The 115343-nt window shown below is 42.5% G+C and carries 110 protein-coding genes, 1 pseudogene and 1 other annotated feature (1 of these 112 running past the window's edge); of the genes and pseudogenes, 30 read left to right on the top strand and 81 right to left on the bottom strand.

Annotated features, from left to right (window positions below):
* The 3 genes from J7E37_RS14885 to J7E37_RS14875 all read right to left on the bottom strand — a co-directional run.
* A protein-coding gene (locus tag J7E37_RS14885; protein ID WP_214776708.1) for a TRAP transporter permease crosses the window boundary here: on the bottom strand, positions 1-1339 show its 5' portion. 602 nt of this gene lie to the left of the window's left edge; only the first 1339 of its 1941 coding nucleotides appear in the window; it begins with the start codon at positions 1337-1339; its stop codon lies beyond the left edge, outside the window.
* 4 nt (positions 1340-1343) lie between these two features.
* A complete protein-coding gene (locus tag J7E37_RS14880) occupies positions 1344-1877 on the bottom strand; it encodes a DUF1850 domain-containing protein (RefSeq protein WP_214776710.1) in 534 nt (177 codons plus the stop codon).
* Positions 1878-2071: 194 nt separating this feature from the next.
* The gene (locus tag J7E37_RS14875; RefSeq protein ID WP_214776543.1) at positions 2072-3070 is read right to left on the bottom strand and encodes a TAXI family TRAP transporter solute-binding subunit; all 999 of its coding nucleotides are present in this window, start codon (positions 3068-3070) and stop codon (positions 2072-2074) included.
* Between the two features lie 203 nt (positions 3071-3273).
* Here J7E37_RS14875 and J7E37_RS14870 point away from each other — a divergent pair, with 203 nt between their 5' ends.
* The 3 genes from J7E37_RS14870 (at position 3274) to J7E37_RS14860 (ending at position 5057) form a co-directional block, all read left to right on the top strand.
* Complete coding sequence (locus J7E37_RS14870; protein ID WP_215024712.1) at positions 3274-3999, top strand: alpha/beta hydrolase; 726 nt, start codon at positions 3274-3276, stop codon at positions 3997-3999.
* Between the two features lie 116 nt (positions 4000-4115).
* Entirely contained in the window at positions 4116-4625 is a 510-nt protein-coding gene (locus J7E37_RS14865) for a YjcG family protein (protein ID WP_214776545.1), read from the top strand.
* A 6-nt stretch (positions 4626-4631) separates the two neighbouring features.
* Positions 4632-5057, top strand: a complete 426-nt coding sequence (locus tag J7E37_RS14860; protein ID WP_214776546.1) for a GNAT family N-acetyltransferase — start codon at positions 4632-4634, stop codon at positions 5055-5057.
* Positions 5058-5201: 144 nt separating this feature from the next.
* On the opposite strand, the gene J7E37_RS14855 is transcribed toward J7E37_RS14860, so the two are convergent.
* Positions 5202-5534: a hypothetical protein gene (locus J7E37_RS14855; protein ID WP_214776547.1), complete on the bottom strand. Its 333-nt coding sequence runs from the start codon at positions 5532-5534 to the stop codon at positions 5202-5204.
* A 222-nt stretch (positions 5535-5756) separates the two neighbouring features.
* Between J7E37_RS14855 and J7E37_RS14850 the strand changes: the two genes are divergently transcribed.
* Positions 5757-8075: an ATP-dependent helicase gene (locus J7E37_RS14850; protein ID WP_215024708.1), complete on the top strand. Its 2319-nt coding sequence runs from the start codon at positions 5757-5759 to the stop codon at positions 8073-8075.
* A 28-nt stretch (positions 8076-8103) separates the two neighbouring features.
* On the opposite strand, the gene spoVIF is transcribed toward J7E37_RS14850, so the two are convergent.
* The 9 genes from spoVIF to J7E37_RS14810 all read right to left on the bottom strand — a co-directional run bounded on the left by spoVIF (position 8104) and on the right by J7E37_RS14810 (position 12704).
* Positions 8104-8358 (bottom strand): sporulation-specific transcription regulator SpoVIF, encoded by a 255-nt coding sequence (spoVIF, locus tag J7E37_RS14845; RefSeq protein WP_023615234.1) that lies wholly within the window; start codon positions 8356-8358, stop codon positions 8104-8106.
* Positions 8359-8494: 136 nt separating this feature from the next.
* Positions 8495-8632, bottom strand: coding sequence for a YjcZ family sporulation protein (locus tag J7E37_RS14840; RefSeq protein ID WP_214776549.1), 138 nt, complete (start codon positions 8630-8632; stop codon positions 8495-8497).
* 94 nt (positions 8633-8726) lie between these two features.
* Positions 8727-9443 (bottom strand): DUF421 domain-containing protein, encoded by a 717-nt coding sequence (locus J7E37_RS14835; RefSeq protein ID WP_214776550.1) that lies wholly within the window; start codon positions 9441-9443, stop codon positions 8727-8729.
* 23 nt (positions 9444-9466) lie between these two features.
* Positions 9467-9823 (bottom strand): stage V sporulation protein AE, encoded by a 357-nt coding sequence (gene spoVAE / locus J7E37_RS14830; RefSeq protein WP_214776551.1) that lies wholly within the window; start codon positions 9821-9823, stop codon positions 9467-9469.
* A 15-nt stretch (positions 9824-9838) separates the two neighbouring features.
* Entirely contained in the window at positions 9839-10852 is a 1014-nt protein-coding gene (spoVAD, locus tag J7E37_RS14825) for a stage V sporulation protein AD (protein ID WP_214776552.1), read from the bottom strand.
* A complete protein-coding gene (gene spoVAC / locus J7E37_RS14820) occupies positions 10853-11332 on the bottom strand; it encodes a stage V sporulation protein AC (protein ID WP_214776553.1) in 480 nt (159 codons plus the stop codon). It abuts the gene before it with no gap.
* Positions 11333-11347: 15 nt separating this feature from the next.
* The gene (locus J7E37_RS14815; protein ID WP_251009683.1) at positions 11348-11836 is read right to left on the bottom strand and encodes a YhcN/YlaJ family sporulation lipoprotein; all 489 of its coding nucleotides are present in this window, start codon (positions 11834-11836) and stop codon (positions 11348-11350) included.
* 294 nt (positions 11837-12130) lie between these two features.
* The gene (locus J7E37_RS22300; protein ID WP_285290340.1) at positions 12131-12253 is read right to left on the bottom strand and encodes a hypothetical protein; all 123 of its coding nucleotides are present in this window, start codon (positions 12251-12253) and stop codon (positions 12131-12133) included.
* 106 nt (positions 12254-12359) lie between these two features.
* Positions 12360-12704 carry a DUF1360 domain-containing protein gene (locus J7E37_RS14810; protein WP_214776554.1) on the bottom strand — a complete coding sequence of 115 codons (345 nt, stop codon included), beginning with the start codon at positions 12702-12704 and terminating at the stop codon, positions 12360-12362.
* Between the two features lie 201 nt (positions 12705-12905).
* On the opposite strand from J7E37_RS14810, the gene J7E37_RS14805 reads away from it, so the two are divergent.
* Positions 12906-13427 carry a CotY/CotZ family spore coat protein gene (locus J7E37_RS14805; protein WP_214776555.1) on the top strand — a complete coding sequence of 174 codons (522 nt, stop codon included), beginning with the start codon at positions 12906-12908 and terminating at the stop codon, positions 13425-13427.
* 48 nt (positions 13428-13475) lie between these two features.
* On the opposite strand, the gene J7E37_RS14800 is transcribed toward J7E37_RS14805, so the two are convergent.
* From J7E37_RS14800 to mgtE, 4 genes are all read right to left on the bottom strand, one after another.
* Positions 13476-13934 carry a CotO family spore coat protein gene (locus J7E37_RS14800; RefSeq protein WP_215024705.1) on the bottom strand — a complete coding sequence of 153 codons (459 nt, stop codon included), beginning with the start codon at positions 13932-13934 and terminating at the stop codon, positions 13476-13478.
* Between the two features lie 111 nt (positions 13935-14045).
* Positions 14046-14813 (bottom strand): enoyl-ACP reductase FabI, encoded by a 768-nt coding sequence (gene fabI, locus J7E37_RS14795; RefSeq protein ID WP_214776557.1) that lies wholly within the window; start codon positions 14811-14813, stop codon positions 14046-14048.
* 110 nt (positions 14814-14923) lie between these two features.
* Positions 14924-16786: a monovalent cation:proton antiporter family protein gene (locus tag J7E37_RS14790; RefSeq protein ID WP_215024701.1), complete on the bottom strand. Its 1863-nt coding sequence runs from the start codon at positions 16784-16786 to the stop codon at positions 14924-14926.
* 75 nt (positions 16787-16861) lie between these two features.
* A complete protein-coding gene (gene mgtE, locus J7E37_RS14785) occupies positions 16862-18184 on the bottom strand; it encodes a magnesium transporter (RefSeq protein WP_251009696.1) in 1323 nt (440 codons plus the stop codon).
* Positions 18185-18452: 268 nt separating this feature from the next.
* On the opposite strand from mgtE, the gene prpE reads away from it, so the two are divergent.
* Positions 18453-19193, top strand: a complete 741-nt coding sequence (prpE, locus tag J7E37_RS14780; RefSeq protein WP_214776560.1) for a bis(5'-nucleosyl)-tetraphosphatase PrpE — start codon at positions 18453-18455, stop codon at positions 19191-19193.
* A 53-nt stretch (positions 19194-19246) separates the two neighbouring features.
* Here prpE and J7E37_RS22120 read toward each other — a convergent pair.
* The 6 genes and pseudogenes from J7E37_RS22120 to J7E37_RS14755 all read right to left on the bottom strand — a co-directional run.
* A pseudogene (locus J7E37_RS22120) lies at positions 19247-19804 on the bottom strand (CAP domain-containing protein); the annotation flags it as partial.
* 710 nt (positions 19805-20514) lie between these two features.
* Entirely contained in the window at positions 20515-20751 is a 237-nt protein-coding gene (locus J7E37_RS22620) for a hypothetical protein (protein WP_483297216.1), read from the bottom strand.
* A gap of 51 nt (positions 20752-20802) precedes the next feature.
* Positions 20803-21420: an RluA family pseudouridine synthase gene (locus J7E37_RS14770; protein WP_483297215.1), complete on the bottom strand. Its 618-nt coding sequence runs from the start codon at positions 21418-21420 to the stop codon at positions 20803-20805.
* 451 nt (positions 21421-21871) lie between these two features.
* On the bottom strand, positions 21872-22672 hold the full coding sequence (locus J7E37_RS14765; RefSeq protein WP_167833807.1) for an NAD kinase: 801 nt from the start codon (positions 22670-22672) through the stop codon (positions 21872-21874).
* Positions 22673-22702: 30 nt separating this feature from the next.
* Positions 22703-23341 carry a GTP diphosphokinase gene (gene yjbM / locus J7E37_RS14760; protein WP_214776562.1) on the bottom strand — a complete coding sequence of 213 codons (639 nt, stop codon included), beginning with the start codon at positions 23339-23341 and terminating at the stop codon, positions 22703-22705.
* Between the two features lie 34 nt (positions 23342-23375).
* The gene (locus J7E37_RS14755; protein ID WP_251009682.1) at positions 23376-23756 is read right to left on the bottom strand and encodes a UPF0738 family protein; all 381 of its coding nucleotides are present in this window, start codon (positions 23754-23756) and stop codon (positions 23376-23378) included.
* Between the two features lie 118 nt (positions 23757-23874).
* Here J7E37_RS14755 and J7E37_RS14750 point away from each other — a divergent pair, with 118 nt between their 5' ends.
* The 4 genes from J7E37_RS14750 to J7E37_RS14735 all read left to right on the top strand — a co-directional run bounded on the left by J7E37_RS14750 (position 23875) and on the right by J7E37_RS14735 (position 26671).
* On the top strand, positions 23875-24459 hold the full coding sequence (locus J7E37_RS14750; RefSeq protein WP_214776563.1) for a CYTH domain-containing protein: 585 nt from the start codon (positions 23875-23877) through the stop codon (positions 24457-24459).
* A gap of 22 nt (positions 24460-24481) precedes the next feature.
* On the top strand, positions 24482-25126 hold the full coding sequence (locus J7E37_RS14745; protein WP_214776564.1) for a lytic transglycosylase domain-containing protein: 645 nt from the start codon (positions 24482-24484) through the stop codon (positions 25124-25126).
* Positions 25127-25391: 265 nt separating this feature from the next.
* Positions 25392-25793: a globin domain-containing protein gene (locus J7E37_RS14740; RefSeq protein WP_214776565.1), complete on the top strand. Its 402-nt coding sequence runs from the start codon at positions 25392-25394 to the stop codon at positions 25791-25793.
* Complete coding sequence (locus J7E37_RS14735) at positions 25790-26671, top strand: ClpXP adapter SpxH family protein (protein WP_214776566.1); 882 nt, start codon at positions 25790-25792, stop codon at positions 26669-26671. Before J7E37_RS14740 ends, J7E37_RS14735 begins: the two co-directional genes overlap by 4 nt.
* A gap of 663 nt (positions 26672-27334) precedes the next feature.
* Here the strand turns inward: J7E37_RS14735 and pepF are convergent.
* The 6 genes from pepF to J7E37_RS14705 all read right to left on the bottom strand — a co-directional run bounded on the left by pepF (position 27335) and on the right by J7E37_RS14705 (position 35093).
* Positions 27335-29152 carry an oligoendopeptidase F gene (pepF, locus tag J7E37_RS14730; protein WP_215024698.1) on the bottom strand — a complete coding sequence of 606 codons (1818 nt, stop codon included), beginning with the start codon at positions 29150-29152 and terminating at the stop codon, positions 27335-27337.
* Positions 29153-29317: 165 nt separating this feature from the next.
* On the bottom strand, positions 29318-30520 hold the full coding sequence (locus J7E37_RS14725) for a competence protein CoiA (protein WP_214776568.1): 1203 nt from the start codon (positions 30518-30520) through the stop codon (positions 29318-29320).
* Positions 30521-30731: 211 nt separating this feature from the next.
* Positions 30732-32243, bottom strand: coding sequence for a cardiolipin synthase (gene cls, locus J7E37_RS14720; RefSeq protein WP_215024695.1), 1512 nt, complete (start codon positions 32241-32243; stop codon positions 30732-30734).
* Between the two features lie 148 nt (positions 32244-32391).
* Entirely contained in the window at positions 32392-33063 is a 672-nt protein-coding gene (gene mecA / locus J7E37_RS14715) for an adaptor protein MecA (protein ID WP_214776570.1), read from the bottom strand.
* 630 nt (positions 33064-33693) lie between these two features.
* Positions 33694-34089, bottom strand: coding sequence for a transcriptional regulator SpxA (gene spxA / locus J7E37_RS14710; protein ID WP_167833817.1), 396 nt, complete (start codon positions 34087-34089; stop codon positions 33694-33696).
* Positions 34090-34523: 434 nt separating this feature from the next.
* Positions 34524-35093 carry a GNAT family N-acetyltransferase gene (locus J7E37_RS14705; protein ID WP_214776571.1) on the bottom strand — a complete coding sequence of 190 codons (570 nt, stop codon included), beginning with the start codon at positions 35091-35093 and terminating at the stop codon, positions 34524-34526.
* 210 nt (positions 35094-35303) lie between these two features.
* On the opposite strand from J7E37_RS14705, the gene J7E37_RS14700 reads away from it, so the two are divergent.
* A complete protein-coding gene (locus J7E37_RS14700) occupies positions 35304-35489 on the top strand; it encodes a hypothetical protein (RefSeq protein ID WP_041968165.1) in 186 nt (61 codons plus the stop codon).
* Positions 35490-35620: 131 nt separating this feature from the next.
* Here the strand turns inward: J7E37_RS14700 and J7E37_RS14695 are convergent, their stop codons facing one another.
* The 6 genes from J7E37_RS14695 to J7E37_RS14670 form a co-directional block, all read right to left on the bottom strand.
* Positions 35621-36820, bottom strand: a complete 1200-nt coding sequence (locus tag J7E37_RS14695) for a putative glycoside hydrolase (RefSeq protein WP_353050026.1) — start codon at positions 36818-36820, stop codon at positions 35621-35623.
* A 184-nt stretch (positions 36821-37004) separates the two neighbouring features.
* Positions 37005-37946 (bottom strand): ABC transporter ATP-binding protein, encoded by a 942-nt coding sequence (locus J7E37_RS14690; protein ID WP_214776572.1) that lies wholly within the window; start codon positions 37944-37946, stop codon positions 37005-37007.
* A 21-nt stretch (positions 37947-37967) separates the two neighbouring features.
* Complete coding sequence (locus tag J7E37_RS14685) at positions 37968-39002, bottom strand: ABC transporter ATP-binding protein (RefSeq protein WP_214776573.1); 1035 nt, start codon at positions 39000-39002, stop codon at positions 37968-37970.
* Positions 39003-39020: 18 nt separating this feature from the next.
* Entirely contained in the window at positions 39021-40049 is a 1029-nt protein-coding gene (opp3C, locus tag J7E37_RS14680) for an oligopeptide ABC transporter permease (RefSeq protein ID WP_214776574.1), read from the bottom strand.
* A complete protein-coding gene (opp3b, locus tag J7E37_RS14675; RefSeq protein WP_214776575.1) occupies positions 40049-40978 on the bottom strand; it encodes an oligopeptide ABC transporter permease in 930 nt (309 codons plus the stop codon). Before opp3b ends, opp3C begins: the two co-directional genes overlap by 1 nt.
* 140 nt (positions 40979-41118) lie before the next feature.
* On the bottom strand, positions 41119-42822 hold the full coding sequence (locus J7E37_RS14670; RefSeq protein WP_214776576.1) for a peptide ABC transporter substrate-binding protein: 1704 nt from the start codon (positions 42820-42822) through the stop codon (positions 41119-41121).
* A gap of 272 nt (positions 42823-43094) precedes the next feature.
* Here J7E37_RS14670 and J7E37_RS14665 point away from each other — a divergent pair, with 272 nt between their 5' ends.
* A complete protein-coding gene (locus J7E37_RS14665; protein WP_214776577.1) occupies positions 43095-43460 on the top strand; it encodes a DUF3899 domain-containing protein in 366 nt (121 codons plus the stop codon).
* Between the two features lie 61 nt (positions 43461-43521).
* Positions 43522-43748, top strand: a binding site (T-box leader).
* A gap of 104 nt (positions 43749-43852) precedes the next feature.
* Complete coding sequence (gene trpS / locus J7E37_RS14660; RefSeq protein WP_215024799.1) at positions 43853-44845, top strand: tryptophan--tRNA ligase; 993 nt, start codon at positions 43853-43855, stop codon at positions 44843-44845.
* A gap of 52 nt (positions 44846-44897) precedes the next feature.
* Here trpS and J7E37_RS14655 read toward each other — a convergent pair whose 3' ends face one another.
* Both J7E37_RS14655 and J7E37_RS14650 read right to left on the bottom strand, forming a co-directional pair.
* Complete coding sequence (locus J7E37_RS14655; RefSeq protein ID WP_192472274.1) at positions 44898-45644, bottom strand: YjbA family protein; 747 nt, start codon at positions 45642-45644, stop codon at positions 44898-44900.
* A gap of 81 nt (positions 45645-45725) precedes the next feature.
* The gene (locus tag J7E37_RS14650; RefSeq protein WP_214776578.1) at positions 45726-45941 is read right to left on the bottom strand and encodes a YuzI family membrane protein; all 216 of its coding nucleotides are present in this window, start codon (positions 45939-45941) and stop codon (positions 45726-45728) included.
* A gap of 333 nt (positions 45942-46274) precedes the next feature.
* Here J7E37_RS14650 and J7E37_RS14645 point away from each other — a divergent pair, with 333 nt between their 5' ends.
* On the top strand, positions 46275-47255 hold the full coding sequence (locus tag J7E37_RS14645) for a nuclease-related domain-containing protein (protein ID WP_214776579.1): 981 nt from the start codon (positions 46275-46277) through the stop codon (positions 47253-47255).
* Positions 47256-47291: 36 nt separating this feature from the next.
* On the opposite strand, the gene opp4C (J7E37_RS14640) is transcribed toward J7E37_RS14645, so the two are convergent.
* The 13 genes from opp4C (J7E37_RS14640) to J7E37_RS14580 all read right to left on the bottom strand — a co-directional run bounded on the left by opp4C (J7E37_RS14640) (position 47292) and on the right by J7E37_RS14580 (position 63112).
* Positions 47292-48200 (bottom strand): oligopeptide ABC transporter permease, encoded by a 909-nt coding sequence (gene opp4C / locus J7E37_RS14640; RefSeq protein WP_214776580.1) that lies wholly within the window; start codon positions 48198-48200, stop codon positions 47292-47294.
* An 11-nt stretch (positions 48201-48211) separates the two neighbouring features.
* Positions 48212-49177 (bottom strand): oligopeptide ABC transporter permease, encoded by a 966-nt coding sequence (gene opp4B, locus J7E37_RS14635; protein WP_214776581.1) that lies wholly within the window; start codon positions 49175-49177, stop codon positions 48212-48214.
* 37 nt (positions 49178-49214) lie between these two features.
* Positions 49215-50936 carry an oligopeptide ABC transporter substrate-binding protein gene (gene opp4A, locus J7E37_RS14630; protein WP_214776582.1) on the bottom strand — a complete coding sequence of 574 codons (1722 nt, stop codon included), beginning with the start codon at positions 50934-50936 and terminating at the stop codon, positions 49215-49217.
* 47 nt (positions 50937-50983) lie between these two features.
* The gene (locus J7E37_RS14625) at positions 50984-51970 is read right to left on the bottom strand and encodes an ABC transporter ATP-binding protein (protein ID WP_214776583.1); all 987 of its coding nucleotides are present in this window, start codon (positions 51968-51970) and stop codon (positions 50984-50986) included.
* Positions 51970-52992: an ABC transporter ATP-binding protein gene (locus J7E37_RS14620; RefSeq protein ID WP_192472267.1), complete on the bottom strand. Its 1023-nt coding sequence runs from the start codon at positions 52990-52992 to the stop codon at positions 51970-51972. The genes J7E37_RS14625 and J7E37_RS14620 overlap by 1 nt, the downstream gene beginning before the upstream one ends.
* Positions 52993-53170: 178 nt before the next feature.
* A complete protein-coding gene (locus tag J7E37_RS14615; RefSeq protein WP_353050025.1) occupies positions 53171-53953 on the bottom strand; it encodes a DUF2268 domain-containing putative Zn-dependent protease in 783 nt (260 codons plus the stop codon).
* A gap of 225 nt (positions 53954-54178) precedes the next feature.
* Positions 54179-55018: an oligopeptide ABC transporter permease gene (opp4C, locus tag J7E37_RS14610; RefSeq protein ID WP_251009690.1), complete on the bottom strand. Its 840-nt coding sequence runs from the start codon at positions 55016-55018 to the stop codon at positions 54179-54181.
* Between the two features lie 87 nt (positions 55019-55105).
* On the bottom strand, positions 55106-56056 hold the full coding sequence (locus J7E37_RS14605) for an ABC transporter permease (RefSeq protein ID WP_214776585.1): 951 nt from the start codon (positions 56054-56056) through the stop codon (positions 55106-55108).
* A 76-nt stretch (positions 56057-56132) separates the two neighbouring features.
* The gene (locus J7E37_RS14600) at positions 56133-57785 is read right to left on the bottom strand and encodes a peptide-binding protein (protein ID WP_214776586.1); all 1653 of its coding nucleotides are present in this window, start codon (positions 57783-57785) and stop codon (positions 56133-56135) included.
* An 84-nt stretch (positions 57786-57869) separates the two neighbouring features.
* Positions 57870-58892: an ABC transporter ATP-binding protein gene (locus J7E37_RS14595; protein WP_214776587.1), complete on the bottom strand. Its 1023-nt coding sequence runs from the start codon at positions 58890-58892 to the stop codon at positions 57870-57872.
* Positions 58889-59872 (bottom strand): ABC transporter ATP-binding protein, encoded by a 984-nt coding sequence (locus J7E37_RS14590; RefSeq protein ID WP_214776588.1) that lies wholly within the window; start codon positions 59870-59872, stop codon positions 58889-58891. Before J7E37_RS14590 ends, J7E37_RS14595 begins: the two co-directional genes overlap by 4 nt.
* 496 nt (positions 59873-60368) lie before the next feature.
* Positions 60369-61610, bottom strand: coding sequence for a beta-ketoacyl-ACP synthase II (gene fabF, locus J7E37_RS14585; RefSeq protein ID WP_215024796.1), 1242 nt, complete (start codon positions 61608-61610; stop codon positions 60369-60371).
* Positions 61611-62179: 569 nt separating this feature from the next.
* Positions 62180-63112, bottom strand: coding sequence for a beta-ketoacyl-ACP synthase III (locus J7E37_RS14580; protein ID WP_214776589.1), 933 nt, complete (start codon positions 63110-63112; stop codon positions 62180-62182).
* Positions 63113-63264: 152 nt separating this feature from the next.
* On the opposite strand from J7E37_RS14580, the gene J7E37_RS14575 reads away from it, so the two are divergent.
* Positions 63265-63702 (top strand): hypothetical protein, encoded by a 438-nt coding sequence (locus J7E37_RS14575; RefSeq protein WP_215024692.1) that lies wholly within the window; start codon positions 63265-63267, stop codon positions 63700-63702.
* Between the two features lie 27 nt (positions 63703-63729).
* Here the strand turns inward: J7E37_RS14575 and J7E37_RS14570 are convergent, their stop codons facing one another.
* From J7E37_RS14570 to J7E37_RS14555, 4 genes are all read right to left on the bottom strand, one after another.
* Complete coding sequence (locus J7E37_RS14570) at positions 63730-63918, bottom strand: ComZ family protein (protein ID WP_041967344.1); 189 nt, start codon at positions 63916-63918, stop codon at positions 63730-63732.
* Positions 63919-64090: 172 nt separating this feature from the next.
* Entirely contained in the window at positions 64091-65041 is a 951-nt protein-coding gene (locus J7E37_RS14565; protein ID WP_214776591.1) for a BMP family ABC transporter substrate-binding protein, read from the bottom strand.
* Positions 65042-65184: 143 nt separating this feature from the next.
* Positions 65185-66012 carry an NAD-dependent epimerase/dehydratase family protein gene (locus J7E37_RS14560; protein ID WP_215024689.1) on the bottom strand — a complete coding sequence of 276 codons (828 nt, stop codon included), beginning with the start codon at positions 66010-66012 and terminating at the stop codon, positions 65185-65187.
* A 68-nt stretch (positions 66013-66080) separates the two neighbouring features.
* A complete protein-coding gene (locus J7E37_RS14555) occupies positions 66081-66818 on the bottom strand; it encodes a hydrolase (RefSeq protein ID WP_214776593.1) in 738 nt (245 codons plus the stop codon).
* Between the two features lie 248 nt (positions 66819-67066).
* Here J7E37_RS14555 and J7E37_RS14550 point away from each other — a divergent pair, with 248 nt between their 5' ends.
* Positions 67067-67255, top strand: a complete 189-nt coding sequence (locus tag J7E37_RS14550; RefSeq protein WP_214776594.1) for a DUF2929 family protein — start codon at positions 67067-67069, stop codon at positions 67253-67255.
* 478 nt (positions 67256-67733) lie between these two features.
* On the opposite strand, the gene clpB is transcribed toward J7E37_RS14550, so the two are convergent.
* Positions 67734-70334 carry an ATP-dependent chaperone ClpB gene (gene clpB, locus J7E37_RS14545; RefSeq protein ID WP_215024686.1) on the bottom strand — a complete coding sequence of 867 codons (2601 nt, stop codon included), beginning with the start codon at positions 70332-70334 and terminating at the stop codon, positions 67734-67736.
* 141 nt (positions 70335-70475) lie between these two features.
* Positions 70476-70658, bottom strand: coding sequence for a YjzC family protein (locus J7E37_RS14540; protein ID WP_079508079.1), 183 nt, complete (start codon positions 70656-70658; stop codon positions 70476-70478).
* Positions 70659-70920: 262 nt separating this feature from the next.
* On the opposite strand from J7E37_RS14540, the gene J7E37_RS14535 reads away from it, so the two are divergent.
* Complete coding sequence (locus tag J7E37_RS14535) at positions 70921-71733, top strand: undecaprenyl-diphosphate phosphatase (protein WP_214776596.1); 813 nt, start codon at positions 70921-70923, stop codon at positions 71731-71733.
* Between the two features lie 247 nt (positions 71734-71980).
* On the opposite strand, the gene argF is transcribed toward J7E37_RS14535, so the two are convergent.
* The 7 genes from argF to argC form a co-directional block, all read right to left on the bottom strand.
* Positions 71981-72937, bottom strand: a complete 957-nt coding sequence (argF, locus tag J7E37_RS14530) for an ornithine carbamoyltransferase (RefSeq protein WP_214776597.1) — start codon at positions 72935-72937, stop codon at positions 71981-71983.
* Positions 72934-76035, bottom strand: a complete 3102-nt coding sequence (locus tag J7E37_RS14525) for a carbamoyl-phosphate synthase (glutamine-hydrolyzing) large subunit (RefSeq protein ID WP_214776598.1) — start codon at positions 76033-76035, stop codon at positions 72934-72936. The genes argF and J7E37_RS14525 overlap by 4 nt, the downstream gene beginning before the upstream one ends.
* Positions 76028-77107 (bottom strand): carbamoyl phosphate synthase small subunit, encoded by a 1080-nt coding sequence (locus tag J7E37_RS14520; RefSeq protein ID WP_215024683.1) that lies wholly within the window; start codon positions 77105-77107, stop codon positions 76028-76030. Before J7E37_RS14520 ends, J7E37_RS14525 begins: the two co-directional genes overlap by 8 nt.
* Before the next feature lie 77 nt (positions 77108-77184).
* Positions 77185-78339 carry an acetylornithine transaminase gene (locus J7E37_RS14515; protein WP_214776600.1) on the bottom strand — a complete coding sequence of 385 codons (1155 nt, stop codon included), beginning with the start codon at positions 78337-78339 and terminating at the stop codon, positions 77185-77187.
* The gene (gene argB, locus J7E37_RS14510) at positions 78339-79100 is read right to left on the bottom strand and encodes an acetylglutamate kinase (protein ID WP_483297217.1); all 762 of its coding nucleotides are present in this window, start codon (positions 79098-79100) and stop codon (positions 78339-78341) included. The genes J7E37_RS14515 and argB overlap by 1 nt, the downstream gene beginning before the upstream one ends.
* Positions 79101-79122: 22 nt before the next feature.
* Positions 79123-80358: a bifunctional ornithine acetyltransferase/N-acetylglutamate synthase gene (gene argJ, locus J7E37_RS14505; protein ID WP_251009680.1), complete on the bottom strand. Its 1236-nt coding sequence runs from the start codon at positions 80356-80358 to the stop codon at positions 79123-79125.
* A gap of 11 nt (positions 80359-80369) precedes the next feature.
* Positions 80370-81404: an N-acetyl-gamma-glutamyl-phosphate reductase gene (argC, locus tag J7E37_RS14500; protein ID WP_214776602.1), complete on the bottom strand. Its 1035-nt coding sequence runs from the start codon at positions 81402-81404 to the stop codon at positions 80370-80372.
* Between the two features lie 223 nt (positions 81405-81627).
* Between argC and J7E37_RS14495 the strand changes: the two genes are divergently transcribed.
* Entirely contained in the window at positions 81628-82320 is a 693-nt protein-coding gene (locus tag J7E37_RS14495) for a Crp/Fnr family transcriptional regulator (RefSeq protein ID WP_215024678.1), read from the top strand.
* A 60-nt stretch (positions 82321-82380) separates the two neighbouring features.
* On the opposite strand, the gene J7E37_RS14490 is transcribed toward J7E37_RS14495, so the two are convergent.
* The 4 genes from J7E37_RS14490 to J7E37_RS14475 all read right to left on the bottom strand — a co-directional run bounded on the left by J7E37_RS14490 (position 82381) and on the right by J7E37_RS14475 (position 85772).
* Positions 82381-83097 (bottom strand): YwiC-like family protein, encoded by a 717-nt coding sequence (locus tag J7E37_RS14490; protein WP_214776604.1) that lies wholly within the window; start codon positions 83095-83097, stop codon positions 82381-82383.
* 332 nt (positions 83098-83429) lie between these two features.
* The gene (locus J7E37_RS14485) at positions 83430-83858 is read right to left on the bottom strand and encodes a respiratory nitrate reductase subunit gamma (RefSeq protein ID WP_215024675.1); all 429 of its coding nucleotides are present in this window, start codon (positions 83856-83858) and stop codon (positions 83430-83432) included.
* Between the two features lie 145 nt (positions 83859-84003).
* Positions 84004-84519: a molybdopterin-guanine dinucleotide biosynthesis protein B gene (mobB, locus tag J7E37_RS14480; protein ID WP_251009679.1), complete on the bottom strand. Its 516-nt coding sequence runs from the start codon at positions 84517-84519 to the stop codon at positions 84004-84006.
* Positions 84507-85772: a molybdopterin molybdotransferase MoeA gene (locus tag J7E37_RS14475; RefSeq protein WP_214776606.1), complete on the bottom strand. Its 1266-nt coding sequence runs from the start codon at positions 85770-85772 to the stop codon at positions 84507-84509. Before J7E37_RS14475 ends, mobB begins: the two co-directional genes overlap by 13 nt.
* 221 nt (positions 85773-85993) lie before the next feature.
* Here J7E37_RS14475 and ric point away from each other — a divergent pair, with 221 nt between their 5' ends.
* Entirely contained in the window at positions 85994-86692 is a 699-nt protein-coding gene (ric, locus tag J7E37_RS14470; protein WP_214776607.1) for an iron-sulfur cluster repair di-iron protein, read from the top strand.
* 55 nt (positions 86693-86747) lie between these two features.
* Here the strand turns inward: ric and cls (J7E37_RS14465) are convergent, their stop codons facing one another.
* From cls (J7E37_RS14465) to J7E37_RS14455, 3 genes are all read right to left on the bottom strand, one after another.
* Positions 86748-88259, bottom strand: a complete 1512-nt coding sequence (gene cls, locus J7E37_RS14465; RefSeq protein WP_214776608.1) for a cardiolipin synthase — start codon at positions 88257-88259, stop codon at positions 86748-86750.
* 314 nt (positions 88260-88573) lie between these two features.
* Positions 88574-89590: a GTP 3',8-cyclase MoaA gene (gene moaA / locus J7E37_RS14460; protein ID WP_251009678.1), complete on the bottom strand. Its 1017-nt coding sequence runs from the start codon at positions 89588-89590 to the stop codon at positions 88574-88576.
* A gap of 287 nt (positions 89591-89877) precedes the next feature.
* Positions 89878-91377 carry a nitrate/nitrite transporter gene (locus tag J7E37_RS14455; RefSeq protein WP_214776609.1) on the bottom strand — a complete coding sequence of 500 codons (1500 nt, stop codon included), beginning with the start codon at positions 91375-91377 and terminating at the stop codon, positions 89878-89880.
* Between the two features lie 392 nt (positions 91378-91769).
* On the opposite strand from J7E37_RS14455, the gene J7E37_RS14450 reads away from it, so the two are divergent.
* Positions 91770-92468: a Crp/Fnr family transcriptional regulator gene (locus J7E37_RS14450; RefSeq protein ID WP_214776610.1), complete on the top strand. Its 699-nt coding sequence runs from the start codon at positions 91770-91772 to the stop codon at positions 92466-92468.
* A gap of 72 nt (positions 92469-92540) precedes the next feature.
* On the opposite strand, the gene J7E37_RS14445 is transcribed toward J7E37_RS14450, so the two are convergent.
* From J7E37_RS14445 to yjfP, 3 genes are all read right to left on the bottom strand, one after another.
* Positions 92541-93665 carry a TIGR04053 family radical SAM/SPASM domain-containing protein gene (locus tag J7E37_RS14445; protein WP_215024793.1) on the bottom strand — a complete coding sequence of 375 codons (1125 nt, stop codon included), beginning with the start codon at positions 93663-93665 and terminating at the stop codon, positions 92541-92543.
* A 219-nt stretch (positions 93666-93884) separates the two neighbouring features.
* Positions 93885-94196 (bottom strand): metal-sulfur cluster assembly factor, encoded by a 312-nt coding sequence (locus J7E37_RS14440; protein WP_167832161.1) that lies wholly within the window; start codon positions 94194-94196, stop codon positions 93885-93887.
* A gap of 78 nt (positions 94197-94274) precedes the next feature.
* A complete protein-coding gene (gene yjfP / locus J7E37_RS14435; RefSeq protein ID WP_215024673.1) occupies positions 94275-95042 on the bottom strand; it encodes an esterase in 768 nt (255 codons plus the stop codon).
* A gap of 512 nt (positions 95043-95554) precedes the next feature.
* Here yjfP and J7E37_RS14430 point away from each other — a divergent pair.
* The 3 genes from J7E37_RS14430 (at position 95555) to J7E37_RS14420 (ending at position 97223) form a co-directional block, all read left to right on the top strand.
* The gene (locus tag J7E37_RS14430; RefSeq protein ID WP_214776613.1) at positions 95555-96373 is read left to right on the top strand and encodes a Cof-type HAD-IIB family hydrolase; all 819 of its coding nucleotides are present in this window, start codon (positions 95555-95557) and stop codon (positions 96371-96373) included.
* 505 nt (positions 96374-96878) lie between these two features.
* Positions 96879-97031 (top strand): hypothetical protein, encoded by a 153-nt coding sequence (locus J7E37_RS14425; RefSeq protein ID WP_167832158.1) that lies wholly within the window; start codon positions 96879-96881, stop codon positions 97029-97031.
* Positions 97032-97223 (top strand): DUF3813 domain-containing protein, encoded by a 192-nt coding sequence (locus tag J7E37_RS14420; protein ID WP_215024671.1) that lies wholly within the window; start codon positions 97032-97034, stop codon positions 97221-97223.
* Between the two features lie 37 nt (positions 97224-97260).
* Here the strand turns inward: J7E37_RS14420 and J7E37_RS14415 are convergent, their stop codons facing one another.
* Together J7E37_RS14415 and J7E37_RS14410 are read right to left on the bottom strand one after the other, a co-directional pair.
* Positions 97261-98049 carry a BsuPI-related putative proteinase inhibitor gene (locus J7E37_RS14415; RefSeq protein WP_215024669.1) on the bottom strand — a complete coding sequence of 263 codons (789 nt, stop codon included), beginning with the start codon at positions 98047-98049 and terminating at the stop codon, positions 97261-97263.
* A 23-nt stretch (positions 98050-98072) separates the two neighbouring features.
* Entirely contained in the window at positions 98073-98915 is an 843-nt protein-coding gene (locus tag J7E37_RS14410; protein ID WP_214776617.1) for a YitT family protein, read from the bottom strand.
* Between the two features lie 129 nt (positions 98916-99044).
* Here J7E37_RS14410 and J7E37_RS14405 point away from each other — a divergent pair, with 129 nt between their 5' ends.
* Entirely contained in the window at positions 99045-99905 is an 861-nt protein-coding gene (locus J7E37_RS14405; protein WP_215024667.1) for a DegV family protein, read from the top strand.
* Positions 99906-99969: 64 nt separating this feature from the next.
* Positions 99970-100101: a DUF3941 domain-containing protein gene (locus J7E37_RS14400; RefSeq protein WP_071976845.1), complete on the top strand. Its 132-nt coding sequence runs from the start codon at positions 99970-99972 to the stop codon at positions 100099-100101.
* 61 nt (positions 100102-100162) lie between these two features.
* On the opposite strand, the gene J7E37_RS14395 is transcribed toward J7E37_RS14400, so the two are convergent.
* Positions 100163-101026, bottom strand: a complete 864-nt coding sequence (locus tag J7E37_RS14395; protein ID WP_215024665.1) for a CvfB family protein — start codon at positions 101024-101026, stop codon at positions 100163-100165.
* Positions 101027-101193: 167 nt separating this feature from the next.
* On the opposite strand from J7E37_RS14395, the gene J7E37_RS14390 reads away from it, so the two are divergent.
* The 3 genes from J7E37_RS14390 (at position 101194) to J7E37_RS14380 (ending at position 104809) form a co-directional block, all read left to right on the top strand.
* Positions 101194-101685, top strand: coding sequence for a YajQ family cyclic di-GMP-binding protein (locus J7E37_RS14390; protein WP_214776620.1), 492 nt, complete (start codon positions 101194-101196; stop codon positions 101683-101685).
* A 293-nt stretch (positions 101686-101978) separates the two neighbouring features.
* Complete coding sequence (locus tag J7E37_RS14385) at positions 101979-103631, top strand: CoA-disulfide reductase (RefSeq protein ID WP_215024663.1); 1653 nt, start codon at positions 101979-101981, stop codon at positions 103629-103631.
* Positions 103632-103942: 311 nt separating this feature from the next.
* Positions 103943-104809: an SDR family oxidoreductase gene (locus J7E37_RS14380; protein ID WP_215024661.1), complete on the top strand. Its 867-nt coding sequence runs from the start codon at positions 103943-103945 to the stop codon at positions 104807-104809.
* A 55-nt stretch (positions 104810-104864) separates the two neighbouring features.
* Here J7E37_RS14380 and J7E37_RS14375 read toward each other — a convergent pair whose 3' ends face one another.
* The 5 genes from J7E37_RS14375 to J7E37_RS14355 all read right to left on the bottom strand — a co-directional run bounded on the left by J7E37_RS14375 (position 104865) and on the right by J7E37_RS14355 (position 111504).
* Positions 104865-105908 carry a LacI family DNA-binding transcriptional regulator gene (locus J7E37_RS14375; RefSeq protein ID WP_214776623.1) on the bottom strand — a complete coding sequence of 348 codons (1044 nt, stop codon included), beginning with the start codon at positions 105906-105908 and terminating at the stop codon, positions 104865-104867.
* Positions 105909-106025: 117 nt separating this feature from the next.
* The gene (locus J7E37_RS14370) at positions 106026-107567 is read right to left on the bottom strand and encodes an alpha-amylase family glycosyl hydrolase (protein ID WP_215024658.1); all 1542 of its coding nucleotides are present in this window, start codon (positions 107565-107567) and stop codon (positions 106026-106028) included.
* 71 nt (positions 107568-107638) lie between these two features.
* Positions 107639-108481 carry a sugar ABC transporter permease gene (locus J7E37_RS14365; protein WP_214776625.1) on the bottom strand — a complete coding sequence of 281 codons (843 nt, stop codon included), beginning with the start codon at positions 108479-108481 and terminating at the stop codon, positions 107639-107641.
* Between the two features lies 1 nt (position 108482).
* Positions 108483-109766, bottom strand: coding sequence for a carbohydrate ABC transporter permease (locus J7E37_RS14360; protein ID WP_215024656.1), 1284 nt, complete (start codon positions 109764-109766; stop codon positions 108483-108485).
* A 460-nt stretch (positions 109767-110226) separates the two neighbouring features.
* Entirely contained in the window at positions 110227-111504 is a 1278-nt protein-coding gene (locus J7E37_RS14355) for a sugar ABC transporter substrate-binding protein (protein WP_215024654.1), read from the bottom strand.
* A gap of 384 nt (positions 111505-111888) precedes the next feature.
* Between J7E37_RS14355 and J7E37_RS14350 the strand changes: the two genes are divergently transcribed.
* Together J7E37_RS14350 and J7E37_RS14345 are read left to right on the top strand one after the other, a co-directional pair.
* Positions 111889-113649 (top strand): alpha-glycosidase, encoded by a 1761-nt coding sequence (locus J7E37_RS14350; RefSeq protein WP_215024652.1) that lies wholly within the window; start codon positions 111889-111891, stop codon positions 113647-113649.
* A gap of 206 nt (positions 113650-113855) precedes the next feature.
* A complete protein-coding gene (locus J7E37_RS14345) occupies positions 113856-115217 on the top strand; it encodes an MATE family efflux transporter (RefSeq protein WP_215024650.1) in 1362 nt (453 codons plus the stop codon).
* The last annotated feature ends 126 nt before the right edge of the window (positions 115218-115343 follow it).

Below are 115343 nucleotides of genomic sequence, written 5' to 3'. Positions count from 1 at the left end.
GCAAGCCATTTGCAAGCTTCAACCCTAGGCCGGTTTTCGTAACTACCCCAACAATGATACCAGCCGCTGCTGTAGCTGCCGCTACTCCCAGAGCTGTCCTCGCCCCATCGACAAGTGCATCGATCGCATCTCTAAATCCGATTCTCGTCTCTTTGCTAAAAGAACTTACGACAATCGTAGATAGGATCGACCACAAAGCAGCACGCATGATACTCATGCCGCTCACCATCAGGATAATAACAATCAGGATAGGCAAAAGCAGATAAATCTTTTTAAGAACTTCTTTTCTGTCGGGCATTTCTTCATCAGATAAACCGCGCAGCCCAATTCTCTTCGCTTCGAAGTGGGTCATGATCCAGATACCAGTAAAATATAATAACGCCGGGATCGTCGCAGCCTTGGCGATATCCCAATAGGTGATTCCGCCACCGATGAATTCAACCATCAGGAAGGCTGCTGCTCCCATGATTGGAGGCATCAGCTGACCCCCGGTTGATGCCGCTGCTTCAACAGCACCGGCAAATTCTTTACGGTAGCCGAGCTTTTTCATCATCGGAATCGTAAAAGAACCGGATGTAACAACATTAGCCACTGAGCTTCCGCTGATTGTTCCCTGCAGGGCGCTGGAGAAAATCGCAACCTTAGCTGGGCCTCCAGTACTCTTGCCCGCAACAGCAACAGCGAGATCATTGAAATATTGACCTACACCCGTTTTTACCAGGAATGCCCCGAACAATAGGAACAGGAAAATAAATGTTGATGAAACACCTAATGGAGTTCCTAAAATACCCTCGGTCGTAAAGAACATTGTCTGGACGAGAGATTCCAAATCAAGACCTCTGTGCGCCAAAAACCCTGGCATATAAGGTCCAAAAAGGGCATAAGCCATGAATAAGGCTGCAATAATCATGATCGGCAAGCCAACCGTCCTTCGTGTCGCTTCAAGGACCAGCAGGATAGCGGCAATACCAATGTAGAAATCTGTTGGTGTCAAACGGCCGACACGGTTTACGAGTTCCTCAATCATCACTGGCCAATAGGCTCCGACAGCAACAGCAATCACCGCCAATAGCAGATCATACCATGCCACCTTTTTCACCTTCAGATTCTTCTTCCTTGCCGGAAATAACAAGAAAATCAGTGCCAGAGCGAATCCCAGGTGGATCGAACGCTGCAGCTGGGCAGTCAGGACACCAAATATGGAGGTGTATAGCTGGAACACTGAGAAAGCCAGAAGCCCGAAGAAAACAACCCATCCCATCTTGCCTGCTAATTTTCTAGTTGCGGCTTCCGGATCATATTTCTCCAGAAGCTCTTGCTGTTTTTCTTGAGATACCATTTCTTCATTTGTCGTCAAGGATATTCACTCCTTCCAATTGCTTCAATAAACTAATTTTCTCAATCTTTATCCGTACCCTTGTTCCTGGTTCAATCGCCTTTGACAAGGGGTACGTTATGTCTTCATAAATCAGGGTGTGGTTAGCCCGGACCTGGCCCAGCCGCATATCAAAATGCGAAAATTCCCTGGTCATATTTGTAATATAGTACTTGCCATCCTTCATCTCAAAGTTCTCTCCATCCGCAACTTCAGATGGCATACCGATCGCAAAATCTTCGTACTCCAGTTCGAACTGTCTGATTCTTTGGCTTTCGGTAACGTTGTAGCTTTCAATCACATCTGACAGATGGATCGAGTGCTTATACTTTATTTTAAAGGCTTCCCCTGTATTTATCGGTACATAGCAGAGTATATCATTATTTTCAGGTGTAAGAAAAACCAGAGCTTGCTTGTAAGGGATATTGATTGAGATAATTGCTAAAAAAATGATGAGGGTTAACAGAACGAAGATTTTTGATTTAAACCAGTTTATTTTCATATCATTAGCCTCGCCTGTCCATTGTCTCCGATGGAGTGCTTTCTTCAATACAGTAAAAAATAGACCGTTTGGAAGTTCGGTCTATCCTGCCTTGGTTTTAATCCATATGGCCTTTCTTTGCGAAAAGCCTTCTTGTTAAGGTGAATTGACCGGATAATACCCTCTATGGGCACGATCCGGTCATGTTAAAACAATTACTCAGCGGCCTTGATACCTTCTTCATCATAGTACTTCTGTGCACCTGCATGGACTTCAATTCCCACACCGTTCAGTGCATTTTCCGGCTTGATTTGCTTAGCTTTTGCGTGTGTTACCTGGTCAAGATTTTCAAAGATTGACTTTGTAATGTCATAGACAAGGTCCTCTGACAGGTCTGCTTTTACAACAAGCATCGCAAGAACTGCCACTGTAGGCACTTCTGAATCCAGTTTGTATGTTCCAGAAGGGACTGCTTCTTTTGCATAGTACGGATACTTTTCAATCAGCTCATCAGCTTTGTCAGCTTCAATTGGTACAATCACAACATCTTCAGTTGCGGAAAGCTCTTCAACAGCCGCTGTAGGTGTTCCAGCTGTGACGAAAGCCGCATCAATATTGCCATCTTTAATACCATTAACTGATTCATCAAAGCTCAAGTCCTGCTTTTGGATATCATCCAGTGATAGACCGTGGACTTCCAGGATTTGTTCAGCATTCGCTGCAGTACCAGAACCTGGCGCACCGATTGAGACCTTTTTGCCTTTTAGATCTTCTACTGATTTGATTCCTGATTTTGCTGTAGTTACGATTTGAATTGTTTCAGGATACAATGTTCCGATTGCTTTAATATTGTCAATTTTGTTTCCATCAAACATCAGCTTTCCTTCTGTTGCGTAGGAAGCAATGTCAGTCTGCGTGAAGGCGATTTCACCTTTACCATCCTTAATGCTCTGCATGTTTTCTGCAGAAGCTCCTGTTGTTTCAGCATTTGTGCTAACCCCAGTTGCGTCAGAGACGATTTTGGCAAATGATCCGCCCAACGGGAAGTATGTACCACCCGTACCACCAGTAAGGATGCTCATGTATTTTGGTTTTTCTTCTGATTTACCTTCTCCGCTGCCCTCTTCTTCAGAGCCGCCGCCGCCACATGCAGCCAGTACCATTGAAAGAACCAGCATCAATGCAGTGAACAAAAGAAACTTTCTTTTTTTCATCAGAATTCCCCCTTATAGAAATAGAATTGTTCAACCTAATCTTAACATAAGACTTCACACAATTGTCAAACATGTTACTTACATACTATCTTTCTTATCCGATACAAATAGATTGCCATAAAAGATTTTTGAAAATACATATGCTAAAATCGTGTTGACGGTTAAAATATAATATTGCAATTGAAAGATTTGGAGGTAAATGAATGGACTTTCCAATGGGTAAAATAGAAGAAATCGTGCTTCAAAGCAAGGAACTTGGAGAAGAAGTGCCCATGCTGGTATACTTGCCTGCCAACTATTCTCCCTTATATAAATATTCATTATTGATCGCTCAGGATGGCCGGGATTATTTCCAGCTGGGCCGAATCGGCAGAATTGCAGACGAGCTCCTTGGCAAAAAGGAAATTGAAAACGTCATCATCGTGGGAATACCATATGAATCAGTCGAAGACAGAAGGCGCAAGTATCATCCAAAAGGTGAACAGCATCAAGCCTATATCCGTTTTCTGGCTCATGAGCTTGTACCATACCTCGATGAACAATACCCTACCTATCAAATGGGGATGGGCCGCGCACTGATTGGCGATTCACTCGCAGCCACAGTTTCACTGCTTGCAGCACTCCAGTATCCACACACATTTGGAAAGGTACTGCTGCAATCACCGTATGTAAATGAGGAAGTAGCTTCGGCTGTCAAGGGCTTTGACAAACCAGAATTGCTGCAGATTTACCATACTGTTGGTGACCAAGAAACAGAAGTAAAAACGAGCTCTTCCAAAAACAAAGACTTCCTGACACCGAACAGGGAGCTTTCAAAGAAATTCAAGGATAGAGGCTTTGGCTATTTCTACGATGAATTCAGCGGGGACCATACATGGACCCATTGGCAGCCTGACCTTAAGAGGGCAATCAGGCATATGTTTTCATAATATATGCTTCTTTATATTATATATTTTGAAAATTTGTTATAATGAATGGTAAATCATATTATATGTTTATCAGTTAATCGTTCTGCACTACACTTTATGAAACGGGGGTACCGGAGATGAAATTCGGAATTGTCATTTTTCCATCGAAGAAAATCCAGGATTATGCAAATTCAATGAGAAGGCGCTATGATCCTCACTATGCGTTAATCCCGCCTCATCTAACTTTAAAATCCTCCTTTGAAGCAACGGAGGAAGAGATCAAGGAAATTGCCAGTAAAATCTATACCATTGCCAGGAACTTCAATCCAGTCAACATCAAAATCTCTAAAATCAGTTCCTTTAAACCCGTAAATAACGTAATTTACTTGAAGGTTGAATCACCGGAAGAATTAGAAAAACTTCATATAGAACTTAAGTCTGCCTTTGACGGCGATCAGGAGTATAACTTTGTACCACATATCACCATCGGACAAAAAATGTCAGATGACGAACATTCTGATGTATATGGCTCATTAAAAATGACGGATGTAAGCTTTGAAGATACTGCAGACAGGATTCATTTGCTTTACCAGCTTGATAATGGCTCGTGGACAGTATATGAAACATTTCGTCTTGGAAAGGAATAAACAAACGTGGAAGTGAAAATTGTTAACAACGAACAAGAATTAGCAGACGCATTCGAGGTACGCAAGGCAGTCTTCATCCATGAGCAAAATGTTCCGGAAGAAGAAGAAATCGATCAATTCGAATCCGACTCTGTCCATTTTGTGTTATATGATGATAAAGGAAAAGCAGCTGGCGCAGGGAGATTCCGGGTATTGGACGGTATCGGCAAGGTCGAACGGATTTGCGTTTTAAAAGAGAATCGCAAAACCGGCGCTGGTGTCGCCGTCATGAATAAAATTGAGGAGTATGCCAAGTCACAGGGCATATCGACCTTGAAATTGAACGCACAGACACATGCTATCCCATTTTACTCCAGACTAGGATATGAAACGGTATCAGAAGAATTCATGGATGCCGGAATTCCGCACAAAACGATGAAGAAATCTATTTAAATTAAGTGAAACTCCATTCTAATATGAGTGGAGTTTTCGTTTTCCCTATTTCCAACTAAGAGCAAAAAGCCCATTGGCTGATTAAATTTAATTATCCACAACAAATTCATCTCCGTAACAACAAAAAAAGCACAACAGCTGAGTTTAAATCGACTCGCTGTAGTGCCTTCCTTTTCCCGTTAATTCAGCATATGCTTTGCTGACAACTAAGGGATTTACCTTTTTCTTATAAACACGATCCGTATTAGAGAAACTAGTATCCGAGGCCGCCAGCTGCATTCGTGCAACAGGCTGCTGGTCCTTCCGCTTTTGCATTGGCGCAATGGCTTGCTCTTGTTGTTCCTGACCCTTTTCCACAGGATCTTCTTTACGGACCCTGCTCACTTTTTGAATCATAAATGGATCATAATCAGTCCCTATTTCACGTTCGGCATATTGTATATATTGATAATTTGTCACTGGAAGAATGTATCCCATTTTGATATCCCCCAAGTTATATTATTTATATTCTCACTATATTCTTCTTTTCCTTTTACCTCTTTATGACCGTAATAAACCACTGATGAGAAAAATTTTCCTATCATCCGTCATGATAAAGAATTCCTAAAGTCATTTACCGAGCAGAAAACACCTTTTGTTAGAAATTATATTCTGCTATGATAAAGATTGTGCTATTTTTGGTCGGAGATGAGGGAAAACATGAAAACAGCCAAGTATAATCATCAGATAATAAGCCTTGATCAATATCACCGCGAGGACTATCAAAAGCTATATGATGATGGAAAAAAAGGAATGCTTACCTGTTCTGTATGCGGAGGACCTGTCCGTTTTTACCTCGGCATCAAGGACAAGCCACATTTCTACCATCATCTTTCCACAAAGGAAGATTGCAATAGACAAAGTGAATCCTCCCTTTCAGTCCAGCCGTCCGAGAAAGCAGAATATATCGAACGAAATGGCTTCCGTATCCCAAAGTCCCGTTCCATTACGGCTGAAGCAGAAATAGAGGAAAAGTTCGTTTCTTCTCGCGAAGTAAAGATTCCTTCACCATTTACTCCGCACCCACCGGCTAAGCCAGGGGTAAAGCTAAACTATTTAAAACAGCTTAGAGAAGCAGAAATCCATTTTGATGGCAACCAGGAAAAGGCTGTTGTTTCTACAGAGGGACCATTATTGATTTTGGCAGGTGCCGGGAGTGGCAAGACGAGAGTACTGACCGCGAGAACGGCCTTCATGATTGAAGAGAATAACATTGATCCAGGTTCTATCATGCTTGTTACCTTTACTGCGAAGGCTGCAGCTGAGATGAAGAAACGGATTGCCAATTACCCGGGAATGTCCCCTGCTAAGGTCAACCGGCTGATCGCTGGCACCTTCCATAGCATCTTTTACCGAATCCTTTGTTTTCACGACCGTGAAAATTGGTCATCTGACAAGCTGATGAAAAAAGAATGGCAGCGGGAACAAATATTAAAGGAAGCTGGCCGAAAGCTCCAGCTTGACGAGAAAGAGTTTGCTTATGACCTGGCTCTCCAGCAAATCGGTTTATGGAAAAATACGATGATCATGCCAAATGAAGTGAAGCCGGAATCTCCATGGGAAGAAAAGGTCGCTTTGCTGTATAAAGACTATGAAGCTGCTAAAGACAAGCAAAAATTATACGATTTTGATGACATGCTTCTCGGCTGTTATAAGCTTTTTAAGGAAAAGCCAGCAATCCTGGAGAACTATCAAAATCGTTTTCACTATTTTTTAATCGACGAGTTTCAGGATATCAATAAAGTTCAATATGAACTCATGAAAATGCTATCTGACAAGAATGGGAATGTATGCGCTGTTGGCGATGATGATCAGTCAATCTATTCATTCCGAGGCAGCGATCCTGCCTACCTGTCCAAGTTTAAGACAGACTTCAAACATACTAAACTAATCATATTAAACCAAAATTACCGCTCGCCGCATGAGATTGTAGAGACAGCCAACACTTTGATTTCCGCGAATCTCATACGTCACGAAAAAGAAATGCGGGCGCAATTTTCCGGTGAGTGCCCGCCGGTAATCTTCCACCCTTATGATGAAGAAGAAGAGGCAACGATGATACTGACGGATATAAAAGAGCGAATTGAACAGGGTGAACGCCCAGGTGATTTTGCCATCCTGTTCAGGACGAATGCAGCCAGCCGCGCAATCTTCGAGAGGCTCGCGAATTCCAGCCTGCCCTTCCGTCTTGATCAGGACATAGAATCCTTTTACGAGCGTTTCATGGTTAAAGGAATGCTGTCATTTTTGCGTCTAAGTATGAATCCTGACGATCCTGATTCAATCAAAAACATTTTGCCATCTCTCTTTTTAAAGCAGTCGATTTTCCGTGATTTACAGGCGAATAGTATCCTTAACGATTGTTCAATGCTTGAAGCACTTGCCTATGTAAAAACTGGCTTCGCTTTCCAGGAACAAAAGCTGAAGAGGCTCATTCCGATAGTACGCTCGCTGTCACCTCTATCACCAATTGCGGCAATCGATATAGTCGAGAAGGACCTTGGCTATCAGGACTTTATCAAAAAGCGCGGAAATGAAGGCAATCAGCTTGAAAAGGGCTCTGATGACATCCGGGATTTAAAAGTAGCTGCGCGCAATTTTAATACCGTCGGAGAATTCCTCGAGCATGCTGACCATATGACGGCCATGAACACAGAAATCAAGCGAAGCAGCAGGAATCACACTGATGCTATCACCCTCAGCACCATTCATCGCGCTAAGGGGCTTGAATACGGAAACGTCTATATTATCGGAACAGTAGACGGCAGCATTCCACATGATTATGCTTTGGATGCATATCGTAATGGGGACCAGCTCCCTCTGGAAGAAGAACGCCGGCTGCTCTATGTAGCAGTAACAAGAGCAGAGAAGAACTTGTTCATTTCCGTTCCACAAAAGAGACGCGGAAGAAAAGCTAACCCTTCCCGCTTTTTAGCGAATATTAAAAGAAAAATGCCAAATCAGGACCTGGGGATTTAAACTCAGGTCCTGATTTGACATTCAAGAATTACTTTTTATTGATCATTTTGGAGATCTGGCCAAAATCAAGCTGTTTTCCATCCTTGACAATGGATTCCACAATCTTGTCTTCCATTTCTTTACTTACTGGCTTGTTAGCCATTTTTGAAACACGGCGGATAACGCCTCTTACTGTTTGCTCATCTTTAAAATTCGCATTTTGTAATGAATTCGCTAACTCAAATACATCATTCATATTTACGCCAGTCTTTTTTTCTATATTCTTGAAGAAATTATTATCCATATAAAATCACGCCTCCTTCTTTAACTACTCTATAGTATGAAGGAAGCAAAAAAAGGTGAAAGTGAGCTGATAAAAATCAGCAATCCCCCCTAACAAGAAAAAGCTGTCCCGAATGGAACAGCTTTCCTACTTACATTTAGTTGTAGAAGCTTGCTCCTACAATAATCAACAAAATGAACAATACGACGATCAATACGAAAGTGGAGCCGTAATAGCCGCCACCGCCGTAGCCGTAGCCGCCGCCGCCGCAAAAGCCACCAAAACCGTAGCCCATTCTTCTTCACCTCACTTTTTATTACTCAATAGCAATATATGTAAGGCTTAACGAATACGTATGGGCGAGCCCCCACCCATTTAAAAATCGTGGGTTAAATATGATCAAAATCCGGGAAATGACCTGTTAAATATTCATCATATAGGTCAATTTTAAGGTTTCCATTAGAATCCACTTCAGCGTAAAAAACTTCCTGTGGCTTGTTCCCTTTTTCATGGATTTTTGCAATTAAAGCATTTCTATCCAGACCAACCCGCCTTAAATTTTCCTCGATAAAATTACCGTCCATCAAAACGGCAACCGAGGGAGTCTCTTCTTCCATTTGTATTTTGTAATCCTCATACTTTAAAGGCTGTTTGGCTTTCTTCAACAAAACACTCAATTCTCCATTCGAATCAAGCGAAGCAAACTCAACATCAGCCACTTTAAATACACTTTTCTTGCGGAGTTGTTCCAGGAGTTCATCTATACTGTATTTCTCTTTTCGCATATTCTTTTCGAGAATATTGCCCTTCTCAATGAAGGTTGTTGACTTCCCCTCAACTATTTTGCGGAATAGTCTGCTTCTTAAGGATATTGTTGAAATCGCCAAAGGGACGAACGACCAGACAACCAGGCTGGCAATTCCGTCCCTCAAGCTCAAATCAGGGTCCATCGCTAATGTGCCAGCAATATCTCCCACAGTGATACCAACGATATATTCAAAAAATGACAGACTCGACAATTGCTTTTTTCCAAGAAGCTTAGTGATGATAAATAAGCCTACAATCAGCAAGATGGACCTTATGATGGTTCTAAGAATATCCGGCATTAGATCATTCCTGTGACACAGAATCAGCCTTTTGGCTTAAAGATAAGGGCGCCGATAAAGCCAAAGATCACAGCAGCCGATATACCCGAACTCGTGATTTCGAACATCCCTGTCAGGACGCCGACCAAACCGTGCTGCTCTGCCTCCTGCAACGCTCCGTGCACAAGTGAATTTCCAAAGCTTGTAATTGGAATCGTAGCACCTGCTCCGGCAAAATCAATTAAAGGTTCATAAAGCCCAAAACCGTCAAGGACAGCCCCAATAACCACAAGCAGACTCATCGTGTGCCCTGGTGTCAATTTCACAATGTCAAACATCAATTGGCCAAATACACAGATCAAGCCTCCGATAACAAAAGCCCAGAAAAACATTGGCAGCAATTTGATTCCTCCTTTTTAATTCATTTCTATAGATACTGCGTGGGCTATACATGGAATGGTTTCATTTTGCTGGAAAGATAGCGGTGATAACAGAGCTCCTGTCGCAACAACAAGGATTCTCTTATAGACACCATTATTCATCTGGTTTAGTAAATGGCCATACAGGACGGAAGCCGAGCATCCTGCTCCGCTGCCTCCAGATTGGACCTGCTGGTCATCGTTATAAATCATCAAACCGCAATCCTTAAATTGTTCCTTGGTAATCTCTAGTCCAGACTGCTGCAAAAGCTCGTATGTAGTAGCCTGTCCAATCCTTCCAAGATCACCTGTGACAACCAAGTCATAATAGGAGGGTTCTCGATTAAAATCTTTAAAGTGGGCGATGATCGTATCAGCGGCTGCAGGAGCCATTGCCCCGCCCATGTTAAAGGGATCAGTAATCCCCATGTCCACTACTTTCCCAATAGTCGCAGAGGTGGTTACGATTTTCCCCTGCTTTTCCGGATTGTCCGTTAAAACAGCCGCTCCGGCTCCGGTAACAGTCCACTGTGCTGTCGGTGGCTTTTGTCCGCCATATTCTGTCGGGTAGCGGAATTGTTTTTCTGCCGCCGAATTGTGGCTTGATGCGCCGGTTACAGTCTTCTTTGCTCCCTGGTAGTTCACAATAAATGATGCTAGCGCAAGGCCCTCCATTGAGGTTGAGCAGGCACCGAAGAGGCCGAAATATGGAATTTCCATCGTCCTTGCCGCAAAACTGGTCGGTGTGATCTGGTTGATTAAATCCCCTGCAAGCATAAATTGCATATCCTCTTTGTTGAAATTCCCTTTCTGCAACGCAGACTTAATTGCCTCCTCCAGTAAAACTCTATGTGCTTTTTCGTATGAGTCTTCTCCCATCCACAAATCATCATGCAGGACATCAAAATCAGCTGCCAATTTTCCCTCAGCCTCGAAAGGACCGCCTGATGAGCCCCATGATTCAATGACAGGCATGTTAGCAAATTGCCATGATTGCTTTCCAATCAACATTTACAGCACCCCCATCATCGTCAACAAAGTTTTTACCAGAGCAACGACAAAAGCGGCAAAGACACCAAATAAAATGACTGACCCTGCCAGTTTGAACATGTTTCCGCCGACACCGAGGACAAAACCTTCAGTTCGGTGTTCTATCGCCGCTGAGATGACGGAATTCCCAAAGCCAGTAACCGGTACAGCACTGCCCGCTCCTGCAAATTGTCCGATATGGTCATATACACCAAACCCTGTCAACAGCATGGAAAGAAAAATCATCGTAGCAACAGTCGGATTACCAGCTGTTTGTTCTGTAAAATTAAAAAAGTAGATATAAAAATAGGTGATTACCTGACCTATTGTACAAATCAATCCGCCAACCAAAAATGCCTTGATACAATTTTTAACTACTGGGCGTTTTAGTTCATGCTTTTGTTCCAGCTCCTGATACTGCTGCTGCTCAGGTGTCATCTTTTGCTTTTTTTTATCCCCCATTTCACCCATCCTTTCTTATGTTAATTCCTTTTTCAGCGAAATAATCCGCTGCAATTGCTCTTCGGCTTTCTTATCCGGAAAGGACGGATCTTTCATTTTCTCCCGAAGCTCCACCGCTTCAATAAAAATCTTATAGTCACTGGAAACAATAAAATCTTCATCAGGATAATTCTTTTCCAGCTTCTTATTGATTTCTTTTTCGATCCGCTTCATGCCGAACCGCTTTAAATGCTTAACCTTGTATGCGACTAATATTTCTTTTTTTCCTGCAATTACGGCGACATCATAAATTTCATCAAGTGCAGCGATATCTTTCTTAACCTTCTTGGCAAGCTTGATATCCTTCTCATCCAGATCATTTGTCGCACCTGGATCAGGATTGACGGACTGAATCATGGATGCTCTGCTCTGTGGTGAAGTTTTCCCAAAAGAAGTACAGCCAGCAGTGCCAGCTCCAAGCATTATAACTATCGCCAAAAGATTTACAGCTTGTTTCATATTCATCATTAATCCCTTCCTATGGTTCATCTGATAAAATTATTTTCCACGTCTGAAACCCAATTTATGAATTTTTTAGTGTGGGTTTTATTTCCATGTAATTGTAAAAAAGTTATTCTGAGGAAAAACTGCATTAGATTAATCCACTGTCTGAAAAATGTACCAGTTAGTTTTTATAGTTCTCATTACAGCCGGCCATGACGAAACAATTGCACTTTGCAGCCTTTATAGCATGCCTTTTTAACGCTCAAACAACTCAAAAAAAAAACGCCTGCCAGAAAGTTTTGGCAGACGTTGCTTCTATACTCGCTTTTTCTTTTTACCGCAGCCACAGCCGCGTTTTTTACGCACTCGGCGGGTTGCTGCACTACTTTTAGATTCTGTTGAACCCTTGCTGCTATCCTTTTTTGGTTTTTCTTCCATGATTACAACCCCTTCATTAAAGAGTCCATATTATACTTTATGAACAAGTATCCAAAGGGGTTCTGGACGGACTCACTATATTTCAAGCATTAAGAGAACTTAAGGATCAGTCTTCTATGAAAATATGCTGTACCAACGAGGAAATTCCTGAAATCGCCAAAATTATTATGACCGGCATGGATAGCTGTGGTAACAATTCATAAGCAGCATATATGAAAACAGACGACCAGATTCCGGAACACCAGTGGCAGCTCAACAGCTCTCCGACCCAATATTTAAGTCCATCTCCTTTGATTTCTATATATGTTTCCGTGCTGCCATCTTCCAAAGTTTCAACTACCGTATCATGGAAAGGTGCACGCAGGAACTCAGTGATTTTATCGTAGACAATCAGCCTGGTCAATCGAAAGCTCGCAAAAACAAGCAGGCATAAGTCTAGCCAACTTCCCATTCTTTACACCACCTGTTTGATCAAATCAATTCAGCTTCTACATGGCAAATACCTATGAGCGGTCTTTAGCATGTCCGCTCCTGACCTTATTTTTTCAGGAAAGATGCTGAAAAATTAGACAAACACCCACACCATTAGGAGGGCGATTCATATTCTATTAAGGACAATAGGTCATATCAACTAAAAGGAGATGAATATTTTATGGGTTGCAAAGGTAAAAAGCATGATGGCGACAATTGCGTATGTGAAGTACTAAGAGCAATAGCGGACGCTCAGGATCAAGTAGATGTTGACGATGATTGCGATGTCAGTTGCGATAGATCTATAAGAGAATTGCTGGCTGGCGTGCAAACTCCGACCAACGGTTTAGATACAATTCCAATTATTTTATACTGCGGTGATTGTGTACCATTCGAAGGGTTTGGAGCTCGTGTCCGACCAAATGGCGGAGGTCCACAAAGATTGGATTGCTTTAGGTCATTCTTCTTCCGGGTAATTTCAGTAGACAACGACTGCTGCGCTAAAGTTGAATTACTGGTTACACGTGGCGATGAGGGCCAAGGCTTTGATGATCCTTGCCGCCAAATTCAAACTGGCGGTTCAAGAAATGAATTCTTCAGAACTGGTATCTGCATCACTGTCGACCTCGATTGCTTCTGTGCTGTCACTTGCTTAGACCCTGTAGAGGGTTTGCCGCTTTCAAGCCTTCCTGGCAGTGACTAACATGAAAGTGTGTAAGAACAGGCTTACCTTAAATTGGTAAGCCTATTTTTACAGTCCGATTCTTTTTATATCTACAATATCCTCCACTAGGAGATTAACGTTTTTCCTCCTTGGACTCACAGAATGGATGAGCAAAGTTCTTCCTTTCATCCCCGTAAAATATCCCTTATAGGATCTTTCAAGCGTAATAAACTCATATTTAACCTTCGCTACTGTAGCGGGGACGAGGTTTAAATGCTTAATCTTTTCTTCCAGAGTATACTCCTGGAATGTCTTTTTCTTTTTATCGCCCACCTGTTCACTTTCATTTGTTTCTTCTTCCACTTCTTCCTGTTCCACCATCTCGGCATCATCTTCGGTTTTGTTGTTATCAAGCAATTCCGGCTCCTTATCAGCCTCATTAGTTTTATAGATAAAATTCTTTTGCATATCGAGTTTCGGGAACTCTATGTTTGGTTGATTAATGTAAAACAAGGGCGTTTGCTTACGACTTCTTTTCCTTCCCATACAGCACCTCCGTTACTTCAGTCTTTTTATATTTATGCGTTTGCCTATAATAGGTGCCGAAATCGTTCCTGACAAAAACAAAAAAAGCCCGCTATTATGCGGGCTTTTCTCTTATAAAATATGAAATCCTGAATCAACATGAATATTTTCGCCAGTTATCCCGCGGGACATGTCACTGAACAGGAAAACGGCTGTGTCACCGACTTCTTCCGGAGTAGTATTGCGGCGTAGCGGAGCTCTCTCTTCAATATCCCTTAAAATAGAATTGAAATCACTTACGCCTTTAGCAGACAGTGTTCGGATTGGGCCGGCTGAAATGGAGTTTACACGGATATTGTGCTTTCCTAAGTCTGCAGCAAGGTAACGAACACTTGCATCCAGGGATGCCTTTGCCACACCCATGACATTGTAGTTCGGGATTGCACGTTCACCGCCGAGATACGTCAAAGTGACAATGCTCCCGCCTTCAGCCATCAGCTCTTTCGCTTCCTTGGCGACGGCAGTCAATGAGTATGCACTGATATTATGGGCCAGCAGGAATCCATCGCGTGATACATTCATATAGTCACCCTGCAGCTCTTCTTTGTTCGCGAATGCGATACAGTGAGCCACACCATAAATCGTGCCAGCCTCTTCCTTTATTTCTTTGAAGCATTTAGCAACATCTTCATCATTTGTAACATCGCAAGGCAAAACTAAATAGTTTTGATCAAGGGATGCGGCAAGTTCGCGTACACTTTTCTCAAGACGCTCTCCTGCATAAGTGAAAATTAAATTAGCCCCGGAATTGTGGAGAGATTGAGCAATACCCCAGGCAATGCTTCTTTTATTGGCTACACCCATTACTACATATGTTTTACCGTTCAATGAAAGAGTCATTTTGAAAATTATCCCCCTGTTAATACAAGTTATTAGTACCTAGTGCTAATTGTACACTAAATTTCTTCATTTGCAAAGAAAAACCCGCCGGGATGGCGGGTTTAGTTCAATTAGCACCAAAAACAGAATTCAAGTTCTCGTTTCAGTTCATCGACATATTCCTTGGAACCAGTAACGATCAGACGGTCATTCAGCCTCAGCTCGGTATCGCCGTGAGGCACGATTGATTCATTTTCACGCAAGATCCGGACAAATATGACATCTCCAGTGAACGGGAAGCGTCTTAGTGACATACCGTCAAAATGATCATTCAGCATCCTGATTTCATGCAGGGAATTTTCTTGATTGGTCAGGATTGTCATTACCCCTGGTGATTCAATCATTGCACGAAGCAGTGATTCTGTTGAACGGAGGACCGAGAATACCTCGATTCCCTCTTCCTGGGCTTTTTCTGCAAGGTCCGGACTTTCAATTCTCGCAATGACACGTTCAACACCATGCTCTTTTGCACTGACAGCAATCGTCGCGTTCAGATCAGGATCTCCGGTGGAGATGACAATGATATCCGCATCATACACCTCGTGTTTATCTAGTGTATCAATTTCATAATTCTCCATCTCGATGATTTCAAACACTGAATCAGCAATTCGGTTATCCGCTTTTTCCTGTTTCGTATGAAAAAGAACCGGTTCATACAATGAAGACTGAAGGGCCCGGGAAACAGGAAGTGTCATCTGGTTGGCGCCAATGAATGCCACTTTGACTTTTACTTCCTCTGTCTTTTCCTGCGGGAATAACTTTTTGAATAAGATTGGTGTCAGAACGCTGGAGATTACTGCAACAAGAATCAGTGTACCGCTCATCTCCGGCGTGATCATTTCCATTCTTTCCCCAATTGTTGCAGCCGCTATGACTAGTGACAAAGTGGATGTCAGCAGGAACCCGGCTGCAAGGACTGTTTTCGTGTCGTACCATTTTTTCAACAAATAGACTGGGATCAATTTTGACAAAAACAGCGCAAATAGCAATAACGGAATTAGTAATAATAGCTTTTTGTCACTGAACAAAGACCAGACGTCCAGGTCCACCCCAACCATTACGAAGAAGATAGGAATCAGGAAGCCATAGCCAAAGGAATCAAGCTTATGGACCATTTCCTGGTCCGGTGCCAGCAGGGAGACAAGCACACCTGCCAGGAACGCACCCAGGATATTTTCGGCCCCTACCGTTTCAGAGATTGCGACCAGCAAAATAATCAGGGCAAAAACAGCACGAGTGCCAATCTGTGTTGTTCCTGTCGAAAGTGCATTGATGAAAGTACGGTTCTTGAAAATTCTTCCGATAAAATACAGCCCAACTCCCGCCGCAAACAGGACGAGCAGCAGCCAGGTGTTTCCTTCCCCTCCATCATAAATAGAGACAAAGACAGCGAGCAGGATCATCGTTGCCAGATCAGCAATAACCGCCACCAACAAGATTGTCTGTCCGATATTTGTTTTCATCAGGTGTGCGTCCTTCAATGTAGGCACGACAACTCCTAGTGAAATCGTTGAAATGATCAATGTCATTAAAAATACATTTTCGATGAAGCCTGCAAGTACGAACAAATACGATAAGCCAAATGAGACGATGAAAATGCCAATGAAGATGATCGTGGCCACAATAAACGTATTCGGTTCTTTTTGCTCATTGCCCTTCCTGGTTTGATTTTTTTTGTTCCCTGAAAAGGCTGTAAAGTCAATCTCCAGCCCGCTCAAGAACATCAGGAACAAGAATCCCAGGGTTGAAAGGGTGCCAAGCCAGGCATCCTCATGGACGATGTTCAAGCCGCTTTTACCTATGATTAGGCCCATTATGATTTCTGCGACTACAACTGGTATGATGTTCAATTTTAAACGGTGCAATAAAATAGGTGTTAAAAATGCAACAATGATGACGATTACGAGTGAGGTAATCGAAGCATGATGTTCCATCCTCTTCCCTCCTTTGTTAAATAGGATTTGCGTTGTATCGATCTAAACGAACAGTTATCACCTGAACGTTGTATATTAAGTAAGGTAACTCATGAAAGCTGTTGCAATTCCAAAATATATCAGGATACTGATGATATCATTAATCGTCGTGATAAACGGACCTGATGCAACGGCAGGGTCGATCTTCAATCTGTGCATGAGCAGCGGAACCAGCGTTCCTGCCAGTGTCGAAATGATCAGCGTGATAAAGATAGAAATTCCTACCAACGCTCCAAGGAATAGTTCACCTTTCCAAAAATAGACGATGAATGTGACAAGGATGCCGCAAACTGCTCCTGTAATTAATCCAGTTCCCGCTTCCCTAAGGATAATGCTCCATTTGCTCTCTTTTTCAAGGTCCCCAGTCGCAATCCCCCTTACAGCTACAGCAAGTGCCTGGGTTCCTGTATTACCTGCCATACCGGCGATGAGAGGAATGAAAACGGCCAAAATAGCTACCTTATCCAATGTATCCTCGAACCTTCCTATCAGGCTAGCCGTAAACATGCCCAAAAAGAGCAAAATGATCAGCCAGGGCAAACGCTTCTTGGCAGCACTTAATGGATTTTGGTCTACAGTATCAAGGTCGGCTATACCTGCCAGCTTTGAATAGTCATCCGAAGCTTCTTCTTCCATGACGTCTATAATGTCATCGACCGTGATGATTCCGAGGAGATGGTTTTGGAAGTCGACTACAGGAAGGGCGAGGAAATTATAATCCCTCATCATCCTGGCTACTTCCTCCTGATCCTCGCCAACCGAAACAGAGACTACTCGATCATTCATAATCTCAACAATCATCGTTTCATCATCTGCAACAATCAGGTCTCTCAAAGATACAACACCAGCCAGCCTTTTTTCTTCATCAACGACAAAGATGTAATAAATCGTCTCGGCTTGCGGCGCTTCTTTTTTCAGGATATACATTGCCGATCTCACCGTCTGGTTGGCAGAGATCGCAATGAATTCTGTCGTCATGATGCTTCCGGCAGTATATTCTTCATAATGCAGCAAGTCCTTGATTTCCTGTGCTGCATCTTCGTCCATGATGGTCAAATAACTGGCAACCTGGTCTTTATCGAGTTCATTCAGGACATCGACCGCGTCATCCGCATACATATTAGACAGCATGTCAGCCGCATAATTAGGATTCATCTGGGCCAATACATCTTTAAAGTCCTCTTCATCCGCTTCCAGGTTTTCAAAAAGATCTGCCATCTCTTCTGGTGAAAGGAAGTTATAAACCTTCGCCCGATCCTCATCATCAAGCTCACTGAAAAATTCGGCCTGGTCATATGGATGCAAGTCTAGAAATTCTGAACGGAAATCATCAATTTTCTCAGAGTAAAGTGCTTCCATCAGCAGCTCAGAATTGATTTGCTGCCTGGATGCTGATTCTTGACGTTCTTCAGACATACACCTTACCCCCTTTCCTTTATGTACATTTCATTATACTAGCATTTATTAAATTCTTTGTCTTTTATCTACTCTTTTTCATTTAAAATTAATTGGGCAATATATGTTAGATACCAGATTATTGCTTTGTCTTAACATTCCCTTTTTTGATGTAAACTTGTCCTTTTTCAGACTGCGGGAAGAATATACAATTAAAGGAGGACATTCATAAATGAACCTAGATATTATCGGCGATATCCATGGCTGTTATCAGGAATTTGAAGAACTCACCAAAAAACTTGGTTACGACTGGAGCACCGGCCTTCCGGTTCATCCTGATAACCGGCATCTTGCTTTTGTCGGTGATCTGACTGACAGAGGACCAGAATCATTAAAAACAGCAACTCTGGTTTGGGAATTGGCAATGAATAAAAAAGCCGCTTTCTATGTTCCGGGGAACCATTGCAATAAACTGTACCGATATCTGTTAGGAAATAAAGTCCAGACAACACATGGACTTGAGACAACAGTTTCGGAAATTATGTCACTGAATTCAGAGCAAATAAATGAATTCCGCGGGAAATTCATTTCCTTATATGAATCTGCGCCTTTATACCACGTCCTCGATCAGGGCCGGCTTGTGATCGCCCATGCCGGAATCCGCGAAGATTACATAGGGAAACATAATTCAAAAGTAAAAACCTTTGTCCTATATGGCGATATCACTGGTAAAACCAATCCAGACGGAACTCCTGTACGCCGTGATTGGGCAAAGAATTACCAAGGAAAAGCAACCATTGTATATGGACATACACCGGTAAGAGAGCCAAGAGTCCTTAACAACACTTATAATATAGATACAGGAGCTGTTTTTGGCGGCAATTTGTCAGCATTGCGTTATCCAGAAATGGAACTTGTATCTGTTCCGTCCTCGATGCCGTTTGTGCCCGAAAAATTCAGGGAGATAAAATAATACCCCTATTTAAAAAAGCTAACCATTGACCATCAATGGTTAGCTTTTTCTTATTATTTCCCAATAAACATTTGCGTCCAGTAGTTCCCCTGTGTTGTATGCCCAACACCAATATGCGTGTAGTTAGGACTTAAGATATTCTTCCTGTGTCCTTCGCTGTTCATCCATGCGTTCACGACTTCTTCAGCACTTCGCTGGCCCATCGCGATGTTCTCACCGGCTGTATTGTACGAAACACCAAAGTCCCTCATCATATCGAACGGAGAACCATAAGTTGGACTTGTATGTGAAAAATAATTCTTCGCCTGCATATCATTTGACTTTTCCTGAGCTACATTGCTTAATGCTGTGTCAGGCTGCAGGTTTGGCAAGCCGTTTTTCCTGCGCTGTTCGTTTGTCAGGTCAATGACTTTCGCTTCAAATGCACTGATCTCGGTACCAGAAGGAGTTGCTTTTTGCTCAGGAGCTGGTGCTGCTTCCTCCTGTGGAGCTGGTGCTGTTCTTTCCTGTGGTGCTGGTGCAGCTCCTTGTTCAGGAGCTGGTGTTGTTCTTTCCTGTGGTGTTGGAGCAGTTCCTTGCTCAGGAGCTGGAGCTGGCGTTGCCCTTTCCTGTGGCGGTGCGGCCCCTTGTTCAGGAGCTGGTGCTGTTCTTTCCTGCGGTGTTGGGGCAGTTCCTTGCTCAGGAGCTGGAGCTGGCGTTGCCCTTTCCTGCGGTGCTGGTGCAGCTCCTTGTTCAGGTGCAGCACCCTGTTCAGGTCCCTTGTTCAAATCCGGAAGTTCAACACCTGTACGACGCTGCAATTCAGCCAGCATATTATCGAGATCAGCTCGTTGTCCTTCTGTTAATGTTAGCCTGCCCTGCGTGTTCATTTCTGTATGAGGGTATTTAGAACTTGGAATTCCCGTACTGTAAGAGTTCGGGTCTACGGTGATGTACCCTTCAGGCATCTGCATAATTTCACTCGTCGCCTTATCGCCATTTTGATTTTGGTTTTGCTTATTAGTATTTCCTTTACCAGCATTGATTTCTGCTCTGCGTCTTTGCTGCTTGATTCTATTTGCATCATTATCCCAATAGCTTTCCTGGTTATTCCCCAGAGCAGTCATCCTGTTGTCACGCATATCCATCGCTTCATCATTATTGTTGCATGCTGTAAGCCCTAATAACATAACAGCAGATACTGCCAATATCTTTCCATGTTTATATATGTTCAAGTGATGCTTCCTCCTTCATATTGCATTCATTACTTCCTTATGATTTGATTTTTTTCCGGAAATATCTGATGAAATATTTGAGAGAAATGTAAAAAGGCAAATCGTTTTCAAAACGACTTGCCTTGATCAAGCACTTCTTGCATATCGATTGGCAAACTTGCAGTAAAATGCATTTGCTTATGTAAAAATGGATGGCTAAAGGTAAGTTCCCTGCAATGCAAGGCTTGCCTTGAAATCGAATACCGGCTGCCTCCATATAAAGTATCACCAAGAAGCGGATGGCCAAAGTAACTCATATGAACCCTAATTTGATGGGTCCTGCCTGTTTTTAGCCAGAGCTTCATATGAGTGAACCCCTCATATCGTTTTTTAACTTCAAATAAAGTGCAGGCATACTATCCATCAGGATGCACTTCTCGTTCTATAATGCTGTCTGGCTTCCTTGCAATCGGGGCATCGATCATTCCATCACCCTGTTCGACAAAACCTTCAGCAAAAGCTTCATAGCTCCGCTTTACACCGCCCGAACGCTGCTGCTTACTGAATAAGTGATGGACATGGCTATGTTTGGCAATCAGGACCAGTCCGGAAGTATCTCTGTCCAGCCTGGTAACAATATGCGTGGTAGCTGGTATTCCGTGACTTTCATAATATCCGATAAGTCCGCTCGCCAGACTTCCGTATGGATGCTCCCTGGAAGGAATCGTATTCATTTCTGGAGGTTTATTGACCACCAGCAAATATTCATCCTCATATATAATCGAAAGCGGGATTTCCTCCCCCTTCATTCCCTCAGACGGAACTTCAGGAGGAAACTCGATTCTGACTCGATCAGCTGTTTTTAATGCGTACCTGACATTTACTTCCTGATCATTCACCGAAATAAAACCGCCCTTGAACTTAATATCTGTCAGTGCTGATTTAGAGATTTCTTTCTCTTTGAGGAATTCCCTTAGCAGCTTCCCTTGATCAGCTTCCTCAGCAGTAAAATCCAATGTGAAGTTTGTTGCCATATCAGCGGCTCCTGTCGTTCTTCTTTTCGTTTATCAAGACTTTGTATTTACATCATCATCTTAGACATTTCGTGCTCATTCTGGCCTCAAAATGTCTATTAAATGCGGGTTCTTAGACATTTTGTGCTTGTTCCGGCATCGAAATGTCCATTAAACGCTGGTTCTTAGACATTTTGTGCTTGTTCCGGCATCGAAATGTCCATTAAACGCTGGTTCTTAGACATTTCGTGCTCATTCTGGCCTCAGAATGTCCATTAAACGCGGGTTCTTAGACATTTTGTGCTTGTTCCGGCATCGAAATGTCCATTAAACGCGGGTTCTTAGACATTTCGTGCTCATTCTGGCCTCAAAATGTCCATTATACGCGGGTTCTTAGACATTTTGTGCTTGTTCCGCCTTCGAAATGTCCATTAAACGCTGGTTCTTAAAATTCCCCTTCAACATTTGCTCTTTAATCACTATCTGAGATAAAGGAATCATGCACCCTTTTCCAGAATGGGAAGGGGCGGAATCGGGCGAAACGGATTTTTTCGTCTGCTACGCGGAATTGGATTGATTTCACGTCTTTATGCAGTAGGGTCAAATGGTCAACCGTTACCTGGAAGTCGGGTCTATTGACAGGCTTTAGTGTACAGGTATGATGGTCAGGAAGGATTAACGGTGATCCCACTGTCCGAAAGACACGGTTGTTGATGGATGCCATCTCCGCAACCTGGATTGCTCTCAGTGACGGATGCAGAATGGCACCGCCCAATGCTTTATTGTAGGCAGTGCTTCCTGATGGCGTGGATACGCATAGACCGTCTCCACGGAAGCGTTCAAAATGCTGGCCTCTGATTTCAACATCCATGACCAGGGTGCCTTCAACAGATTTGACGGTCGATTCATTCAGGGCTAGATATCTAGTTTCTCTGCCGCCGTGCTGGTACCTGATAATGACCTCGAGCAATGGATACTCAATCACCTGGTATGGCGTTTTGGCCACGGCGATAACAAGCTTTTCGATTTCTTCAGGGACCCAGTCGGCATAAAAGCCCAGGTGTCCGGTATGTACTCCAATGAATGCTGTTTTATCCAGCCGGCTGCTGTATCGATGGAAGGCATACAAAAGAGTGCCGTCGCCTCCTACTGAAATACAAATATCCGGCTGGTCTTCATCATATTGTAGATCAAAGTCCAAAAGATACGTTTTCATCTTGTGCATCAACGTATTGGACCGGGAATCTCCTTTTGAAGTGATCGCAAATTTCATGTATCAAAACACCCCTGCATTTCGGATTTACTATTTCTTCCCACCCTGCTGCATTTCTTTCTTCCGTGTGAAAAATGCCTGTGCATCCTGAATTTCTCCTCTGATGGTCGACATCTCTTCATCGAGACGGAATGCTGCCTCTGCCGCGCGCTGCAGCCTGATTTTTATATCCTCCGGAAAAAGCCCTTTGTATTTATAATTAAGCGAATGCTCGACTGTCGCCCAGAAATTCATCGCCAATGTCCTTATTTGAATTTCGGCCAGGATCTTTCTTTCGCCACGGATCGTTTGGACAGGATAGCTGATCACGACATGATAAGATCGGTAGCCGCTCGCTTTTTTATGCGAGATATAATCCCTCTCCTCGACAATCTCCAAATCATTCCGGCTTCTTAATAGTTCGACAACTGTCTTGATGTCATCTACGAACTGGCACATGATCCTCAAGCCGGCAATATCCTGCATTTCCGATTCAAGTTTATCAAGTGAAATTCCTTTTTGATGGGCTTTATCAAGGATGCTCGCAATAGGCTTTACCCTTCCCGTGACGAATTCAATCGGGGAATGGTCAGAATGGAGCTCATATTGGCTCCTGATTCCCTTAAGCTTTACCTTCAATTCTTCAACAGCGTGCTTATAGGGTTCTAAAAATTGATCCCAGTGTTTCACATCAGTCACCTCATCCGGTTCTATTCACGAAAGCCTAAGCGGAGGGTGCGGCAAAAACCTGTTCCACTTTCGCGACCATTTCCTCTCCATAATTGCTGTTGCCGGTGATATTCTCAATCAAATATTCCATTTCACTTTGGAAGCTATCCAATTTAAGTTTCCCGTTTTTATTCGTTAAAAACGTTTCAAGCCCAGCTTGGAGACCATCCTGAATAACACTCCAAGTCTCTTCTGGAATGGTGACGTATCGATATCCATCCTCTTGATCAACAATATAAACAAATGATAATTGATCGGAATCAACCAGCATTTGCCCTGTTGGAGAAAAATCCCCAATGTCAGTCTCTGTGTTTGTGGAGAGACGCAGCTCATTATTTTCAATTTTCGCTTCTGTAATTAAAATTTTTTGACTCATATCTTCAACCTCCATAATCTTTTTTATTTTATCATATCGAACCATTTTCTACTAAGCATTGAAGCCAAACTGATTTAAAGAGATAATAAGGACAACTTACTGGAAAGGGCGGAAATATGTGAGCCAGAATATCGAAATAGAATTCAAGAACATGCTGACTCAGGAAGAATTCCAATTACTTACGATACATTTTAAAATAGGACCAAATCAATTCAAAAAACAAATTAATCATTATTTCGATACGAACTCATTCACCTTAAAGGAAAAAGGTTCTGCCTTGAGAATCAGGGAAAAAGAATCCTGGTTTGAATTGACATTAAAGCAGCCTGCACAACAGGGATTGCTTGAAACGAACCAGACGCTGACGCCCAGCCAGGCGGAGGATGCTTTGTCAACGGGGAAACTGCCAAATGGTATGGTTAAAGACGCTGTTTCGGGATTAATCAAAGATCCAGAGTCATTGCTATATTTCGGGTCTCTTACCACCGTCCGTGCTGAGCTTGAGTACAAAGAAGGATTGCTTGTTCTGGACCATAGTTACTATTTAAATACAGAAGATTATGAGCTAGAATATGAAGTGACGAATGAGACTGCAGGATATAAGGAATTCTTGAAATTACTGGAAGAACTAAAAATCCCTCTCAGATCGACCGATAATAAAATTAAAAGATTTTACGCAAAAAAATATAATCTTTTACAATAATAGATCAGGCAGGAGAATCACAATGAATGTCGACCAGTTAAAAGTCATACTTGAATTACAGGCACTCCAAAACTTTAACAAGCCCACGAGCCAATCTGGAAATGGCCTTTTTCAGGAAATGCTCTCCGGCATCCTGAGTGAGGAAAGCAATGCTCTAGGTGCCACTGCAACAAGGCTTGAGGAGTTATTTAACAGCGCGCAAACTGCCGTTAACAATTTAGATTTAGCAAAACAGAGCGTTAGCCATATGCTGCCTCCTGTTCAACTGACGAAAGTAGCTGCCAAAAGTAATGCTAATTTTGATGGAATCATTGATAAGGCTGCTTCCATGTTCAATATTCCAGCCAAACTTATTAAATCTGTTATTCAAAAGGAATCAAATTTCAATCCAAATGCAGTCAGCCATGCAGGTGCGTCAGGACTGATGCAGCTTATGCCTGCAACAGCCAGTGGACTCGGTGTCAAAAATGTTTTTGATCCAGCGGAGAATATCATTGCCGGAAGTAAATACCTTCGCCAAATGCTGGACAGGTATGACAATAATCTTGAGCTTGCTCTTGCAGCCTATAATGCAGGACCGGGAAATGTAGATAAATATGGTGGAATTCCTCCGTTTAAAGAAACGCAAAACTATGTACGTAAAGTCACAGATGTCTTTTACACATAAAAGGCTGCTTTAAAAGGATAAAATTCCCATTGGTTTAGACCGCCTGTCAGTGGTAACAGGCGGCCTTTTTGTGTACATTAGTAGAAAAGCGCAAGCGCCTTGGTCAGCCAGACAAAAGCTTCCAGACTTGAACAGCAAATCCTTTCCATTTTTCACAGAACCCAAGACGATTTGTTTGAGATATAAATTTAGCATTGCTACAATAAATAGCATAACTATCAAAGCAGAAAGAAATTTCAAAATCTATTTTAAAGGAGTTATCAATATGGTTGAGAATAAGACCTTACCATTCGAAGCCATTGGCGAAGGGACACTTCACCGGCTGGTCGATGCTTTTTACCACCGTGTTGGAATGCATCCTGATCTTGCTCCTATATTCCCGGATGATTTAACCGAAACTGCTCGAAAGCAAAAGCAGTTCTTAACTCAATATTTAGGAGGACCACCCTTATATACCAATGAACATGGCCATCCAATGCTCCGCGCAAGGCATTTGCCGTTCGAAATCACTCCGGCCAGAGCGACAGCCTGGCTCGCCTGCATGACTGAAGCCATGGATGAAGTTGGACTAAAAGGATCTGTAAGGGAGGATTTTTACGCAAGACTTTACCTGACCGCCCAGCATATGATTAATACTCCTGATGATGAAACTGGTGATAACACATGAAACTGAGTCGGGAAAACCTTCTAAGCTATGACCCATCTGAGTTTTGTCATAGCCTGGATAAAAAGCCCATCGAAATTTACATGTTTGTCGACCCGCTCTGTCCGGAATGCTGGGCACTAGAACCAATCATCAAGAAGCTCCAAATCGAATATGGCAGATATTTTTCAATTCGCCATGTATTAAGCGGCAAACTGGCCACACTGAACATGAGCAGAAAAAAACGTTATGAAACGATTGCTGAGCTTTGGGAAAAAACAGCAAGCAGAACAGGAATGTCCTGTGACGGGTCTCTGTGGTTTGAAAACCCTGTGTCATCCCCTTATTTAGCATCCATTGCGATAAAATCAGCTGAGCTTCAGGGGAGAAAGAAAGGCATCAGATTCCTGCGCCAGCTTCAGGAAGTCCTTTTCCTTGAAAAACAGAATGTCTCTAACTTCGAGGTGTTGAAAAACTGCGCAAGGAGCGTCGGATTGGACGTAGAGGAATTTGTAACCGATATCCATTCTGAAACTGCTGCAAAAGCGTTTCAATGCGACTTGAAAATAACGAATGAAATGGATGTCCAGGAAATTCCGACTTTCGTCTTCTTTAACGCTAACGTCGAGGAGGAGGGCATCAAGGTTACGGGGCTTTACCCATATGAGGTATATGTCCAGATTCTAGAAGAAATGCTGCAGGAAAAACCAGAACCTGCACAGCCGCCAATGCTTGAGCAATTCATGAAGCAATACAAGATGGTTGCTTCCAAGGAAGTAGCTGTTGTATATAACATGACTGTCCAACAGGCCGAGAAGGAATTAAAGAAATTAATGCTAAAACAACAAGTCGAACAAATCCCTGCAAAATATGGGGTGTTCTGGCGATATCACGAAGGCTGACCGTGCATTTGCACGGTTTTTTATATGCAAAGAATTTTTGTGCTGTCGATAAACAGAAAAAAGCCTTGCAGCTCTCCAACTGCAAGGCCTTTTCTCTATTTTATACGAACAAAGGGGATGGGAGAAATTTTTCACGGTCAAACAAAGGGGTAAATGTTTGCTTGTGATCAACTTCACGCCATAAATATATCATATCCTGGCTCCCTATCACAATATCCTTGTGTGTTATTTCACAATATTGTCAAATCCGATTCATGAATGCCTGGGCACAAGCATATAAATGAGATATAAAGCGATTCGGAGTGATTAAATTGGATAAAATAGGTCTTTCCCTTATGGCTCTATTCATACTTTTTTCTTTTATCCTTCATATTTTGGGGTTAATGCATCTTCTGCCCTTATATCTTACCTCCCCTATCCTGTTTCTAGCATTATTTATTTTACTGATATATTTAAATAACCGTAAAAAGTTTAAAGGTTTTTAAACTATGCACAACTACCGCGCTAAACTCCAAGACCATTTTTGCCAGCTGCAAGTTTGTGACAAGATTTTAATAACATATAAAAAACCGGCCGCATTCTCTGCGGCCGTTTTCGTTTGGGATATTAGAAAGTATATATACACTTTGAGAATCGTCTAGCTGCAGCGCTTGTGCTTTTCTATTATGAAAGCAGCGCTTCCATTTCATTAAGCTTTTCTTCAAAGACTTTCAATGCTTCCTCGATTGGTTTCGAACTTGTCATATCGACGCCTGCTTTTTTCAGTACCTCGATTGGATAATCCGAGCTGCCTGATTTCAGGAATTCAATGTAGCGCTCGACTGCCGGCTGTCCTTCTTCAAGGATCTGTTTGCTCAGTGCTGTTGCTGCACTGAACCCAGTGGCATACTGGTAAACATAGTAATTATAATAGAAATGAGGAATTCTTGACCATTCAAGACCGATTTCTTCATCGATCATGATGTCCTCTTCACCGAAATACTTTTTGTTTAGCTCGTAGTAGTCCTTTGTCAGTGCATCAGCTGTCAATGCCTCGTTATTCTGTGCTTTCTGGTGGATCAAATGTTCAAATTCGGCAAACATCGTCTGCCTGAATACTGTTCCACGGAAGCCCTCAAGGTAATGATTCAAAAGATACAGTCGCTTCTGCTCATCATCGATTGTCTTGAGCATATAGTCATTCAATAATGCTTCATTGCAAGTGGATGCCACTTCAGCAACGAAAATTGAATAGTTGCCGTACGGATATGGCTGTGTCTTCCTTGTATAGTAGCTGTGTACGGAATGTCCGAATTCGTGAGCCAGCGTAAACAGATTATTGACATTATCCTGCCAGTTCATCAGGATATATGGATTAGTGCCATACGCGCCTGATGAATAGGCACCGCTGCGCTTACCCTTATTCTCATACACATCCACCCAGCGATTTTCGAATCCTTCTTTAAGGATAGTATTATATTCATCCCCAAGAGGCGCTAATCCTTTTAGGACATATTCCTTTGCTTCTGAATAAGGAATCTCCATTTTCACATCCTTAACAAGCGGTGTGTAAAGGTCATACATATGAAGCTTATCCAGGCCAAGTACCTTCCTGCGGAGCTTAACATATCTGTGAAGAAGGTGCAGATTGTCATTCACCGTATTAACAAGATTTTCATAGACACTTTCAGGAATATTATTCGCAGCAAGCGCAGCATGCCTCGCAGAGTCATATTTACGAATCCTTGCATTAAAATTATCCTTTTTGATATTGCCGCTTAATGTGCTGGAAAAAGTATTCTTGAAGCTGCCATATGTTTTATAAACAGCTTTGAAAGCATCTTCACGAACTCTGCGGTCCTCGCTTTCCAGGAATCGGATGTAGCGGCCATGTGTGATTTCCACATCCTCTCCGTTCTCATCCTTGATTGAAGGGAATTCGAGATCCGCATTGTTCAGCATTCCGAAGGTATTTGAAGGTGAGCTCATAACCTCCGAAGCCTGAGCCAGAAGCGCTTCCTCTTCAGCAGATAGGACATGCGGACGCTGCAGGTTGATTTCCTCCAATGCATGCTCATAAAGCTTCAGCTCTTCTCTTTCATTCAAAAAGCTTTTTATTTTCTCTTCATCAACAGCCAGGATTTCTGGTACGATGAACGCAAGCGCGCTTGCCGCTTGTGAATATAGATTCTTGATACGGTCATCCAGTCCCTGATAAAAAGAATTCGTTGTATCCTGGTCATAGCGCATATGCGCGTATGTATAAAGTCTTCCAAGACGCTCAAGCAATTTATCCTGCAGCTGAAGTGCAGTATATAGTTGTTCAGCGCTCTCTCCCAGCTTGCCCTGATACTCCTGGACAGAAGGAATCAAGCCCTTTACTTCATTAAATTCTTTTTCCCACTGTTCATCAACTGCAAAAATATCCTCAAGTCTCCACGTATTCTCTGTGGCAACCTCGTCCCTTACTGGCAATTTCTTAACTGCAGATTCGTTTGACATATAAATCCTCCTAACAATATTTCGGAATTCGAAAAACTTTTCTAGTAACATATTCGCTAATGGTTTATTAATTCCTTCTATAAATTTTAATAAGGAAAAATTTTTTTCTTTTTAAATGCCCTAATTCCAACTACCCTATTTTACGCAGTTATAATACATTTCATGTTATGGGAATACGGATTCTCTAATTTCATTTTCGTACTTGTTGAAAAAGTCTGCTTCAGCCTTAATTTGGTCATCAATTGAATTCGGAATAATAATTTTCCGGAGTACTTTCACTTTGCCTGAATCAATTTTTTCCAAGAATGACACTCTTGTTAAAAGAAATACGTATTCAGCAAGAGCATGCCAGTGATCTTTTTCTCGAGCTGCGGGCAAGATGCGAAGTTTGATTTCTTTCCTTCTTACACGCTGATAAAAGGCTTCCCGGATTTTCGAATAATCTATAATTTCCCCAATTTGATAATGCCGGAAAACATCGAGGTAGAGATATGTCTGCCAGATTAATGAAGGCGTTTCGATATAGGGGCTTGAGCGTACAGGAAGTCCCATTTGGGATGGAATTGTAAGAAGACTTAGATGATTGCGGTAGAGTTCTTTCAGGAATGGATTTTGCCATGCACCAGGAGAAGTTAAGTAGTGTGATTTCATTTTTTGGTTTTCACTTTGCCAGGCCTTCAAGAAGGCAAATGGCTTATCAGCCGGACTGAGAAACTCCGCTATTGCGTACTGATTTATCGACTGTACTTCAAAATTTGTGATTGTCTTTTTAGAAGTGATTGGAATGGCTCCATGCAAATTAACGAATTGCCCTGTAATTGGGCAAAAGGCCGGTATATTCCAGGAGTACCTGGACCGCCGAATGAAGAGGAAGAGGAAGTTATTGATTGAGACAACATTATTCGACTTACGCTTAATCAAGTTCTCGGCAGCAACCCAAATCGGAATTACCCCATGATCAAAATACCTTTTTGTTCTTTTTTCAAATATCTCAGCAGGAATGACAGAACATTGGAATTCAATCGCATATTTTTGGTTCTGAAATACGAAAGCAATGTCCGGTTTCTGCTTCATTATTGGGTCGAATTGTTCAAGTTCAGCAGTAATTCCTTGCTTCTTCAGCCAATTATAAAGCTTTAGCTTTCCGGTAAGATGGTACTCTGATTCTCGTTCATACTCATACCGGCAGCTTCCTCCCGCCAAATGAGAAAAGTGCCAAATCTTCTTATTGCCTAGTTTCATAACCACTTCTTCATCACATTCTGGACAGTAGAATTTCTCCCTCGACCTGATTTCTATTAAATCACTTTTTTCATATCTTTCACCCAATGATAGCCTTTTGCCATCATTTTTTTTCGCAACTAGCACATTTTATGCGCCTCCTTTCTCCATGACATATTCTAGTTCATTGAGTTAATACCTTGATATTTGAAAAAGGTTAATAAAACGTTCACAAATCAAGAAAAGCGGAAGCGCCTTGGTCAGCCCCGACAAGCGCTGGAGCTAGAAACTAATCTTAATAAAAATGTTTATACTTTCTTATAAAATGCAAAAAAACCCGGAGTTAAAATCCGGGTTTCTACAGCATCGGTGACAAGAGCCTCGAAGTGGATTCGAGCAGTCTATAGCCAAGGTGACGTTTATTAAAATCATCCATGACAATCTCTATTGAATGGAGTACATCATTTTCAAATTCTTTCACAAGCTTCGTCGTGCTATTCGTTTTGTATAGGAAGGCGTTGACTTCAAAATTCAGGTGGAAACTTCTCATATCCATATTAGATGTCCCGATGGAAGCGAGCTCACCATCGACTATGACGATTTTACTATGCATAAAGCCCTTTTCATATTCATAAATCTTCACACCAGCTTCAAGCAGTTCCGGAAAGTACGATCTCGAAGCAAAGAATACGATTCTTTTATCTGGCCGCTTCGGGACAAGCAGCCTGACATCCAGACCACTGAGCGCCGCTACTTTAATTGCGCTGAAAATGTCTTCATCAGGGATGAAATATGGTGACGCGATCCAAACTGATTTATCAGCAGAGGAAATCATGGAAAAGAAGATATTCTTTATGACACTCCATTCATTGTCAGGTCCTCCAGCTATCATTTGGACTCCTCCATGAGTGTTGGCCTGCAGGGATGGTGAAAGATAATCCGACGTCAAAAAGCTTTTATTCGTCATGTAATACCAATCCTGAAGGAATATCAGCTGAAGACTCCTTACTGCTTCTCCCTTTGCCATAAGATGAGTGTCCCGCCAAAAGCCAAACCCTTTGTCCCTGCCCAGGTATTCATCTCCGATATTCAGGCCGCCTACAAAACCAACAGTTCCATCAATAACGATGATTTTCCTGTGATTCCTGAAATTAAATTTACTATTTAGGAACGGCAGGCGGACAGGACCAAACTCGACCACCTCTACCCCCGCTTCACTTAGGTCGGAAATATATTTTTTTGACAGCTTCCAGGAACCGACAGAGTCAAACAGGAATCTGACCTTAACCCCTTTCCTTGCTTTGCTGACTAAGACTTCCTTTATTTCTTCTCCAATTTCATCATGGCGGACAATGTAATATTCCATGTGTATATGGTGGGTAGCTTTTTTTAGCTCTTCAAGAATGTGGCTGAAAGTTTCATCACCATTTGTCAGCACCTTTGTGGAGGTCGCAAATGAAATTGGACTGTTCCCAAGCTTTTGGGCGAGGGTAAACAAGCGGCGATGATCTTCTTCCATGTCAAGCATCCTTGCCTTGTTGACCCTTTCCGAGTCTCCTTCGATTTTTGAGAAGGCTTTTTTATCAAGAAAATATTTACGCCGGAACATCTTTTCCTTGCGTTTATTCCTGCCGAATAACAGATAAAAAATAAAACCTACAACTGGGAAGCCGCCCAGTACGACAATCCATGTCAATGTCTGGGCTGGATGCCGATTCTCGAGGAATATCACAAAGCCGATGAAGATGACTGTGAGCGACATAAATATACTGATATATCCAAGATAAACTGGATCAAGTCTTTCATAAAACAAATAGTAGATCCCAGCAAGGATCAATAAAAACGTTAAGATCCGAACTGTATTCTTCATGTAACCACCTGTTTCTCTCTCTGTATTTTTCCCGCAACAAGCGTTGGGAACTTCAGATATATATATACGTTTATATGTAATGAAGGGATTCATACATACAGACTATTATATCAAAAAAGCCGATTTCATTTCTGAAATCGGCCTTCACTCAGGAAAAATGCTTTCTTATGACACTAAACACATCTTCTTCGATAATCTTATTACCGTATTCATCGAGACGGTAAATCGTGACTGTCGACTCCTGCCCATACTCTAGAAGAACGCTAAGGATATTGTCAATTTCTTCTTCATCCTCAAATTCCTGCTCAGGAAACTCAATGTATAAATAATATTTGTCTTCATAGCTGTATAAGCTTGTTTTGACTTTATCGATTCCCGGCCGTTTTGAAAGAGCAATGACATCTTCAAAATCCTTGAAGTATAGCAGGAATTCTAAATCATCCTCGAAGGCAGGATCCGCATCATCAATTCCTTTTGGATTAAACTGATGGTCAAGCAGCTCTTCAATCCTCTCATCGACTGGAAGATCCTTCATCTTATCATTTGGAAGCGGCAGTTCAAACTTTGGACCGTCCTTGGACAGCTGTGCCTTTGTCACTAAAACCTCCAGACCTTTTTCCAGGGCCTGAACCTGGATCCATAAAGGGCCTTCAACTGCGAACTCCTCCTCGGCATGGACTTCATCCATCATCTCCCAGAATAGCTCTTCGCTGCGATCACGGTTATACCAGATTTCCTCCCGGTCAAAACCGCGCTCCTCTATGTCCATATATGAAATATAAAATTTCACGGTATTCTCATTAATACGCTCGATTTCCATTCGCTTTCTCTCCCTTCCAGGCAAAGATTTGAAGGGACTAAATACCCCCAAAAAAGCAGTTGGTCTTTATCATTTACCCTTAATAAATAAGCCTGAATCACCTTGATTTATAAAGGGGCTGTGTAAAAAGAAATAAACGATCTTGTACTTTTATTTTATGTTATATTAAGCCATTTTGGAAACAAAATATACACCCATTTTTATAAAGGCAGTTTCCGCATTAATTATTTTTGCTATCGTACATGGTTATGTCCGCATTATTATAGGCATCGAGGTTCTTTTAGATGAGACTTCCGAACTTATAATGCGCAAAAAGGTGGTACAAGCAACAAAATTCACGAAAAGAACTTTTATAAAAGGCTGATGAATGGACTCGCCTGAATAGATTTATCTGTTTAATATGCTGCGGGGATTGTGCTAATGCGCTGCCTTAACCACAGGCTTCCCGCCCCTAAAGATACAATCAAGAAGGTTAGCCAAAATTCATTGCGACTTAACAAACCAATTTAAAGTATTCTTTACATTTTACCAGAAAAGTGCCTGAATTTCAATTTGTCTGCATTGCCAGGAGCACACCGGGTTAGGCGCGGCATGAAAAATAAAAAGCCCCCAAAAAGGGAGCTTAAAGGTTTAGTTTACTAAACGCTGAGCCTCGCGAAGCTGGAAAGTACGCACTTTACGTGGCAGGAATCGTCTAATTTCATCTTCATTGTATCCAACCTGCAGGCGTTTTTCATCAATGATGATCGGACGGCGGAGCAAGCCAGGGTTTTCCTTGATAACCTCAAACAGTTCTTGCAAAGGCATTGTTTCCAGGTTCACATCAAGCTTTTGGAAAGTCTTAGACCGGGTTGAGATGATTTCATCCGTCCCATCTTCTGTCATACGAAGAATTTCCTTTATTTCATCAATTGATAAAGGCTCTGAGAATATATTTCTTTCAGTATATGAGATTTCATGTTCTTCCAGCCAAGACTTGGCTTTTCTGCAAGAGGTACAACTTGGTGAAGTGTATAAAGTGACCATTGCTAATTCACACTCCCTTAGATTTACTTATATATTATTTGCTTCAAATGAACTGCCATTTCTTAAATAATAATAAGTTTAATTTTATAATTCATATTGTTTATTATACACCATGGATTTGATAAAAGGTATCCCTTTTCTTAAATTATTCCGGGTATTTATGTAAGATTATTTTCTCTCTTCTCTATATATAACGAACGAAATAGAAAAAAGTTTCAAGAAAGATTATATTTTTTCATCACCTTCTGCTTCAATCTATATAAATATTCGTACAATTCTTCCCAGATGTGTCCGTCGGGTATTCATTTTCTTAATTTAATTATATTTACCCGGTTGTGCAGGACTTAAACCTTTTTATTTAAAAAAATTTATTCTCAATTAATTTAGTAACAATGAAAACGCAACCGTGTAAAAACACTGGTTGCGTTCGTGACTTAGATGTCCTGAAGCAAATCATCACGTTGATCTTCGACAGTCAATACTTCATCAACTGGCTGGTATGATTCTCCGTAAAACTTTTTATCTTTATAAGTGTGAATCATGTTGTAGGTTTTCTTCATGGCTTCGTACACTAGATCCTCAGACGCCTCATCAGGTGACCAGAAAAGGATTTCCATCTCATTGATTTCCTTCGTAGCGAGCGACCGACGCCTGTAACCAATCGTCCTCGCATGCTCGAAACCTTCCCGCTTGTAAAAGCGCAGGCGTTTTTCAGTATCTGTGTCCTCATAATTAACTGGTTCAACCTCAAGGATAATCGGCTTGCTTTTTTCCTTCAGCTTCTCGATCAACTTGTGGCCTAGCCCCTGACCGCGGGTCGACTTAGATACGAATAGGTAATCAATGAACACAAAATCCTCTGTCTCTACATACATGAGCACATGTCCTGGCCCCTCATCCTTATGGTACATCTCTGGTCTTTCCTTTAAAAGTGTTTCCATGTGTTCTTTTGATTTCATTTCCTCAATTGGGAAATATTGATTTAATTTCTCATACCAATGCATTGCTTATCTCCTTTTTGATTTTATTCCATCCCGATAAGCACCCAGCTTTTCTTATATAACCATGATCTAAATACTTGTATTATTTTTTCTTTATAAAGTTCTTTTAATACACCGGCAATTCTTTTAAAATAAAGATGTACGGGGATCATGTATTATATTTATCACAAAATCACTAACAAGATTATGTGAAAAAAAAGGTGGAGGTTTATCATGGGCGGTTACATAATGGATCTAACTATCGTTGCTTTACTGATTGTGGGTATTACCGCGACAATTGGTGTGATCACCAATGGAGTAGGAACTAGGTTCTTTAGTGGAAATAAAAGAAATGAATTCGTCGATCAATCAACAAGTTTGCAAACTGGCTGGAAAAATGTCGGCGGCAGCAAGAAGTAATCCATATCCCATCTGTTATTATAACTTATTTTCATATCGATAATCTAATGATATGAAAACAGCCTGGAATGATTTTCATCGTTCCAGGCTGTTTTAGTATCAGAAAGTATAATTTTTAACATCGAGAATGATCATGGTGTGTAATCAACATTAGGAGAGTATTTATTGCTTGCATTCCATAATAAGTATTCGTTAATCCCCTGATCCTTCAATGCCCTGATCTGGTCTTCGACTTCCTTTTTCCCGTAGACAAGGTAATTTCCACTGCCTAACCATGATGCTGTGAAATCCTGCAACCATGGACGTGAAACAGGCGGGGTCTTTAATTCATCAAGCTTCTTTTTCTCCATTTTTGCATATTCCTGAACGAGACGGTATGGCTCTGTGTCAGGCTTGGCAATCCCGAAATAAGAAGTCCAATGGCTTGGATAAATCATGGAAGAAATGACATCCACATTCTCGGAGATTTTCGAGAAGTTCTGTCCAATTCCCGGGGCTTCAGGGAGAGTTGCCGTATAACCAAAGATATCCACTGATACTTTGACATCATAAGGTTTTAATTCTTTCCTAGCATAGGCCACAAAATCGGTCACTGCTTTGACCCGTTTTTGGACATTATCCATGTCTGTTTCCTTATAGTCCCCCATGGAATATTGAAGAGTAGAGTCCCTCTTTTCGAATCCCTCAGGGAAACGGACATAGTCGAACTGGATTTCCTGGAAGCCCATTTTTGCTGCCTCGATGGCAATTTGAACGTTGTAATCCCACACTTCTTTCACAAATGGATTTACGAATGATTCTCCCCTGCCATTTTTCCAGACTTGATTCCCTTCTTTAAATGACCACTCCGGTTTTTTATTTGCCAGAGCTGTATCTTTGAAAACGACTACCCTGGCGATAGGATAAATCTGTTTTTCTTCCAAAGTCTTTAATAATTTTTCTGGATCTTTAATATAGGGCTTTCCGATATCTTTAAAAGGAGAATTCTCATCTGGTTTATATGTAAGATATCCATGGTCTTCTTTTATATCAATGACCATCGCGTTTAAATCAGTCTCATCAACAAGTTTGGTAAGACTTTTAAACCTCTCTCCTCCAGCAGAATTCCCGGTTACATAGATTCCTCTTACAGCATCAGGATATTCAAATGAATAACCTGAATCAAACTTGAACCTTGGCATCTGCTCTGGTATTTCCCTGACCAACGATTGATGTTCCCTGACCGGAAGTCTTTCTGTTTCATGCGCTTTCGATTCTGCAAATACTGTACCTCCTGCTTGTGAAAAAGAGGCAGCTAATAATGCTGCTGCTGCTATTTTTTTAAACTGCACAAACAACTCTCCTTTCAAAACGTACCTCACTCAAAATAACCGCTATCTTTATAATATGTTTCTATAAGTCTATTTTACCCACTTTCGACACATTTAGATATTATAGTTTAATATTTTTATTTGGAATTTATTACCGGCCCTTTTGAAATCAAAAAAACGATCTCAAAATAAGAGATCGTTTAGTTTATTTGACATATTGCTGCTGATATTGCTTCAGTTCCTTTTCTGAGCAATAGACATAGTGCCCCGGAACGACTTCGCGCATCTTCACTTCTTCTCCATCTGCATACTGATGTACATTTGAATCATATGTTTTGCGTCGGCGTGTACGCTCAGATTCTGGGTCTGGAAGCGGGATTGCAGAAAGCAATGATTGTGTGTATGGGTGAAGCGGGTTTTTGTATAGCTCTTCAGCTGTAGTTAACTCCACCAGCTTACCAAAGTACATTACACCAATGCGATCGCTGATATATTTTACCATAGAAAGGTCATGTGCGATAAACAAGTATGTTAAACCTTTTTCACGCTGAAGTTTCTTCATCAGGTTGACAACTTGTGCCTGGATGGAAACGTCAAGAGCGGAAATTGGTTCGTCTGCGATAATAAATTCCGGCTGCACGGCAAGGGCACGCGCAATCCCGATCCGCTGCCTTTGTCCACCTGAAAACTCATGTGGATAACGGTTGGCGTGTTCTCTGTTTAAGCCAACTGTTTCAAGCAGTTCATATACCATTTCCATTCTTTCTTGTTTGCTCTTCGCAAGGCCGTGAATATCAATACCCTCGGCAATTACATCGGAAACCTTCATCCTTGGGTTCAAGGAAGCATAAGGATCCTGGAATATCATTTGCATACTTCTGTTGAATCTTTTTAAATCTTTTTTGCTCTTCTTGCCGTGTACGTTTTCTCCCTTGTAAAGGACATCTCCATCTGTCGCTTCATAAAGCCTGATGATTGTTCGGCCCGTCGTGGACTTGCCACATCCTGACTCTCCAACCAATCCAAGAGTTTCTCCTTTAAAGATATCAAAAGTAATTCCATCGATAGCTCTTACTTCATTTGGTTGACCCATATTGAAGTACTGCTTTAGATTCTTTATTTCAAGAAGCTTTTCTCTATTTTCCATCAGCCAGTCCTCCTCCTACAGTTATTTAGCGCCCATGAATTTACGCATTCTGCTCTTCACAGCTTCCGGTGGTTCTACCTTAGGAGCATCTGGATGCAACAGCCATGTAGCAGCATAATGTGTGTCAGACACTTTAAACATTGGAGGCTGTTCTTCTAGGTCGATTTGCATTGCATATTCATTACGAGGCGCAAAAGCATCACCTTTTGGCGGATACAATAAGTTTGGCGGTGTACCAGGGATCGCATAAAGTTCTTCTTCTTTAGCATCAAGGCTTGGCATAGAGCTGATCAATCCCCAAGTGTATGGATGCTGCGGATTGTAGAAGACTTCATCCACTGTACCGATTTCGACAATTTTCCCACCGTACATGACTGCCACTCTGTCAGCAACGTTCGCTACAACACCAAGGTCATGGGTAATGAAAATGATGGAAGTGTCGATTTTTTGCTGCAAATCTTTCATCAGTTCCAAAATCTGCGCCTGGATTGTTACATCCAACGCTGTTGTCGGCTCATCGGCAATTAGAACCTTTGGATTACATGCCAAAGCAATCGCGATAACAACCCTCTGCCTCATGCCGCCTGAGAATTGATGCGGGTATTGTTTGATACGTAATTCAGGTTTCGGGATACCTACCAGCTTCAACAGCTGAACCGCACGCTCTTTCGCCGCTGATTTACTCATATTTTGGTGCTTGATCAAAGGTTCCATGATCTGCATTCCAACATTCATAGTTGGATTTAAAGAGGTCATTGGATCCTGGAAAATCATCGAGATATCCTGTCCACGGATTTTCTGCATTTGCTTGTCTGTCAATTTAGTTAAGTCTTTGCCTTCGAACAAGATTTCTCCTTCCGTAATCTCTGAATTGGATGGAGGCAGCAACCTCATGATTGCTTTTGTCGTTACTGATTTACCTGATCCCGACTCACCAACTATTGCAAGGGTTTCTCCCTTTTTCAGTTCAAAGTTTACACCGCGGATCGCTTTCACTTCGCCCGCGAATGTATGGAAGGATATATTTAAATCCTTAACTTCTAGAATATTTTCCATAATACATTCACCTGCCCCTTAATCGCGCATTTTCGGATCAAGCGCATCGCGCAATCCGTCTGCCAGCATATTGAACGTAATCATGATGATACTGATGATAACAGCTGGAATTATCATCTCATGTGGGTGTAACCTTAGCACTTTAAAACCTTCATCAATCAATGTACCGAGTGATGCATAAGGATCCTGAAGACCAAGTCCGATAAAGCTCAGGAATGCTTCAAAGAATACCGCATTTGGAATCGTGAACATTGTATTGATAATAATAACACCAGCAAGGTTTGGCAATAAGTGTTTAGAGATGATTTTGCCATCACTGTTCCCGAGAGTTTTAGAAGCAAGTACAAACTCCTGTTCCTTAAGCTTAAGCGTCTGGGCACGTACAACACGGGCCATACCTACCCAACCTGTTATGGTCAGTGCAACGGTAATGGAAATAATACCTGGCTGCAATACAAGGATCATCAAGATAACGACAATCATTAGCGGGATACCAACAAGCACTTCAGTGATCCTTTGCATGACATTATCCAGTCGTCCGCCATAGTAACCCGAAATGGCACCATAAGCAACACCAATGATCATATCAATAACCGCGGCCAAAAACGCAATATACAGAGAAATTTGCGTACCTTTCCACACACGAGTAAATAAGTCACGTCCTAAAGCATCCGTACCAAACCAGTAGTATTCATCGACTTTTTTGACTTCATACATATTGATTTCTTTGCCGGCTTTATTTGTCTTTACACCGTCAAATGGCAGCCAGCTAATATGTTCTAGCCCCTGGATTTTGGGAGGTAAATTATTATGAGAAACATTTTGTTTATCAAACTCTTTGCCGCTGATTAATGGACCAACGAATGCCAATAGGATAACTATTGCCATTACAATTAAGCTTACAAGCGCACCTTTATTTTTGCGTACACGCATCCAAGCATCCTGCCAGAAGGTTAAGCTTGGCTTGTTAATTTCCTCGCTTTTGGCCGAATCGATATCTGCCGGCCTAAAACGATCTTTTGGAATGTTTGATTCAAAGTCAGCCATTACTTATTACCTCCAGACAGCCTGATGCGTGGATCGATGATACCGTAAAGAATATCCACAACAAGGATGATAACTACAAATAATGCAGCAAATAAAATGGTTGTTCCCATGATAACAGGGTAATCATTTACTGTAATAGATTTTACGAACTGTTCACCAAGACCAGGAATCGCAAAAATCTTTTCGATTACAAGGGAACCAGTCATCAATGAAATTGCCAAAGGTCCTAAAACCGTTACCAACGGAATTAACGCGTTTCTTAAAGCATGCTTAAACGCAATCTCAAAGAAACTCGCACCTTTAGCTTTTGCCAGCATGATATAGTCTGACCCTAACACTTCAATCATTTCAGTTCTCATGAAACGGGCAGCAATCGCAATTGGCAACATGGAAAGAGCGATGGTCGGCAGGATTGTATACTCAAATCCTCGCCAGAAGAGTACAGGGAACCAGCCTAATTTAACACCCACAAAGTATTGCAGTAATCCTGCAAATACGAAGTTAGGAATAGACTTACCCAAAACTGCGATAAAAGTAGAACTATAATCGACCCAAGTATTCTGTCTTATTGCCGCGAAGATCCCAAGGACAATCCCTACAATTGTACCAAAGAGCATAGCCTGGGCACCTAACTGCATAGATGGTCCTAAGCGTTTGAACATCAGGTCAGTTACCGGTGTATTGTTAAACTGAAACGAAATACCCAGATCGCCTTGAAGCAAGTTTCCAATATACTTAGCGTACTGCACAGGTACCGGCTGGTCGAGACCGTACTTTGCCTTCATGATTTCCATTTGTGCAGGACCCAATTTATTCGCACTTGCAAATGGCGTACCAGGAATGATTTTCATTAAGAAGAATGTAAGGGACGCAATAATGAAAAGAGTCAAAAACATATAAAGTACCCTTTTTAACAGGTATTTTGCCATATGGGTGCACCTCCTGTATAATTTCAATTTTCCCTATTGTTCGACAAATCGTTTACAGGGAAAAAGAGAGTATATCTAGATATACTCTCTTTCTATCCTCAGAATTATTACATTCTGAAATAAGAAACTTTTTTAAGTTTTTATTCTTCGCCTTCGATTGTTACCCACTGGAATGAGTAGTCAGGACCGTAGTTGTAGATCGCAAGACCTTTAACATTCGGGTTAAGAAGGATGTTAGCTGCACGCTGGTAAACAGGTGCTAGACCAGCATCTTCTTCAAGCATGATTCTTTCAGCTTCCTGCTGTGCTTCCCACTGAGCTTTCTCATCAGTAGCAAGTTCACCTTGAGCATCTTTGATCAGCTTATCATATTTCGGGTTAGAGTAACCCATTCTGTTGCTTCCGCCATCAGTGATCCAAAGGTCAGTGAACGACAATGCGTTACCGTAGTCTGGTCCCCATCCTGCGAATTGAAGATCGTAATCCATAGCGTTGTCACGCTCTAGACGTACTGCGAAAGGAACGCTCTCAAGCTTGATTGTCAAGCCAGGAAGGTTTGTTTCTAACTGGTTCTTGATGTAAGCATCAGTTTTCTTAGCTGCTTCAGTGTCTCCACCAAGGTAGCGAAGTTCTAACTTATCTACGCCAAGTTCCTTAAGACCAGCTTCCCAATGTTTCTTAGCTTCTTCAGCGTTGAAAGTGATTAGGTCGCCATGCTTTTCACGGAAATCTTCACCATCAAGTGTTACGAAATCTTTTGGTACAAAGTAGTTAGCAGCAACTGAACCGTTGTTCAGGATGCTCTTAGCAAGGTCTTCTTTGTTGAAGCCCATTGCGATTGCTTTACGGATATTTACGTTAGCAAGTGCTTCGTTCTTCTGGTTCATTTTGATCCAGAATACTACAGCTTCCATCCAGCTAAGCATGCGCTCATCGCCTTCATATGAAGGAACGATATCAGAAGAAAGCAATCCAGTCATATCTGTTTCGCCAGCTTCAAATGCGTTTACAGCAGAGTTAGAATCTTTTACTACGTTTACAGTGATCTTTTCAAGTTTAACTTGATCAGCGTTGTGGTAATTAGGGTTCTTAGCCAGTACCCACTCAGTAGCGTCAGTACCTTCCCAAGTTTCCATTACGAATGGACCGTTGTAAAGTAAGTTTTCAGCATTACTTGCGAAAGCCTCGCCTTTCTCTTCAACAAACTTCTGGTTTTGCGGATAGAATGTTGGGAAAGCGAAAAGGTCTTGCCAGTAAGCGATTGGCTTTTCAAGAGTTACTTCCAAAGTCTTGTCGTCAAGTGCTTTAACGCCAAGTTCAGTTACATCATAAGCCTCTTTCTTAGATCCGGCTTCAGTGATTTTCTCAGCGTTCTTGATCTTGCCGCCCATCATGTAAGGACCATATGGAGATGCAGTCGCTGGGTCGATAGCGCGCTGCCAAGCATACACGAAGTCGTGAGCTGTTACAGGCTCGCCGTTAGACCATTTTGAGTCGATTAGTTTGAAAGTGTAGACAAGGTTGTCATCACTGATTTCAGGCTCGCCGTCCGAAAGTGCAGGAACTGGCTTGTGGTCCTGGTCAAGGCGGTAAAGACCTTCACCTACGTTGTTTATGTAAGTGAAACTTGTAGAACCTTCAGCAAGGACTGTGTCCATTGTTGGGATTTCGGAAGAATCCAACATTCTTAATTCTTGTGGTACATTAGGTGTGTCTTCGCCTGATTTTGCATCATCTTCAGGCTTTTCTTCTCCAGCATTGTTTTCGCCGCCGTTACATGCAGACAGGATTAACGAGAATACTAGAGTCAAAATCAATAGAAATGAAAATTTTGACTTTTTCAAGGATATGCCCCCTCTTTTTTAATGTTTTCTGAAAACTTTTTACATTCCCTATTATACATAGATTGAATTAAATGTTCAATATTTTTGCGCGAAAAATTTACAACTTTGAAACAATAGTAATAAATTCCCTGCTTGATTTGTGTTATAATAGTGACTTATAAGCCTTTCTGGAGTAAATATAGGGCGTATCTTATTGTAATATTTGATTTATTCGGAAGAATTATTCAAGAAATTACTTTTATGAAATAACAATATAAGGGAGAATTTAAAAAATGCGTAATAGATTTGGGAAAATTTTTTCTAGTTTTATTGTTACACAGCTATTGATTTTGATTCTTGCGCTTGTCTATCAGCAGAGCATTACATTGCTCAGTTATATAAATTTCTCTTTTTATGTTGCTAGCGTTCTCCTGTTTACTTCTCTTATAGTCTTTACGATTAATTCTGGTTTTTTTGACGCAATTTCTTATTCTTTCCGGTCTGTTTTTGCTGGTAAGGAAGATGGAGACAAGAAAAAGTCGTTTGATGAGATGACACCTTTATCAGAACTGGTCACTTTCAATGCTAACCCGTTACTAATGGTTGGATTGCTGGATTTTATCCTGATGCTTGCTGCACTGTTCATTTATTATCTGTAAAATTGCACCTGAACCCTTGCTTCTCATGGAGGTTTTGATTATAATCATTTCTAATAAATCATAAAAAGCAATGATGAAGAGTAGTACATCTGTTCAAGGCTTTCAGAGAGTTTGTGGTTGGTGGAAACAAACAGCCTGGCAAATGGAATGGACTTTTGAGCTTCTGGGTTGAACTTTAGTAAACTCAGACGTATCCTGCGTTAAAGGTATCCATGCTTCACTGAGGCATGGGCAGAGTGACTCATTCGTGAGTAATTAGGGTGGCAACACGGACCATTCGTCCCTAGAAGTTAGGGACGAATGGTCTTTTTTGTGTTCTTTTTCCTCTGTTTGCGGCAATACCAACTGAATTCAGACAAAAGAATACAATATATATTTCATAGGAGGAATTTATTATGGAGACTATATTTTCTGGCATCCAGCCGAGCGGTACGATCACACTTGGCAACTATATCGGTGCAATGAAACAATTCACAGAGCTGCAGGAACAATATAATTGTTACTTCTGTATCGTTGACCAGCATGCGATAACCGTGCCGCAGGACCGTTTGCAGCTTCGCAAAAATATAAAGAGCCTCGCAGCATTGTACATCGCTTCAGGAATTGACCCTGAGAAAGTAACTTTATTCATTCAGTCGGAAGTTCCGGCACATGCTCAGGCAGGATGGATGATGCAATGTGTTGCTTATATAGGCGAGCTTGAAAGGATGACTCAATTCAAGGATAAATCGACCGGGAAAGAAGCTGTCTCAGCCGGTCTTTTAACCTATCCTCCGCTTATGGCTGCCGATATCCTTCTATATAATACGAATCTCGTGCCAGTCGGAGAAGACCAAAAGCAGCATCTAGAGTTGACAAGGGATCTTGCTGAACGTTTCAACAAGAAATACAATGACATTTTTACAATTCCGGAAGTACGAATAGCTAAAGTCGGTGCAAGAGTCATGTCCTTACAGGATCCATTGAAGAAAATGAGCAAATCAGATCCTAACAGTAAGGCTTTCATCTCTATGCTTGATGAACCAAAGCTAATTGAAAAGAAAATCAAGAGCGCTGTAACTGACTCTGAGGGTATTGTAAAATATGATAAAGAAAACAAACCAGGCATTTCCAATCTCTTGTCCATCTACTCTATTTTAACCGGCAAGGCGATTGCTGAAATTGAAAAGGAATATGAGGGTAAAGGATACGGTGATTTCAAAGGTGACCTTGCAAAGGGTGTTGTCAATGTCATTGAACCAATCCAGAAAAAATACTATGAGCTGATTGATTCAGAGGAACTGGATGAAATTCTTGATCGCGGAGCTGAAAAAGCAAACTTTGTTGCAAATAAAATGCTTAAGAAAATGGAGAATGCGATGGGCCTTGGGCGCAAGCGGAAATAAACCAAGAAAGGAGCTGACACTGTGTCAGCTCCTTTTATTTCAATAAGGCTAATTAATTTACTTTTGGGCCGTGCTCCATTTCCCAAAGTTTTTCGAAAAAGGCCTGTCCCTTGATTATATTTTCGCAAAATTTCTGGTGCTTAGGTGACCATCCAAACTTTGTTTCTTCATACAACTGCTCCCACACCTCTTCAAATGAGAGACGTTGAATTTCTTCATATAGTTCAGGTTTCCATTCAGTGAACCAATATCGGACTTCAGCTACATTTTTTGAAGAATTCAGCTGATCCATGGCCATGAACAATAATTGCTTCAACTGTCTTTCCTTACGGGTCAATCCTCTCATTAAATCTGGAGAAGGTGATAAGATATGGAAATCCTTTAAGGCACTTTGGTCATTGAATCCATATTGGATCGTATCCTGATTTTCAATCATTTCGTACACCAGCTGTTCCTGACGCGGGATAAGCCGGCTCTTTCGGATCGGGATATTATAGCCGATTGTGTCAACTGCCAGGATTCCAGTACCATCCGATACGACGAAGCAATAATCAAGCTGTGTGCGTTCATGATTTTTCCTCAAATACGCCTTTCGGTAAATGTCATCCAGAAGCTGTTGAGGCAACTCAGATAAATCATTTTCAATGTAATTAAATAACAGATGATCAATTTTCAGAAGCGGCACCTGGTCAAGCAGTTCAACACCATCATCCTTCCGCCACTCGTGGAAATGGCAGACATTATAGCCATTCTCTTCCCCTTCGAACCAGTTTACCCAGACATCATGAAGATACAACATGATTTTTAACCCCTCACTTCAAGAAACTGTTTGTCCATCAGTATGGGCAGCACTAAGTAAAAATATTCCTTAAAAGGAAGATCAATTTATATCGCTGTTATGCGGCCAATAAATACTTAACCAGATGATCCCCATTCCCGCTGGCAGCAAGTAGCATTCCACTCTCCGGGAGATAAAGGATAAATACTCGTCCAAACCGTGCCCGGCTGTAATCATATTCAAATACGCGATTGTGCTGATCCCCCCTGATACAGCCAGACTAAAACCAATCGTCAAAACAAACATTCTAAAAATCATAAGATTGACTCTCTTTACAACAGGAAATTACTTCACACACTTACCTCACCCCGGCCTGTCCATTTTTATTATATATATATGAAGGAAGTTGGTGAGGAAGTACTGAAAGGTGTTTATTTATGACATTTAGGAATATATTCATTTTTTACGGAAGGTATCCACTTGTTTTTAGGAATAAAACCAGATTTTAAGGAATATCCTGACCTAATTCAGGAATATATCAGGATTTTAAGGAATATATCCTTTTTGTCACTAATTCTTCACACTCAACGAGAGGAGTTTACAGTATTTTAAAGAATTCTCTCCTATAAACCATCAAAAGGAGAGATGATTTTGTTTTATAAAGACAGGGACATACCTTATAAATTGAAAGCAGAAGAGGCATTAATCCGCCGACTCGATGTAAATCATCCGAAACTGCCCTTAATAGAAGAAGAATATCGAAAAAAACTTGCAGGATTAAGAGGTGAAAAAGAACTGGAATACCACTTATCGTTTCTTAAAGATAATAACTATCTGATTATTAATGATCTCCGGTTACAGCATGGTGTCCACTTCTTTCAAATCGACTCCCTCCTGCTCTCCCCCAGCGTTTCTTTCATTATTGATTCCAAGAATATTGCCGGAACAATTGTCTTTGACCATGAATTCAATCAGTGCATTCGGATTTTCAACGAAAAAGAAGAAGGCATCCGTGATCCCTTCACCCAAGTTCAAAGACATGTCAGGCTATTGTCACAATGGCTTGATGATCATAACCTACCCTCATTAAACCTCGAGTACCTTATTGCTATATCAAGACCTTCAACCATTATAAAATCAAAAGGAAATAACTCTTACAATAACTTCCGAGTTGTACAAGCTGGCCATCTAATAGCGAGGATTATCGACTTAGAAAAACGTTATCTAAAAGAGATAACTACAATAAAGGAGACTAAAAGAATAGCTAAACAGCTGGTAAAATATCATGTACCCTTTAAGCCCAATATATTTGATACCTATTCCATTCATCCTGATGATGTGAGAAAAGGAGTCCAATGTCCGGAATGCAAGGCTATATCTATGCACAAAATTCATGGAAGCTGGTATTGCCCTGTATGCCAAACTTCATCTAAAACAGCCCACATCCTCGCATTAAGTGATTATTACTTCCTCTATGGCAACACCATTACGCTCAGTCAATTTTCCGATTTTTTATTAATACCAATATCAAAACGGAAGTCCGCCTCTTCTTTCCTGATTTCACTCAGTCTGCCCTGCGCAGGCTCTAAAAAGGGGCGGGTCTATGACCTCACCCCTCTGATTGAAAAATAAGCAAAATAAAAAATCTACCTTTGTATGGTAGATTTTTTAACGGCGTGATCTTGGATTCAATGCATCTTTTAGACCTTCACCAACGAAGTTGATCGACAAAATCGTGAGTGTAATGGCAAGTGCAGGTGGAATCCAGATCCACTGCTTTCCTTGTAATACGTCTGGTTCATTTGCGAATGCAAGCATGTTACCCCAGCTTGGAATTTCAGAAGGAACACCGAAGCCCAAGAAGCTTAATCCAGTCTCTGCGACAATCATGGAAGCGAACAAGATCGTTGCTTGTACGATGATTGTTGAAAGGACATTTGGAAGTAAATGCTTTGTGATTACTTTGAATGGTGAACATCCGATTGAGATGGCAGCAAGAATGTATTCATTCTCCTTTTCCGCCAAAATCTTGCTTCGGACAATCCTCGCTACCCCGCCCCAGCTCAGCAAGCTGATAACCATGATCAGGATGACAAGACCATTGATTTTACCATGGAAAATTGTAGCCAATACGATAACGAAAACCAGGAATGGGAAGTTCAGGACGAAATCAGTGAAGCGCATAAGCATGCTGTCAACGATACCGCCGAAATATCCTGCGATTGAACCTACAATCGTTCCAAAAATGATTACGAATAATGTACAGCTTATTCCGACTAAGAGTGATACCCTTCCGCCGTATAACAATCTGGTGAAAACGTCACGCCCATTTTTGTCCGTTCCCAGCCAATGCTCTGCAGATGGCTTTAAGGACATTGAGCCAATGTTGATTTTTGTTATATCTGTTGTTGTAATGTATGGAGCCAGGAAAGAGACAATCATTACGAAAACCAAGAAGATCAAGCTTGTCATCGCCAACTTGTTTTTCACAAATTTTCTTCTAGCGATGGCCCAAGGAGACATGCCTTTTTCCGGCTTCAGGTTAATCTGTGTATTATTTGCTGTAGAAACTTCCATAGCCATCCTCCTTAATCAAGCCTGATCCTTGGATCAACGATTCCATATAAAATATCTGCAACAAGGTTTCCAAACAGTGTCAAGAATGAGAACATCATTGTCAATGTCATAAGGACTGGATAGTCTCTTTGGCTGACAGAGTTCAAGAATAATTGACCGATACCAGGATAAGTGAAGATTGTTTCGGTGATAATTGCGCCACCGACCAATGCAACGATATCAAATCCAAGGAATGTAATCAGCGGGATGATTGAATTACGTAAGATGTGCTGATTGTAAATCTTTTTTTCAGGTGTGCCTTTAGCACGTGCCGTCCTTACAAAATCTTTACGGCTGTTTTCTATAATGTCATTACGCAGGAATTGCGTATAGCTTGCAGTACTTAATAAACCTAATACAAGTGCTGGTAAGAAAACATGATGAATTCGGCTTAACCAATATGCAGCTGTACCTTCGGTGGTAGAGATATCCACAGAACCGTTCGAAGGGAACCAGCCTAAATTAAATGAGAAGAAATAGATGGCGAACACCCCTGCAACAAATGAAGGGAGGGCCAATCCAATATAGTTAGCGGTACCTATGAAGTTATCACCAATTGTATATGGCTTCCTTCCGGCATAAATACCCATGATAAACGCTAAAACATAAGTTATTAAAATACTTGAAAAGCCTAGAAATATCGTATTTGGCAGACGTTCGCCAATGATTTCACTTGCCGGGATTTTATAACGGGTTGATTTTCCGAAGTCTCCCTGCATGAAATTTGTGATCCATGTGAAATATTGAATGTGGACTGGGTCATTATAACCGAGCTTCTCGCGCATCTCCTCTATGTATGCCGGATCCGTATTGTTTGGATCGATCTCCCCACTGAGTGAGTCCCCTGGCATAAGTTTCGCCAGGGAAAACACTACAATAGAGATAAGGAAAAGCATAGGAATCATGCCGAGTATGCGTCGTAAACTGTATTTAAGCATATGCATTCTCCTTAACTGAATAGGTGGTACTTAATGATTATTGCTTGATCCACCATTCATGAGGTGAGTTAGAACCAGAAACGTCGTACTTGACGCCTTGAACGCGCTTAGCAACAGCCATAACTTCTTCTAGTTCAAGGATTGGAAGTGATGGTACTTCTTCGTTGAAAATCTTCTGCCAGTCAGCATACAATTGTGCACGCTTTTCAGTGTCAGTTCCAACTACTTCTAGATCAACAGCATCTTCAAGAAGCTTTTGAGCATCTTCATTTACCCAACGTGGGTAGTTCCATACAGATTCAATACCCCAAAGTGGAAGTGGATCCGGATCTGCACCAGTTCCCCATCCGCCATAGAATACTTCTAGAGCAGGGTCATCTTTTTCAAGCTGATCATAGTAAAGGTTAACATCGGTCATTTGAAGCTCAGACTTCAAACCAACTTCTTCCCAATACTGAGTCATAGCTTTTGCACGTGCTTCGAAAGTTGGGTTTCCAGTTGCATAGTGAGAGAACTTAACAGTGAACTTTTCACCCTTTGGATCTTCACGGAATCCATCTCCGTCTTTATCAACATATCCAGCTTTGTCAAGGATTTCTTTCGCTTTTTCTGGGTTGTATTCATATTGGATTGGCATATCTTCATTAGGTGCAGCAATCCAGTGTGAAGATGGGATAGGACGGTTAAGCGGCTTTCCTAATCCACTGAAGAACGCATCTACCCACTCTTCGCGGTTGATTGCGAAAAGCATAGCTTGGCGCAATTCTTTGCTTTGATACTTATCTTTGTCCATTACGTTTTTCTTGCCATCGTATTTACCAAGTTTGAAACCGATATAGTAGTAAGATAAGCCAGGGTATTTTACTACTTCAACATTATCAAGAGCTTCTACTTCCGGAAGAACTGTTGGATGGAATGGAGTCATGTCAAGAGTTCCATTCTTAAGTTCTCCAGTAGTAAGTGAAGAATCGATAACTTTAACAACGATCTTGTCTAAGTGCGGAGCACCTTTCCAGTAGTTTTCGTTTTTAACTAGTTCTACTGATTCACCAGGGATAACCTTTGCAACTTTGAATGGACCAGTTCCGACAGGCTTAGTGCGGACCTGCTCAGAAGCAGCCATATCCTTAGGATCGATTCCTTCGAATTCCTTGCGAGAAAGCGGGTAAGCCCAAACATTCTCAAGGTTGTTTACGCGAGCTTTGTCAAAAGTGATTTTCAAAGTATAATCATCAACTACTTCAAGACCGGCAATTTTGTCAGACTTTCCTTCGTTGAAATCCTTTGCACCTTCGATTGTGTTAACGTTAGACCAGCGCTGGTGTTCTCCACCAAGTGTAGCGATTGTTTCAAGAGCGAATACCCAGTCATGAACTGTCAATTCTTCTCCATTGTGCCATTTTACGCCTTTTTGAAATGTGAAAGTGAAAACTTTGTTGTCTTCAGTTTCCCAGCTTGCAATGTTTGGTTCTGCTTTCAAGTTTTCATCATAACTAATCAACTCATCGTCGAAGAATGCGATGATGTCATCGTCTCCGTCAGCATCGTAAAAGTTCCAGTTCAAAAGGCCTTTGAACTCAGAGCTTAAAGCGTAAGTCAATGTACCGCCATCCTGCGGTCCTGTTTCTTCTGCTGCGTTGTCTTTGTCGTCCTTTTTTGGATCAGCTGTTGTCTTCTCTTTTTCTCCCCCGCTGCACGCAGCAAGGAATGTTGATAAAACCAATACTAGCATAGCTAGCCAAAGCAATGGTTTCTTCATGGTTTTCCCCCCGTTTTTCAATGTATTTGTTTGCAAAAATTATTGCCCTAGTAAAGGTGGCAAGCAACTCGGTGTCCTGGCTTCACCTCCTTTAAAGCTGGCTTTACTTGGGAACACTCTGCCATCGCAGCTGGGCAGCGCGGATGGAATGGGCAGCCTGTTGGAGGGTTCAATGGACTTGGCACGTCTCCTTCAAGTACAATCCTTTCCTTCTTCCTGCGCGGATCCGGCATTGGAATGGCTGAAATCAAAGCCTGGGTATATGGGTGGAGCGGCTCAGCATACATGCTGTTGCGGTCGGCAATTTCAACCATATTGCCGAGATACATTACGCCGATCCGGTCACTCATATGCTTAACGACACTAAGGTCATGAGCGATAAATAAGAATGTCAAGTCAAATTCCTTCTGAAGTTCTTTCAATAGATTGAGAACCTGGGATTGCACGGATACGTCAAGGGCAGATACCGGCTCATCAGCGATGATCAGCTTTGGTCTCAGCGCCAGCGCCCTGGCAATGCCGATCCTTTGTCTCTGCCCGCCTGAAAATTCATGGGCATATTTGTAGTAAGCATCTTCAGGAAGTCCAACTCTTGTTAATAAATCCATGACTTCATCTTTCAAGTCTTTCAAACTTGCATTCTTGAAATTCCGGATTGGTTCAGAAACAATGTCACCAACCATTTGCATCGGGTTAAGTGAAGCGTAAGGATCCTGGAAGACCATCTGGATATCCTGGCGGATCGCCTGAAGTGTCTTGCCTCTTAATTTTGTGATGTCCTTGCCTTCAAAAATGATTTCCCCATCTGTCGCATTCAACAATCTGATAATGGTTCTTCCTGTTGTTGATTTGCCGCAGCCCGATTCCCCAACGAGACCCAATGTTTCACCCTTTTTAATTTCGAATGAGACATCATCGACAGCCTTGACATTGCCAATTGTGCGGCGGAAAAATCCGCCTTTTACAGGATAATAGGTTTTCAGATTATTGATTTCCAGCAAATTCTCTTTTTCTGTTAATGTTGTATTGCTCATTATGCCTTAACTCCTTCTTTTGGCATACTTGCTTCATATAGAATGCACGCCACTTCATGTCCTTGCTCGATTTCTCCAAGCTGTGGAGTGATACTTGTACACTCTGGCATTGCTTTCGGACAACGGTTTGCGAATCGGCAGCCAGTTGCAGGCATATTCTTTAGCGACGGGACGATTCCCTTGATTGAGCTTAGTTCTTCTTTGTCCTCATCCATTTTAGGGATGGCACCCATCATCAATTCTGTGTATGGATGCTTCGGGTTATAAAAAAGTGTGTCAACGTCAGCACGTTCAACAATCCGGCCTGCATACATTACGATGACTTCATCACACATTTCTGCAACAACGCCAAGGTCATGGGTGATCATGATGACCGACATATCATTAACTTCCTGGATACTCTTGAGCAATTCGAGAATCTGGGCTTGGACTGTCACGTCCAATGCTGTTGTAGGCTCGTCCGCAATCAGAAGCTTTGGCTGGTTGGCAATGGCCATCGCAATCATGACCCTCTGCCTCATACCTCCGGATAACTGGTGTGGATACTCATCTACGATTTTCTCAGGACGGGAAATGCCCACGCTTTTCAATAGCGCGATACTCTTCTGCCTTGCTTCTGCTTTTGAGATTTTTGTATGGTTGAACAATACTTCCTGCAGTTGGAATCCTATAGTAAAAACCGGATTCATCGATGTCATGGGTTCCTGGAAGATCATTGAGATATCCCGCCCGCGGATTTTGTTCATTTCCTTTTCGGATAACTGTTCGAGATGAACTCCTTCGAAAACAATCTCGCCGCCTCGAATCTTTCCAACCCCTTTTGGCAGGAGCTGCATGACCGATAGGCTCATAACCGATTTCCCGCACCCTGATTCGCCAACAACCCCGACAATCTGCCTTGGTTTGACAGCAAAACTCACCTTGTCTACAGCGTTATAAAATTCACCATCAATATTAAAAGCTGTTTCAAGGTTCTTGACCTCAAGCAAAGGTGCTTCATTATGTATTGAATAGTTGCTCATTTGGACACCTTCTCACATTTTAAATAATAAAATATTCTGCAAATTCGATATATTTTAATAAAATGTTATTACAGATTTATTACATTTGCAATACTTTTTTTTCAATTGGGAAATTTATAATTTTTTAGAAATAGTAAAAAAACCCGAGGATACTGGGTTTTTTAGGTTTTTAAAATTTTTAAAAATTTAGTAACTTTGTAAATTCACAGGAAGGAATCTTAAATGATGCTTTTTCAGTAAAATTTCTATTTTGCTTAAATTGTTTTACTATCTCATAGCCCATAGCGTAGCCCAGAAGCCTTGGTTTTCCGGCTAAACCAAACAAAATTTCATCATGCTGACGATCTTCTCTCGTAATTAGAAGCTTGTTTTCCACTTCTTTTTTCCAATAGTCAGCCAAAATTTTTGTCGAATATCGTCTGCTCCATTCCCCCGTATAATTTTCACCGCAATTTTCGGCAACTGCATGCTCAGCGAGGCCCTCTAAAATAATTGAATCCAGGAGAGTATATTCCTCAGGTTTTTTCTTTTGTGCCTGCATCCTGCATACATGGTGGTATTCATGCACGAACAATGCTTCCAGCTCTTTCTCGTCATCGACCGGAGTCAGGAAGATGAACATTTTATCGATGAAGGAAACGCCTGATTTCCCTTTCCCTTCCTTCATTAACCTCGCGTTCGATTGATCCATCGGAAAAATGAAGATTGGAATGTCCGGTCCATTCCATTTCTTTTTGTATTTATTAAAGAGTTCCTCTGTCCGTTTCCAGTACCCTTCTCTTTTCAACTTTTCGAAAACCCTTTTGTTTCGTCGGTCCGGCTTGTACATGCCAAAGTTCTTTAAATAGGAATAGATTTTTTGGGGATTATCGGCTTCCTGAAAATGTCCAAGCAGGTTTTCACACACTTTCTTTGTATTGGCAAAATCAGTTCCAAGCCACTTATCTGTCCTGACGATCACATTGCATTCCCTCCACTGGCTTACCCTTTTACAGCCATTTTATGTTATTAACAGCCAATGGTTCGAAGGGATCCTTCACATGGAGAAAATTTCCCAACATGAACAAAAAACGGAATCCACAACGGAAACATTTTATAATTCCCTGGACAAAGACTAAAAGCCAGAGAGGTCTCTGGCTTTTCACAGTTACTATATGTTTTCCTAATCCCAACTTAAGATCAAATTTTACTCGTTAATCTTCGGATCGAGCGCATCCCTCAGTCCATCGCCGACAAAGTTGAAACAAATAACGGTCAGGAGGATCATCAATCCCGGAGCCAGCGGATACCACCAGGATTTCAAAAGAATCGTGAAATTCTGTGCGTCCTGCAGCATATTGCCCCAGCTGGCGTGGGGCGGCTGTATTCCCAGACCCAAATAACTCAATCCTGATTCTGCCAGGATCACATAGCCTACTGCCAGCGTGGCCGATACGATGATCGGTCCCATGGCATTGGGCAGGATATGAGAGAAAATGATTGTTGGTGTTTTTGTACCAATCGTTTTGGATGCCAGGACAAACTCTCTCGACCTTAATGAGAGGAACTCACCTCTGACAAGTCGTGCAGTAGTTGTCCAACCCAACAGCGCGAAGATTAAAATCAGCTTATCCACTCCCGGCTTGAAAATCGTAACCAGCGTAATCAATAAGAAGATGGATGGGATTGACAGGATGATATCGACAAATCTCATGATGATCGCATCAACAATCCCGCCAACATAGCCAGCGACAGCTCCAAGGAAGGTGCCTATAGTAATAGACCCAAGAACCGATGCGAATCCGACCAAAAGCGAAATTCTTGCTCCATATAAAAGTCTTGAAAACACATCCCTTCCAAACCTGTCTGTGCCAAGCCAATGCTCACTGTTCGGCGGCTGCAATTTTAAAAGCAGATTCTGCTTGGAAGGTGAGTACGGGGCAATCATTGGCGCTAACAGAGCAGCAGTTATGATGATGATCAGAAAAATGCCGCCAAAAACAGCAAGTTTATTTTTCACGAATTTCCTGACTATGATTCCAAGCATTGTGTCATGCGAGGTGTTAACACCATGCAATTCCAGGCTGCCAGATTGATTTCCAGCTAGATTTGTTTTTGCCATGTTTACCTCCCCTTAATACTCGATCCTTGGATCAAAAATTGCGTACAGGATGTCTGCGATCAAATTACCGATCACGACGAATACCGCCGAAATGACAGTCAATCCCATCAGTACCGGATAATCCCGCTGGAACGCAGAATCTACGAATAACAAGCCAATTCCCGGCCAGGTAAAGATTTTTTCAACTATAACTGCTCCGCCAATGAAGGAAGGAATCATCAGACCAAAAATCGTGATGACTGGAATCAGTCCATTTCGAAGGCCGTGTTTATAGATGACTTTGTTCTCCTTGAATCCCTTCGCTCTAGCAGTCCTCATATAATCCTGCTTGATCACTTCCATCATGCTCGATCTTGTATACCTGGTCAGTCCTGCCATGTCCGCGGCCGCCAGAACAAATGCCGGCATGATTAAGTGATGGATTCTGTCCCAGAGACTGAACGGAGCATTCAGGGTTGCCACCCCACCTGTTGGGAACCAGTTATTCTGGACAGCAAAAACCATGATCAGAATCAAGCCAAGAAAGAAGTTTGGTGTTGCTACGCCTAGAAAAGATGTAACAGTTACTGTATAGTCAAGCTTCGAATACGGTCTTGTGGCCGAAATGATTCCAAAAGGAATGGAAATCAACAATGCCAGCAGAGTCGAAACGACCATCAATAAAATAGTATTCGGCATCCTGTTCATGATCATTTCCATTACAGGAACCCCTTTGCGGATCAATGAAGTACCAAAATCACCTTGAAGCATGGCTCCCAGCCATTTTAAATACTGGATATGAACAGGATCGTTAAGACCGTACCTTTCCATGAACCTGGCCTTGTCCTCAGGGCTGATCGTCGGATCCATCATCAAGCTGGCAGGATCCCCAGGCGCCAGCTTCATAATGGCAAAAGAGACGATGGTTATGCCCAGCAGCAAAGGAATGGCCATCAATATTCGGCGAATGATATAAGATAGCATGGCAATTCTCCTTTTAGTAATAAGAGATAATTAAACTTGAAAGGGAAGGGATTCTCCCTTCCCTCCCACCCTGATCCTATTGTTTCAGCCACCACTTGGAGATATCATAAAAATCATCCTTCGCGTGGAACACATAGCCTTCCAGATTAGCCGGCATGACCCTGTGAACATTTGGATAATACAGGAATGTGTATGGCTGGTCTTCTGCCAGCATCTTATAAATGTCGGCATATGCTGCTTTGTACTCATCCTGATCAAGGATCTGCTTCGCTTCTTCCATCAGCTTATCCGCTTCAGGATTCGAGTACCAGACGAAGTTCAAGCCTTCTTCCATCTGGCTTGTATGGAAAATATCATACTGATCCGGGAATGTTGACAAGCTCCATCCAAGGACAAGTGCGTCGTAATTCCAGTTTGGAGCCGAGATTTGCTCGATGAACGCGCTCCATTCAACGATTTCAGGCTTCGCTTCGATTCCGACTTCTTTCAATTGTTCCTGTAGTACGACGACAATGTCTTCCCTTACCTTGTTACCTTGGTTTGTTTTTACCGTGAAGGAGAATTTCTTGCCATCTTTGTCAAGGATTCCGTCACCATCTGAGTCCTTCCAGCCAGCTTCAGCCAGTAAAGATTTTGCTTTTTCAACATCAAATTCAAATTTAGGAACATCTTCATTGTATGCAAACGATAGTGGGCTTTCTGGAACATGCGCCACTTTTCCGTCTCCGTTCATGACAGAGCTGACGATTGCTTCCCTGTCAATAGCGTGAGTGATCGCCTGGCGGACTTTTTTGTCTTTGAACAGTTCGTTCTTTTGGTTGTATCCCAAATATGTGTATGAAAGACCAAGACCAGACTCCACTTTAACACCCGGGAATGACTTGACCGTTTCAATATCTGTACCTGGGACTCCAGCTGCAAAGTGGATATCACCTGCCTGGATTTGTGCAATCATGGCATCCATATCTGGAACGATCTTATACGTGAGTGTATCCAGGTATGGACGGCCTTTGAAGTAATCATCGAACGCTTCAACTTTTACATACTCTCCGTCTTTCCATTCAACGAATTTGAACGGACCAGTACCAATCGGGCTCTTAGTATTGAATTCATGCTCCCCGAGTTCAGCAACAGGGACATCCTTCAGGATATGCTCAGGCAGGATGTAGTAGCTTAATGATACTGGATAGAAGGAAGCATCCTTCTTGCTCAGCTTGAACTCGACAGTATAATCATCAACCTTTGAAACAGATTCCATTGCTTCGAAGGCAGATCCGCGCTCACCATTGTATTCAGGATTTTTCGGGATACTGAAGGTGAACACAACGTCGTCTGCAGTGAACTCTTCACCATCATGCCATTTGATGCCTTTTTTCAATTTCGCTGTAAAAGTCAGGCCATCTTCAGAAATATCAATAGACTCCGCCATGCTCATCGTCGGATTGAATTCAGTATCGGATGATACAAGACTGTCAAAAATGAACCCTTCAATGTCAGAGCTCGACGTATCAGTTGAGTAAAGCGGGTTGAAAACTGTTGGTGCACCAGTAGAACCAATGATCAAATCCCCGCCTTGCTGCGGACCCGAAGCCTGCTCTTCTTCTTTCTTGCCATCATCTCCAGGAGTTTCTTTTGGGTCCTCTGCATTATTTCCTGTACATGCTGTAAGGAAGATCGACAGGATCAGGGTAAGACTGATTAACAACCAGGAAGCTTTTCTTAATTTCACATTTTTTCCCCCTTAAATTTTTACTAGTTTTCAAGACAAGCAGAAAGGTGTTCCTATCTCCCCCCTTCAAATCCTGCAGCTGCCCTATGTATATAGATGGCAGGCAACAAAATGATTGTTCTTGACTTCTTTGAAGTCCGGGTTCACTTGTTTGCAAAGATCAAATGCGGCTGGACACCTTGTATGGAAGACACACCCTTTTGGCGGGTTAGCCGGGCTTGGCAGCTCTCCTTTTAAAATAATCCGCTCCCTCTTTATAACACCTTTTTTCCTGGGCACCGGCACAGCTGACAGCAGTGCCTGTGTATAGGGATGGAGCGGTTCTGCATATAGCTCTTTCTTTGAGGCAAGCTCCATCATTTTCCCAAGGTACATAACCCCTACCCTGTCGCTTATATGCCTGACAACACTTAGGTCATGGGATATGAAGATATAAGTAAGGCCGAATTCTTCCTGAAGGTCTTCCATCAAATTGATGATTTGTGCCTGAATGGAGACATCCAGTGCAGAAACTGCTTCATCAGCGATAATCAATTCCGGGTTCAACGCCAGTGTTCTGGCTATCCCGATCCTCTGCCTCTGTCCCCCCGAAAATTCGTGTGGATAACGGTTGATAAAGGAAGCATTAAGTCCTACCTTTTCCAATAAACCCTCAACATGTGCATCCCGTTCTTTGGCTTTATATATATGGTGGGTATCGAGTGGCTCCCTGATGATTGATCTCAACGTTTTCCTCGGATTGAGCGAAGCAAAGGGATCCTGGAAAATCATCTGGATATTTTTGCGCACATCCTTCCTCAAATCACTCTCTGCCAGTTGGGAGATATCCTGGCCATTGAAGATGATTTTTCCTTCAGTAGGTTCATAGAGTCGGATAATCGTTCTTCCGACAGTCGATTTGCCGCAGCCTGATTCTCCAACGATCCCTAATGTCTCTCCTTTATTCACCTTCAGATTTATTCCATCAACTGCCTTTATATGACCAACTGTCTTTTGCAGCAAACCAGCTTTGATAGGAAAGTGTTTCTTTAGGTCCTGTAATTCAAGCAAGGTTTCGGAGTTACTCTTTGATGTTTTATTTTCAAGAGATTCATTTGTTGAGATCATTTCTCCCCCTCCTTGCCATCGTGTAAAAAGCACCTTACAGACCTGGTACTGTACTTCCTCATAAGATTTGGCATTTCACTATAGCAACGGTCAAAAGCATGCGGGCAGCGTGGGGCAAAACGGCAGCCTTTTGGCAGGTTCTCGGGTGAAGGTACATTTCCTTCGATCGAGATAAGCCGCGCATGATCCTCGTCTATTGATGGAATTGAACCCATCAGACCATTTGTATAAGGATGGAGTGGGTTTTCAAACAGATCTTCCACCATTGCCTCTTCCACGACCTGGCCTGCATACATGACAACAACCCGGTCAGCGATATCAGAAACCACTCCTAGGTCATGTGTGATAATCAAGATGGAGGTATCGAATTTTGTGCTCAAATCCTTCATCAAGTCCAGGATTTGCGCCTGGATGGTCACGTCCAATGCTGTCGTTGGCTCATCCGCAATCAACAGCTTCGGATTACAGCTCATCGCCATCGCAATCATCACCCGCTGGCGCATGCCCCCCGAAAGCCGATGGGGATAATCATTGATGATTTCCTTTGCACGGGAAAAACCAACTAGTTCAAGCATCTCGATCGCCTTTTTCTTTGCCATCGCCTGATTCAACCCCTGATGATATGTCAGGACTTCGGTGATTTGCTCCCCGATGGTAAGCACAGGATTCAGTGATGTCATCGGCTCCTGGAAAATCATCGAAATGTCATTGCCGCGGATCCTGCACATTTCTTCCTCGCTGGCTTTAACAAGATCCCGTCCATCAAACTGGATCTGCCCGTCCACAATTTCCCCTGGCGGACTAGGAATCAATCGCATGATAGATAGAGAAGTGATACTTTTTCCAGACCCCGACTCCCCCACCAGTGCGACAGTTTCCCCTTTATTGATCACAAGGTCTACTCCGTCTACTGCTGGAATCACTGTTTTTTTCCTTTTAAAATAGGTTTTAAGATTCTTTAGTTCCAATAAGGCTGTCACGATTCTTGCACACCGCCTATCTAATGAAATTGATATAAAAAGAATTGACTTTCTGACCAGTTAAAGATTCTGATAATTATTAATTATTAGAGACGTAGTTCTTTTATTACACTTTCATTACTTTTTTTAAGACAATATTCCGTCGTTATTTTTTAAAAGCATGCTTTTTGAAGGAAAAATACTTTTTCAGGAAAATAGATTTAGGTATTTTTCAGTTAAGTTTGGGTGCTTAATTTTCTGTTTTTTCAGAGGCAAAGCTCGGGTAGCTAAAGAACAGGTAGTAGAGGGGAATTACTTTTATCGAAGTACTAGAGCGGGAGCATATTCGGACAATGCAGGGGCGTTCATTTTACCGGAATTCACAAACCAGCGGAAAAAACGGGGAATACACAACTTCATTTGCTCCGCACCAATGCCAAAACAAAATAAAAAGCAGAAACCCTCAACTAAACTGGGTTTCTGCTTCTATATGCGAGGGTCTCTCCCTCGTATTCCATTATCCTTCGTATTTTTTGAAAGCAATTGTCGCGTTGTGGCCGCCGAAGCCCAGTGAGTTGCTGATTGCAGCATTTACCTGATGCTTGCGAGCTGTGTTTGGCACATAGTCCAGGTCACATTCTGGGTCTGGTGTTTCCAAATTGATTGTTGGCGGCAAGATTCCTTCCTTCAAAGACAGGATCGTGAAGATGGCTTCAATCCCGCCTGCCGCTCCAAGCAAGTGGCCTGTCATTGATTTGGTTGAACTGACTGAAAGCTTGTAAGCATGCTCGCCAAATACTGATTTGATGGCCATTGTTTCATATTTATCATTATATTCAGTGCTTGTTCCGTGGGCGTTAATGTATCCTACTTCTTCTGGTGCAAGGCCTGCATCGTCAAGAGCCATTTTCATTGCTCTTGCTCCGCCTTCCCCTTCAGGAGCTGGAGCGGTAATGTGATAGGCATCGCCGGTAGCACCATAACCAACGATTTCAGCATAGATTTTTGCTCCACGGGCCAATGCGTGCTCCAGATCTTCAAGGACAACGATTCCCGCGCCCTCACCCATAACAAATCCATCACGATTTTTATCGAAAGGCCTGCTCGCTTTTTGCGGATCCTGATTGGTAGATAGCGCTGTATTTGCACAGAAGCCTGCGAAAGACATTTTTGTAATCGGCGCCTCTGCCCCTCCAGTAACCATTACGTCAGCGTCGCCGCGCTGGATGACCTTGAAGGCATCCCCGATTGAGTTAGTTCCAGTCGCACATGCTGTGACAGTACAAGAGTTAAAGCCTCTCGCACCAAGTGTGATCGATACCTGTCCAGTTGCCATATCAGGAATCATCATCGGCACGAAGAAAGGGCTGACCCTGCGATATCCTCTGTTCATGAACGTTTCGTGCTGCTGTTCGAATGTCTCCATTCCGCCGATACCAGATCCAATCCATACACCGACTCGCGGAGCATTTTCATCCGTGATTTCAAGTCCTGAATCCTTCACAGCCATCAATGATGCAGCAACCGCATAATGAGTGAAGCGGTCCATCTTCCTTGCATCTTTCCGGTCAATAAAGTTCTCAACATTGAATTCCTTAACCTCTGCTGCAACCTTTGCAGGGAAATCATCGGCATTCAGTCTCGTAACAGGGCCTATTCCCGATACACCTTCAAGTATATTATTCCAGGTAGTTCCCGCGTCATTTCCAAGAGGCGTAACAGCCCCGATACCAGTAACAACGACTCTGCGTTTCTCCATCATTATTGCATCTCCTTTATCTATACCGTATTTAATATAAGACTGTTTTCGGGTATTAAGTTTGCATGCTCTTTTTTCATAAAGGCTGTTTTCGTAAGGCTGTTTTCGTAAAGATTGTTGTTAAAATCCTAAAGCCGATTTTAACGTGTAAAAAAGCCGTTTTGTAGTTCGGAATTAAGTGTGCAAGCTCTTTTCTCATAATTAGCTTTAATTTTTGTGAAGAAACATGGGCCATTCAATCCTAGTTTGTAATCAATAGCAACAAAGTTTGAGAAAAGAGCCTTTCGTAAAGATTGTTGTTAAAATCCTAAAGCCGATTTTAACGTAATAGTAGGCCATTTTGTTGGTCGGTATTAAGTTTGCATGCTCTTTTCTCACAAAAGAATCAACTTTACAAAGAAAAATAGGTCATTCAATCCTATTTTGCAGTCAATAGCAACAAAGTTTGAGAAAAGAGCCTTCATAAAAGAACCAACTTTACAAAGAAAAATAGGTCATTCACTCCTATTTTGCAGTCAGTAGCAACAAAGTTTGAGAAAAGAGCCTAATATAAAGTTCTTCTATTCCGTTTATAGACCCCAGCGCATGGCAAGGGCGCCCCATGTCAACCCGCCGCCAAAGCCAACCATTACCACTACATCGCCGTCCTTGATTTTCCCTGCTTCCAATTCTTCAAAAAGGGAGATCGGAATTGACGCGGCTGATGTATTTCCGTATTTATGGACGGTCTTTGACATTTTTTCTACGGGGAGCTCAAGTCGCTGGCGGGCTGATTCCATAATCCTGATATTTGCCTGATGAGGAATCAGGAAATCAACATCCTCTTTTGATAGTCCAGCTTTTTCAAGAACATTGATGCTGCTCTCACCCATTTGCCTAACCGCAAATTTGAACACTTCACGGCCATTCATCACAATATAATCATCCTGATACAGATGCTTTCCGCCGGAACCGTCAGAGCCCAACTCGAATGAAAGAACTCCTTTTCCGTCAGAAACAGGTCCCATGACAACCGCACCGGCTCCATCACCAAATAGCACGGCTGTGTTACGATCTTTCCAATCGGTTATCTTGGAAAGCTTTTCTACACCTACTATTAAAACATACTTATAAGTGCCAGCTTCAATAAATTGCTTTCCGGTAACCATTCCATACATAAATCCCGCGCACGCAGCACTCAGGTCCATCGCAGCCGCCTTTTTCGCTCCAAGCTGGTCCTGGAGCATGCACGAGACGGTAGGAAATGGCTGATCTGGAGTAACTGTCGCAACAAGAATCAAGTCGAGCTCTTCAGCTGAAATCCCAGCATTCCTGATTGCCTCCGCTGCAGCACGATAGGCTAAATCCGATGTATCCATATCGTCGCCTGCTATTCTTCTTTCTTCAATCCCTGTCCTGGTCCGGATCCACTCATCCGAAGTATCCATCCTCTTTTCCAAATCGAGATTTGTTACCACTTCCTCCGGCAAATACCGCCCAACCCCAATTATCCCTGCATTCATGGGATCCAACTCCTTTTATCTTGGATTCTGTCTATTTTCGCTAAAATTTTTATTATCAATTATTATGACTTGGTACTAATTTTACCAGAAACTGCTCTTTCACTGCAACTGAAAATTGAGATTTCCGCATATGCCCTAGTCCATGTGGCCATATGAATCATAAACTGACAGTGAAGACCGTTGCTTTTGGGCATTTTTTCAACGCGCCAGGACAGACTGGAATAAGCCAGTCTAACCAGTTGCTTAAGATCAAACTAAATAGGAAGGTGGGAGTGAAAATGGAGGATGGAAGAGATAGAGACTTATTTGGTTTCAGGCTAAAGAGAGAGGATGAAGAGAGCCCAGATCAACGAGAGAGGGAGAATACGCATTTCGATCATTTTATGTTCGGGAAGCCAAGATACAAAGAAGAATCAAGTGAGCAAAGTGAGAAAAATGATTCTCCCCTTAACAAGTATCTGGGACAAATCGATTTAGATAAAGTGATGTACCATGTAGATACACTGATCACATCAGCCAAAGAGCTCAAACCGCTAGTGGGAAAGGTTAAACCTCTTTTTGATCATTTCATAGATAAAAACAAAAGCTGAGGCGAGCCTCAGCTTTTCCTGTGTATGCTATTCTTTTGCAGCATCAGCTTTTCCGAGCTCATAAGCTTCGTTCATAACATTTGTGAAAAGCGTGAAAAATGGCTGCAGGTTGTCCATAGTCAACTCAATGCCTGCCTCCTGCAGTTTTTGCTGCGCTTCCGGAAGGTACTTCATGGCAATTTGCATGAACTCCATTGTTTTGTCATTGCTTTGCATGTCTATTATCTCCTTTAATAATAGCTCTTTTCGTAAATTATGTTGCTTGCACACCCTTTATCACCTATCCGATTCGGAAGCATCTTCGAAAAGAGCCCGAAACCTTTCGGACTGCGGGTCAGTGCAGGTGTACGAAAAGCAGCAATCAATACGAGTAAAGCTTTAATAATAATTACTGGTTGGGCAATTTACCATTTTCTTTATAAGAATTAATATAAGTGCCTATTCTTTCCCTGAAGTTAGAATCGACTTTAGGACTGAACTTGCCCAGGGAAATAACCCCATCCTGAAAGTCGAATGACAGGTTGCCAGACTTAAGCTCTCCATTATTGAACTTATCGGCCGTCAATTCATACAAGTCATCGACATGCTGGACAGTACTTGTCAACACCGTCGATTCACCGAAATCCGACTGGTCTGAAATATAGCCGATAATATACAAGCCTCGGTCCTTCACTCTTTCAATGACAGGTACATTATACCCATCTCCAGCAGGATATATGACATCAGCCCCTTCATCCAGGACATCATTCAGGACATCGAGTGCCTTTTTTTGGTCATCCCAGTGCCCAACATAACGAATGTCGACCTTCATATCCTTGTTTTCAAAGATTGCGCCATCGTAAAAGCCTTCCACTTCAGGCTGCCACTCATATGCTGCAATGATTCCGACTCTGCCGGTTTCAGACATGTGGCTCGCGACCATTCCGCCAAAAAAGCCCATGGCATATGCCTTGAAATTTAGGCTTGTCGTATTTTTTGACCTGGCATCCCCATTAAAGCTAATGAAATGTATATCGGGATATTCCCCTGAAATTTTATTGAAATAGGCAGCGTATTCATTTCCATGCCCATATATTAAGTTGACTCCCTGTCTGTCAAACTCCCTCACTGCAGCCTCTACGGCTTCTTGTGAATTCATTCCTTCTTTGAAAAAGACATCAACTTCCAGGCTGGATTGGATTTGCAGAAGTCCACGATATCCTTTCGTCCCCCACACCTGATCATTAATAGTTTCAGGCACCAACAGGCCGACTTTCTCTACCTTGCCTGTTGCTAGTGGTTGTCCGCATCCCCCAAGCAAAAGAAGGCTTAACAATATTAGCCCGAAACGTTTCAGCATCCGATGCATCTCCTTTATGCGCCACTGTGCAAATCCTTCAAATCATTCAGTGCCCGCTTTATTAAAATGGAACCGATTATAAGAATCTTTTACCATTTTACTCTTTGGAGTATAACTTTGAAAAGTGGTTTATCGAAATTCACTTAGACTCTGCTGTCCTGTATCCGGGTAAATTGCTCTTTTTGCCTGTTTAACCCCTTGCTGATTTGCTCATTTTTTTCTACTGTTCTGACTTTGATAGACCCTTTAAAGTTCGGCGGCTTAACTTCATTCCTAAGTATTGCAGGTTCCTTGCCAATCAGCTCCTCTGCACACTGCAGCCATCTGCCTCGTTCTCCACTCGATAGTATATACTGGCCCTTTTGGCCTGATTCAGCCATTTCCTTTATCGTTTTTACAGCATCCTCGATATACAAACAATCATGCTTCCACTCCCATTGACTAATATCAGGAATTTTCCTGCCTTCAATTGAAGAATGAGAAATTGCCTGCTGAAAGAAACACTCCTCCGGCTGCCAGGGTCCATAAATGGTTGGCAAGTAGATTGTCAGCAGCGTTGATTCCCGGCTGCTGATAAACCTGCTCATTTTAGTATCTGCTTCTCTCAATTCCACATTTTCCTCGGCAAAAAATGCAGGCAGTATAACGACTGTCGGCAGACTTTTCAAATGTCGGTTTTCTAATTTGCTTAAAAGTGTTTCCATTAAATCATCTGTCTCATTCCGTGCTTGGAGCGATTCAAACAAAGTCAGAAAGAGAAAACCTTCTGCTTCTTCAACTTGCCAGTCTTGAAGGCCGATTTCTGTGAAGTTGGCATTCCTGCCGATTTCCAGGCGTTTTTCTTCTGTAAAATAATCCTCTTTGGACTCTTCTGGATGGATACCAGCTATCTCAACGCCCAGATCAAGCAAATACCTGCAAAGGCTATATCCTATAAAATCATATATTCCGAGAATTACTGCCCTTTCCATATTAAATTCCTCCTTGCAAATACTCTCTTGTATCCTATGAATATAAACTTGAAAATATTTGCAGGGAGTTAAAGGACTTGCTCATGTTTTCTAAAAAACTGAACGATTTGGCTTCCTACTTGAAGCATTTTTTCTGGAAGTACATAGCTTAAGGTAACCGGCAGGTCATCCTTTTCCCATTCAACCGACAGTTCCTTAATGATACTTGATTGCTTGTAAGCCCTGTTTCCTGATAATACTTGGATGATCTTCACCGGGGTATCTTTATTGAAGGCAGGTCTGGAAGATTCGCTGTCAAGGCTTTCAAGGAGCGTGTTAATATCTGTTTCATACGCCGCTTCGAGTTCAGCGACAAGCTTTTTATAAAAAAACTTATTCTCTTTTTCCTGCTCCAGATGGGTACTGAGAGAAAGGATCGGATTGATCAGGACCAGGCTCCTTATTTTAAAATCATTATGCTTTAATAATTTCAAGGCCACAAGCGCACCCATTCCTTCAGCGACTAAATGGAAGGAAGTATTCAATATTTCATTACGGACGATATGGCTGCACAGTCTCAGCGTTAACTCGACAGCCTTTTCACTTCCCCAATGTCTTCCATATAAATTTGAATAAAAAACAGTATACCCTTCTTTTTTCCATATGTTCAACAGTGAACGTTTACCCTCATTCTGCGTCCAGAAGCTGCTGTTGCTGCTCACAAAGTGCCTTTCATCTCCAATCATCAGGATACCGAAACCATTTGGCCTTTCAGGATAATGGATGACATTCCATTCGGTATCCAGTTTAAAGTTCCGGCTCTCCATCTTACCAACCCCTTCCATACAGATTATTCATATTACTGTATGTAGTTTAACAGGAAATGAAAGGGGGTTTGCCCATTTTTCCATATTAATCCCTTATCTTTGCTCAAATTTTCTTGATCCCGCCAAATTTTATCGGTAAAATCGAATTGTTCTATGAAAACGCTTTTCATTTTATTTAAATTTCATTTATAATTTATATGGCTTGTGGTAAGATGAGAAAAGATTTAATAATGTAAGAGGTGAAAATCGTGAAATATTTCTGGACTTTACTCTGGACATTCCTCCTGGTTCTAATGCTAAATTATGTAGCCGGCGCGATGATCGGCGTTGGATTGGACTTAGCTCAAAGTGTGATCATTGCAGTTGTGGCAACAATCATTATCCTTGTGATTCCTGCAGTTCTTCCAACTGGTTCTGAAGAAAATCATAGTCATTAAATAAGAAATGCGTAAGCGCCTTGATCAGCCCTGACAAGCGCTGCCCGACAAAACACCCCATCGTGTGGCTGGCGGGTTTGCACGTCCTGGGCCTTAGAGGGCCGACCGGTGAAGTCGGTTTTTGACTTCATTGGGCGGACCGAAATCGAAAAGTATAGCCGACTGTCCAGAAACGCAGAAACTGGAGACTCCGACCCTGCCGGCGGAGTTGAAGTTTCGAGAGTTTCTAGGAGGCGACACTAGACAATTCGAAAAGCGGAGGCGACTGCCCAACTCCGACATGCGTTGGAGGGCCTGACAGTGAAGTCGCCCTTTGACTTCATTGGCAGGACCGAAACGTCTCGAGGAGTTAGGAGCCGCAGCTAGACAAGCGACTCGAAGGGCTAGGCGCTGGAGCTAGACACTAATCCTGGTGTAAAGCTTCAACTTTCTTATAAATTCACAAAAAAGTCATCCAAAGCGGATGACTTTTTTCATTCTATATAATGCTCAACGAGATATCTCCTTCTTTAACCCCAATTTCTACCTGGCTCTTCTCTTTGATCCTGCCTGCAATGATTTCCCTGGCAAGTTTAGTTTCCAAACTCCTCTGGATAAATCGCTTCAATGGTCTCGCTCCGTATACGGGATCGAATCCATGTTCAGCTAGAAACTCTTTTGCTTCATCCGTGATTGACAGGTGTATCTGCTGGTCGGATAGCCTTGCTTGCAAATTCTTTACCAGTTTTCCGACAATCATTTTGATTTCCTTTAATGCCAAAGGCTTAAACAAAATGATTTCATCTACACGATTCAAGAATTCCGGCCGGAAATGGCTACGCAGTTGGCCCATTACAAGATCCCTGGTTTCAGAGGAGATTTCTTCATCCCCATTCTGCCGGTCAAGCAAATGGTGCGAACCAATATTGGAGGTCATGATGATTACAGTATTCTTAAAGTCGACCACTCTTCCTTGAGAATCCGTTACCCGACCATCATCCAGCATTTGCAGAAGGATATTGAAAACTTCTGGATGTGCTTTCTCAACTTCATCGAGGAGGATGACAGAATAAGGATTTCTTCTGACTGCTTCAGTAAGCTGGCCGCCTTCCTCATACCCCACATATCCCGGAGGTGCTCCAATCAGCCTTGACACTGCATGTTTTTCCATATACTCAGACATATCAATCCGGATGATATGCTCTTCACTGTCAAACAATGACTGAGCAAGCGTTTTGGCCAGTTCCGTTTTACCAACACCAGTAGGCCCCAGGAAAATGAATGACCCAATCGGCCTGTTTGGATCCTTGATGCCCGCTCTTGCTCTTAGGACTGCATCGGCAACAAGTGATACTGCATCATCCTGGCCGACAACCCGTTCATGCAGAATGCTCTCAAGCTTTAGTAACTTTTCGCGCTCTCCTTCAACCAGCTTCATCACGGGTATGCCCGTCCACCGTGAAACGATTCCAGCAATTTCTTCTTCAGTCACTTCCTCACGAAGAAGCCGTTCTCCTTCATTTTGGCTAACTTCCAATTCAAGCTCTTTCAATACTTTTTCAAGAGAAGGGATACGGCCATGCCTTAATTCAGCGGCCTTGTTCAAGTCATAGTCATTTTCTGCTTTTTCCAGCTCCCGTCGCAGCTTTTCAAGCAGCTCCCGCTGTTCCTGTACCTTTTGGATGCCTTCCTTTTCCTTCTGCCATCTCGATTTCATTGCATTCGCTTTTTCCCTTAAGTTGGCGAGTTCCTTACGAAGAGTTTCGAGTCGCTCGCGGCTCGCATCATCTTTTTCCTTTGTCAACGCAGCTTCTTCAATTTCCAGCTGCATCACCCTTCTTGTCACTTCATCTAGCTCAGTCGGCATCGAGTCAATTTCTGTACGGATCATTGCGCAAGCCTCATCAACCAGGTCAATCGCCTTGTCAGGCAGGAATCGGTCTGTGATGTATCGATCTGACAATGCAGCAGCAGCCACTATTGCACGGTCATGGATGTTGACTCCATGGTGGATTTCAAACCTTTCCTTCAATCCCCGTAAAATTGACACTGTATCCTCAACGTCTGGTTCTTTTACCAATACCTGCTGGAAGCGGCGTTCAAGTGCAGGATCTTTTTCGATGTATTTTCTGTGTTCGTCAAGGGTTGTTGCACCGATGCAATGGAGCTCCCCGCGAGCAAGCATTGGTTTTAGCATATTCCCGGCATCCATTGCCCCCTCAGTCTTGCCCGCACCTACAATTGTATGGAGTTCATCAATGAACAACAGTATTTTGCCTTCACTCTTTTTCACTTCATTCAAAACCGCTTTCAGCCGCTCTTCGAATTCGCCCCGGAATTTCGCGCCTGCGATCAGCGAACTCATGTCCAACGCAAAAATCGTCTTATCCTTCAGGCCTTCCGGAACATCCCTCCGTACAATCCTTTGTGCCAGTCCTTCTACAATAGCTGTCTTACCTACACCTGGCTCCCCGATCAAAACCGGATTATTCTTCGTCTTCCTTGAGAGTATACGGATGACATTGCGAATCTCACTGTCCCTGCCGATTACCGGGTCGACCTTTCCTGAACGGACCTCCTCCACAAGATCACGTCCGTATTTTTTCAACACTTCATAAGTTGCTTCTGGGTTTTGTGAAGTCACTCTCTGGTTCCCCCTAACACTATTAATTCTCGCCACTAATGTGTCTCTGTTAACACTTAATTTCCTCAAAGCTGCGCCTGTTTCAGATCCAGGTATCTCAAGTAAAGCTAGCAAAACATGTTCTACAGATAAATAGTCATCTTCAAACTGTTTCATTTCCTTTTCTGCCTGGGCCAAAACCTTTTGCAGTGCTGCTGTAATGTATAATTTCCCCTGTTCTGCTCCGCTTCCGGAAACTTGCGGTTTCTTTGACAGGCTGCGGTTTAATTCTTCTCGAAAATGGTCTAGATTTATTCCGGTACCAGAAAGCAAGGTTGCCGCCAGGCTGCCGTCCTGTTCAAGCAAGGCAAGCAACAGATGCGGATCATCCACTTCCTGATGATTATGTTGAACAGCCAGGGTCTGAGCTGATACAAAGGCATTTTGCAAGCTTTCTGTCATTCTATTTAAATCCATGACCAATCACTCCTTTGACCTTTTTTGACCTTTAGTTTTATTATAATAAAAATCTCCAAATAGTAAAGCCATCCGCACTGGATGGCTTTAAGAAAGACAGTATGAATTTCATTCCGGAAATCCTGGATGAACCAGGGGGAGTTATTTAAACTTTGGCATATATGTCCAGTGGCGGTTGTGGTTGGAGTTTTCCGGAAAACGATCCCCAGCTTTAAGTTTAATTTTTTGCGGATTGTTGACATTGCTGCCTGTTTCACCAATTTCAATGTAAATACCATTATTGGGTGCCTTTTGTCCGGCACGGAACTGATGACTTTGCCCCATTTGCCTTCCTCCTTCATAAAAGTATTCCGGCAATTTTATTATTTACTGATTTAAATAAAGTATTTATGCATATTTTATCCTTTCAAAAAAAGGGGTTATACGGTACATTAGTGTGTATGAGAAAAAAAGAGCAGACATCTTTTCAGCCACTTTAAGCGCTCCACGCCTAAAACGCCGCCCCAATTGGCTGAAAACCTGTTGGGCACTGGAGCTGGATCATTCTCAACGTCATCTTAAATAAACGGAGGAATGCAAAAACAATATGGAAAATTTCTATGAATTGATTAAATACATATTTCTTGGCCTATTCCAGGGAATCACCGAACCGATCCCTGTATCATCCAGCGGACACCTGGAGATAGCAGAGCATTTTTTCAAACTGCAAATTGAAGGAATGAGTTTTGCCCTTCTAATGAATACAGCTTCCCTATTTGCTGTTTTGTTAATTTACAGAGCCGATATCATCCGGTTAATTGTTAACGGAATTGCATATCTTAAAAGTAAAGATCCCGAGGCAAAATCAGATTTTATGTTCATCATTTATCTAATTGTCGGGACAATTCCTGCTGGTGTCATTGGGATCCTATTCGGCGATTTTATCGAGAAAGAACTGGCCCATATTAAAACTGTTGGGGTAACACTTATAGTGACCGGCCTGGCGCTCTGGCTGATCCGAAACATGCGGGGCCGCAAGAATGACGGAGATTTAAGCTTTAAAGATGCCATTATTGTTGGACTTGCCCAAGCAGTTGCACTTATCCCCGGCATCAGTCGTTCTGGTGCAACAATTGTCGCAGCGATGAGCCTGGGTATGAGACAGGAAACGGCACTGAGGTACTCTTTCCTGCTTTATATTCCAGTTAGTTTCGGCGGAATGATTCTCGGTTTTTCTGATCTTTTGCTTGATGACCGTCTTGGAGAGCTGGCATTGCCGTATTCTTTTGCCTTCATCGCTTCACTGATTGCCTCTTACTTCTCTTTAAAATGGTTCATGAATATCATGGCGCGCGGAAACTTAAAGTACTTTGCAATATACTGCTTCATTGTTGGGCCACTGGTCTTGCTCTTTTCCTAATACAAGAAAAGCCGGCTACCTTCATAGCCGGTTTTTTCGTTTTTTGTCACTCTGAAGTGACCTCCTTTATGCCCTTTTGCCTCGTGGTTCACTTATTTGGGCAGTTACGATCTTCTATAGAACCTTTTCGCTCCTTCAGCCACTCATTCGAGCTTATAGAACATTTCTATAGAACCTTTTCGCTCCTTCAACCACTCATTTGGGCTTAAAGAATATTTCTATAGGACTTCTCCACCTCTTCACCCAATCAATCTTTCAATATCTCCACAAGCAATGCCTTCTGGGCATGGAGTCTGTTTCCTGCCTGTTCGAATACCACTGAGTGCTCACCGTCCATCACTCCTGCTGTTACCTCCTCGCCGCGGTGCGCGGGGAGACAGTGCATAAACAAGTAGTCTTTTTTCGCTGCTTTGAGTATTGCTTCATTCACCTGGTAGCCATGGAAATCATTTAATCTCTGCTCATTTTCCAACTCCTGGCCCATGCTGGTCCATACATCTGTATAGATGATATCCGCGTCTTGAACAGCTTCTTGAGGTGATTCCGTGATGACCATGTTTGCACCACTTTTTCTTGCAAGGTCCTCACACCGTGCTGTTATCGTTTTATCGGGGAAGTATCCTTTTGGTGAAGCAATATATACATCCATCCCGATTTTTGTGCAGGCGATCATCAGTGAATGGGCAACATTGTTCCCATCACCGATGTAAGCAAGCTTAAGGCCTTTAAGCTTCCCTTTTTTCTCATAAATCGTCAACAGATCAGCAAGTGCCTGGCATGGATGATACAGATCGGTCAGACCATTAATGACAGGTATGTCGGCATAATCGGCCAATTCCTCAACTGACTCGTGCGAGAAGGTTCTGATCATGATGCCGTCCAGGTATTGCGAGAGAACCTGGGCTGTATCTGCCACTGTCTCTCCGCGCCCAAGCTGAAGGTCGTTTCCATTTAAATAAAGAGCACTGCCACCAAGCTGGATCATGCCTACCTCAAATGATACTCTAGTACGCGTTGAGGACTTGTCGAAGATCATACCCAGTATTTTGCCTTTGAGGGGCTGGTCAAATTGTTTCTTTAAAGTTTTTTCCTTCAAGATGACTGCCTTTTCTAATAAAGTTAAGATTTCCTGTGGTTCCAAATCGGCCAGGGTTAATAGGTCTTTGCCTTTTATATCAATATGAAGCTGCTGTAGTGCTGTCATTCTGCCATCACTTCCTCATTAGTTTCTGTCAGCCATTGATCCAGGGAGTTAACGTTCCAACTTTCGGCTGATGCACTTTTTAATAGTGCATGCAGTGTTTCCTTTTGGGTCAATACGATCTTCCGGTTCTTGACAGCCCATTCCCTCAAAGATAAATCTCTTTCTGATGAACCCGGACAATACAAGGCTGCCACTTTTTTATGGTCGGATACTTTTTCGATATGAATTAAATGAAAATCGGCTGCCAGTTTTCCTGCTTCCAATAAATCATTTTCATCTGCAAAGGCGATGTCTCCCTGGACAGCTTTTCCGCTGATTGAATGGAAGCTCTTATGCAGTGCCTCTTCAAGTGTCGATGCAATGCTGATGCCTTCCCCTGTCGATATCATTTGCGGACCAGTCCTGGCGTCCAGCCCTTTTAATGCAAAGTTCGAAAATACCGGATGCTTTACGACTGTGTATCTTGCATCAGAGTCGAGCAGAACTTCATCTTTCGACAAAATATATTTCCCAAGCAATATTTTTGTCGCTTTTTTGACTAATTCAACACCAGCTGCCTTGCTGACGATCGGCATCGTCCTGCTTGAGCGCGGGTTGACTTCAAGCAGATACACTTCGTTTCCCTTAACAATGAACTGGATGTTCATTAATCCCTTATACTTCAATTCCTTCACGATTTTCTTTGCATACTCCGCCATCCGCTGCTTCGTTTCATTTGGGAAGCTTTGGGCTGGGATGATGCAAAAGCTGTCCCCCGAATGGACGCCGGTCTTTTCGATATGCTCGATGATGGCCGGTATCAGGACATGCTCCCCATCGGACGCAAGATCAAGTTCCGCCTCAGTTGCTTCAAGGTATTGATCAACCAGAATTGGGTATTGAATGTTACCTTCATCCACTACTCTTTTCAATTCATCCTGATCTCGAAGTATCACCATATTAAGTCCGCCAATCACATACGAAGGCCGGATTAAAACTGGATATCCTAACTCCTCCACAGCAGACAGCAGTTCACCCTCATCCTCAGCTGTTTCACCCTTTACACGCGGAATCTTAAGCTTGTCGAGCAGCTGATAAAATTGATCCCGGTCTTCGAACAGGTCAATTGTTGCTGAACTTGTTCCAAGCAGCTTGACTCCTGCTTCCTCAAGACCCTTCGCCAGATTCAAGGCAGTCTGCCCGCCCAGCTGGACTATGACTTCCTGTATTCCTTCCATTTCAATCACATTCAGGATGTCTTCCATTGTTAAGGGTTCAAAATATAATCGATCTGATATGGCAAAATCAGTGCTGACAGTCTCCGGGTTATTGTTGATCATGATCGTTTCAACATTTTCTTCTTTGAGGGCAAAAACGCCATGAACCGAGCAATAATCAAACTCAATTCCCTGACCGATGCTAATCGGGCCGCTGCCAATGACAAGCACCTTTCGTTTGCTGCTATCAACCGTCGCTTCATTTTCACCAAGATAGCTGGAGTAAAAATAATTGGACGCAGATTCGAATTCCGCCGCACATGTATCGACCATTTTATAAACAGGTTTGATACCATGGCTTTTCCGCAGCTCCCTGACCTTCTGCTCACGAACACTCCACTTTTTGGCCAGAAAAGCATCACTGAATCCTTTTTCTTTCAGAGATCTAAGCTTTGGAGCTGTAATACTTTCAAATTGAAGCCCTTCAATCGACTTCTCAATATCGGTCAAAGACTTGAATTTATTCAGGAAAAATAAATCGATCTTTGTTATTTCATGGAGGGATTGAATTTCCATACCCCGACGCAGCAATTCGAGCAATGCAAAAACCCGCTGGTCTGTCTGTTTTCCAGCCAGAGCATTCAGCTGTTCGACAGTAAATTCTTCAAACGCCGGCAGTTGTAGATCCAGAGCATTGCTATTCAGTGACCGTATCGCTTTGATAAAAGCTCGTTCAAAGCTTCGGTCAATTGCCATTGCTTCCCCTGTTGCCTTCATTTGCGTCCCTAAGGTCCTGTCGATTTGCGGGAATTGCTCAAACGGCCATTTCGGTATTTTCACCACTACATAGTCGAGCGACGGCTCATAGCTGGCAAAGGTATTGCCTGTAACAGGGTTAATGATTTCGGAAAGGTTGTAACCGGCTGCCAGCTTTGCGGCCATCCGTGCGATTGGATATCCTGTCGCTTTCGATGCGAGCGCTGAGGACCTGCTGACCCTGGGGTTTACTTCAATCAAAAAGTAATTTTTGCTCTTAGGGTCGAGGGCAAACTGGATATTGCAGCCTCCTACGATTCCCAGAGCTGATATAATTTTAACAGCGGATGTCCGAAGCATATGGTATTCTCGATCCGTCAGCGTCTGTGATGGAGCTACTACGATGGAGTCGCCAGTATGGATGCCAACCGGGTCGATATTCTCCATATTGCAGATGGAGATGCAAGTACCAGCAGCGTCACGCATCATTTCGTATTCAATTTCCTTATAGCCTGCAATGCTTCTTTCAACCAGGCATTGATTAATCGGGCTCTCATTCAGCCCGCCGGATACAAGAGAGATCAATTCTTCCATTGTTCCGGCAATCCCGCCGCCTGTGCCTCCCAGCGTGTAGGCGGGCCTTACAATTAACGGAAAGCCGATTTTGTTTGCAAAGGCCACCGCTTCTTCAACAAATTGAACGATTTCACTCTCCGGCACTGGTTCATTCAACTCATGCATCAGGCTGCGGAATGCTTCCCTGTCTTCTCCTTGCTTAATACTCGAAACTGAAGTCCCCAGCACTTTTACATTGTATTTTTCGAGAATGCCCTCTTCACTTAGCTTGAACACAAGATTCAATCCTGCCTGGCCGCCAAGAGTCCCTAAAATACCATCCGGCTTTTCCCGCTGGATCACTTTTTCTACCGCTTCTGCCGTCATCGGTTCAAAATAGACTGCATCTGCAAATACATGATCCGTCATGACAGTTGCCGGGTTATTGTTTACAAGAATGACCCGGTATCCTTCCTCTTTCAAGGCAATGCATGCCTGTGTCCCTGCATAATCGAATTCAGCGGCCTGGCCGATAATAATGGGGCCAGAACCGATTACCAGTATTGAATGAATATTTTTATCCTTAGGCATAGCTGACTTCTCTCCGTTTTCTGTATTTGACTGTATTGATGAAATCTTCAAATATGAATACACTGTCTTCAGGTCCAGGACTGGCTTCTGGGTGGAACTGAACAGTCATCAGCGGCCATTTTTCATGGTAAAGGCCTTCGATTGACTGATCATTTTTATTGAAGAAACGAACCTTCAATCCTGTACTGTCGATACTTTTTGGATCAACTGCATAGCTGTGGTTTTGCGAGGACATGAACACCCGGTTGCTTTTCACATCGTAAACTGGCTGGTTTGCACCACGATGGCCAAAGAGCATTTTGCTTGTATCCCCTCCAAGGGCCAGCGCTGCCAGCTGGTGCCCCAGGCAAATCCCCAATACTGGATAATGCTCGATTATTTTCCTGATCTCATGCAGCTGTCCAAATAATTCCTTCGGATCACCAGGTCCATTGGATAAAAGCACACCATCAGGCTTCAAGGTTGCAATTTGTTCTAAGCTATAATTGAAAGGAACAATTGTCACGAGACAATTTTGTTTTACCAGATAGTCTGCGATTGATTTCTTAAAACCGTAATCAATTAACACAATATGAGTGTCGCCAAACCCTAAAGTTTCTGGTACCACCGATGATACTGCCTGCACCTTGAGACCCTTGATCGTTTCACAGCTTGATTCACATATTGAGTCGCTTGATAAAATGGCAGGCATCGTTCCATTCTGCCGAATACATTTTACGAGCTCGCGAGTATCCACATGCTCCAGTACGGGAATATCCCATTTCTCCAGATATTCAGTGAATGAGTGCTGTGCTTCATAGTGATAAGCTGTTTTTGCAGCTTCAAAGACAATCACTGCCGCAACATGCGGCTTTTTGCTTTCAAAATCTTTATCATTGATTCCATAGTTGCCAATCAGCGGATACGTGAAAACAATGATTTGATTCTTGTATGAAGGATCGGTCAATACTTCTTGATAACCCGTCATTCCTGTAAAAAAAACAATCTCGCCGGCAATGGCCTCTTCAGCTAGCGATCCATGTAAGTGCCCCTGAAATGTCTTGCCGTCAGCCAGATGCAGATATCCTTTCATCAGACACATCTCCAAACGTATATTTATTTAAGTTAATTTATTTTTATGCAACGCAATTTAAAAAATTTTACTGCAATTTATGCAGTTACCTTAGATTTACTTAAGGTTCCTTTCAGTAAAGAGACAGCCTTCTCTATCTCCTCTTCTGTAACATTCAGCGGCGGAAGCAGACGGACAACCTTTTCTCCTGCCGGCAATGCAATCATTCCCGATTTCCTCAATTCAGCTAAAATCGGCTGTGCATCGACAGTCAGTTCAATTCCAGCCATCAACCCGAGTCCCCTGATGTCTTTAACCACTTCCATCCAACCGAGTTCATTATGAAGTAACTCAAATAGTAATTTCCCTTTGGCAGATGCCTCTGCAAGGAATCCTTCATTAAAAATGGTATCCATAACGGCTATCGCTGCCGCCGTACTGATCGGATTTCCGCCAAATGTCGAACCATGGGTGCCCGGACCAAAAAACTCAGCGAGACCAGCTTTGCCGATGGCGGCTCCTATTGGAAGCCCATTACCAAGCCCTTTTGCAACGGTTATAATATCAGGTTCTATCCCAAAATGCTGAAATGCAAATGGTCTGCCAGTCCGGCCGATCCCGGTCTGGATTTCATCGATAATAAGCAGTACGCCACTTTCAGCACATAAACTTGCTGCTTCCTTTATAAATTCGTTTGTTACGACATGAATTCCGCCCTCACCCTGGATAATTTCAATCATTACCGCAGCTGTATCAGAATCAATTTCAGTTTTTAGAGCATCCAGGTCATTGAATGGCATATGGATAAATGTTTCAAGCATGCTGCCATACCCCTGCTTGATTTTATCCTGCCCGGTGGCAGCCATGCCGGCGAAAGTCCTGCCGTGAAAGGATTGCAGGAACGTGATGATTTTGGTGCGCCCAGTAGCTTTCCTTGCAAGTTTAATCGCTGCTTCGTTTGCTTCTGCACCGCTATTGGCAAAAAATACACAATCCAATCCAGAACTATCTGCGAGCTTTTTAGCTGCTTCTTCCTGGATTGTTTGCGGAAAGAGATTCGATACATGCCAGAATAAGTCGAGTTGTTCCTTGACTGCATGCTCTACTGCTTCATGACGATGGCCCAAATTGCAGACGCCAATGCCAGAAGTAAAATCAAGGTATTGCTGGCCGTCCTTTCCATAAAGGAGCGTCCCTTCTGCTTTTACAGGCTGTATTTCCCATCGTTGATAAGTAGGGAATAAATGGCTCATTAAAACACCTCTTCTTTTGCGGCAATCGCTGTTCCATGCCAGCAGTTATTTTTATAGAATCGCTTTTTGCCAGAAATAATCATGACAGTATCTACACCCGCCGCTGTAGCTGACAAGGCGGATTTTACCTTTGGAACCATTCCTCCATAGATACTTCCATCAGAAATATAGCTCTCTATTTGACTATCAGTCTTTTCGGTCACCAGCTCACCATCTATCAGGATTCCGTCCACATTGGTTATAAAAGCACAACGTTCAGCCTTCAAGGCTTTCGCAATCGATGCAGCAGCATAATCGCCATTTATATTTAGCTTGCTGCCATCATTGGCAATACCGAGTGGCGTAATCACAGGAATATAGCCATTTTGAAGCGCCAGCATAATCAAGTCAGTGTTTACCTGGGTAATCGTCCCAACGTATCCCAAGCTCTGCTTATCAATATATTCGGCCTGAAGGCAAAGACCATCGCTCCCATTGATGCCAAGAGCATTGAAGTCCTGCTTCATCAGCATGCTGCACAGCTGCCGATTCGTCTGTCCGGAAAGTACCATTTCAACAATTCCGATCGTCTTTTCACACGTCACTCTAAGACCATCTTTGAACATAGCCGGGATTTCATATAAATCAAGCATCGAGTTGATTGCTGGCCCGCCCCCGTGAACGATGACGGGATAGAACCCATCCGCCATCAATTCTTTTAGACTACTGAAGAAATTGTCATTAAGCTCCTCTAACACACTTCCGCCGCATTTAATGACCACCGTTTCCAATTAATCCGCCCCTTTAAGTCCGATAGCTTGCATTTATTTTCACATAATCATAGGAAAGATCGCAGCCCCAGGCCATTCCTTTTCCTTCCCCCAAATGCAGGTCAACGAAAATTTCAATCTTGTCATCCATCAGGTACTCCCTCGCCTGATCTTCATCGAAAGCTACAGGTGTACTATCTTTAAGCATAGCAATTTCTCCAAGAGATATATCGACAGTTTTTGGATTTACGGATGCCTCACTTTGGCCGATCGCGCCTATGATCCGTCCCCAGTTCGCATCCGCCCCGTAAACTGCTGTTTTGACAAGGTTAGACCCGGCGATCTGTTTTCCGACCATTCGTGCTTCTTCATCAGACATTGCGCCTGTTACCGATATCTCAATCAATTTTGTTGCTCCCTCTCCATCCTTTGCAATCTGTTTTGCAAGACTTGCACAGCTTTCTTTTAACAAGTCTATAAAAACTACCCAATCTGGATGGTCCGGGTCCAATGACAGATTTCCTGCAGTTCCATTTGCCAGCACCAGCACCATATCATTCGTGGATGTATCTCCATCCACCGTGATTTGATTGAAGGTTGTATTCGTTACATCCTTTAGCGCTGCCGCCAAGTATTCACTTGATATATTAGCATCAGTTGTTAAAAAACCAAGCATCGTGGCCATGTTCGGGTGAATCATCCCAGAACCCTTCGCGGCCCCTCCTATACTCACTGTTACCCCGTCAATTTCAGCAGTGTAACAGCAGCTTTTCATTACTGTATCCGTTGTCAGGATCGCCGTTTGGAAATCCTTTGCATCATCCGCTGTTTTGCCGATAGAAAGCTTTCCGATTCCAGACTCAATTTTTTCCATCTGCATATATTCACCGATTACTCCAGTGGATGCAACAGCAACATGATGTTCAGGAATCCCCAGTTTTGCTGCTGCCAATGATCGCATTTTCAGCGCATCCTTATATCCTTGTTCTCCCGTGCATGCATTCGCACATGCACTGTTGACGACGATTGCCTGGAGAACCTTCTCCTCCGCAATACTTTCCTGTGTTACCGCCAATGGAGCCGCCTGGAAGTGACTTGTCGTGTAGACAGCGGCACAACTGGCCGGATTCTCGCTTACAATCATCCCTAAATCAAGCTTGGCATAGCGCAGCCCTGCATGTACTCCGCCGCACTGGAATCCTTTTGGAGTTAAAATTCCTCCATCAGGGATTTTTTTTATTAATTGCTTGTCGGTCATTGCCTGGTACATATTTTCCTCCTTTATGGATACAGTGGAATCATCTTCAGTCCTGCACTTTCCTCTAATCCAAACATAATATTGGCGTTTTGAACCGCCTGACCTGCAGCGCCTTTCATTAAATTATCGATCACCGATACAATCGTCAGCCTTCCTGTCCTGCTGTCCGCATGCAGCCCAATATCACAGTAATTCGACCCCTTGACCTCTTTGACTGAAGGGAACATTCCGTTTTTCCTTACTCTTATAAATGCGTGGCTATCATATGTTTCTTTATATAAATCTAACAGTCTCAAAGTATCCAGATCTTCTTTTAACTGAACATATATGGTCGCCATGATTCCTCTTGTGACGGGTATTAAATGTGTGCTGAAGGTGACCCTAACCTCTTCGCCATTCCAAAGACTGAGCTGCTGCTCGATTTCAGGGATATGCTGGTGCTCATTAACTTTATAAATTTTGAAATTTTCATTCAACTCAGCGTATAACGTTCCCATTGAGGGAGACCTTCCTGCACCGGACACTCCAGACTTTGCATCAATGATGATACTATTCGAATCAATCAGCTTTTCTGTCAGCACAGGTGCCAGCCCAAGGAGAGCTGCAGTCGGGTAACATCCTGGATTTGCCAGCAGGTTTGCATTCATAATCTGCTCCCTATTCCATTCACTTAGCCCGTATACCGCTTCATCCAATATAGAAGCACTGACTGATTCATGCTTATACCATTCTTCATATGCTGATGCGTCTTTCAATCTCAAGTCACCTGATAAATCAATGACTTTAATGTTCTTATTGAGAAAAGATTTTACAAGCTTTCCGGAAACTTTTGATGGGGTTGCCAGGAACACAATGTCTGATTCCGCGGCGATTTTGTCAGTTTCAATCTTGGTGAGGACTTTATCAAAAATCCCTGTTAAATGGGGGTATTCTTCAGAAACAGGTTTTTCTTCTCTTGTTGTGTGGATTGAATGAATACTGATATATGGATGATTTGCCAGGATACGAATTAGTTCTCCACCCCCATATCCAGTTGTGCCAATGATTGATGCCTTCACTTGAAACCTCCTTTCAACGCATGCATAAATAATCACGTTTGTTTATATTTATAAATAAATTTCTTTTTATTATAAAAACAAAGAGAAAAAAACGCAACAGATTTATTAACAATATGTGAACAATTCACAATTTTATTGCTGGCTTTGTATGCTTTACAATATAATAATATTAATATCAGATACGGAAGGGAGTATAACCTCCCGTAGATAAGGTGGTATTCATATGTTGACTGCAACAACGTTGTCACCAAATTTGAATAAGCTTTTTGAAAAGGTCCATAAAATCAAGACTATTGATAAAGGGCGGTTTCTTTTTGAAGAAGGAAATACCGCAGACGAGCTGTATATTATCCAGAGCGGGAAATTTCAAATCAGCAAAATGGTGCCGGATGGACGCGAGTTAACAATCAGAATGTGTTCAGCTGGTGAGTTGGTTGGAGAGTTATCACTATTCAGCACGGCATCTCAGCATATATTGAATGCCCGGGCCTCAGAAAGCGGTACTGTAGCGGTGATACAGAAGGATAAGCTCGAGACTGAAATTGAAAAGGACAGCGGGCTGGCACTGGAACTCGTTAAATGGCTTTCCCTGCAGCACCGCAAATCGCAAACAAGGTTCAGAGATCTCGTCCTTCATGGAAAAAAAGGCGCATTGTACTCCACATTGATCCGGATGGCAAACAGCTATGGCATTAAAACAGATGAAGGCGTTAAAATTAATGTATCCCTTACAAACCAGGAGCTTGCAAACTTCTGTGGGACCTCACGCGAAGTCGTAAACAGATTATTGAGCGACCTAAGGAAAAGCAAAATCATTTCCATTGATAAAGGATTCATTACCATCCATGCCATCAACCGCCTAAAAAGAGAAATAGATTGTGAGAATTGCCCGATTGAGGTATGCAATATTGAATAGAAAAGCCGCCAGACTTTAACTGGCGGCTTTTCTTATTGAGTGTTTTCAAATTGGATGATCTTAGAGAATCGCAAACAGCATGATGATAAAAAACAGGGCTGCGTTCACGATTTCGTATATGCCTACCTTCATGACAGAAAGCGGTTTACCGTAAAATGCCATCGCTCTGATAAAGCTAGGAATTGCGGCTGCCGCTACGATTGCTTCTCCAGCCACAAGCCATAATACCGGAACGAGTAAATGGTACGACCAGGAAATCCATTTGAATTGACTATTTTTCTTCTCGCGGATCATTGTTTTCACGTAAAATGTGCTTCCTGTGAAAAACAGGATCGATGCGGCAAAAACAAGAATGGCATTTTCATTGATTTCCCCATTCGCAAGATAGCTGCTTGCAAGTCCGGCAATAGAGAAAACAACGATTGCACTTAAATCATTAAGGAGAGCACGGTCTTTATTTTTCGCAGAGAAGTATGCATTGATCATGAAAAACGGAATCATTGCTAGGCCAAAGGTCACAATCGTTGGTGTCATGAACAATGGGACCATCAAGAATAATAAGGCTGGTATTATATAAGTAAGCGCCCATTTACGATAAAATGGGATTTTCTTTTTCTTGAACATCAAAAGAAGCGGATATGTTCCTAAATATAGTAACAGCCACCCGATAAAAAACGGGACATGCTGCCAGACTAATTCACTTGCCGCTGCTCCAAGCCAGAAAGGGATGATCAACATCGCCCAGGCTCCATGCTGTTTTGGCATAAATAACTTCATGAATGAACACTCCCTTTTGTTTCCTGCCTTAAATATAAAGCAGACAAAAGGTATAATAAGTGAAACACATCACATTTGGGGATGAGGAATTCCAAATGACACTGAACTGTCAAAAAGAAGGGCTCTTTTCTCAAACTTTTTGCTATTGACCGCAAAATAGGATGAATGAACTATGTTTCCTTGCAAAGTTGATTCTAAGAATGAGAAAAGAGCATGCAAACTTTATTCCGACCTACTAATTAGCTTTAGATTATTTTAAAATCGTCTTTAGGATTTTAACAACAATCTTTACGAAAACAACCTAAAGAAAAGAAGAGGCTGAAATTCTGCCATCAGCCTCTTCTTTCGAAATGCAATTTTAAAAATATTTTCTTTAAATATAAGTGCGGTTTTAGCAAATAATAAATTTCCTTCGTGAATGCCAGACTCAATAGGAATAGGAATACAGTAATATAATGGACCTTCGAGAGAATGGAAACATCCATGACCAGGCTCATGTCCGGCTGCAGTTGGGCAAGGCTGATGAGCCATCTTAACAGCAATACTGGTTCGTTCGCTATGCTGCTTGACAGCACGATCGCAATACCTGTCGCCGTGCTGGCGGCCATAAGTGTTTTGACGACGCCCAGCAGAAGCCTCCCTGCTTTCGAACGTGTTCCTTCCTCTCTCGATGCATCGTACTGCCAGACTAGTCCCATCGCCACAATTGCCACAACAGAATATGGATAAACAATCCACAAAAAAATTTGCAGCATTTCCATCGCTCTCACCTCACACATATGTCACAACCTGAACCCCATTAACATTCTAACCGGGCAGGTATAAAGTGGCAGTGACAAAAGTCGCCGTATATGTCTAAAATAAGAACTTTTCTAGCTAAACCTTGAAGGACCTAGAGGAAATCACCTATTTTTTGATGATTTCCTCTAAAATCCAGCTAACTCCATCATCCATATTAAGAACAGGAAGTGCAATATCCTTTAATAAGTTTAGCAGACCCGGATCCCGGCATAAGACGACCTGGATATTCTGAAGCTTTTCCACTAGCTCCAGATCTCTTTCATCACGCAGGATGACCGCCTTGGGAAAGGGCTCATTCTTATAGCCTTCTATCAATATTACATCTGGCTTGAAGAAGGAAAGCATGTCTATTTCTTCAGCAAGGGACCATGAACCGTTTTCAGCATGGATGATCATCCTGCCTCCTCCTTCTACAAGTGAGACAGCGGCTCCAGCCTTAATATGCTTATCTGAATCCTTTGCCTCAACAACTTCCGGCTTGCCGCCATGCCCATGATGTTTCACTGTCGCTACCTTAAGGCCAGCTGCAGTCAGCTGTTTAATCAACATCAGGCTAAGCGTGGTTTTGCCGCTGTTTTGGTACCCTGCAATCTGGAACAGCACCGGTTTTACCAAGGCCATTCGCTGCCCGCATGGTCTTCGAGCATCAGGACCTCCACCTCGGTTCCCTGTTCAAAACCTCTCGTGCCGCCAGGCAGAATCATGAGGGAGTTAGCCCCGGCAAGGCTCATGATGATGTTTGATTTATCCAGACCGCTTGGTGTCACTACCAGTTTTCCATTCTCGATTGTCAGGGCACTCCTTACAAATCTAGTGAATGGATTTGCTTTAGGGAAATTGGCATCAAGAATGGCTTTCTCCTTCCTCAAATGAGGCTGACCAGTGAACAGCATCGTCCTGATGATTGGACGGGCGAACAATTCAAAACCTACATAGCAAGCAGAAGGGTTTCCTGACAGACCGAACAATACCTTCCCGTCAAGCTGGGCTACAGTAGTGACGCTTCCAGGCCTCATCGCTACCTTATTGAACAACACCTCTGCTCCAAGCTTTGCATAGATTTCCGGGAGATAGTCATAGTCCCCGACAGAAACCCCACCGGTTGTAATGAATAAGTCCACTTCCTCAATCGCTTTGCTCACTGCATCGAAGCATGTATCAAAATCATCTGGCAGCTGTCCAAAGTATTTCACTTCTGCACCGGCACGAAGAATTTGCGCGGAGATCATATAAGAGTTGCTGTTGCGAATTTTTCCCGGCTCAAGCGGTTCATCGACATCCAGCAATTCAGTCCCTGTTGCATAAAGGCCAATTACCGGCTTCTTTGCTACTGGTACTTTTGCATACCCGAAAGTTGCCAGCATCGCCTGGATTCCCGGATTGATGAAGGTGCCTTTTTTTACAAGGACCTCCCCTTCCTTTGCATCCTCACCGCGGTAGGAAACATTGTCTCCTTTATTATGTTTCCGCTTTGTTTCCATATATTTTTTTCCATCACGCTCTGCTTCTTTAGCTAATTCCAGCATAACAACAGCGTCAGCTCCAACAGGCATCTGGGCGCCTGTCATAATCCTGACAGCCTGGAACGGTCCAAGTTCTTTATCCGTTAGCATACCTGCTCCGATATGGTCAACCACTTCGAATTCAACCGCGTGATTTTGAGAGGCTTCCTGTGTATCGACAGAACGAATCGCATATCCATCGTATGGAGCTCTGTCAAAATGAGGCACATCACTGGTTGCTTTCAAGTCCTCTGAAAGATAGCGTCCAAAGCTTTCATTTATTGAAACATATTCAGTGGAGCCTTTTTTCTTATGCTCCATCACTCTCTTAACTGCCTCTCCAATTGGAATAGGGTTTCTTTTTTCTAACATATAATCAGCTCCTATTGCAGGCTTAACTTATAAATATACCCTTTTCATTATAAGAGTAATGTAAAAATGAAAACATAACAAACCTCACAGTATTCTCTCATAAAATCTCCCGAAAATATGTAGATTTTTTGTGAAGTGTGATGCACATCACCAAGCAGTAAAACCATTTCCTTTATGATGAGTATGTAAACAGTATTAAATAATCTCCTGGAGGTACTTATATGAAAATGCCTTTTGATCAAAATTCTTTAGTTAAAGATATTGTCAATATATTCCCTCAATCAAGTGATTTGTTCAAGCAAAATAGACTGGATTTCTGCTGTGGCGGCAATCGTCCTCTAGCGGAAGCGGCGGCTGAACAAAACCTGGACGTGCCGGCAATCATGGAGGCACTCGAAGAATTATATCGAAAGCATAACGGCGCTCCAGAAAGTATGGAGGTCTGGACAGAAACTGACTCAGCAGAATTGATCGACCATATCAAGAACAAATACCACCGCGAACTTGAAGAAGAGTTAAAACTGCTAAGCCCGTATGTAACAAAGGTCGCTAAAGTGCACGGTGACCGCCACGATGAACTTTTGAAGGTCTATGAGCTTTTCTATAAGTTGAAGAAGGAGCTCCTGGAGCATACCGCAAAAGAAGAAGCAACTGTCTTCCCGCTATTGCTGCAGCTTGATACCGCAAATGATGTAGAACGTTCTGAAATGATCGCAGAAATCACAGAACTTGAGAAGGAACATGACCATGCCGGCTCAATCCTAAAGCAACTGCGTGAAATAACAGCTGACTTCAATCCGCCAATCGATGCGTGCGGAACGTACCGCTTGGTATACAAGCGTCTTGAGGCGCTGGAATCACATACCTTCATGCATGTCCATCTAGAAAACAACATCCTGTTTCCAAGGTATATCGCCTAACCAGTTAGAATGCCCCAATCAATTAATGATGGGGCATTTTTCATTACAGCTTACGTTATAATGCACCGGAGAAAAGCCGCGCGAACGATTCCTTCGTTCGTTCCCAAAGCCCGCGCTTATGATATTTAACAGGACTGATTTTCTCCGAGTCCTCAAGATCCTCTTCATAATGAGCCACAAGGTCCCTGATCGAACTTGTACCAAACAAAAATACATTGACCTCGAAATTCAGATGAAAGCTCCGCATGTCTAAATTGGCTGTGCCAATCGAGGCGATATTCCCATCAACGATGATGACCTTCTGGTGCAAAAACCCTTTTTTGTACGAGTAAATCTCTGCCCCGTTCCGTAATAGCTCAGAATAGTAAGAACGGCTCGCATATTGCGTCAGGTAGCTGTCATTGATTTCAGGGACCATGATCCTGACTTCAATCCCCTTTGCTGCGGCAACTCTCAATGCCGTGCGGATTGCTTCGTCAGGGACAAAATAAGGGGTAGCAATCCAAATCGATTTTGTTGCACAGGACATCATCGTATAGTAAAAATCACTCATGATTCCCTGCTGAGTATCCGGACCGCTTGGCACGACCTGGATAGCCCCATCGAGTTCATCTTCATCATGGGGATTTTTCACGGCTCGCTTATTTCCCAGCACTTTCTCGCCGCTGACATATTCCCAATCAAGCAAAAAGACATTATGAAGGGTATACACAGCCTCACCGGTCAGCACCATATGCGTATCACGCCAGAAACCGATTTTATCATCTTCTCCTAAATATTCTACTCCAACGTTCAAACCTCCGACAAATCCAATCTCCCCATCGATAATGACAATTTTTCTGTGATTTCGAAAGTTGAACTTCTGATTGAAGAACCCGTATTTTAGCGGGGAGAACGGTGCCGCTTTAATGCCCGCCTCCTGCATGTCTTTAAGGTCGCTCACTGCGAACTTCATGCTTCCGGCAGCATCGAACATGAATAAAACCTCGACACCTTGCTTTGCCTTTTCAATCAGGATATCTATAATCTCCCGTCCAAGGCGATCAGACCTGAAAATATAGTATTCCATATGGATGAATCTTTCTGCTTCCCGTAATTTCTTTTTCAGTTCGGCAAAGGTTTCTTCTCCATTTTTCAGGATCTTTGCTCTGGAGGCAGTTGTTATCGGTGTCAACGTTGCATTTTTTGCATACTTGGCGAAGCATTGCTGATTTTCAATCAAAAAAGAAAGGTCCCTCGACTCTTCCTTCCTCATCAGTTTTTCCCACTGGTCACGGTCTCTCGTCCGCTTGCTTTTATATAAATAACCCTTTAAATACAGCTGACCCGAAAATAAATAAAAGAAATAACCGCCCACGGGAAAAAGCAGCATGACATACATCCACATCAGCGTGTGCTGAGCCGAACGGTTTTCAAGCATCAATGAATACATGCTGATAAAAATGATCACCGCATAGATCAGTATGGCTGATACCTTGAAAGTCTGGCTATAGTCGGTAAAAAATACAATATAGAAACATGCCATTAAAATAAATACAAATAAAAATTCCAGTCTTCTTTTTAGCATTCAGCATTCTCCAACAAGTTTATAGTAGATTCATGTATACCCATAAACCATTTGTCCGGAAACATAGTATGTCCAAATTTTCCATACGCGCCAAAGTAAAAAGATCATGAAAAATGGTTTCGTGAAGATTGTTGTTAAAATTCTAAAGACCATTTTAACGTAATATAAAGCCATCTTGCAGGTCGGCAGTCAGTTTGCATGCTCTTTTCTCACAAAAGAGTCAACTTTGCGAAGGAATCCGATTTTGTAGTCAATTGCAGCAAAGTTTGAGAAAAGAGCCTAAAAAAACAATAAAAAAGACCCCCGAAGGAGTCTTAGCCGCCAATATAGGACATTTCGATTTTCTTTCTGTTCGCAACTGTTTCAGCCGTTCTTTCATCAGAATAACGGTCATCTCTATGATTCCAAACGTCCGTAATACGGCCGCGGAGTTCACCATCTGTAGCGCCAGCGCGCATGAAGTCGCGGATGTCGTGGCCATTGCCATTGAACAGGCATGTGAATATCTGGCCATTCGCTGACAAACGTGACCTTGTGCAGCTTGAGCAGAATGACTCTGATACCGATGAGATGAAACCGACATTAATATCCGTTCCTTTATAACGGTATTTTTTCGCGACTTCACCGAAATACTCAGGATCAACTGGTTCTAATTCATAATGCTGGCTCAAAAGGTCATGGATCTGCTTCTTCGTGATGACATCATCCATTTTCCAGCCATTCGTACTACCTACATCCATGAATTCAATGTAGCGGAGCTCCAGGCCTTCTTTTTTGCAGAATTCGGCCATTGGGAGAATCTCAGTATCATTGAGTCCCTTTTTGACTACCATATTGATCTTAACGCCCAAGCCAGCTTTCTTCGCTGACTCAATTCCTTTTAATACCGGACCTACACCAACATTCCGGCCATTAATTTCGCCAAACAATTCATCTTTTAAACTATCCAGGCTGATATTGACCCGCTTCAGTCCAGCAGCACGCAGCTCCTCTGCATACTTCGGCAGCATTACGCCATTGGTGGTCAAAGCGATATCCTTTAATCCTTCAATCTCATTCAGCATCTTGACGAGGATTGGCAAATCCTTGCGCATCAGTGGCTCCCCGCCTGTAAGCCTGATCTTTTCCACCCCAAGTTCTATGAATAACCTGGCCACACGTTCAATTTCTTCATATGACAATAGCTCGCTTTTAGGAAGGAAAGCGAAATCAGGGCCAAAGATTTCGGCAGGCATACAATACTGACAGCGGAAATTACAACGATCTATAACAGAAATACGCAAGTCGCGTAGCGGTCTATTTAATTGGTCTTTGATTATGTTTTTCACCATTTTGTGTCAACTCCAATTATAGAAGTGATGAATACTGAAATTGTAACAGCAACGCAGGTTCTTTACTGTTAATATTCTCACAGTAACATCTTCAGTCCTCTATTAGAATAGTAGATTACATCCTTATGTCTATATTACAACATAAAAACTGCAAGGATAGTGTTTTTGTGTAGAAATGTCATCATGTTGTCATAATATCATATAAAAAGCGCAAGCGCCTTAAGCAGGAATTTCTTTTCGGTAAAGCAAGGAAAAGACCGCATCAGGGACGCAGTCTTTTAAAAGGCTTATTCGTTCTTTAAGGTCAATTCACTGAACATGCCCACAAAGTTCTTAATTTCACCTGCTTCATTTTTCACTGGGCTGATTGTTAACCATTCAGTATAAATGGTACCGTTCTTCTTCTTGTTCCAAATCTCCCCCTGCCAGAATCCCTTGTACTTTACGGATTGCCACATCTCCCTGTAAAAGTCTTCCCCATGCTTACCGGATTGCAGGAGGCGAGGATTTTCCCCAATGACTTCCTCTGCACTGTAGCCTGTGACAGTCGTGAATGCTGGATTTACTTTTTCAATCGTACCGTTGACATCTGTAATCATGATTCCCTCAGCTGTGTGGTCGAGGATATTTTTAGCAAGATTTAATTTCTCCTGATAGAACATCCAAATCACGATGATTAGGCTTGCCAGCGCCACCTGTGATAAAGCCATGAAACCAATTGCATAGTGTCCGGTAAGGTTGAACAGGAATGCCAGCATAAGCGGCGGGAAAAATCCCCCTAATCCACCCATCGCTGAAACAATTCCGTTAACGATCCCAGCTTGCTTTGAAAAATAAAGCGGTACAAGCTTGAAGACAGTCCCATTCCCGATGCCGGCACTGACTGCGACTGCGAGACAGCCAATTGTATACAAAGTTAACGAAGGCGTGAACGAGAGCAGAAAGCCCGAAATGGTCATTCCTGCGAACACAGCCATCAATATGACGAATGAGTTGAATTTATCACCCAGCCAGCCGCCGATTGGCCTGAAAAACGTCGCCAGTGCAATGAAGCCTGCTGTCCTTAGTCCTGCATCGACTTTATCAAGCTCGAAATGAGATACCAGGAAGTTGGGCAGATAGATTGTGAAGGCTACAAATGAACCAAAAGTTAAGAAGTAAAATAAGCTCAATGCCCAAAGCTTCTGGTTTTTGTACACACTCTTGATTTGCTCAGCCAGAGGAGTCACAACTTTTGGTTCTTTTTTGTCACCGAGGAAAAAGTTAAGTAATGCGAATGCAATCAGCAAGATGATGAAAAGCTTGACAGTTAGCTGCCACCCGAACTGAGCTGCAATGACTGGTGCTGAAAAAGTTGTAACGGCCGTTCCCAGATTTCCTACCCCATAGATTCCGTTTACGAAGCCGTGGCGTTCTTTCGGATAGTATTTTGGCAGTGAGGTTACGCCTACAGAGAAAATGGCTCCCCCAGTGCCGACGAATAATCCTCCAATCAACAATTCAATATAGGAATCAGCAATACTGATGAAATAAACTGGAAACAGCAGGAATGCAAAGCTGATAAAAAACAGTTTTCTTGCCCCGTATTTGTTTGTCCAGAACCCAATTGGAATTCTAAGGACAGAACCAAGGACGACGGGAATGGCAGTAGCCATTGCTACCTGGTTGGCAGTCAGCTGAATATCCTCTTTAATGAACGGCATTAATGCAGATAAAATCACCCATACCATAAATCCAGCAACAAGACTGAGCGTTTGAAGCGGCAGTTGAACTTTTTGTGTGATCATGGTTTCCCCCTCTGTTTGCAAAAATTTTAGATATACCAGACAGTTACTTGGATAAATAGTAAGAAAAATCGAAACTATTAGATATGACGAACTTCACATCACTTTCTTTGTTCAATAAACTGTCACAGTTGTCTCTAAACAATTGAAACACCCGACTTTTATTATCGATATAATATAGATAGACTGACCGCATTTGTTTCGAAAATGTGAACAAAATGGTCTTATAATGTGACGAGATTTTGACATTTCCTTAATCATCATTTAGTTAACACTATCCCGATGTTATTATTGGGTCAATAAAGAGAAGCCACGGAAAAAAAGAAAAGCGCAGGAGCTAGACAATTCTCAAAGTGAGATCTATGCTTTTTAAAATCAAAAAAAGGGTGATGACCATGCCAAACACAACTAAAGCGACTCATTCAATTGAAATTAAAGAATTACTCCAGTTTGCCGACCGGACCATCCATGTACAAAAAGGATCATATCTGTTTCAGGAGGGCATGGAGGCAGAGGAGCTTTATTTGATCCTGGGCGGCAAGGTCCAAATCAGCAAAGTCACCCAGGATGGCCGCGAGCTTGCCTTAAGAATTTGCGGAGAAAACGATATTTGCGGAGAGTTGACACTTTTTACTGATGCACCTAAGTATCTCTTGAGTGCGCTAATCCTGGAAGATGCGAAAATCGCAGCAATCAGAAAAGATGTGATCGAAAAGGAGATTTTCCACAATCCATCACTTGCCTTTGAATTCATGAAGTGGATGAGCGATCATTTCCGTAAAACCCAGACTAAATTCCGCGACCTGGTTCTTAACGGGAAAAAAGGAGCATTATTCTCTACCTTGATCCGGATGACTAACAGCTATGGTGTCCAGAAAGATACCGGCATTTTGATCGACCTGCCGCTGACTAACCAGGAGCTGGCCAATTTCTGCGGAACTTCCCGCGAAAGCACAAACCGGATCTTGAACGACCTGAAGCGAGAAGGAATCATTTCAATTAAAAAAGGGAAAATCCTCGTACATGATGTAGATTATTTACGCCAGGAAATCGGCTGTGAAAACTGCCCGGCAGTTTTTTGTTCCATTGATTAATATAAAAAAGCGAGTGAATGCCTTTCATCTGGCATCACTCGCTTTTTTTTAAAGTTCCCCAGGAGAGCTTTATCAGCTCTCCTGCTTTTGCTTTCTCAACGCTTTAGGGATGTAAACACAGAATGGCTCGCTCTCCAGGTAATCACCGGTCATCGCGTATGCTCTTGAGCGTGAACCCCCGCATACATGCCTGAATTCGCACACTCCGCATTTTCCTTTGTACTCATCAGGATTCCTCAATGATTTGAAGACTGGCGAATCCCTGTAAATTTCAGCAAGGGGCTGTTCCCTTACGTTCCCTGCTTTCACAGGCAGCAGCCCGCTTGGGTATACATCTCCAACGTGGGAAATGAACACGAACCCATTGCCATCGTTGACCCCTTTTGGCGCGCGGCCAAGGCCGTCGATAGACCCTGTCAGTCCTTCCTTTGTCAGTGCAGTCAAGTAATCAATTTCGTCTGTATGATCCTTTGCTTCCCGCATTTTTTGCTGGATGACAACCCGGCGATAATGTTGGGCAGCAGTTGTTTTAATATCGAACTTAACCCTTTTGCTTAAATCATACAGCCAGGTGAAGACTTTCTCATGCTCCACAGGAGAGATCATGTCCTTTTCCTGTCCGCGTCCTGTTGGAACCAGGAAAAACACACTCCAAAGGACACAATCTAAATCTTCGACCATTTTAGCCATTTCATCCAAATACTCAATATTATATCGTGAAATGACAGTATTGATTTGAATCGGGATTTCCAGTTCATGCAAATACTTGATTCTTTCCATCGTCAAATCAAAAGAGCCTGCTGTTCCCCTGAAGTGGTCATGGACTTCAGCCGTTGGTCCGTCAATGCTGAAAGCCCAGCGGGACAATCCAACTGACTTCGCCTTTTCAATCGCTTCTTTCGTTACATTTGGTGTCGCACTTGGTGTCATCGAAACACGGACACCTTTTTTCACCGCATACTCTGCGATATCAAAAACGTCTTCCCTCATCAATGGGTCTCCACCCGTGAACACAAGCATCGGATTATTCATCTCATATATTTGGTCAATCAGCGTTTTACCTTCTTCAAAAGACAATTCACGCGGATCTCGTCTATATTGTGCTTCCGCACGGCAGTGCAGGCATTTTAATTGGCAGGCTCTGGTAAGTTCCCAAATAACAATGAATGGGTCTTTGTTAAAATCTCTATCGAACATCATTGGCGCCTCCTTAAGTACTTCCCTATAAAAGAAGTATATAAGTGTTTCCAACATGATTAAGTGAACTAACTCACATAAATGAACCCGTAATTGCTATTTTGTATGACAATTTTGTGTCCTGTACTATCGGAATGAGATTTGTACAAATAATAAATTCCATGCCAGACAGCCATAAAAAAAGCAGCAGGAGAGTTCCTGCTGCTTTATCCTTATAACTTAATCCCTAACGCCTAGGGCGATTTTTGCATAACGGGACATCATGTCTTTTGACCATGGCGGGTTGAAAACGATATTTACTTCAGTATCTTTTACTTCAGGAAGGTCGGCAAGAGCCAGTTTTACCTGCTCAACGATCGTGCCTGCAAGCGGGCAGCCCATAGACGTCAACGTCATTGTCACTGTCGCAAGTCCTTCCTCGTTCAAATCAACATCATATACAAGCCCTAAATTAACGATATCGACGCCAAGTTCAGGGTCAACGACCATCTCAAGCGCACCCATAATGCTATCTTTTAATTCTTCATCCATCGGTGAACACTCCTTTTTTATTGCTGTAACCTATTACTATCATAACAATGATTTATAAGCATTTAAAGCGGAAAGGCATCAAATATGCTTTTCAAACCAATTTGCCGTTGCCTCCACACCCGCATTTGACACATTATGTCCTGCATTTTCGTCTGTAATGAATTCAAACTTTCCTTCTGCTTCCTTATAGCTTTTCCTGTTTTGCTCGTAAAAATGATAAGCAGCTTGATATGGTACAACCGGATCTAATTTTCCGTGCCAGAATAGCAATGGACGATGATTTAATTTTTCAGGCTGCAGGCTCAGGTCATACTGTTTAAGCTGATTCAGCAAACCTGATATTTCTTCCTGTGATAACCCAACCTGAACATTCCTTTTTTCCATTTCGTTCAGCTGCCATATCGCGAACTGCTCAAATGAAGGATTCCCCATCAAGCTGACACCAGCTTTTATCCACTCATACTTTGCCATTGCGCCGAGTGTCGTGATGCCTCCCATCGATGTACCCGCAACACCGATTCTCGCTGCATCCACCAGTCCTTCTTCAACCAACTCCTGTTTAATAGTCGAAAGTTCTTCGATCGATGTGATTACGATGTCCCAGAAACGGAAGCCAAGCTCGGTCTGCGACATCCCTTCGCTCCGTGTTCCATGATATTTCGCCTCAGGCATGATGACCCTGAATCCTTTTTCCGCAAAAAGATAAGCATAATGCATGTTTCGTTCCTTCGTGCTCGTAAACCCATGCAAAAAAACAATCAAAGGCATTCTCTCCTTAAATTGTTTTTGTTTTACGATATGGAGAACGGGAATATGTTGAATGGTTTTCTTTTCGACTAAAATCAATGATTGACCCTCCTGAAGAAAGCGGACATTAAATTTACCGCTCTTTTAAGTATCTAAAATGATTTTTTTACAATTTATATGTAAAATGGTTACCATAGTGGTTATAAGACCAATTAACCAGCAACCAATATATGTATTGTAGAACTCTTGCGAAAAAAGAGCCAATCATACGCATATTAATAGAAAAGCGGAGGCGACTGCCCAACTCCGACAAGCGTTGGAGGGCCTGACAGTGAAGTCGCTCTTTGACTTCATTGGCATGACCGAAACGTCTCGAGGAGTTAGGAGCCGCAGCTGGACAATATGAAAAGCGTAAGCGCCTTGCTCAGCCCCGACAAGCGCTGGAGGGCCGACCAGTGAAGTCGTTCTTTGACTTCATTGGGCGGACCGAAGCGACTCGAGGGGCTAGGCGCTGGAGCTGGACAATATGAAAAGCGTAAGCGCCTTGCTCAGCCCCGACAAGCGCGGTATTGAGACACTAAGAAAAATATTAGATTTAAAAAGGAGTATTTATGGCTGAAAAACATTTAATTGCATTAGATCTTGACGGAACATTACTGACAGATGATAAAACGATTTCTGAAAAAAACAAACACGTGATTAAAAAAGCACGGGAAGCAGGGCATGTTGTCATGATCGCGACAGGAAGACCATTCCGATCCAGCGAGATGTATTACCATGAACTTGCCCTTGATACGCCAATCGTCAACTTCAATGGCGCGTTTATCCATCACCCGCTCGATAACAGCTGGGGAGTCCATCATTCTCCGCTTTCAATCGATGTGGCCAAAGATATTGTAGAGGCACTTGATGATTTTAAATTCCACAATATCATTGCCGAAGTAATCGACGATGTATATGTCCACTATCATGATGAAAAACTGATGGACATTTTTAATATGGGAAATCCGAATATCACAACAGGGGATTTGAGAAGGTATTTGAAGGCCTCACCAACCAGCATGCTGATCCACTCTGATGAAGAGGACGTACGTAAAATCCGTAAGCACCTTTCTGAGGTTCACGCCGAAGTAATCGACCACAGAAGCTGGGCTGCTCCGTTCCACGTCGTCGAAATCGTCAAAAGCGGATTGAACAAAGCAGTTGGCTTAAAGAAAGCATCTGATTATTTCCAAATCCCTGCAGATCGCATTATTGCATTCGGCGACGAAGATAACGATTTGGAAATGCTTGAATACGCTGGACGCGGAATCGCAATGGGCAATGCGGTTGACGAAGTGAAAAACATCGCGAATGACATGACATTGACAAACGAAGAAGACGGCATTGGCGTCTATTTGAATGATTTGCTTAATTTAAAAGCTCTATAAGATACACCCAAGATGTCCGGTAGAAAAATTCTATCGGACATCTTTCGCTTGTTGCTGGCTGCGTTTGACCGTTATTTGTTTGTTTTTACCCTTTATAATCGGTACAATTCCCTGAATTTGGATGACGGCATAATTATTGTTGATGTTCGGGTAATTCCAGTTATTTTTCAGGAGATTTCCCCGCTTAATTAGGAGATTACACCCGATGATCGGGCAATTCCCTGGTTTCATTAGGAGAATAATTTTTCCAGTTACCATTTCCCTTTATAATTGATGGGTTTCTCCCTTCTATAAACTATAATTTTGGGATGAAGGCATGATTATTGCTGTTGTTCGGGGAAGTTCCTATTGATTTTAGCGACATTTCCGCGTTGGTCAGGTGATTACACAGGATAATCCGGCAACTTGCATTACAACCGTTTGTTTTCATACCAAAAGAGCATACTATAAGCGAAGCAGCGTACCAGCCTGTTTCAAATTCGCTCGTAGATGGAGGGGTAAAACGATGGGTAAAAGCAATAAATCCAAGCGTTTTGTACAGCAAGGGGTAGATACTGTCTCCAAGCATGATGAAAGGATCCCTTACCACACCACGTATGCCGAGGCTGAAGCTCAAAAGATGGCAAATGTCAGAGAGTCCTCTTTAGGAGGAATTTAAATGGGAAACAGGCTGTTTCAGGAAGCAAGGAAGGCTGTCCAATTAGCTAAGACTGCGGAGACTGCGGAACAGTCTGCAGCCATCAGCACTGCTAAAAATGCTCTGTCATCAGCCTATGCCAATACGACAATGGCTGAAAAGGAGCAGCTTCGGTCATTTCAGGACGAGCTGAATTCAATTGAAAGTAAGTAAAGCAAAAGCTGGCGGGGATTCCGCCAGCTTTTGCTTTTTAGTTATTTGGATTAAATCTTTCGAGCAGCACTGGATAAGTATGAATGATTTCCCCATCCTTGCTGCGTTCATACAGATTGAGAATGACTGATCCATTTTGCGGAAGCTTGCTTTCAGGTATGGAAACCTCCAGTGTGAAAGGCTTCCAATGCGGGTATTTTGCATCAGGGACCACTTCTGTTTCGGCAATCAGCTGGTTATGACCATCTTCAACTGTATAATAAAACTTCCCATTGATTGGCCTGGCGTCACCCATTATTTTATAATTCCCCTTGCCGCCCTCTGAAACAACGCCTTTAAAAACGGGATTCTCCGCAGGAATATACATTGTTTTCGTATCTGTAAGCAGCTTTTTGTCACCAACTGGTTTTCCATTGACGCTGGTTGCTTTTAACTGTGCAGTGACAGTGTATTCTCCTTCTGGGAATCTTTTACCTGCACTCGTATAATCCCATTTTTCCACCCACTTCATTTTTTCCTGCGGTTTCAAGGTCAGGGTTTCAAAAGCCTGTGCAAAGGACTTTCCTTCCGAATACTGATATACCTTTTTCTTATTGGCATCCAGAACGGTAATTTCGTATTTTTGAGAGGTTGGGAATTCAAACGATAACTCTGTACTGCCCTGGTTTTGCAGGACAATCTCAAATTCGGCTTTTTCTGGACCAGCTATGGGGTCAATGTAAAAACTGTATTCGAGATTTACTGGTGACTGTTTTTCTTCCCCAATCGCCAAGGCAGGTGCGACCGCTATCAAAAGTAAGATAATCATCAAACCGACCTTCCTCATTAACAGTACCTCCGTTTCTGTGGTTACTCCCTTCGGAAAAAACCGAAGATCCCTGCAGTCTCAACAATATTGGTAAATGCATGTGGATCTACTTCCTTAATAATGTGTTCCAGGTCATACAATTCATACCTTGTGACGACAATAATGAGCATTTCCTTCTGTTCTCCTGAAAAAGCTCCCTTTGCTGGCAGCAGCGTGATACCACGTACAAGTTTGTCATGGATGGCCTTCTTTAATTCATCTGATTTCTTAGTGACTATCATCGCCGTCAATTTCTCATGCCGTGTATGGATGGCATCAATTAACCTTGTGGAAACATACAGAGCGACAAGAGTATAAAGAGCGTTCTCCCAGCCAAATACAAAGCCAGCTGTCATAATAATGATGCCATTCAATGTAAAGAAATATGTACCAACCGGCCGATCATTCATCCGGGACAGTACCATCGCAATGATATCCATGCCGCCAGTAGAAGCACCCCACTTCAAGGTAAGCCCTACACCAAGTGCCGCAATGACTCCCCCAAAAACGGCATTCAGCAGAATATCACTCGATACTTCTTTTACCGGAATGATTTCAAGGAAGAATGATGAAAGCAGCACGGAGATAAAACTATAAAGTGTAAATGATTTCCCCACCTTCATCCAGCCAAGGATTGTTACCGGAATATTCAATAACAATAGAAGAATTCCGGTAGAAATATTAAATGGCGCGAATGCACCAAGTATGCTCGAAACGAGCTGGGCAATCCCGGTAAAGCCGCTTGCATAAACATTTGCCGGGATTAAAAAGAAATTCAGTGACAAAGCATTCAAGAATGCCCCGATCACCACGATGATGATTTTTTTTGTTTCCAACCAGACCATGTAAATCCCCCTTATTCTTTTCTATTCTTCCTGTACCCCTATTTTGCCGAAAATCACTATATTTAATTGTCTTTTTCCCATATTCCCTATAAACTATTAACATAAAAAGGTTGAAAGCAGGTGAAAGTGATGTCAGTAAAAATCATGGCTGACAGTGCATGTGATTTGCCATTGAGTTTTTATGAAGAAAATGATGCAATACTATTCCCGTTGAAGGTCCATATTAATGACACTGAATATGAGGACCTGCGAACAATCCAGCCAAAGCAAGTGTACGATCAAATCCGCGCTGGCAACCTTCCAAAAACCTCTCAGGCATCTCCTGCTGGTTTTAAAGAAGTTTTTACGGAATTGGCCGAGAACAAACAGGATGGAATATACATAGCTTTCTCTTCACAATTGTCAGGAACATATCAGACAGCCGTCATGATTGCCGAGCAGGTAAAGGAAGAGTATCCAGACTTCAACTTGTCGATCATCGATACAAAATGTGCCTCACTTGGACAGGGGCTGGTTGTTATGGAAGCAGCACGTATGGCGAAGGAGAATTTTTCAAAGGATGAAATCGTGGAAGCCGTCCATTTCCTAAGCGAGCATATGGAGCATCTATTTACTGTTGATGACCTTGACCATCTTGCTAAAGGGGGACGCGTATCTAAAGCTTCAGCTTTCGTCGGAGGCCTTTTGAATATCAAGCCACTGCTTAATGTGGAGGATGGGAAATTGGTTCCAATTGAAAAAATCCGCGGAAAGAAAAAGCTTCTTCGGAGAATCATTGAAGTAATGAAGGAACGCGGAGTGGCTTTTGAAAACCAAGTCGTCGGCATCAGCCATGCGGATGATTTAGAAACAGCTACCGAGATGAAGAATATGATTCATGAAGAGCTAAATGCAAAGGATGTTTTCATCACTTCGATTGGTGCAGCGGTCGGTTCCCATACAGGGCCAGGTACGATTGCTATTTTCTTCTTAAATAAACTGTCTTCATAATTTACATACTCCTTTCGGGTTTTAGGGAAAATAAAATGCACCTAACCTGAAAGGAGTTTTTTATATGCCACATACATCTGATAATGATAAAAAAGCAAAGGACAACAATGCCCTTCGCCACGAAAAAAATATGATGCGTGAAAAGAACCGGAAAGCAGGCAAGAATCAATACTCCAAGAAAACAGATCATCTTTAATAAAAAATTGAACTAACTATTTAATTGAATTCCATAATGAAAAAAATAGAGCCGACCGGCTCTATTTTTCTTTTTTATATGTCCAATTGTCTTCCTGATAGATCTTTCCTTCCTTCATAAGCCTTCCCATCGCCCTCTTGAAGGAGCCTTTGCTCATCCCGAAGCGTTCCTGGATGTCCTCGGCCATGCTCTTGTCATGGTACGGCATTGCGCCATTACGCAGCTCCAGATATTCCATGATTTTCTCAGCGTCTTCATCCAAGGCTTCCTGCTTGCGCGGCAAAAGCGAGATATTGACAGATCCATCCGGTTTTACATCGATGATCCTTCCCTCTACTTTCTGGCCAATACGCGGCTCAGTGCGGCGCTGTGATTCATGGATGAAGCCTTTGAATCCTTCAGCAGTGATCATCCAGCTGCCCACCCTTGCCGTGCGGTATACATAGCCATGGACATTCTTATTAAAGTCGCTTCTAGTAGCCTTTTCAGAAATTTCCTGAATGACAGGATCGGTCGCCATACGTGCGTAAATCATATTGTTGCGATTAACTCGAAGCGTGATATAAAGCAAGTCTCCTTTTTCCGGCCAGACTGATTTTACTACTGGCAAATCTTCCTCACCGAGCAAGACATCCTTGCTTATGCCAATATCTAGGAATATGCCAACCCCTTCTTTGACATCAACGACCGGTACCCAATTATATTGACCTACCTGTACTTTTGGTATCGTTGTGGTCGCAGCCAGTCTGCCTCTTGATTCCACAAATAAAAAGACCTCTACTTTGTCTCCTTCTTCAAATGACCTGTCAGTATCATTTGAATGAAGCAGCACGTCTTCTTCCCCGTCCGTTAAAAAGTAACCAAAATCAACAATTCTCGCTACGGTCAGTTCCAAAGTCTGACCTGTATATTCGTTCAAGGACATATAATCCCTCCTGCCTTGTTATTAACATTTTACCCAAAGAACCAGAGCTCTAAATTACGTAAAGTTGTTTGAACTGCTATATTTTACTATAATGTAAGCAAAAGCGAAAGCGCCTGGACAGCCATTGTCCCCCGGCGCAGCAAATTTTCCTTATTCCGGAGGTAATCATGTCTAAAGAGAGCTCATTTGATATTGTATCCAAGGTTGAATTGTCAGAAGTCACGAATGCAATCAGCATAGCAATGAAAGAAATCCAGAACCGCTACGATTTTAAGGGCAGTAAAAGTGATATATCACTTGATAAAGAAGAACTTGTCCTCATTTCCGATGATGAATATAAGCTTGACCAGCTGAAGGATGTACTATTCAGCAAGATGATCAAACGCGGCATTCCTATAAAAAATCTGGACTACGGGAAAGTCGAGCGTGCATCAGGAGGAACTGTCCGACAAAGAGCCAAACTGGTCCAGGGAATCGATAAAGAGAACGCGAAGAAGATCAATACAATCATCAAGAACAGCGGCTTGAAGATAAAGAGCCAGGTACAGGATGACCAGGTACGCGTCACAGGCAAAAACCGTGATGATCTTCAAAAAATCATCGCTGCTGTCAAAGAAGCAGATCTTACTGTAGATGTTCAATTCGTGAATTATCGTTAAAAAAGTGCTAAAACTTAATATTGTTGGATAAAAAGCGGACTATGGCAGCATTGTCCGCTTTTATTTATCTAAAAGTCATGAATGGTTCACAAACCGCCCATGGTATTATCCTATTTACACGATAAAATGAATGTATTGGTCTTAGATGTGACATTAGTCGGTCAGGGATACTTAATTTGATAAAACATTCACAAATCCTTCACAAAGTACTATTGGATTTCCCCTATTTTCACGTTAATATACCATTAGGGGTATAAAACACATATTTTTTCAACCGAAAGGATGACAATACAATGGGTAAAAAAATCGTAATCGTTGGCGGCGTAGCAGGTGGAGCAACTACAGCGACTAAACTAAGAAGACTTGATGAACAAGCTGAAATAGTTCTTTTTGAAAGAGGAGAGTTCATTTCTTTCGCAAACTGCGGCCTGCCTTATCATATCAGCGGCGTTATTGAAGACCGCAAAAAATTGCTCTTGCAAACTGTTGAAGGCATGAATGCACGTTATAACCTGGATATCCGCAATTTCTCTGAAGTGACTTCAATCAATCGTGAAGACAAAACTGTATCTATCAAACATGTTCAAACTGGTGAAGAATACACAGAAAGCTATGACGTACTGGTTTTATCACCAGGAGCGAAACCAATCGTTCCTCCTATTGAAGGCTTGAAGAGCGCAAATGTATTTACGCTTAGAAATATCCCGGATATGGATAAAATCAAGGCGTATCTTGAAGATAACAATCCGAATAATGCAGTCGTAATCGGCGGAGGCTTCATCGGTCTTGAAATGGCTGAAAACCTGGTACACGCTGGAGTCAATGTCACTCTAGTCGAGAAATTGCCACAGGTTATGGGTCCGGTTGATCCAGAAATGGCAGCAATCGTTGAAGATGAGTTGAGAAAGAATGGTGTTGAGCTGATTCTCGGTGACGGTATAACTGATGTTCAAGAGAATGGCACAAAAGTTGTTCTTGAAAGCGGCAAGGTCCTTGATTCCGAGTTGATCATTCTGTCAATTGGTGTCCGTCCAGAAAACAAGCTTGCAGCTGACTCTGGCCTTGAGCTTGGAGAACGCGGCGGTATCAAGGTAAATGAATACCTGCAGACATCTGATGAATCAATCTATGCAATGGGAGATGCGATCGAGGTTACTGACTATATCAATGGACAGCCAACAATGATTCCACTGGCATGGCCGGCAAACCGCCAGGCACACATTGTCGGCCATCATATCAATGGGCGTAAAATCGCATATCCAGGTACACTGGGCACTTCAATCGTTAAAGTATTTGAATTGACTGCTGCAACGACTGGCAACAGCGAAAAGCTATTGCGCAGACTGGGCATTCCATATGAGGTAGTCCATATCCATCCACTATCTCACGCTGGTTACTACCCTGGCGCAGAGCAAATCTCTCTTAAAGTTATTTTCGACAGAGAGACTGGCAAGATCTTTGGTGCACAGGCAGTCGGTAAAGATGGCGTTGATAAGCGTATTGATGTTATCGCAACGGCTATCAAGGGCGGATTGAGCGTCTATGACCTTCAGGAGCTTGAGCTTGCATACGCACCACCATTCTCTTCTGCAAAAGATCCAGTGAATATGGCTGGTTACGTAGCTTCCAATATTGTCGATGGAACAATCGAAACGGTCCAGCACTATGAAGTTGACGAATTGCTCCAGGACGGTGCGTTCATGATTGACGTGCGTACTGAAAAAGAGCATGCAGATGGCAAAATTGAAGGCTCAAAAAATATTCCGCTTGATGATTTGCGCAATCGTCTTGGTGAGCTTCCAAAGGATGAAACCATCCTGATCACTTGCCAGGTTGGATTGAGAGGTTACCTAGCTTCCCGTATCCTTCAGCAAAACGGCTTCAAGGTCAAGAACCTGACAGGCGGTTATAAGACTTATTCAATCTTTAAAAATAAACTTCAGTAAAGAAATTAAGCGGCTCCCTATTAAGGGGGCCGTTTTTTGACACATATAAACTGGGGATTCCTCTCTTTACTTTCCGTTAATGCAATTTATAACACTCTGAAATCTGTCCACCTATTTTTGTCCGTCATCGCCCTCATGACGGACAGAATTCTGGTCATCCCCCCTTTTTTTGTCCGTCATCCCCCTCATGACGGACAGATATCATCTCACCCTCCCTCTTTTTGTCCGTCATGAAGTAATTTCCATGTTTTTAATCTGGATTTTAAAGGAATTTAATAAATGGTGATTATACTAAAGGAGTGATTTGATTTATGACTAATGAAAATAATAAACAGGGTTTTCCACCGCAGCATCAAGACCACCAGCCTGGCACTGAGCCGGAAATGAATCCTGAACCTAAATCTGTCGATGAAAATTATAAAGGATCTGAAAAACTTGCTGGTAAAGTTGCCCTTATTACAGGAGGCGACAGCGGTATCGGCAAATCTGTAGCTATCTATTATGCAAAAGAAGGCGCCGATGTAGCGATTGTCTACCTTGAAGAAAGCAAGGATGCGCAAACGACAAAGGAGCTAGTTGAAGCTGAAGGCCGGAAATGCCTGCTGCTAGCTGGTGATATCGGCAGAGAGCATTTCTGTGAGGAAGTGACAAAGAAAACGCTTGATGAGTTTGGTAAAATTGATATCCTGGTCAATAACGCAGCAGAACAGCACCCGCAAAAAAGTCTGCTCGATATCTCAGCAGACCAGTTGGAGAAGACGTTCCGCACGAATGTATTTTCTATTTTCCACCTGACAAAGGCTGTTTTGCCGCATTTAAAAAAGGGCAGTACAATCATAAATACCTCCTCTATTACCGCATACAAGGGTAATGAGAAGCTAATCGACTACTCTTCAACCAAAGGGGCGATTGTTTCATTTACGCGTTCTCTAGCCATGTCCCTTGCGTCACAGGGCATTCGTGTCAATAGTGTAGCTCCCGGCCCAATCTGGACTCCGCTCATTCCTTCTACCTTTGGTGCCGAGGAAGTCGCGAAGTTCGGCACAAACGCTCCAATGGGACATGCCGGCCAGCCATTTGAATTGGCACCTGCCTATGTCTATCTGGCAAGCGACGACTCTACTTATGTAAGCGGACAGACAATCCACGTGAATGGCGGCACAATTGTGAATGGATAGAACCAAAAAACTGCACCTCCAGCATCGGGGTGCAGTTCATTTTGTTTCAATGGGCTTACACAGGTAACTCTTTGTAATCCTTAGGATGACCGCAAGAGTAACGTGTAACTATTTTGAACGGTACGATAATCCGTTTGATTGGCTCATTAGGATTTTCTATAATCTCAATCAAACTTTTTGCAGCCTGGTAGCCCAATTCGAAAATGTTAATATCAACAGAAGTTAAAGGCGGTCTTGCCATTTCAGCAATGAGCACATTGTTAAAGCTGACAATGGAAACATCCTGTGGTACCGCGATTCCCATTTCATCCATCTTATTCAATACGCCAAGTGCCATTAAGTCATCGGCGACTACCATTGCGGTAGGCGGCTGATCTAACGAAAGCAAAACCTCAACAGCATCCTGGCCGCTTTCCCGAAGGAACTCATCATTGACAATGTACTTATTTTCAAGATTAATCCCAGAGTTTCTCAAAGCCTTTTCATAGCCAAGCAGGCGTTCAACCGTTACGACTAAATCCAAATTTCCCCCGATAAAACCAATCCGGTCATGTCCAAGCTGGATAAGATGTTCGGTCACTTCTTTGCCGGCTTTAAAATTATCATTATCGACATAACTAGTATTTTCATCATCTTTAAAAGGTTTGCCGATCACAACAAAAGGAAAATTTCTTTCCTTCAGATACGCGATGACCCTGTCTTCCACCTTGGAATATAAAAGAACCACACCATCTACTCTGCCGCCCTGAACCATTGCGACAACACCATCGAAAATTTCATCCTCTGTCTTTCCAGTTGTCATGTGAAGGGCGTACTGCTTCGTATGCGCCCCTTCGCTCAATCCTGTCAAGACAGTTGGAAAAAACGGGTTCTGGAATACGACATCAGTAGAACTTGGCATGACCAGACCGATTGCCCGAGTAGATTGGCTGGCCAGGCTTCTGGCGATGAAGTTCGGGTGATACCCTAGCTGGTCCATTACCTCCCTGACTCTTTCTTTCGTTTTTTCGCTGATTCTTGGACTATTGGCGATAACACGCGAGACAGTTGAAGGCGCGACATTTGCAACCTTTGCTACATCTTTGATTGTGACAGCCATAAAGTTCCCCTCCCTTTTGCCAGAGCAATTCCCTTATCTTTATTATAAATGAATTGTCCAGGTTTTTTGCTTATTTTTTTAAGCGTCCATTAAACAACAGTACAGGCAAGTGTTGGGCTATTCTCCTTGCTCTTTGTTTCTCTTCCTCCTCTTAAATAGAAGGAAAATGAAGCCGAAGAAAGCAGCGTATACAGCACCCATTGCCAGTAAATAAGGAATATTCAAACCGGTTTTTTCTGCAAGAACATAAATTTCTGCTTTTTCCCGATCCATAGCCAGGTTATATTCTCCATCCTTGCTTCTGACAAGATCATTCGCAAGCAAGCCTCTCAGCTCTTTGCCATCTTCCAGCTGATCCGCTGTCAATGTGACATTCTGGGTATTTGAAGTATTATTAATCGCAATGACGGCAGTTTCATTCTCATAGGTCCTTTTGAAAACAGCCATTCCTTTCTTTTCATAAAGAACTTCCAAATCGCCTCTCCTCAATGAAGGAAGGTCATTGCGCAGCTCACCAATTTTCGTGATGTAATCAATTAATTCTTTATCCGCCCTGAAGCTCATCTGCCTGCGGTTATCCGGGTCTTCTCCACCGTCTAGGGCGATTTCACTTCCATAATAGACAATCGGAATTCCTGGAGCAGTATACATATAGGTCAGCGCCATCTTCCATCTCGTTCCTGGATGGTGCCTGTTCTGGACGGCTTTCCTTGTGAACCTGACCATATCATGGTTGTCGATAAAATTACCCATCAACTCAGGGTTTTCGTATATCGCTTTATTTCTCTTCGCAGTTGTTAAAAGCCAGTCCAAAGTTTGGTCAGGCTTTTCGAATGCAATGCGCAGCTGCTCATTCAATGGAAAATCAACAAAGCCATCGATTCCCGCTCTATCATATTCAGCAATATAATTTGGGTCCTCAGACCATACCTCGCCAATCAGATAAAAGTCATCTTTTACACTTTTCACTTCTTTTGAAAAATCCTCCCAGAACTCAACCGGGACATGGCGGACAGTATCGAGTCTGTAGCCGTCGATATCCGTTTCTTCAATCCACCATTTAGCGGCATCCAGCAAATATTTCTTTGTCTCCGGATTTTCCTGGGCTAAATCCGGCAATCCATAAAGCCAGTTATTCTCCAGCTGGTCTTGATCATTCCAGTCAAAAATTTCCTGCTTTTCATGGAACCAATCCTTCTTAGCAGGATCATTTACCCACTCGTGTTCAGGAGCAACATGGTTGACGACAAAATCCAAAATGATCTTAATGTCACGATCATGTGCTTCTTTTACCAGCTCTTTGAATTTGTCAACGCTTCCAAAATGCTCTTCTGTATTATAGAAGTCTTTGATCCAGTATCCATGATATCCTTTATCGACATTATCGAACACAGGTGTCAGCCAGATAGCGGTAAAACCCATATCCTTAATATAATCCAGCTGGTCGATAACACCCTGGAAATCGCCTCCATGATAGGCCCTTGGGTCATTCGCATCAACATCGAAATCATTGCTATTGTCACCGTTGTTAAAACGGTCAACCATTAAAAAGTAAATTGTTTCATCCTGCCATTTGCGTCCTTCTTTTTCAGCGGCACCTACCGGGAGGGAGCTAAAAAGAAGAAACGGAATCAAGATGAAGATGATCATTTTTTTCATCTCCGGTCCTCCTCATAATTTAAGCAAAGGCCAAATATGGCCTTTGCTTAAAATGTTTCTGCCCTAATAGATTATCCTTTTGTTCCTCCTGCCGTCAAACCAGAAACAAAGTATTTTTGGAATGACAGGAACAGGATGGCAATCGGTACCGCAATCAATACTGCACCCGCAGCGAACGTCGTGAATTCTGCACCGAACTGTTTGGCTACCATATCGTATAGACCAACAGCAAGTGTGTATTTTTCTTCTGTTCTTAAAAGGATTCTTGCAAGGATAAAATCACCGAATGGAGCAATGAACGCGAACAATGCTACAACCGCGATGATCGGTGTCGCAAGCGGCATGACGATCTGGAAGAAAATCCTCAAGTGGCCGGCACCGTCCATTTTAGCTGATTCATCGAGTTCTTTCGGAATCGTATCAAGATATCCCTTCATTAACCAAGTATTCATCGGGATTGCGCCCCCAACATATACAAGGATCAAGCCAAGATGAGTGTCAAGTAACCCAGTCAATAATGCTAGGATGAAAATCGCGATCAGGGCTGCAAAGTTTGGAATCATCTGCAGGATCAGGAATGTCATCAAGCTGTTTTTACGGCCGATGAAACGATAGCGTGAAAAGGAATACGCAGTCAGGCTGACAAGGATGACTGTAAACACCATTGTCAATACACTTACCTTAAGCGAATTCCAGTACCAGTATAAGTACGCGCTTTGGTTAGTATCGAAAAGCTCCTTATAGTGAGCAAGCGTAGCATTTTCCGGAATGATGCTTGAACCGGATAAGCTCTGACCTGGATTGAATGATGAACCGACAATCCATAGCAGCGGGTAAATAATGATCGCGAACATAGCTAAAATCACAAGATACGTTAATGTCAGTCTGAGATATTTCTGTCGTTTGATACTCATATTACATCATATCCTCTTCTTGGAATGATTTCGTTCTCTTAAACTGCCATAAAGCAACTCCAATAACGATCAAGGAAAGGAGCATGGTGATGGCAGCAGCTTTGGAATATTGTGCAGATGTCATCGTGAGGCTGTAAATCCACGAAATCAGGATATCTGTGCCCCCGGCATTAGCGCCTGGCACAGCAGGTCCGCCGCCATTAAAGAGATAAATAATATTAAAGTTATTGAAGTTGAACGTGTATTGCGTAATCAGAATTGGCGCTGTAGCGAAAAGCACAAGCGGCAATGTGATGTTCTTGAACTTCTGGAAGTTTGTCGCACCATCCACAGTCGCTGCTTCGTATAATTCTTCCGGAATGGATTGAAGGACACCGGTTACCATTGCGAAAATGAACGGGAATCCAAGCCATGTTTGAATCATGATCAACGCGATTTTCGTATACATGGCTTCTGTCATCCATGGAATAGGATCGATTCCAAAGAAACCAAGAATATCACGGTTGATTGCACCGAATGATTCGTTGAACATACCAGCAAATACAAGGATTGATACGAATGCAGGTACTGCCCAAGGAAGAATGAACACTGTACGGATGATTGCCTTTCCTTTTACATCCTTCTGGTTTACGAGAATCGCCAGGAACATTCCCAATGCAACCTGGAAAGTAGTTGCAACGAATGTCCAGATGATTGTCCATGAAAGTACGGAGAAGAATGTCTGACGCCAAGATTCTAGTTGGAACAAATCGAAGAAGTTTTTCAGTCCGACCCAGTCAACCAATTTTGCAGGTGGTGAATGGTACAGATCATAGTTAGTGAAAGCTAGTAAAACTACGAATAGAATTGGGAATACAACAACAAAAATCAATAGCAGGAATCCAGGTGACATGATCAAATATGGGAATCCATTATCAATTAAATTGTTGTATTGCTCCTTAACAGTGCTAAGACGCTCTCCCATGTCTCTTTTTAAGCCAGTCTTATATGCATCATTTAAGTTGAATAGATAGAAACCGATTCCAAAGATCAGGACAATCAGTGCCAGGATCCCTTCAACCATCAAGAAGATGGAGTGGTCACGAGGCGTCTGCTCTCCGAGTGTAAACAGGCCCCATAACCCCATGTTGAGCAGGTCTGTGAACACTCCGAAGAATGCACCGGTCAAAATTAAGAATGCGATTCCTTTTAAATATTGTTTGTTGTATAGCTGTCCTAGCCCTGGAATAATCGAAAGGGCTGCTGCTATTCTGCGATGGTTGGTTTGATAGGACTTCTCTTTCATCCTATATTCCCCTTTCTCTTTCTATGTTTTTTTAAGGCACCTCATCGTGTAACCCGCTATTCATGCCTACTCTGGACCATTCCCGTGTCAAACTGCTTCTTTTCATAGAGTTTGATAGAGAATGGGCAAAGCATTGGCGAAAGCTGTAATCCTTGCGAAGAGACCTTGGTAAAAGCATCAGATGCTTTATGAGAACGAATACATTGTTTCCCGTAATGGAATACCTGCTCGAGACAACACTATTATTGTAACGATTTTTCGTGTTTTCACTCTCATGAAGCACCTGATCAGCTATCTCTATTCTAGCGCAACCGTTTGCTCAATGAAAGACTTTTTTACTGCAGTTTTCGTAAACTTTGTGACTTTTCACATACCGTTTATGAAAACACAGAAAATGGAATAAACTACTGGAAAATATAACAGTACCCCCCAAGGGAGGTACTGCTATACCTTTTTCCTATTATTTTGAGTGGTTTTGCTTGATGTTTTGCTCGATTTGTTTTACAGCTGAATCAAGAGCTGCTTGTGGTTCCGCTTTGCCTGTTACAACAGTTTGCAATGCGCTTGCCATTGGTGCCCAAACTTCACCCATTTCAGGGATGTTTGGCATTGGAACTGCGTCTTGAGTTTGAAGGGCAACAGCTTTCGCACCTTCGTTTTCAGCAAGAGCAGGATCGTCAACTAGTGCTACGTTCGTTGGAACTTCACCAGTTTGTTCGAAACGGTATTTAGCGTTTTCGTCATTAGTGATGTACTCAAGGAACTTTGTAGCCCATTCCTGGTTCTTAGAATAAGAAGAAACGTGCCAGCCTTTAACACCCATGAAAGTCTTCATTGGTGTGCCATCAGCGAATTTAGGGAATGGAGCAACACCGAAATCGATGCCAGCATCTTTCATGCCGCCGAACGCCCATGGTCCGTTCATGACAGAAGCAACCTTACCTTCATTGAATAGTCCGTCCATAGCAGAACCGCCGTTTTCGCCGATGATTCCGTTAGGGAATAACTTTTCAGTGTACCATTTCTGGATGTATTCAGTTCCTTCAACAGCACCTTCGTTGTTCAATCCAAGGTCTTGCGGGTTAAGAGCGCCGTCTTTTTCACCGAATACATATCCGCCGTTACCAGCGATTGGAGCGTGTGCAAAGTAGAAGTTATCCCAAAGTGCAAGGAAACCGTATTTGCCGTCTTTAGTGTTAGCTTTTGCAAATTCGTAAAGGTCTTCCATTGTAGCAGGAACTTCAGTCATAAGAGCTTTGTTGTAGATGAACACTGGAGTTTCAGCAGACTTTGGAAGTCCGTATAATTTACCATCGAAAGTTTGAGCATCGATTGAAGATTCAGAGTAAGTACCCTTAACGTCATCGCTTACATTAAGTTCAGCAATGTGACCCTGAACTGCAAGTTCACCGATTTGGTCATGTGGAAGAGTGATGATGTCCGGGCCAGTTCCAGCAGGACCGTCAAGACGTAATTGTTCTTTCATTTTTGTAGCCATTTCTACTTCTTTGAAATCGATTTTGATTCCGTGTTCTTTTTCGAAGTCTTCAGCTACTTTTGTAAGCCAGCCAGACTTATCTTTGTCTTCCCAAACTACTAGCTTCTCTGGTTTAGAAGCGTCTTCTGTTTTCTCACCGTTGTCTTTTGAACCTGTGTTTTCTTCTTCTTTAGGTCCACAAGCAGCAAGTGCGCCAATCATTAAGACCAGCATCATGAAAATCGACAATGCCTTTTTCATGTGTATACCCCTCCTAAAAATGTGTAATTACTCTTCATTGTGCAGGTAGTCTTCCAATCTGTGCAAACGTTTGTAATTTAGTTTGCAAATCTATGAAAACGATTGCACAACCTACTTCTTATTATAAAGGCTTAAATCTTTTTGACAACTAATTTTTTTATTTTTTTTAAAAGTCAGCTGAAATCATTAAAGTTTTGTGAATCAGCTTTTTATTGATTGACATTTCAAAATGAGTGTTCTACCCTTGTTTTAATCTTGATATGTTGCAGCTCTTTCCGTTAAAATTTCATCAAATAGAGCAAAACATTCATTTAATAAGTTCACTCTATAATTTTCTGGAACTTCGCAATATCAGCAATTTAATATGAAAGGAATGGTTTCCACTTGTTAAAAGAAGCGATATACCACCGTCCTAAAGACAATTATGCATACGCTTGCACTAATGAAGAATTACATATTCGCATTCGCACCAAAAAAGATGATATGAAAGAAGTTTCCCTTTTGAATGGCGATCCATATGACTGGCAGGATGGAAAATGGATGACGAATATCGTTCCGATGATTAAAAGCGGAACGGATCAATTATTCGATTATTGGTTTGTTGCTATTAAACCTCCTTTTCGCAGGATGCGTTACGGATTTATTTTAAATGATGGCAGTGAAACAGCTTGTCTTACTGAAAAAGGATTTTACGATGAACCTCCTTTGGATGATACCGGCTATTATTTTGCCTTCCCTTACCTTAACAATATTGACGTGTTCCGTGCTCCATCTTGGGTTAAAGATACAGTCTGGTATCAGATTTTCCCTGAACGTTTTGGCAACGGAGATCCATCAAATGATCCAGAAGGTGCTTTGCCGTGGGGCAGTGCTCCTCCTGAGAGGGATAATTTCTTTGGCGGCGACCTTCAAGGCGTTATCAACAATATCGATTATTTAGCCAACCTTGGCATCACAGGCATATATTTTACGCCTATTTTCAAAGCATATTCCAATCATAAATACGATACGATTGACTACATGGAAATCGACCCGCAATTCGGGGATAAAGACACATTGAAGAAGCTTGTCCAGGTATGCCATGAGCATGGGATCAAGGTCATGCTGGATGCTGTCTTCAACCACAGTGGGTTCTACTTCCCTCAATTCCAGGATGTACTTGAAAAAGGCGAGGAATCTCCTTATAAGGACTGGTTCCACACTAATGAGTTCCCGCTGGTAATGGAGCCAAGGCCGAATTATGACACATTCGCTTTTGAAAAATCGATGCCGAAGCTGAATACCGAAAATCCTGAAGTGATTGAATATCTGCTTGAAGTCGGTCGCTATTGGGTGCGCGAGTTCGATATCGATGGCTGGAGACTTGATGTTGCCAATGAAGTCGATCACTCTTTCTGGAGAAAATTCCGTTCTGAAGTGAAAGCAATCAAGCCTGATCTCTATATTCTCGGTGAAATTTGGCATGATTCAATGCCATGGCTGCGAGGCGACCAGTTCGACGCTGTCATGAACTATCCGTTCACGACTAATATCCTGAACCTGTTTGCCAAAGGTTCCATTACAGTAAAAGAATTTATTGAAAACATGACAACCGTCAATCATATGTATCCTAAGAACGTCAATGAATTTGCCTTCAATCTAGTTGGCAGCCATGATACACCGAGAATCCTGACCGAATGTGGCGGTGACGAAGACAAAGTTAAACAAATTTTCACCGTACTGCTTTCATACATTGGAACACCGTGTATCTATTACGGTGATGAAATTGGCATGAGCGGCCCGCAGGATCCAGGCTGCCGCGAATGCATGAAGTGGAACGAAGAAGATCAGAACAAGGATATGTTCGGACACATCCAAAAAATGATCCAGCTTCGCAAAGAGTATCCGCTTCTGGCAAATGAAGGTGAACTTCACTTCATTCCATCAGATTACCATGAAAGCTGCTTTGCCTATACAAAATCCAATGGCGAGACAACCATTATGGTTGTCGTGAATATGAGCGATAAAGAAGCAAGTTATCATCTGCCATTTAATTTAAAAGGGGAAAAAATCACGAATATCTATACTGGCGAAGAATATGCGGCTGAAAGCGATGATCTTACAGCCAAGATTGGCGCAAACGGATTTGCATTATTCAAATTTTAAAACTCGCAAACCCCTTTCCTTTCCGGGAAAGGGGTTCCTCTTTGTTCTTTGTATGTCCATTCAGACTATTAATGTCATTTCATCCATTTCAATTAAGATACGATACTTTTCCAATTATTTTTTTCGGAAAACGAATCTTTTTCACTTCTATTTCTCCCTATAGTCTGTATAATTAAGGAATTGAATGACAGCTTGGAGATGTAAACATGAAGAATAAAACTGCTAAACTATCACTCTTTGCCATTACATGGCCACTTTTTATTGAAATTCTCCTATATATGCTGATGGGGAATGCGGATACGCTGATGCTGTCCCAGTATTCGGATAATTCCGTGGCAGCTGTCGGGGTTTCCAATCAGATTCTCTCGATGGTTATTGTCATGTTTGGCTTCATTGCGACAGGGACTGCCATCCTGGTCGCACAGAACCTGGGGGCAGAACGAAATGATGAGGCTCGTGAAGTTTCATCTGTATCCATTGGGGCAAATCTTGTATTTGGCCTGGTTCTGAGCGCTGCCGTGTTCATTTTCAGTGAGCAACTGCTCCGATTAATGGATCTGCCTCCTGAACTGTTCGATGAAGCCAATTCGTATCTGCGGATTGTCGGCGGCTTTTCGTTCATCCAGTCGCTGATCATGACAGTCAGCAGTATTATCCGCAGCTATGGATTTACCCGTGATATCATGTATGTCACAATCGGCATGAATGTACTCAATGTCATCGGCAACTATTTCTTCATCTTCGGCCCGTTCGGCTTCCCTGTCCTTGGGGTTGAGGGTGTGGCGATTTCAACCACTGTCAGCCGGGTCATCGGATTGCTGGCGGCTATTTATGTGATGACAAAGCGAGTCCCTGGCTCATTGCCAATATCGTTGCTGTTCAGTTTTCCAAAAAAACATTTGAAAAATCTGCTTAATATCGGCATTCCTTCAGCTGGGGAGCACTTGAGCTACAATAGCTCCCAGATGGTGATCACCTATTTTATCGCTACGTTAGGAACCCAGGCATTGACCGCAAAAGTTTATACTCAAAATGTCATGATGTTCATTTTCCTTTTCAGTATCGCGATCAGCCAGGGCACTCAGATTTTGATTGGCCATATGGTCGGCGCAAAAGAAACCGAGAATGCGTATAAGCGCGCATTAAAAAGTTTAAAGCTGGCTATTTTAATTTCCATTGCTGCCGCGTTGGCCGTGTCCTTCTTTTCGAAGGACCTGCTCGGAATCTTCACGGATAATATGAGCATCATTGAGGTCGGTACCACATTGATTTTACTCACAATCATCCTTGAACCCGGCAGATCCTTTAACCTTGTACTGATCAGTTCACTCAGGGCAGCCGGAGATGTAAAATTCCCTGTTTATATGGGAATCCTGTCGATGTGGGGAGTAAGCGTAACACTATCTTATTTCCTAGGGATATATCTTGAGATGGGACTTGTCGGCATTTGGATCGCCTTCATTGCGGACGAATGGCTGCGCGGACTGCTTATGCTGTGGCGCTGGAAATCACGAGTTTGGGTGAAAAAATCATTCGTGCCGGATGCCCAGCCAGTGCAGGCTGAATAAGTTATGGAGACTATGCTGCTAGCCCTTAATTGTACCCTTATGGATGGTGATGCTGCTGCATAAGGATACGATTTGCCCTTAATTGTACCCTTATGGATGGCGATTCTGCTGCATAAGGATACGATT

Origin of the sequence: Bacillus sp. ISL-39, assembly GCF_018613295.1 — a bacterium.
GTDB lineage: Bacteria > Bacillota > Bacilli > Bacillales > Cytobacillaceae > Mesobacillus.
Note: the sequence above shows the minus strand (reverse complement) of the source record. Positions and strands in the feature narration are given on the sequence as shown.

What these genes read in the sequence shown, in the direction of transcription:
- J7E37_RS14880 (WP_214776710.1), bottom strand. Translation starts at nt 1,877, where the DNA reads ATGAAAATAAACTGGTTTAAATCAAAAATCTTCGTTCTGTTAACCCTC.
- J7E37_RS14875 (WP_214776543.1), bottom strand. Translation starts at nt 3,070, where the DNA reads ATGAAAAAAAGAAAGTTTCTTTTGTTCACTGCATTGATGCTGGTTCTT.
- J7E37_RS14870 (WP_215024712.1), top strand. Translation starts at nt 3,274, where the DNA reads ATGGACTTTCCAATGGGTAAAATAGAAGAAATCGTGCTTCAAAGCAAG.
- J7E37_RS14865 (WP_214776545.1), top strand. Translation starts at nt 4,116, where the DNA reads ATGAAATTCGGAATTGTCATTTTTCCATCGAAGAAAATCCAGGATTAT.
- J7E37_RS14855 (WP_214776547.1), bottom strand. Translation starts at nt 5,534, where the DNA reads ATGGGATACATTCTTCCAGTGACAAATTATCAATATATACAATATGCC.
- J7E37_RS14850 (WP_215024708.1), top strand. Translation starts at nt 5,757, where the DNA reads ATGAAAACAGCCAAGTATAATCATCAGATAATAAGCCTTGATCAATAT.
- spoVIF (WP_023615234.1), bottom strand. Translation starts at nt 8,358, where the DNA reads ATGGATAATAATTTCTTCAAGAATATAGAAAAAAAGACTGGCGTAAAT.
- J7E37_RS14840 (WP_214776549.1), bottom strand. Translation starts at nt 8,632, where the DNA reads ATGGGCTACGGTTTTGGTGGCTTTTGCGGCGGCGGCGGCTACGGCTAC.
- J7E37_RS14835 (WP_214776550.1), bottom strand. Translation starts at nt 9,443, where the DNA reads ATGCCGGATATTCTTAGAACCATCATAAGGTCCATCTTGCTGATTGTA.
- spoVAD (WP_214776552.1), bottom strand. Translation starts at nt 10,852, where the DNA reads ATGTTGATTGGAAAGCAATCATGGCAATTTGCTAACATGCCTGTCATT.
- spoVAC (WP_214776553.1), bottom strand. Translation starts at nt 11,332, where the DNA reads ATGGGGGATAAAAAAAAGCAAAAGATGACACCTGAGCAGCAGCAGTAT.
- J7E37_RS14815 (WP_251009683.1), bottom strand. Translation starts at nt 11,836, where the DNA reads ATGAATATGAAACAAGCTGTAAATCTTTTGGCGATAGTTATAATGCTT.
- J7E37_RS22300 (WP_285290340.1), bottom strand. Translation starts at nt 12,253, where the DNA reads ATGGAAGAAAAACCAAAAAAGGATAGCAGCAAGGGTTCAACAGAATCT.
- J7E37_RS14810 (WP_214776554.1), bottom strand. Translation starts at nt 12,704, where the DNA reads ATGGGAAGTTGGCTAGACTTATGCCTGCTTGTTTTTGCGAGCTTTCGA.
- J7E37_RS14805 (WP_214776555.1), top strand. Translation starts at nt 12,906, where the DNA reads ATGGGTTGCAAAGGTAAAAAGCATGATGGCGACAATTGCGTATGTGAA.
- J7E37_RS14800 (WP_215024705.1), bottom strand. Translation starts at nt 13,934, where the DNA reads ATGGGAAGGAAAAGAAGTCGTAAGCAAACGCCCTTGTTTTACATTAAT.
- fabI (WP_214776557.1), bottom strand. Translation starts at nt 14,813, where the DNA reads ATGACTCTTTCATTGAACGGTAAAACATATGTAGTAATGGGTGTAGCC.
- J7E37_RS14790 (WP_215024701.1), bottom strand. Translation starts at nt 16,786, where the DNA reads ATGGAACATCATGCTTCGATTACCTCACTCGTAATCGTCATCATTGTT.
- mgtE (WP_251009696.1), bottom strand. Translation starts at nt 18,184, where the DNA reads ATGGAAGCACTTTACTCTGAGAAAATTGATGATTTCCGTTCAGAATTT.
- prpE (WP_214776560.1), top strand. Translation starts at nt 18,453, where the DNA reads ATGAACCTAGATATTATCGGCGATATCCATGGCTGTTATCAGGAATTT.
- J7E37_RS22620 (WP_483297216.1), bottom strand. Translation starts at nt 20,751, where the DNA reads ATGAAGCTCTGGCTAAAAACAGGCAGGACCCATCAAATTAGGGTTCAT.
- J7E37_RS14770 (WP_483297215.1), bottom strand. Translation starts at nt 21,420, where the DNA reads ATGGCAACAAACTTCACATTGGATTTTACTGCTGAGGAAGCTGATCAA.
- J7E37_RS14765 (WP_167833807.1), bottom strand. Translation starts at nt 22,672, where the DNA reads ATGAAATTTGCGATCACTTCAAAAGGAGATTCCCGGTCCAATACGTTG.
- J7E37_RS14755 (WP_251009682.1), bottom strand. Translation starts at nt 23,756, where the DNA reads ATGAGTCAAAAAATTTTAATTACAGAAGCGAAAATTGAAAATAATGAG.
- J7E37_RS14745 (WP_214776564.1), top strand. Translation starts at nt 24,482, where the DNA reads ATGAATGTCGACCAGTTAAAAGTCATACTTGAATTACAGGCACTCCAA.
- J7E37_RS14740 (WP_214776565.1), top strand. Translation starts at nt 25,392, where the DNA reads ATGGTTGAGAATAAGACCTTACCATTCGAAGCCATTGGCGAAGGGACA.
- J7E37_RS14735 (WP_214776566.1), top strand. Translation starts at nt 25,790, where the DNA reads ATGAAACTGAGTCGGGAAAACCTTCTAAGCTATGACCCATCTGAGTTT.
- pepF (WP_215024698.1), bottom strand. Translation starts at nt 29,152, where the DNA reads ATGTCAAACGAATCTGCAGTTAAGAAATTGCCAGTAAGGGACGAGGTT.
- cls (WP_215024695.1), bottom strand. Translation starts at nt 32,243, where the DNA reads ATGAAGAATACAGTTCGGATCTTAACGTTTTTATTGATCCTTGCTGGG.
- mecA (WP_214776570.1), bottom strand. Translation starts at nt 33,063, where the DNA reads ATGGAAATCGAGCGTATTAATGAGAATACCGTGAAATTTTATATTTCA.
- spxA (WP_167833817.1), bottom strand. Translation starts at nt 34,089, where the DNA reads ATGGTCACTTTATACACTTCACCAAGTTGTACCTCTTGCAGAAAAGCC.
- J7E37_RS14705 (WP_214776571.1), bottom strand. Translation starts at nt 35,093, where the DNA reads ATGCATTGGTATGAGAAATTAAATCAATATTTCCCAATTGAGGAAATG.
- J7E37_RS14700 (WP_041968165.1), top strand. Translation starts at nt 35,304, where the DNA reads ATGGGCGGTTACATAATGGATCTAACTATCGTTGCTTTACTGATTGTG.
- J7E37_RS14690 (WP_214776572.1), bottom strand. Translation starts at nt 37,946, where the DNA reads ATGGAAAATAGAGAAAAGCTTCTTGAAATAAAGAATCTAAAGCAGTAC.
- J7E37_RS14685 (WP_214776573.1), bottom strand. Translation starts at nt 39,002, where the DNA reads ATGGAAAATATTCTAGAAGTTAAGGATTTAAATATATCCTTCCATACA.
- opp3C (WP_214776574.1), bottom strand. Translation starts at nt 40,049, where the DNA reads ATGGCTGACTTTGAATCAAACATTCCAAAAGATCGTTTTAGGCCGGCA.
- opp3b (WP_214776575.1), bottom strand. Translation starts at nt 40,978, where the DNA reads ATGGCAAAATACCTGTTAAAAAGGGTACTTTATATGTTTTTGACTCTT.
- J7E37_RS14665 (WP_214776577.1), top strand. Translation starts at nt 43,095, where the DNA reads ATGCGTAATAGATTTGGGAAAATTTTTTCTAGTTTTATTGTTACACAG.
- J7E37_RS14655 (WP_192472274.1), bottom strand. Translation starts at nt 45,644, where the DNA reads ATGTTGTATCTTCATGATGTCTGGGTAAACTGGTTCGAAGGGGAAGAG.
- J7E37_RS14650 (WP_214776578.1), bottom strand. Translation starts at nt 45,941, where the DNA reads ATGATTTTTAGAATGTTTGTTTTGACGATTGGTTTTAGTCTGGCTGTA.
- opp4C (WP_214776580.1), bottom strand. Translation starts at nt 48,200, where the DNA reads ATGGAAGTTTCTACAGCAAATAATACACAGATTAACCTGAAGCCGGAA.
- opp4B (WP_214776581.1), bottom strand. Translation starts at nt 49,177, where the DNA reads ATGCTTAAATACAGTTTACGACGCATACTCGGCATGATTCCTATGCTT.
- opp4A (WP_214776582.1), bottom strand. Translation starts at nt 50,936, where the DNA reads ATGAAGAAACCATTGCTTTGGCTAGCTATGCTAGTATTGGTTTTATCA.
- J7E37_RS14625 (WP_214776583.1), bottom strand. Translation starts at nt 51,970, where the DNA reads ATGAGCAATACAACATTAACAGAAAAAGAGAATTTGCTGGAAATCAAT.
- J7E37_RS14620 (WP_192472267.1), bottom strand. Translation starts at nt 52,992, where the DNA reads ATGAGCAACTATTCAATACATAATGAAGCACCTTTGCTTGAGGTCAAG.
- opp4C (WP_251009690.1), bottom strand. Translation starts at nt 55,018, where the DNA reads ATGCTTGGAATCATAGTCAGGAAATTCGTGAAAAATAAACTTGCTGTT.
- J7E37_RS14605 (WP_214776585.1), bottom strand. Translation starts at nt 56,056, where the DNA reads ATGCTATCTTATATCATTCGCCGAATATTGATGGCCATTCCTTTGCTG.
- J7E37_RS14595 (WP_214776587.1), bottom strand. Translation starts at nt 58,892, where the DNA reads ATGATCTCAACAAATGAATCTCTTGAAAATAAAACATCAAAGAGTAAC.
- fabF (WP_215024796.1), bottom strand. Translation starts at nt 61,610, where the DNA reads ATGGAGAAACGCAGAGTCGTTGTTACTGGTATCGGGGCTGTTACGCCT.
- J7E37_RS14580 (WP_214776589.1), bottom strand. Translation starts at nt 63,112, where the DNA reads ATGAATGCAGGGATAATTGGGGTTGGGCGGTATTTGCCGGAGGAAGTG.
- J7E37_RS14575 (WP_215024692.1), top strand. Translation starts at nt 63,265, where the DNA reads ATGAATCATAAACTGACAGTGAAGACCGTTGCTTTTGGGCATTTTTTC.
- J7E37_RS14570 (WP_041967344.1), bottom strand. Translation starts at nt 63,918, where the DNA reads ATGCAAAGCAATGACAAAACAATGGAGTTCATGCAAATTGCCATGAAG.
- J7E37_RS14565 (WP_214776591.1), bottom strand. Translation starts at nt 65,041, where the DNA reads ATGCTGAAACGTTTCGGGCTAATATTGTTAAGCCTTCTTTTGCTTGGG.
- J7E37_RS14560 (WP_215024689.1), bottom strand. Translation starts at nt 66,012, where the DNA reads ATGGAAAGGGCAGTAATTCTCGGAATATATGATTTTATAGGATATAGC.
- J7E37_RS14555 (WP_214776593.1), bottom strand. Translation starts at nt 66,818, where the DNA reads ATGGAGAGCCGGAACTTTAAACTGGATACCGAATGGAATGTCATCCAT.
- clpB (WP_215024686.1), bottom strand. Translation starts at nt 70,334, where the DNA reads ATGGATTTAAATAGAATGACAGAAAGCTTGCAAAATGCCTTTGTATCA.
- J7E37_RS14540 (WP_079508079.1), bottom strand. Translation starts at nt 70,658, where the DNA reads ATGGGGCAAAGTCATCAGTTCCGTGCCGGACAAAAGGCACCCAATAAT.
- J7E37_RS14535 (WP_214776596.1), top strand. Translation starts at nt 70,921, where the DNA reads ATGGAAAATTTCTATGAATTGATTAAATACATATTTCTTGGCCTATTC.
- argF (WP_214776597.1), bottom strand. Translation starts at nt 72,937, where the DNA reads ATGACAGCACTACAGCAGCTTCATATTGATATAAAAGGCAAAGACCTA.
- J7E37_RS14525 (WP_214776598.1), bottom strand. Translation starts at nt 76,035, where the DNA reads ATGCCTAAGGATAAAAATATTCATTCAATACTGGTAATCGGTTCTGGC.
- J7E37_RS14520 (WP_215024683.1), bottom strand. Translation starts at nt 77,107, where the DNA reads ATGAAAGGATATCTGCATCTGGCTGACGGCAAGACATTTCAGGGGCAC.
- J7E37_RS14515 (WP_214776600.1), bottom strand. Translation starts at nt 78,339, where the DNA reads ATGAGCCATTTATTCCCTACTTATCAACGATGGGAAATACAGCCTGTA.
- argJ (WP_251009680.1), bottom strand. Translation starts at nt 80,358, where the DNA reads ATGTACCAGGCAATGACCGACAAGCAATTAATAAAAAAAATCCCTGAT.
- J7E37_RS14495 (WP_215024678.1), top strand. Translation starts at nt 81,628, where the DNA reads ATGTTGACTGCAACAACGTTGTCACCAAATTTGAATAAGCTTTTTGAA.
- J7E37_RS14490 (WP_214776604.1), bottom strand. Translation starts at nt 83,097, where the DNA reads ATGAAGTTATTTATGCCAAAACAGCATGGAGCCTGGGCGATGTTGATC.
- J7E37_RS14485 (WP_215024675.1), bottom strand. Translation starts at nt 83,858, where the DNA reads ATGGAAATGCTGCAAATTTTTTTGTGGATTGTTTATCCATATTCTGTT.
- mobB (WP_251009679.1), bottom strand. Translation starts at nt 84,519, where the DNA reads ATGGCCTTGGTAAAACCGGTGCTGTTCCAGATTGCAGGGTACCAAAAC.
- J7E37_RS14475 (WP_214776606.1), bottom strand. Translation starts at nt 85,772, where the DNA reads ATGTTAGAAAAAAGAAACCCTATTCCAATTGGAGAGGCAGTTAAGAGA.
- ric (WP_214776607.1), top strand. Translation starts at nt 85,994, where the DNA reads ATGAAAATGCCTTTTGATCAAAATTCTTTAGTTAAAGATATTGTCAAT.
- cls (WP_214776608.1), bottom strand. Translation starts at nt 88,259, where the DNA reads ATGCTAAAAAGAAGACTGGAATTTTTATTTGTATTTATTTTAATGGCA.
- moaA (WP_251009678.1), bottom strand. Translation starts at nt 89,590, where the DNA reads ATGGTGAAAAACATAATCAAAGACCAATTAAATAGACCGCTACGCGAC.
- J7E37_RS14455 (WP_214776609.1), bottom strand. Translation starts at nt 91,377, where the DNA reads ATGATCACACAAAAAGTTCAACTGCCGCTTCAAACGCTCAGTCTTGTT.
- J7E37_RS14450 (WP_214776610.1), top strand. Translation starts at nt 91,770, where the DNA reads ATGCCAAACACAACTAAAGCGACTCATTCAATTGAAATTAAAGAATTA.
- J7E37_RS14445 (WP_215024793.1), bottom strand. Translation starts at nt 93,665, where the DNA reads ATGTTCGATAGAGATTTTAACAAAGACCCATTCATTGTTATTTGGGAA.
- J7E37_RS14440 (WP_167832161.1), bottom strand. Translation starts at nt 94,196, where the DNA reads ATGGATGAAGAATTAAAAGATAGCATTATGGGTGCGCTTGAGATGGTC.
- J7E37_RS14430 (WP_214776613.1), top strand. Translation starts at nt 95,555, where the DNA reads ATGGCTGAAAAACATTTAATTGCATTAGATCTTGACGGAACATTACTG.
- J7E37_RS14425 (WP_167832158.1), top strand. Translation starts at nt 96,879, where the DNA reads ATGGGTAAAAGCAATAAATCCAAGCGTTTTGTACAGCAAGGGGTAGAT.
- J7E37_RS14420 (WP_215024671.1), top strand. Translation starts at nt 97,032, where the DNA reads ATGGGAAACAGGCTGTTTCAGGAAGCAAGGAAGGCTGTCCAATTAGCT.
- J7E37_RS14415 (WP_215024669.1), bottom strand. Translation starts at nt 98,049, where the DNA reads ATGAGGAAGGTCGGTTTGATGATTATCTTACTTTTGATAGCGGTCGCA.
- J7E37_RS14410 (WP_214776617.1), bottom strand. Translation starts at nt 98,915, where the DNA reads ATGGTCTGGTTGGAAACAAAAAAAATCATCATCGTGGTGATCGGGGCA.
- J7E37_RS14405 (WP_215024667.1), top strand. Translation starts at nt 99,045, where the DNA reads ATGTCAGTAAAAATCATGGCTGACAGTGCATGTGATTTGCCATTGAGT.
- J7E37_RS14400 (WP_071976845.1), top strand. Translation starts at nt 99,970, where the DNA reads ATGCCACATACATCTGATAATGATAAAAAAGCAAAGGACAACAATGCC.
- J7E37_RS14395 (WP_215024665.1), bottom strand. Translation starts at nt 101,026, where the DNA reads ATGTCCTTGAACGAATATACAGGTCAGACTTTGGAACTGACCGTAGCG.
- J7E37_RS14390 (WP_214776620.1), top strand. Translation starts at nt 101,194, where the DNA reads ATGTCTAAAGAGAGCTCATTTGATATTGTATCCAAGGTTGAATTGTCA.
- J7E37_RS14385 (WP_215024663.1), top strand. Translation starts at nt 101,979, where the DNA reads ATGGGTAAAAAAATCGTAATCGTTGGCGGCGTAGCAGGTGGAGCAACT.
- J7E37_RS14380 (WP_215024661.1), top strand. Translation starts at nt 103,943, where the DNA reads ATGACTAATGAAAATAATAAACAGGGTTTTCCACCGCAGCATCAAGAC.
- J7E37_RS14375 (WP_214776623.1), bottom strand. Translation starts at nt 105,908, where the DNA reads ATGGCTGTCACAATCAAAGATGTAGCAAAGGTTGCAAATGTCGCGCCT.
- J7E37_RS14370 (WP_215024658.1), bottom strand. Translation starts at nt 107,567, where the DNA reads ATGAAAAAAATGATCATCTTCATCTTGATTCCGTTTCTTCTTTTTAGC.
- J7E37_RS14365 (WP_214776625.1), bottom strand. Translation starts at nt 108,481, where the DNA reads ATGAGTATCAAACGACAGAAATATCTCAGACTGACATTAACGTATCTT.
- J7E37_RS14360 (WP_215024656.1), bottom strand. Translation starts at nt 109,766, where the DNA reads ATGAAAGAGAAGTCCTATCAAACCAACCATCGCAGAATAGCAGCAGCC.
- J7E37_RS14355 (WP_215024654.1), bottom strand. Translation starts at nt 111,504, where the DNA reads ATGAAAAAGGCATTGTCGATTTTCATGATGCTGGTCTTAATGATTGGC.
- J7E37_RS14345 (WP_215024650.1), top strand. Translation starts at nt 113,856, where the DNA reads ATGAAGAATAAAACTGCTAAACTATCACTCTTTGCCATTACATGGCCA.